At 64.2% G+C, this 113,169-nt stretch carries 102 protein-coding genes, 3 tRNA genes and 1 pseudogene (2 of these 106 only partly in view); 58 read left to right on the top strand and 48 right to left on the bottom strand.

Annotated features, from left to right (window positions below):
- The 10 genes from ACP59X_RS07405 to ACP59X_RS07360 all read left to right on the top strand — a co-directional run.
- Positions 1 to 2,727: the 3' portion of a PAS domain S-box protein gene (locus tag ACP59X_RS07405; RefSeq protein WP_428567143.1), read on the top strand. Its footprint begins 48 nt before the window's first position; only the last 2,727 of its 2,775 coding nucleotides appear in the window; its start codon lies beyond the left edge, outside the window; it ends in the stop codon at positions 2,725 to 2,727.
- Between the two features lie 328 nt (positions 2,728 to 3,055).
- Positions 3,056 to 4,423: a C4-dicarboxylate transporter DctA gene (gene dctA, locus ACP59X_RS07400; protein WP_428567139.1), complete on the top strand. Its 1,368-nt coding sequence runs from the start codon at positions 3,056 to 3,058 to the stop codon at positions 4,421 to 4,423.
- Between the two features lie 18 nt (positions 4,424 to 4,441).
- Entirely contained in the window at positions 4,442 to 5,101 is a 660-nt protein-coding gene (locus ACP59X_RS07395) for a succinate dehydrogenase/fumarate reductase transmembrane subunit (RefSeq protein WP_428567137.1), read from the top strand.
- 12 nt (positions 5,102 to 5,113) lie between these two features.
- Positions 5,114 to 6,946, top strand: coding sequence for a fumarate reductase flavoprotein subunit (locus ACP59X_RS07390; protein ID WP_428567134.1), 1,833 nt, complete (start codon positions 5,114 to 5,116; stop codon positions 6,944 to 6,946).
- A 136-nt stretch (positions 6,947 to 7,082) separates the two neighbouring features.
- Entirely contained in the window at positions 7,083 to 7,838 is a 756-nt protein-coding gene (locus tag ACP59X_RS07385) for a fumarate reductase iron-sulfur subunit (RefSeq protein WP_428567131.1), read from the top strand.
- A gap of 1 nt (position 7,839) precedes the next feature.
- Positions 7,840 to 8,679: a fumarate hydratase gene (locus ACP59X_RS07380; protein ID WP_428567126.1), complete on the top strand. Its 840-nt coding sequence runs from the start codon at positions 7,840 to 7,842 to the stop codon at positions 8,677 to 8,679.
- A complete protein-coding gene (locus ACP59X_RS07375; RefSeq protein WP_428567122.1) occupies positions 8,679 to 9,233 on the top strand; it encodes a Fe-S-containing hydro-lyase in 555 nt (184 codons plus the stop codon). Before ACP59X_RS07380 ends, ACP59X_RS07375 begins: the two co-directional genes overlap by 1 nt.
- A gap of 20 nt (positions 9,234 to 9,253) precedes the next feature.
- On the top strand, positions 9,254 to 10,108 hold the full coding sequence (locus ACP59X_RS07370; RefSeq protein WP_428567120.1) for a sulfide/dihydroorotate dehydrogenase-like FAD/NAD-binding protein: 855 nt from the start codon (positions 9,254 to 9,256) through the stop codon (positions 10,106 to 10,108).
- Positions 10,086 to 11,564, top strand: a complete 1,479-nt coding sequence (gene gltA, locus ACP59X_RS07365) for an NADPH-dependent glutamate synthase (RefSeq protein WP_428567117.1) — start codon at positions 10,086 to 10,088, stop codon at positions 11,562 to 11,564. Before ACP59X_RS07370 ends, gltA begins: the two co-directional genes overlap by 23 nt.
- A gap of 28 nt (positions 11,565 to 11,592) precedes the next feature.
- Positions 11,593 to 12,912: a malic enzyme-like NAD(P)-binding protein gene (locus ACP59X_RS07360; protein ID WP_428567115.1), complete on the top strand. Its 1,320-nt coding sequence runs from the start codon at positions 11,593 to 11,595 to the stop codon at positions 12,910 to 12,912.
- A gap of 74 nt (positions 12,913 to 12,986) precedes the next feature.
- Here the strand turns inward: ACP59X_RS07360 and ACP59X_RS07355 are convergent, their stop codons facing one another.
- On the bottom strand, positions 12,987 to 14,438 hold the full coding sequence (locus ACP59X_RS07355; RefSeq protein ID WP_428567108.1) for a hypothetical protein: 1,452 nt from the start codon (positions 14,436 to 14,438) through the stop codon (positions 12,987 to 12,989).
- Between the two features lie 539 nt (positions 14,439 to 14,977).
- On the bottom strand, positions 14,978 to 18,064 hold the full coding sequence (locus ACP59X_RS07350) for a glycosyltransferase family 39 protein (protein ID WP_428567105.1): 3,087 nt from the start codon (positions 18,062 to 18,064) through the stop codon (positions 14,978 to 14,980).
- A 353-nt stretch (positions 18,065 to 18,417) separates the two neighbouring features.
- Here ACP59X_RS07350 and ACP59X_RS07345 point away from each other — a divergent pair, with 353 nt between their 5' ends.
- Positions 18,418 to 20,103, top strand: coding sequence for a diguanylate cyclase domain-containing protein (locus ACP59X_RS07345; protein WP_428567101.1), 1,686 nt, complete (start codon positions 18,418 to 18,420; stop codon positions 20,101 to 20,103).
- A 16-nt stretch (positions 20,104 to 20,119) separates the two neighbouring features.
- Here ACP59X_RS07345 and ACP59X_RS07340 read toward each other — a convergent pair whose 3' ends face one another.
- On the bottom strand, positions 20,120 to 21,379 hold the full coding sequence (locus ACP59X_RS07340) for an HD domain-containing protein (RefSeq protein WP_428567098.1): 1,260 nt from the start codon (positions 21,377 to 21,379) through the stop codon (positions 20,120 to 20,122).
- 167 nt (positions 21,380 to 21,546) lie between these two features.
- On the opposite strand from ACP59X_RS07340, the gene rplM reads away from it, so the two are divergent.
- From rplM to ACP59X_RS07325, 3 genes are all read left to right on the top strand, one after another.
- The gene (gene rplM, locus ACP59X_RS07335; RefSeq protein WP_428567095.1) at positions 21,547 to 21,975 is read left to right on the top strand and encodes a 50S ribosomal protein L13; all 429 of its coding nucleotides are present in this window, start codon (positions 21,547 to 21,549) and stop codon (positions 21,973 to 21,975) included.
- 21 nt (positions 21,976 to 21,996) lie between these two features.
- Entirely contained in the window at positions 21,997 to 22,389 is a 393-nt protein-coding gene (gene rpsI, locus ACP59X_RS07330) for a 30S ribosomal protein S9 (RefSeq protein WP_323428929.1), read from the top strand.
- A 101-nt stretch (positions 22,390 to 22,490) separates the two neighbouring features.
- Entirely contained in the window at positions 22,491 to 23,789 is a 1,299-nt protein-coding gene (locus tag ACP59X_RS07325) for a radical SAM family protein (RefSeq protein WP_428567091.1), read from the top strand.
- 227 nt (positions 23,790 to 24,016) lie between these two features.
- Here the strand turns inward: ACP59X_RS07325 and purM are convergent, their stop codons facing one another.
- Positions 24,017 to 25,078, bottom strand: a complete 1,062-nt coding sequence (gene purM, locus ACP59X_RS07320) for a phosphoribosylformylglycinamidine cyclo-ligase (RefSeq protein ID WP_428567087.1) — start codon at positions 25,076 to 25,078, stop codon at positions 24,017 to 24,019.
- 26 nt (positions 25,079 to 25,104) lie between these two features.
- On the opposite strand from purM, the gene ACP59X_RS07315 reads away from it, so the two are divergent.
- From ACP59X_RS07315 to ACP59X_RS07295, 5 genes are all read left to right on the top strand, one after another.
- Positions 25,105 to 26,007, top strand: coding sequence for a hypothetical protein (locus tag ACP59X_RS07315; protein ID WP_428567084.1), 903 nt, complete (start codon positions 25,105 to 25,107; stop codon positions 26,005 to 26,007).
- Between the two features lie 22 nt (positions 26,008 to 26,029).
- Entirely contained in the window at positions 26,030 to 27,046 is a 1,017-nt protein-coding gene (gene amrS, locus ACP59X_RS07310; protein ID WP_428567081.1) for an AmmeMemoRadiSam system radical SAM enzyme, read from the top strand.
- A gap of 57 nt (positions 27,047 to 27,103) precedes the next feature.
- Positions 27,104 to 27,180: transfer RNA gene (locus tag ACP59X_RS07305), tRNA-Pro, on the top strand.
- 441 nt (positions 27,181 to 27,621) lie between these two features.
- Positions 27,622 to 28,743: a chymotrypsin family serine protease gene (locus ACP59X_RS07300; protein WP_428567078.1), complete on the top strand. Its 1,122-nt coding sequence runs from the start codon at positions 27,622 to 27,624 to the stop codon at positions 28,741 to 28,743.
- On the top strand, positions 28,727 to 28,936 hold the full coding sequence (locus ACP59X_RS07295) for a hypothetical protein (RefSeq protein WP_428567075.1): 210 nt from the start codon (positions 28,727 to 28,729) through the stop codon (positions 28,934 to 28,936). The genes ACP59X_RS07300 and ACP59X_RS07295 overlap by 17 nt, the downstream gene beginning before the upstream one ends.
- 322 nt (positions 28,937 to 29,258) lie before the next feature.
- Here ACP59X_RS07295 and ACP59X_RS07290 read toward each other — a convergent pair whose 3' ends face one another.
- From ACP59X_RS07290 to ACP59X_RS07265, 6 genes are all read right to left on the bottom strand, one after another.
- Positions 29,259 to 29,768, bottom strand: coding sequence for a JAB domain-containing protein (locus ACP59X_RS07290; RefSeq protein WP_428567072.1), 510 nt, complete (start codon positions 29,766 to 29,768; stop codon positions 29,259 to 29,261).
- On the bottom strand, positions 29,761 to 30,060 hold the full coding sequence (locus ACP59X_RS07285; protein ID WP_428567069.1) for a hypothetical protein: 300 nt from the start codon (positions 30,058 to 30,060) through the stop codon (positions 29,761 to 29,763). Before ACP59X_RS07285 ends, ACP59X_RS07290 begins: the two co-directional genes overlap by 8 nt.
- Entirely contained in the window at positions 30,053 to 30,631 is a 579-nt protein-coding gene (locus ACP59X_RS07280; RefSeq protein ID WP_428567066.1) for a hypothetical protein, read from the bottom strand. The genes ACP59X_RS07285 and ACP59X_RS07280 overlap by 8 nt, the downstream gene beginning before the upstream one ends.
- A 74-nt stretch (positions 30,632 to 30,705) precedes the next feature.
- Positions 30,706 to 30,915 carry a helix-turn-helix domain-containing protein gene (locus ACP59X_RS07275; protein ID WP_428567064.1) on the bottom strand — a complete coding sequence of 70 codons (210 nt, stop codon included), beginning with the start codon at positions 30,913 to 30,915 and terminating at the stop codon, positions 30,706 to 30,708.
- A 324-nt stretch (positions 30,916 to 31,239) separates the two neighbouring features.
- A complete protein-coding gene (locus ACP59X_RS07270) occupies positions 31,240 to 31,638 on the bottom strand; it encodes an ERCC4 domain-containing protein (RefSeq protein WP_428567062.1) in 399 nt (132 codons plus the stop codon).
- A 207-nt stretch (positions 31,639 to 31,845) separates the two neighbouring features.
- Entirely contained in the window at positions 31,846 to 33,576 is a 1,731-nt protein-coding gene (locus ACP59X_RS07265) for a toprim domain-containing protein (RefSeq protein WP_428567059.1), read from the bottom strand.
- Between ACP59X_RS07265 and ACP59X_RS07260 the strand changes: the two genes are divergently transcribed.
- Both ACP59X_RS07260 and ACP59X_RS07255 read left to right on the top strand, forming a co-directional pair.
- The gene (locus tag ACP59X_RS07260; protein WP_428567056.1) at positions 33,575 to 33,937 is read left to right on the top strand and encodes a hypothetical protein; all 363 of its coding nucleotides are present in this window, start codon (positions 33,575 to 33,577) and stop codon (positions 33,935 to 33,937) included. The two genes, ACP59X_RS07265 and ACP59X_RS07260, sit on opposite strands and share 2 nt — an antisense overlap.
- A 98-nt stretch (positions 33,938 to 34,035) precedes the next feature.
- Positions 34,036 to 35,139 carry a transposase gene (locus ACP59X_RS07255; RefSeq protein WP_428567052.1) on the top strand — a complete coding sequence of 368 codons (1,104 nt, stop codon included), beginning with the start codon at positions 34,036 to 34,038 and terminating at the stop codon, positions 35,137 to 35,139.
- 106 nt (positions 35,140 to 35,245) lie between these two features.
- Here the strand turns inward: ACP59X_RS07255 and ACP59X_RS07250 are convergent, their stop codons facing one another.
- The 11 genes and pseudogenes from ACP59X_RS07250 to ACP59X_RS07200 all read right to left on the bottom strand — a co-directional run bounded on the left by ACP59X_RS07250 (position 35,246) and on the right by ACP59X_RS07200 (position 41,361).
- Entirely contained in the window at positions 35,246 to 35,737 is a 492-nt protein-coding gene (locus ACP59X_RS07250) for a hypothetical protein (protein ID WP_428567048.1), read from the bottom strand.
- A gap of 151 nt (positions 35,738 to 35,888) precedes the next feature.
- Positions 35,889 to 36,134 carry a hypothetical protein gene (locus tag ACP59X_RS07245; protein ID WP_428567046.1) on the bottom strand — a complete coding sequence of 82 codons (246 nt, stop codon included), beginning with the start codon at positions 36,132 to 36,134 and terminating at the stop codon, positions 35,889 to 35,891.
- On the bottom strand, positions 36,124 to 36,324 hold the full coding sequence (locus ACP59X_RS07240; protein ID WP_428567043.1) for a helix-turn-helix transcriptional regulator: 201 nt from the start codon (positions 36,322 to 36,324) through the stop codon (positions 36,124 to 36,126). The genes ACP59X_RS07245 and ACP59X_RS07240 overlap by 11 nt, the downstream gene beginning before the upstream one ends.
- A gap of 192 nt (positions 36,325 to 36,516) precedes the next feature.
- Positions 36,517 to 37,710 (bottom strand): hypothetical protein, encoded by a 1,194-nt coding sequence (locus ACP59X_RS07235; protein WP_428567040.1) that lies wholly within the window; start codon positions 37,708 to 37,710, stop codon positions 36,517 to 36,519.
- Positions 37,711 to 37,819: 109 nt separating this feature from the next.
- Positions 37,820 to 38,236: an HD domain-containing protein gene (locus tag ACP59X_RS07230; RefSeq protein WP_428567037.1), complete on the bottom strand. Its 417-nt coding sequence runs from the start codon at positions 38,234 to 38,236 to the stop codon at positions 37,820 to 37,822.
- A 34-nt stretch (positions 38,237 to 38,270) separates the two neighbouring features.
- The gene (locus tag ACP59X_RS07225; protein WP_428567034.1) at positions 38,271 to 38,438 is read right to left on the bottom strand and encodes a hypothetical protein; all 168 of its coding nucleotides are present in this window, start codon (positions 38,436 to 38,438) and stop codon (positions 38,271 to 38,273) included.
- 100 nt (positions 38,439 to 38,538) lie between these two features.
- Positions 38,539 to 39,015 (bottom strand): type II toxin-antitoxin system HicB family antitoxin, encoded by a 477-nt coding sequence (locus tag ACP59X_RS07220; RefSeq protein WP_428567032.1) that lies wholly within the window; start codon positions 39,013 to 39,015, stop codon positions 38,539 to 38,541.
- A 1-nt stretch (position 39,016) separates the two neighbouring features.
- Entirely contained in the window at positions 39,017 to 39,214 is a 198-nt protein-coding gene (locus tag ACP59X_RS07215) for a type II toxin-antitoxin system HicA family toxin (RefSeq protein WP_428567028.1), read from the bottom strand.
- Between the two features lie 45 nt (positions 39,215 to 39,259).
- Positions 39,260 to 40,480, bottom strand: coding sequence for a tyrosine-type recombinase/integrase (locus tag ACP59X_RS07210; RefSeq protein WP_428567025.1), 1,221 nt, complete (start codon positions 40,478 to 40,480; stop codon positions 39,260 to 39,262).
- Between the two features lie 268 nt (positions 40,481 to 40,748).
- Complete coding sequence (locus ACP59X_RS07205) at positions 40,749 to 41,066, bottom strand: helix-turn-helix domain-containing protein (protein ID WP_428567023.1); 318 nt, start codon at positions 41,064 to 41,066, stop codon at positions 40,749 to 40,751.
- Positions 41,066 to 41,361, bottom strand: a pseudogene (locus ACP59X_RS07200) (type II toxin-antitoxin system RelE/ParE family toxin). The gene ACP59X_RS07205 and the pseudogene ACP59X_RS07200 overlap by 1 nt, the downstream one beginning before the upstream one ends.
- A 388-nt stretch (positions 41,362 to 41,749) precedes the next feature.
- Between ACP59X_RS07200 and ACP59X_RS07195 the strand changes: the two are divergent.
- From ACP59X_RS07195 to ACP59X_RS07185, 3 genes are all read left to right on the top strand, one after another.
- Positions 41,750 to 42,550, top strand: a complete 801-nt coding sequence (locus ACP59X_RS07195; RefSeq protein ID WP_428567018.1) for a L,D-transpeptidase family protein — start codon at positions 41,750 to 41,752, stop codon at positions 42,548 to 42,550.
- Positions 42,551 to 42,760: 210 nt separating this feature from the next.
- The gene (locus tag ACP59X_RS07190; RefSeq protein WP_428567015.1) at positions 42,761 to 43,714 is read left to right on the top strand and encodes a hypothetical protein; all 954 of its coding nucleotides are present in this window, start codon (positions 42,761 to 42,763) and stop codon (positions 43,712 to 43,714) included.
- Positions 43,715 to 43,775: 61 nt separating this feature from the next.
- On the top strand, positions 43,776 to 45,497 hold the full coding sequence (locus ACP59X_RS07185; RefSeq protein ID WP_428567013.1) for a TIGR03768 family metallophosphoesterase: 1,722 nt from the start codon (positions 43,776 to 43,778) through the stop codon (positions 45,495 to 45,497).
- A 572-nt stretch (positions 45,498 to 46,069) separates the two neighbouring features.
- On the opposite strand, the gene ACP59X_RS07180 is transcribed toward ACP59X_RS07185, so the two are convergent.
- A complete protein-coding gene (locus ACP59X_RS07180; RefSeq protein ID WP_428567010.1) occupies positions 46,070 to 46,570 on the bottom strand; it encodes a C-GCAxxG-C-C family protein in 501 nt (166 codons plus the stop codon).
- Between the two features lie 156 nt (positions 46,571 to 46,726).
- Here ACP59X_RS07180 and ACP59X_RS07175 point away from each other — a divergent pair, with 156 nt between their 5' ends.
- A complete protein-coding gene (locus tag ACP59X_RS07175) occupies positions 46,727 to 47,710 on the top strand; it encodes a LysR family transcriptional regulator (protein ID WP_428567007.1) in 984 nt (327 codons plus the stop codon).
- 202 nt (positions 47,711 to 47,912) lie between these two features.
- On the opposite strand, the gene ACP59X_RS07170 is transcribed toward ACP59X_RS07175, so the two are convergent.
- The 6 genes from ACP59X_RS07170 to ACP59X_RS07145 form a co-directional block, all read right to left on the bottom strand.
- The gene (locus ACP59X_RS07170; protein WP_428567005.1) at positions 47,913 to 48,479 is read right to left on the bottom strand and encodes a hypothetical protein; all 567 of its coding nucleotides are present in this window, start codon (positions 48,477 to 48,479) and stop codon (positions 47,913 to 47,915) included.
- Positions 48,476 to 50,596: an aldehyde ferredoxin oxidoreductase gene (locus ACP59X_RS07165; RefSeq protein ID WP_428567003.1), complete on the bottom strand. Its 2,121-nt coding sequence runs from the start codon at positions 50,594 to 50,596 to the stop codon at positions 48,476 to 48,478. Before ACP59X_RS07165 ends, ACP59X_RS07170 begins: the two co-directional genes overlap by 4 nt.
- Before the next feature lie 26 nt (positions 50,597 to 50,622).
- A complete protein-coding gene (locus ACP59X_RS07160; RefSeq protein WP_428567000.1) occupies positions 50,623 to 51,378 on the bottom strand; it encodes a 4Fe-4S dicluster domain-containing protein in 756 nt (251 codons plus the stop codon).
- 413 nt (positions 51,379 to 51,791) lie between these two features.
- Complete coding sequence (gene gap, locus ACP59X_RS07155) at positions 51,792 to 52,811, bottom strand: type I glyceraldehyde-3-phosphate dehydrogenase (protein ID WP_428566997.1); 1,020 nt, start codon at positions 52,809 to 52,811, stop codon at positions 51,792 to 51,794.
- 2 nt (positions 52,812 to 52,813) lie between these two features.
- Positions 52,814 to 53,374, bottom strand: coding sequence for a GAF domain-containing protein (locus ACP59X_RS07150; protein WP_428566992.1), 561 nt, complete (start codon positions 53,372 to 53,374; stop codon positions 52,814 to 52,816).
- 161 nt (positions 53,375 to 53,535) lie between these two features.
- The gene (locus ACP59X_RS07145) at positions 53,536 to 55,920 is read right to left on the bottom strand and encodes a DNA/RNA non-specific endonuclease (protein WP_428566989.1); all 2,385 of its coding nucleotides are present in this window, start codon (positions 55,918 to 55,920) and stop codon (positions 53,536 to 53,538) included.
- A gap of 512 nt (positions 55,921 to 56,432) precedes the next feature.
- Between ACP59X_RS07145 and ACP59X_RS07140 the strand changes: the two genes are divergently transcribed.
- Positions 56,433 to 58,685: a S8 family peptidase gene (locus ACP59X_RS07140; protein ID WP_428566986.1), complete on the top strand. Its 2,253-nt coding sequence runs from the start codon at positions 56,433 to 56,435 to the stop codon at positions 58,683 to 58,685.
- 25 nt (positions 58,686 to 58,710) lie between these two features.
- Positions 58,711 to 59,679, top strand: coding sequence for a C40 family peptidase (locus tag ACP59X_RS07135; protein WP_428566984.1), 969 nt, complete (start codon positions 58,711 to 58,713; stop codon positions 59,677 to 59,679).
- A gap of 8 nt (positions 59,680 to 59,687) precedes the next feature.
- Here the strand turns inward: ACP59X_RS07135 and ACP59X_RS07130 are convergent, their stop codons facing one another.
- Positions 59,688 to 60,092, bottom strand: a complete 405-nt coding sequence (locus tag ACP59X_RS07130) for a hypothetical protein (RefSeq protein ID WP_428566981.1) — start codon at positions 60,090 to 60,092, stop codon at positions 59,688 to 59,690.
- Between the two features lie 325 nt (positions 60,093 to 60,417).
- Between ACP59X_RS07130 and ACP59X_RS07125 the strand changes: the two genes are divergently transcribed.
- On the top strand, positions 60,418 to 62,574 hold the full coding sequence (locus ACP59X_RS07125) for a Tex family protein (protein WP_428566978.1): 2,157 nt from the start codon (positions 60,418 to 60,420) through the stop codon (positions 62,572 to 62,574).
- Here ACP59X_RS07125 and ACP59X_RS07120 read toward each other — a convergent pair.
- Both ACP59X_RS07120 and ACP59X_RS07115 read right to left on the bottom strand, forming a co-directional pair.
- The gene (locus ACP59X_RS07120) at positions 62,567 to 62,887 is read right to left on the bottom strand and encodes a hypothetical protein (protein WP_428566976.1); all 321 of its coding nucleotides are present in this window, start codon (positions 62,885 to 62,887) and stop codon (positions 62,567 to 62,569) included. The genes ACP59X_RS07125 and ACP59X_RS07120 overlap by 8 nt on opposite strands.
- A gap of 363 nt (positions 62,888 to 63,250) precedes the next feature.
- The gene (locus ACP59X_RS07115) at positions 63,251 to 64,000 is read right to left on the bottom strand and encodes a sulfite exporter TauE/SafE family protein (RefSeq protein ID WP_428566974.1); all 750 of its coding nucleotides are present in this window, start codon (positions 63,998 to 64,000) and stop codon (positions 63,251 to 63,253) included.
- Between the two features lie 367 nt (positions 64,001 to 64,367).
- On the opposite strand from ACP59X_RS07115, the gene ACP59X_RS07110 reads away from it, so the two are divergent.
- The 9 genes from ACP59X_RS07110 (at position 64,368) to ACP59X_RS07070 (ending at position 74,464) form a co-directional block, all read left to right on the top strand.
- Positions 64,368 to 65,429: a LacI family DNA-binding transcriptional regulator gene (locus tag ACP59X_RS07110; RefSeq protein WP_428566971.1), complete on the top strand. Its 1,062-nt coding sequence runs from the start codon at positions 64,368 to 64,370 to the stop codon at positions 65,427 to 65,429.
- A 56-nt stretch (positions 65,430 to 65,485) separates the two neighbouring features.
- The gene (locus ACP59X_RS07105; RefSeq protein WP_428566966.1) at positions 65,486 to 66,385 is read left to right on the top strand and encodes an NAD(P)-dependent oxidoreductase; all 900 of its coding nucleotides are present in this window, start codon (positions 65,486 to 65,488) and stop codon (positions 66,383 to 66,385) included.
- A complete protein-coding gene (locus tag ACP59X_RS07100) occupies positions 66,372 to 68,327 on the top strand; it encodes an alkaline phosphatase family protein (RefSeq protein WP_428566963.1) in 1,956 nt (651 codons plus the stop codon). Before ACP59X_RS07105 ends, ACP59X_RS07100 begins: the two co-directional genes overlap by 14 nt.
- Positions 68,328 to 68,431: 104 nt before the next feature.
- Entirely contained in the window at positions 68,432 to 69,574 is a 1,143-nt protein-coding gene (locus ACP59X_RS07095; protein WP_428566959.1) for an ABC transporter substrate-binding protein, read from the top strand.
- A 233-nt stretch (positions 69,575 to 69,807) separates the two neighbouring features.
- Positions 69,808 to 70,650 carry an ABC transporter permease gene (locus tag ACP59X_RS07090; RefSeq protein ID WP_428566955.1) on the top strand — a complete coding sequence of 281 codons (843 nt, stop codon included), beginning with the start codon at positions 69,808 to 69,810 and terminating at the stop codon, positions 70,648 to 70,650.
- Positions 70,647 to 71,456: an ABC transporter permease gene (locus ACP59X_RS07085; RefSeq protein ID WP_428566952.1), complete on the top strand. Its 810-nt coding sequence runs from the start codon at positions 70,647 to 70,649 to the stop codon at positions 71,454 to 71,456. The genes ACP59X_RS07090 and ACP59X_RS07085 overlap by 4 nt, the downstream gene beginning before the upstream one ends.
- A complete protein-coding gene (locus ACP59X_RS07080) occupies positions 71,432 to 72,193 on the top strand; it encodes an ABC transporter ATP-binding protein (RefSeq protein ID WP_428566947.1) in 762 nt (253 codons plus the stop codon). Before ACP59X_RS07085 ends, ACP59X_RS07080 begins: the two co-directional genes overlap by 25 nt.
- A gap of 19 nt (positions 72,194 to 72,212) precedes the next feature.
- Entirely contained in the window at positions 72,213 to 72,965 is a 753-nt protein-coding gene (locus tag ACP59X_RS07075) for an ABC transporter ATP-binding protein (RefSeq protein ID WP_428566942.1), read from the top strand.
- 71 nt (positions 72,966 to 73,036) lie between these two features.
- The gene (locus ACP59X_RS07070) at positions 73,037 to 74,464 is read left to right on the top strand and encodes a lactate racemase domain-containing protein (protein ID WP_428566938.1); all 1,428 of its coding nucleotides are present in this window, start codon (positions 73,037 to 73,039) and stop codon (positions 74,462 to 74,464) included.
- A 179-nt stretch (positions 74,465 to 74,643) separates the two neighbouring features.
- Here ACP59X_RS07070 and ACP59X_RS07065 read toward each other — a convergent pair whose 3' ends face one another.
- From ACP59X_RS07065 to gluQRS, 3 genes are all read right to left on the bottom strand, one after another.
- The gene (locus tag ACP59X_RS07065) at positions 74,644 to 77,769 is read right to left on the bottom strand and encodes an efflux RND transporter permease subunit (RefSeq protein ID WP_428566935.1); all 3,126 of its coding nucleotides are present in this window, start codon (positions 77,767 to 77,769) and stop codon (positions 74,644 to 74,646) included.
- The gene (locus ACP59X_RS07060; protein ID WP_428566931.1) at positions 77,769 to 78,995 is read right to left on the bottom strand and encodes an efflux RND transporter periplasmic adaptor subunit; all 1,227 of its coding nucleotides are present in this window, start codon (positions 78,993 to 78,995) and stop codon (positions 77,769 to 77,771) included. Before ACP59X_RS07060 ends, ACP59X_RS07065 begins: the two co-directional genes overlap by 1 nt.
- A 217-nt stretch (positions 78,996 to 79,212) precedes the next feature.
- Positions 79,213 to 80,049 carry a tRNA glutamyl-Q(34) synthetase GluQRS gene (gene gluQRS / locus ACP59X_RS07055; RefSeq protein ID WP_428566926.1) on the bottom strand — a complete coding sequence of 279 codons (837 nt, stop codon included), beginning with the start codon at positions 80,047 to 80,049 and terminating at the stop codon, positions 79,213 to 79,215.
- 202 nt (positions 80,050 to 80,251) lie between these two features.
- On the opposite strand from gluQRS, the gene ACP59X_RS07050 reads away from it, so the two are divergent.
- From ACP59X_RS07050 to ACP59X_RS07010, 9 genes are all read left to right on the top strand, one after another.
- Positions 80,252 to 81,085: an alpha/beta hydrolase gene (locus ACP59X_RS07050; RefSeq protein ID WP_428566922.1), complete on the top strand. Its 834-nt coding sequence runs from the start codon at positions 80,252 to 80,254 to the stop codon at positions 81,083 to 81,085.
- Between the two features lie 486 nt (positions 81,086 to 81,571).
- On the top strand, positions 81,572 to 82,780 hold the full coding sequence (locus ACP59X_RS07045; RefSeq protein WP_428558936.1) for an IS256 family transposase: 1,209 nt from the start codon (positions 81,572 to 81,574) through the stop codon (positions 82,778 to 82,780).
- Between the two features lie 203 nt (positions 82,781 to 82,983).
- Positions 82,984 to 84,279: a tyrosine-type recombinase/integrase gene (locus tag ACP59X_RS07040; protein ID WP_428566918.1), complete on the top strand. Its 1,296-nt coding sequence runs from the start codon at positions 82,984 to 82,986 to the stop codon at positions 84,277 to 84,279.
- 2 nt (positions 84,280 to 84,281) lie between these two features.
- The gene (locus ACP59X_RS07035; protein ID WP_428566915.1) at positions 84,282 to 84,632 is read left to right on the top strand and encodes a type II toxin-antitoxin system RelE/ParE family toxin; all 351 of its coding nucleotides are present in this window, start codon (positions 84,282 to 84,284) and stop codon (positions 84,630 to 84,632) included.
- Positions 84,616 to 84,861, top strand: a complete 246-nt coding sequence (locus ACP59X_RS07030) for a hypothetical protein (protein WP_428566912.1) — start codon at positions 84,616 to 84,618, stop codon at positions 84,859 to 84,861. Before ACP59X_RS07035 ends, ACP59X_RS07030 begins: the two co-directional genes overlap by 17 nt.
- A 38-nt stretch (positions 84,862 to 84,899) precedes the next feature.
- Positions 84,900 to 85,376 carry a type II toxin-antitoxin system HicB family antitoxin gene (locus ACP59X_RS07025; RefSeq protein WP_428566909.1) on the top strand — a complete coding sequence of 159 codons (477 nt, stop codon included), beginning with the start codon at positions 84,900 to 84,902 and terminating at the stop codon, positions 85,374 to 85,376.
- A gap of 627 nt (positions 85,377 to 86,003) precedes the next feature.
- Positions 86,004 to 86,216, top strand: a complete 213-nt coding sequence (locus tag ACP59X_RS07020; RefSeq protein ID WP_428566904.1) for a hypothetical protein — start codon at positions 86,004 to 86,006, stop codon at positions 86,214 to 86,216.
- Positions 86,217 to 86,715: 499 nt separating this feature from the next.
- The gene (locus tag ACP59X_RS07015; RefSeq protein ID WP_428566901.1) at positions 86,716 to 87,000 is read left to right on the top strand and encodes a hypothetical protein; all 285 of its coding nucleotides are present in this window, start codon (positions 86,716 to 86,718) and stop codon (positions 86,998 to 87,000) included.
- Positions 86,993 to 88,099: a hypothetical protein gene (locus ACP59X_RS07010; protein WP_428566898.1), complete on the top strand. Its 1,107-nt coding sequence runs from the start codon at positions 86,993 to 86,995 to the stop codon at positions 88,097 to 88,099. Before ACP59X_RS07015 ends, ACP59X_RS07010 begins: the two co-directional genes overlap by 8 nt.
- Here ACP59X_RS07010 and ACP59X_RS07005 read toward each other — a convergent pair.
- Positions 88,096 to 88,797, bottom strand: coding sequence for an SIR2 family protein (locus tag ACP59X_RS07005; protein ID WP_428566895.1), 702 nt, complete (start codon positions 88,795 to 88,797; stop codon positions 88,096 to 88,098). The genes ACP59X_RS07010 and ACP59X_RS07005 overlap by 4 nt on opposite strands.
- 634 nt (positions 88,798 to 89,431) lie before the next feature.
- A tRNA-Arg gene (locus tag ACP59X_RS07000) sits at positions 89,432 to 89,508 on the bottom strand.
- A gap of 408 nt (positions 89,509 to 89,916) precedes the next feature.
- Here ACP59X_RS07000 and ACP59X_RS06995 point away from each other — a divergent pair.
- The 11 genes from ACP59X_RS06995 (at position 89,917) to ACP59X_RS06945 (ending at position 99,848) form a co-directional block, all read left to right on the top strand.
- Positions 89,917 to 91,383: a DegQ family serine endoprotease gene (locus ACP59X_RS06995; protein WP_428566892.1), complete on the top strand. Its 1,467-nt coding sequence runs from the start codon at positions 89,917 to 89,919 to the stop codon at positions 91,381 to 91,383.
- 57 nt (positions 91,384 to 91,440) lie between these two features.
- Positions 91,441 to 92,331, top strand: a complete 891-nt coding sequence (gene ispE / locus ACP59X_RS06990; protein ID WP_428566889.1) for a 4-(cytidine 5'-diphospho)-2-C-methyl-D-erythritol kinase — start codon at positions 91,441 to 91,443, stop codon at positions 92,329 to 92,331.
- 56 nt (positions 92,332 to 92,387) lie between these two features.
- Positions 92,388 to 92,463: transfer RNA gene (locus ACP59X_RS06985), tRNA-Gln, on the top strand.
- Positions 92,464 to 92,540: 77 nt separating this feature from the next.
- The gene (locus ACP59X_RS06980) at positions 92,541 to 93,485 is read left to right on the top strand and encodes a ribose-phosphate diphosphokinase (RefSeq protein WP_428566886.1); all 945 of its coding nucleotides are present in this window, start codon (positions 92,541 to 92,543) and stop codon (positions 93,483 to 93,485) included.
- A 63-nt stretch (positions 93,486 to 93,548) separates the two neighbouring features.
- The gene (locus ACP59X_RS06975; RefSeq protein ID WP_428566883.1) at positions 93,549 to 94,139 is read left to right on the top strand and encodes a 50S ribosomal protein L25/general stress protein Ctc; all 591 of its coding nucleotides are present in this window, start codon (positions 93,549 to 93,551) and stop codon (positions 94,137 to 94,139) included.
- 98 nt (positions 94,140 to 94,237) lie between these two features.
- Positions 94,238 to 94,858 carry an aminoacyl-tRNA hydrolase gene (gene pth / locus ACP59X_RS06970; protein ID WP_428566880.1) on the top strand — a complete coding sequence of 207 codons (621 nt, stop codon included), beginning with the start codon at positions 94,238 to 94,240 and terminating at the stop codon, positions 94,856 to 94,858.
- Between the two features lie 142 nt (positions 94,859 to 95,000).
- Complete coding sequence (locus ACP59X_RS06965; RefSeq protein ID WP_428566875.1) at positions 95,001 to 95,513, top strand: CarD family transcriptional regulator; 513 nt, start codon at positions 95,001 to 95,003, stop codon at positions 95,511 to 95,513.
- A gap of 351 nt (positions 95,514 to 95,864) precedes the next feature.
- Positions 95,865 to 97,112 carry a transcription termination factor Rho gene (gene rho / locus ACP59X_RS06960; protein WP_029460871.1) on the top strand — a complete coding sequence of 416 codons (1,248 nt, stop codon included), beginning with the start codon at positions 95,865 to 95,867 and terminating at the stop codon, positions 97,110 to 97,112.
- Between the two features lie 273 nt (positions 97,113 to 97,385).
- On the top strand, positions 97,386 to 97,847 hold the full coding sequence (locus tag ACP59X_RS06955; RefSeq protein ID WP_428566872.1) for a YaiI/YqxD family protein: 462 nt from the start codon (positions 97,386 to 97,388) through the stop codon (positions 97,845 to 97,847).
- 118 nt (positions 97,848 to 97,965) lie between these two features.
- Positions 97,966 to 99,435: a M48 family metalloprotease gene (locus ACP59X_RS06950; protein WP_428569820.1), complete on the top strand. Its 1,470-nt coding sequence runs from the start codon at positions 97,966 to 97,968 to the stop codon at positions 99,433 to 99,435.
- Positions 99,432 to 99,848: a PPC domain-containing DNA-binding protein gene (locus tag ACP59X_RS06945; protein WP_428566869.1), complete on the top strand. Its 417-nt coding sequence runs from the start codon at positions 99,432 to 99,434 to the stop codon at positions 99,846 to 99,848. Before ACP59X_RS06950 ends, ACP59X_RS06945 begins: the two co-directional genes overlap by 4 nt.
- Before the next feature lie 175 nt (positions 99,849 to 100,023).
- Here ACP59X_RS06945 and ACP59X_RS06940 read toward each other — a convergent pair whose 3' ends face one another.
- The 12 genes from ACP59X_RS06940 to ACP59X_RS06885 all read right to left on the bottom strand — a co-directional run bounded on the left by ACP59X_RS06940 (position 100,024) and on the right by ACP59X_RS06885 (position 112,673).
- Complete coding sequence (locus ACP59X_RS06940; protein ID WP_428566866.1) at positions 100,024 to 100,965, bottom strand: aminotransferase class IV; 942 nt, start codon at positions 100,963 to 100,965, stop codon at positions 100,024 to 100,026.
- Positions 100,966 to 101,057: 92 nt separating this feature from the next.
- Positions 101,058 to 102,089: an aspartate-semialdehyde dehydrogenase gene (locus ACP59X_RS06935; RefSeq protein ID WP_428566863.1), complete on the bottom strand. Its 1,032-nt coding sequence runs from the start codon at positions 102,087 to 102,089 to the stop codon at positions 101,058 to 101,060.
- A gap of 148 nt (positions 102,090 to 102,237) precedes the next feature.
- Positions 102,238 to 103,110: a methylenetetrahydrofolate reductase [NAD(P)H] gene (metF, locus tag ACP59X_RS06930; RefSeq protein WP_428566858.1), complete on the bottom strand. Its 873-nt coding sequence runs from the start codon at positions 103,108 to 103,110 to the stop codon at positions 102,238 to 102,240.
- A gap of 159 nt (positions 103,111 to 103,269) precedes the next feature.
- The gene (locus ACP59X_RS06925) at positions 103,270 to 103,686 is read right to left on the bottom strand and encodes a (deoxy)nucleoside triphosphate pyrophosphohydrolase (protein WP_428566855.1); all 417 of its coding nucleotides are present in this window, start codon (positions 103,684 to 103,686) and stop codon (positions 103,270 to 103,272) included.
- The gene (locus tag ACP59X_RS06920; RefSeq protein WP_428566850.1) at positions 103,683 to 105,674 is read right to left on the bottom strand and encodes an ABC-F family ATP-binding cassette domain-containing protein; all 1,992 of its coding nucleotides are present in this window, start codon (positions 105,672 to 105,674) and stop codon (positions 103,683 to 103,685) included. The genes ACP59X_RS06925 and ACP59X_RS06920 overlap by 4 nt, the downstream gene beginning before the upstream one ends.
- Positions 105,675 to 105,838: 164 nt before the next feature.
- On the bottom strand, positions 105,839 to 106,915 hold the full coding sequence (gene leuB / locus ACP59X_RS06915) for a 3-isopropylmalate dehydrogenase (protein WP_428566847.1): 1,077 nt from the start codon (positions 106,913 to 106,915) through the stop codon (positions 105,839 to 105,841).
- Positions 106,916 to 107,112: 197 nt separating this feature from the next.
- Positions 107,113 to 107,610 carry a 3-isopropylmalate dehydratase small subunit gene (locus tag ACP59X_RS06910; RefSeq protein ID WP_428566844.1) on the bottom strand — a complete coding sequence of 166 codons (498 nt, stop codon included), beginning with the start codon at positions 107,608 to 107,610 and terminating at the stop codon, positions 107,113 to 107,115.
- Between the two features lie 84 nt (positions 107,611 to 107,694).
- Positions 107,695 to 108,954, bottom strand: coding sequence for a 3-isopropylmalate dehydratase large subunit (leuC, locus tag ACP59X_RS06905; protein ID WP_428566841.1), 1,260 nt, complete (start codon positions 108,952 to 108,954; stop codon positions 107,695 to 107,697).
- Complete coding sequence (locus tag ACP59X_RS06900) at positions 108,939 to 110,480, bottom strand: 2-isopropylmalate synthase (RefSeq protein ID WP_428566838.1); 1,542 nt, start codon at positions 110,478 to 110,480, stop codon at positions 108,939 to 108,941. The genes leuC and ACP59X_RS06900 overlap by 16 nt, the downstream gene beginning before the upstream one ends.
- Positions 110,481 to 110,604: 124 nt before the next feature.
- Positions 110,605 to 111,378: a CDP-diacylglycerol--serine O-phosphatidyltransferase gene (pssA, locus tag ACP59X_RS06895; protein WP_428566835.1), complete on the bottom strand. Its 774-nt coding sequence runs from the start codon at positions 111,376 to 111,378 to the stop codon at positions 110,605 to 110,607.
- 13 nt (positions 111,379 to 111,391) lie between these two features.
- Positions 111,392 to 112,036: a phosphatidylserine decarboxylase family protein gene (locus ACP59X_RS06890; RefSeq protein WP_428566832.1), complete on the bottom strand. Its 645-nt coding sequence runs from the start codon at positions 112,034 to 112,036 to the stop codon at positions 111,392 to 111,394.
- Positions 112,029 to 112,673 (bottom strand): HAD family hydrolase, encoded by a 645-nt coding sequence (locus tag ACP59X_RS06885; protein ID WP_428569817.1) that lies wholly within the window; start codon positions 112,671 to 112,673, stop codon positions 112,029 to 112,031. Before ACP59X_RS06885 ends, ACP59X_RS06890 begins: the two co-directional genes overlap by 8 nt.
- Positions 112,674 to 112,920: 247 nt before the next feature.
- Here ACP59X_RS06885 and ACP59X_RS06880 point away from each other — a divergent pair, with 247 nt between their 5' ends.
- Positions 112,921 to 113,169: the 5' end (the start) of a YbgA family protein gene (locus tag ACP59X_RS06880; RefSeq protein ID WP_428566829.1), read on the top strand. 711 nt of this gene lie beyond the right edge of the window; 249 of the gene's 960 nt are visible here — the first part of the coding sequence; the start codon lies at positions 112,921 to 112,923; its stop codon lies beyond the right edge, outside the window.

Below are 113,169 nucleotides of genomic sequence, written 5' to 3'. Positions count from 1 at the left end.
GACGGGCTCGTTGTCGAGGCCGACATCGAGGCCCGCCGGCTGCTCGACCTGGAGCTTGCCGGCCCCAAGCCCCCGCACTGGCGCGACCTGCGCCTGTCGGCCTCGGTCCACGAGCCCCCGGCCGGCCAGGGCCGGCTGTTGCGCCGGGAAAACGGCGACGGCCGACCGCGCTGGTTTCTCCTGTCCAAGCGGCCCCTGCGCCTGGCCGGGGAGCCCATCTACGTCTTCAGCCTGGCCGACCTGACCGGCCTCGTCGGCGAGCTCGACAAGTACGAGGGCTTTTTCACCAACGCCGTGGAAGGCATCTTCCAGTCCAGCCCCGAGGGCCGCTTCCTGGCCGTCAACCCGGCCCTGGCCCGCATCCTCGGCTACGACGGCCCCGAGGACATGATCACCCGGCTCACCGACCTGCGCTCGGAACTCTACGTGGACCCGGCCGACCGGGACAAGCTCCTGGAGGGGCTGGCCCGCAACGGCCAGGTCACGGGCCTGGAAACCCGCTTCTACCGCAAGGACGGGGCCGTCAAATGGATCTCCCAGGCCGCCCGGGTGGTGCGCGACGAGGCCGGGGCGGTGCGCTACATCGAAGGCCTCAACATCGACATCACGGCCCGCAAGCGGGCCGAGGAAGCCTACAACGACATCCTCGAGCGCTACCGCCTCATCGTCACCGGCAGCATCGACGGCGTCATCCTGTGCGGCCCGGACGGGGCCATCCTCACGGCCAACCCGGAAACGGAACGCATCTTCGGCCTGTCCGAGCCGGAACTGATCCTGTCCGGGCTTCGGGGCGTCATCGACGACGCGACCGGCGACCTGGCCCGGGCCCTGGAGGCGCTTGCAGCCACGCGGCGGTTTCGCGGCGAACTGACCGGCCGCCGGGCCGGTGGCGCGGCCGTGCCCCTGGAGGTCTCGGCCAGCGGCTTTTCCCACAAGGGCGGCGCCGACCACGGCGTGTGGATCGTGCGCGACGTGACCGACCGCAAACAGGCCGAATCGGTACTGCGCGAATCCGAGGAGAAATTCCGCCGCACCTTCGACCAGTCGCCCATCGGCGCGAGCATCCTGTCGCTTTCCTACCACTTCCTGCGCGTCAACGACGCGCTGTGCCGCATCACCGGCTACGCCGAAAACGAGCTGCTCGAAAAATCCATGGTCGCCATCACCCATCCCGACGACCGGCCGGCGACCATCGCCTGGGCCGAGCGGCTGCTGGCCGGCGAGTTCGACCGCTACGAGATCGACAAGCGCTACGTGCGCGGCGACGGCGGCATCGTCTGGGTGCACCTGTCGGTGCGCCTGATCCGCGACGTGGCCGGCCGGCCGCTCTACTTCATGCCCATGGTCCAGGACGTGACCGAACGGGTCACGGCCGAGGCCGGCATGCGGGCGCTGCTGGCCGAAAAGGAATCCCTGCGCTTAAACCTCGAGGCCGTCTTCCGGGCCATCCCCGACGCCATCGTGGTGGTGGACACGCGCATGCGGGTCATCCGCACCAACCGGGCCCTGACCGACGTCTGCTTCGTCGGCGACATCAAGACCGGGCCGGGCGGGCAGCAGGTGGTGGCCGGGGCCTGCCGCCGGGGCTGCTTCGCGGCGCTGCGCGAGACGCTGTCCACCCAGAAGCCGGTCATCGAATACCGGGTGGAATGCAAGGGCCAGAACCCGGGGCGGGTGGTGGTCATCAACTCCATGCCGCTGACCGGCGAAACCGGGGGGTTTAACGGCGCGGTGCTGCTCATCCGCGACATCACCCGCCTGGCCGACCTGGAAAAACGCCTGACCGACCTGCACGGCCACCGGGGCATGATCGGCAAGTCCAAGGCCATGCGCGGTATCTATTCGGTCCTGGACCAGTTGGCCGACGTGGACACCACCGTGCTCGTCACCGGCGAATCCGGCACGGGCAAGGAACTGGCCGCCGAAGCCATCCACTACGGCGGGGCGCGCGCGAAAAAACCCCTGGTCAAGGTCAACTGCTCGGCGCTTTCCGACGAACTGCTCGGCAGCGAACTGTTCGGCCACGTGCGCGGCGCCTTCACCGGGGCCATCCGGGACAAGGTCGGCCGGTTCGAGGCGGCCCAGGGCGGGGCGATCTTCCTCGACGAGATCGGCGACATCTCGCCGCGCCTGCAACTGGGGCTTTTGCGCGTGCTGGAAAGCAAGGAGTTCGAGCGGGTGGGCGAGGCCAAGACCCGCAAGGCCGACGTGCGGGTCATCGCCGCCACCAACGTGGACCTGCCCGAGCGCATCCGGGCCGGGCGCTTCCGGGCCGACCTCTACTACCGGCTCAAGGTGGTGGAGGTGCGCCTGCCGCCCTTGCGCGACCGGGCCGAGGACATCCCGCTTCTGGCCGAGCACTTCCTGCGCCACTTCGCGGCCGGCTTCGGCAAGGCCATCAGCCGGCTGTCCGAGGAAGCCATGGGCATCCTCATGGCCTACCCCTGGCCGGGCAACGTGCGCGAGCTCAAGTACGCCATGGAGCATGCCTGCGTGCTGTGCCGCGAGGGCGAACTGCTGCCCGGCCACCTGCCGCCGGAACTCCATGCCCCGCCAGCCTACCCGGCGGCCGAGGCGCTGCCCGCGCCGCGCCGGGGCGGCCTGACCCGGGAGGCTGTCCGGGCGGCCCTGGCCGCGGCCGGCGGCAACCGGTCTCTGGCCGCCCGTCGCCTCGGGGTGGATCGGCGGACGCTGTACCGCAACATGGAGCGGCTGGGTCTTTCGTGACCGTCACTGTGGCGTACGCCACATATTTACGCCACACCTGTGGCACTAACGCCCCACACAATGCCCCACACTCTTCTTGGCGCGTCTTTTGTGCCGAGATATCTCATTGTAATAATACGCTTTTATTTCATTACATATTCTCAATATATTGGCACGTTCATTGCCTTTAGCCCTGCTAACGGCGTGGTTCGCCTGACCACGCTGGACAGCGCCACACGGGCGCGCCGACGGCAGCGGCGCCCGGGCGGCAGCGGCAACGCCCCCAGGGCGACAAACCAATCCGGCGGACATGCCGACCGCCGGGTGCGCAACCAAGGAGCACTTTCCCATGAGCGGCCACAAAGCGATCTACAAGTCTTTGTATTTCTGGGTCATCTTCGGCATCGTCGCCGGCATCGTCCTGGGGCTCGTTCCGGCCACCAAGGGCTTTGCCGAATCCATGCAGCCGTTTGGCACCGCCTTTATCCGCATGGTCAAGATGATCATCGCCCCGATCATCTTCTGCACCGTGGTCACCGGCATCGCCAAGATGGGCGACATGGGGAAAGTCGGCCGCGTCGGCATCAAGTGCATGCTCTATTTCTGGACCATGACCCTGTTTGCCTTGGCCATTGGCCTCGTGGTCGTCAACCTCTACAAGCCGGGCTCCGGCATGGACGACTACGCCGCCAAGATGCAGTCCAACCAGAAGGAAATCGCCAAGGTCGAGGACTTCGCCGGCAAGGCCAAGAAGATGTCCACCGTGGACTTCCTCATGAACATCGTGCCCACCTCCGTGGTCGACGCCTTTGCCAAGGGCGAAATCCTGCAAGTGCTCTTTTTCTCCATCCTTTTCGGCGTCGGCCTGGCCAACCTGGGCGAGAAGGCCAAGAATTTCGTCAAGATCATCGACGAGTTCTCGCGAGGGCTGTTCAAAGTCGTGCACTACATCATGTACTTCGCACCCTTCGGCGCCTTCGGCGCCATGGCCTACGTCGTGGCTTCCCAGGGCACCGAAGCGCTGTTCAAACTCCTCTACCTCATGCTCGGCGTGTACACGACCTGCATCATTTTCATCTTCGTGGTCCTGGCCGTGGTCTGCCGCATGGCCAAATTCTCCCTGTGGCGCTACCTGTGCTACATCAAGGAAGAGATCCTGCTGGTGCTCGGCACCTCCTCTTCCGAAGCCGCCCTGCCCCGCATGATGGCCAAGCTGGAAAACGCCGGCGCCGACAAGTCCGTGGTCGGCCTGTGCCTGCCCATGGGCTACTCCTTCAACCTGGACGGCACCTGCATCTACCTGACCATGGCCGCCGTGTTCCTGGCCCAGGCCACCAATACGCCGCTGGACATCTCCCACCAGCTCTATCTGCTCTTCATCCTGCTCCTCACCTCCAAGGGCGCGGCCGCGGTCACCGGCGGCGGCTTCATCACCCTGGCCGCCACATTGCAGACGGTCGGCACCATTCCGGTGGCTTCGCTCACCCTGCTCCTTGGCGTCGACCGCTTCATGTCCGAGGCCCGGGCCATCACCAACCTGATCGGCAACGGCATCGCCACCATCGTCGTGGCCAAGTGGGAAAACGCCCTGGACGAACGCAAGCTGGCCGCCGTGCTCTCCGGCGCCGACGACGAATACGCCGACGACCCGGAAGACATGCTTATCCTTGAAGAATCCTCGGAAACTGCTACTGTGCCCGCATCCATCAAACCCTAACCGGACGGAGGGGAAACGATGTCCGTACCCAGCACGGCGACCCACGAGGGCCTGCCCGTCGGCAAGCTTTCGGCCTATTTCGACTGGCTGCAGATGCTCACCGGCGCGGCGCTCATCCTTTTCATGTGGTGCCACCTGATCCTGGTGTCGAGCATCCTGCTCGGCCCCGGCGTCATGAATGCCCTGGCCTGGTTCTTCGAGGCCACCTACATGGCGCAGGTCGGCGGCCCGCTCATTTTCCTGGCCTTCCTGCTCCATTTCGTCCTGGCCGCCCGCAAGATTCCCTTCGCCACCGGCCAGCAGCGCCTGATGCTTTCCAACGCCAAGCGCATGCGCCACCCCGACACCTGGCTGTGGATCGTCCAGGCCACCACGGCCATGGGCATCCTCATCATGGGCGGCATCCACATGTGGGTGGTGCTGACCAACCTGCCCATTACCGCCGAGAAATCGGCCGCCCGCATCCAGACCGGCTTCTGGTTCGTCTTTTACCTCTTCCTGCTCCCCATGGTGGAGCTGCACGTCGGCATCGGCTTCTACCGCATCCTGGTCAAGTGGGGCTTCGTGGACCGGTCCGGCCGCTGGGCCATCAAGAAGAAGGAAAACCTGCTGACCGGCATCTTCATCGCCATCGGCCTGCTGTCGCTGCTGCGCTACTACTTCCTCTCGATCAAATAAGGACGCAACCACATGAAAATCATTCAGACCGATCTTCTGTGCATTGGTGCGGGCCTTGCCGGCGAGCGCGTGGCCATCGAGGCGGCCGACAACGGCTTTTCCGTCATCTGCCTGTCCATCGTCCCGGCCAGGCGCTCCCACTCCTCGGCCGCCCAGGGCGGCATGCAGGCGGCGCTCGGCAACTCGGCCATGGGCGAGGGCGATTCCCCGGACGTCCATTTCGCCGACACGGTCAAGGGCTCGGACTGGGGTTGCGACCAGGAAGTGGCCCGGCTGTTCGTCGACGCCGCGCCCATCGCCATGCGCCAGATGGCTTTCTGGGGCGTGCCCTGGAACCGCGTCGTGCCGGGCGAACAGACCTACTACAAGGGCGGCAAGCCGTTTACCGCCTTCGAGAAGCCGGAAAACGAGGGCCTGATCCACTCGCGCAACTTCGGCGGCACGGCCAAGTGGCGCACCTGCTACACCTCCGACGGCACCGGCCACTGCGTCCTGTACACCCTGGACAACCGGGCCGCCCAGATGGGCGTCAACGTCGTGGACAAGGTCGAGGCCATCGCGCTCATTCATGACGGCGACACCTGCATGGGCGCCATCGCCCGCTGCCTCAAGACCGGCGAACTGACCGCCTACCTGGCCCGGGCGACGCTGATTGCCACCGGCGGGTTCGGCCGCATCTACCGCGAGTCCACCAACGCCGTCATTTGCGACGGCGGCGGGCTGATCACCGCCCTCGACACCGGCGTGGTGTCCCTTGGCAACATGGAGGCGGTGCAGTTCCACCCGACCGGCATCGTGCCCACGGACATCCTGGTCACCGAAGGCTGCCGCGGCGACGGCGGCACCCTGCTCGATAAAAACGAATACCGCTTCATGCCCGACTACGAGCCGGACAAGGCCGAGCTGGCCTCCCGCGACGTGGTCAGCCGCCGCATGACCGAGCACATGCGCAAGGGCCTGGGCGTACCCTCGCCCTACGGCGACCACCTTTGGCTCGACATCCGCCACCTCGGCGAACACCACATCCGCACCAAACTGCGCGAAGTGGATGAAATCTGCCAGTCGTTCCTGGGCGTGGACCCGGTCCACCAGCTCATCCCCGTGCGCCCCACCCAGCACTACTCCATGGGCGGCGTGCGCACCAACAAGGACGGCGCGGCCTACGGCCTCAACGGCCTGTTCTCGGCCGGCGAATCCGCCTGCTGGGACATGCACGGCTTCAACCGCCTGGGCGGCAACTCCCTGGCCGAGACCGTGGTCGCCGGCATGATCATCGGCGGCAAGATCGTGGAATACTTGAAAGGCACGGACACGACCTTCTCCACCGCCGCCGTGCGCGACGCCATGGCCAAGCAGACCGCCCGCATCGCTGACCTCGTCGCCTGCAAAAACGGCAGCGAGAACCCCTACACCGTGCGCAACGCCATGTTCGACTCCATCATGAAGGGCGCCGGCATCTTTAGAAACGGCAAGGACCTGGAGAAGTGCGTGGCCGAACTCCAGGAGATCCTCGGCCGCGCCCGCAAGGTCGGCCTGCGCAGCAACGGCAAGGGCGCCAACCCCGAACTGACCATGGCGCTCAAAATCGAAGGCATGGTCAAGCTCGCCCTGTGCGTGGCCTACGGCGCCTTGCAGCGCACCGAATCGCGCGGCGCCCACACCCGCGAGGACTTCCCCGAACGCAACGACCGCGACTGGCTCACCCGTACGCTCGCCACCTGGGCTCCCGGCGCCGACCTGCCCACCCTCAAGTACGAACCGGCAACCGCGGTCTTCGAGATGCCCCCCGGCGACCGCGGCTACGGCGGCGGCAAGATCATCCCCATGGATGCGCCCAAGGCGTAGGAGTGGGAGAGGGAAGAGAAGAGGAAGATGCCTCCGGCGGCCGGGAGGGGATGATCCCCTCCCGGACCCTCCCCGATGGGGGGGGTGGCCTTCGGCTGAGACAGCCTGCGGGTGTGAACACAAGGAGAATACGAAGATGGGTAGAACGCTGACCTTTAATATATTCCGGTACAATCCGGCCGATGCGGCCTCGTCGCCGCACATGGACCGCTTCACCCTGGACGAGACCGAGCGCATGACCCTTTTTATCGCGCTCAACCGCATCCGCGAGGAGCTCGACCCCACGCTGATGTTCGACTTCTGCTGCCGGGCCGGCATCTGCGGCGCCTGCGCCATGGTCATCAACGGCCGCCCGGGCCTGGCCTGCCACACCAAGACCAAGGACCTGCCCGACGAGATCACCTTGATGCCCTTGCCGGTCTTCAAGCTCGTCGGCGACCTCTCGGTCGATACCGGCACCTGGTTTCGCGGCATGTACCAGAAGGTCGAATCCTGGGTGCATACCAACAAGGTCTTCGACCCCAAGGCCCAGGAAGAGCGCATGGACAATGCCCTGGCCGAGCAGATCTACGAACTCGACCGCTGCATCGAATGCGGCTGCTGCGTGGCCGCCTGCGGCACGGCCATCATGCGCGAGGATTTCCTCGGCGCCGTGGCCCTCAACCGCCTGGCCCGGTTCATCCTCGACCCGCGCGACCAGCGCACCGAGAAGGACTACTTCGATATCGTCGGCACCGATGAGGGCATCTTCGGCTGCATGGGACTTTTAGCCTGCGAGGACGTCTGCCCCAAGGAGATCCCCCTCCAGGAACAGCTCGGCAAGCTGCGCCGCAAGATGGCCCTGGCCGCCGTGAAAAACATTCTGCCGAAATTCCTCAAAAAGGACTTCTAGCATGAAGACGATCCAGGCATCCGACATTGTGGAAGCCGTGGCCGCCATGTGCATCACGGCCAACCACGAGCTGCCCGCCGACGTCCAGGCCGCCTTCGAGGCCTGTCACGCCGCCGAGGAAGCCCCGGCGGCCAAGGAGATCTTCCGGCAACTCCTGGAAAACTCGGAGCTCTCCCGCACCACCAACCTGCCCCTGTGCCAGGACACGGGCCTTGGCGTGTTTTTCGTCGAGGTCGGCGAGGGCGTGAAGGTGGAAGGCGGCAGCCTGCGCGCGGCGATAAACGACGGCATGATCAAGGGCTACAAGGACGGCTACCTGCGCAAGTCCTCCTGCGATCCGTTTAGCCGCAAAAATACCGGCGACAACGCCCCGGCGATTATCCACTTCGACATCGTGCCCGGCGACAAACTGAAGATTTGCATGATGGCCAAGGGCGGCGGCTCGGAGAACATGTCGCGCGTCACCATGCTCGCCCCGGCCCAGGGCTGGAAGGGCATCAAGGAGTTTGTCGTCAGCCGCGTGGCCGAGGCCGGCCCCAACCCCTGCCCGCCGACCATCGTGGGCGTCGGCATCGGCGGCAACTTCGAGCTGGCGGCCATCAACTCCAAAAAGGCGCTGATGCGGGCGCTTGACGACACCCATCCCGATCCCGAGATCGCCAAACTCGAGGCGGAACTCCTCGAAGCCATCAACAACCTCGGCATCGGCCCCATGGGCCTTGGCGGCAAGACCACCAGCCTTGGCGTCAAGATCATGCTCGCGCCCTGCCACCTGGCCAGCCTGCCGCTTGCCGTCAACATCCAGTGCCACAGCGCCCGCCACAAGGAGGTCACCTTCTAATGGCCGAATACCACCTGACCACCCCGCTTTCCGACGCGGACGTGGAGCAGCTCCAATCCGGCGACGTGGTCTTTGTCTCCGGCCACATCTACACCGCCCGCGACGCCGCCCACAAACGGCTCGTGGAAACTCTCGACGCCGGAAACACCCTCCCCTTTGACCTGAAAGGCGCGCTCATCTACTATGTCGGCCCCTCCCCCGCGCCTCCGGGGCGACCCATCGGCGCGGCCGGACCCACCACCAGCTACCGCATGGATACCTATGCCCCCAGGCTCCATTCCCTGGGGCTCAAGGGTTCCATCGGCAAGGGCAAGCGCAACGACGCCGTCAAGGCGGCCCTGCGCGAGCACAAGGCGGTGTATCTGGGGGCCACGGGCGGCGCCGGGGCGCTTCTTTCCCAGCGCATCACCGACGCCAAGGTCATCGCCTACGAAGACCTCGGCCCTGAGGCTATCCGGGAGTTGACGGTTAAGGACTTCCCGCTGCTGGTCATCAACGATTGCCACGGCGGCGAGTTGTACGTGAAGCCCAACCTCGGAGAAGCCGCGCCCTGAGGGCGCGCAGCGGAGCACCAATGCCAAGCCGCATCCTGCGCAAACGAAGGCTCATTCCGGGCCAGACCACGGAACTGGTCATCGAAGCCCCGCACATCGCCGTCAAGGCGAAGCCCGGGAACTTCGTGATCCTGCGGGTCTGGGAGGAAGGGGAACGCATCCCCCTGACCATCGCCGACACCGACTCGCAAGCCGGCACCATCACCCTGGTGTACCTGATCATGGGCAAGACCACCGCCCATCTGGACACCCTGGAGGAAGGTGACGCCATCCTCGACCTGTGCGGACCGCTGGGGCGCCCCACGGAAATCCACAAGCTCGACGGACCGGTCATTTGCGTGGGCGGCGGCACCGGAATCGCCGCCATGCACCACATCGCCAAGGGCCATCATATGGCCGGCAACCATGTGGTGACCATCATCGGCGCGCGTTGCGAGGACTTGCTGCTTTTTCGCGACGAACTGTGCTCCTTTTGCCCCGAGGTCCTCATCAGCACCAACGACGGCAGCTGCGGCCGGCAGGGTTTCGTCACGGACCTGCTGGTCGAGCGCCTGACCGAAGACAAGACCGTGGCCGAAGTGGTGGCCATCGGCCCCGTGCCCATGATGCGGGCCGTGGCTGAGGCCACCAAACCCTTTGGCGTGAGGACCACGGTCAGCCTCAATTCGATCATGGTGGACGGCATCGGCATGTGCGGCGCCTGCCGGGTTGGCGTCGGCGGCGAGACCAAATTCGCCTGCGTCGACGGCCCGGAATTCGACGGCCACTTGGTGGACTTCGCCGGCCTCTCGGCTCGGCTGACGGCCTTCAAGGAACAAGAACGCGTCTCTTACGAGGAGTTTAAAAAAAGCCATGTCTGCCAATGCTCCAAGTAAGAAGGCCAAGGCCCCCCGCACCGCCATGCCCGAACAGGACCCGAAAGCCCGGGCCCGCAACTTCAGCGAAGTAGCCCTGGGCTACACCGAGGCCATGGCCGCCGCCGAGGCGGCCCGCTGCCTGCAATGCAAGAAGCCGGCCTGCCGCAAGGGCTGCCCGGTGGAAATCGACATCCCCGCCTTCATCAAAAAGATCGTGGAATGCGACCATGACGGCGCTTATGCCGTCCTTCGCGAAACCAATTCCCTGCCGGCCGTGTGCGGCCGGGTCTGCCCCCAGGAGACCCAGTGCGAGGGTTCGTGCATCCTCGGCAAAAAGGGCGAGCCCGTGGCCATCGGCCGCCTGGAACGGTTCGTGGCCGACACCTACCTGGCCAAATCGGCCTGCGACACGGTCACCGGCGGCCCGGCCTGCGCCATGCCCCGCGACGACCTGAAGGTCGCCTGCATCGGCTCGGGGCCGAGTAGCCTCACCTGCGCCGGCTACCTGGCCGCCCGGGGCATTGCGGTCACGGTCTTCGAGGCCCTGCACGAGGTCGGCGGCGTGCTCGTCTACGGCATCCCCGAGTTCCGCCTGCCCAAGGCCGTGGTGCGCCAGGAAGTCGAAGCCATGCGGGCCCTTGGCGTGGAATTTCGCACCAACTGGGTCGGCGGCAAGACCGTCACCGTGCCGGAACTTCTGGAATCGGGCTACAATGCCGTCTTCATCGGCGTGGGCGCCGGGCTGCCGCGTTTTCTCGGCATCCCGGGCGAAAACCTCATCGGCGTCTTCTCGGCCAACGAGTACTTGACCCGGGTCAACCTCGGCCGGGCCTACAAGTTCCCGGCCGCCGACACGCCAACCTTCCCGGCCAAGCATGTCGTGGTCTTCGGCGGCGGCAACGTGGCCATGGACTCGGCCCGCACGGCCATGCGCCTGGGGGCCGAAAAGGTCTCCCTGGCCTACCGCCGCACCGAGCACGAGATGCCCTGCCGGCTGGAGGAACTCCACCACGCCAAGGAGGAAGGCCTCGAAATCCTGTGCTTAAACGCCCCGCTGGAATTTATCGGGGACGAAAACGGCCGGCTCAAACAGATCGCCATGCAAAAGATGATGCTCGGCGAACCCGACGAATCCGGGCGCTGCGCGCCGGTGGCCTGCCAGGGCGACACCTGCGTGCTCGACGCCGACATGGCCATCGTGGCCGTGGGCACCGGAGCCAACCCGCTGATCAGCCAGACCACGCCGGGCCTTGAAACCTATCGCCGGGGCTACATCGTCGCCGATGCGGCCACGGGCGAAACCTCCATACCCAACGTCTTTGCCGGCGGCGACATCGTTACCGGCGCGGCCACGGTCATCTCGGCCATGGGCGCCGGCCGCCGGGCGGCCAAAGCCATTGCCGAACGCCTGCTCGGCCCGGCCGCGGCCGATCCGCCACAGGCCCAAGCGGCGGACGATCCCGCCGACGCGTAGAGCACCACAACCCCCCAAGGAGTCCCACATGGCCCTTTTCACCAAGGAAGAAGCGCTCAAATACCATTCCGTCTGGCGCACCGGCAAAATCGAGACCGTGCCGATCAAGCCCTGCCGCAACCAGAAGGACCTTTCGCTCGCCTATTCCCCGGGCGTGGCCCAGGCCTGCCTGGAAATCGCCGCCGACCCGGAAAACGTGTGGAAATACACCAACCGGGGCAACCTGGTGGCCGTGGTCTCCAACGGGACGGCCGTGCTCGGCCTTGGCAACATCGGCCCCAAGGCCGGCAAGCCGGTCATGGAAGGCAAGGGCGTGCTGTTTAAGATCTTTGCCGACATCGACGTCTACGACATCAACCTCGACACCAAGGACCCCGAGAAGGTGATCGAGACGGTCAAGCTGCTCGAACCGACCTTCGGGGCCATCAACCTGGAAGACATCAAGGCGCCGGAGTGCTTCGAGATCGAACAGCGCCTCATTGAAATGATGGACATCCCGGTCTTCCACGACGACCAGCACGGCACGGCCATCATCTCCGGCGCCGGCATCCTCAATGCCGTGGAGATCGCCGGCAAGAAGATCGAGGACCTCAAAATCGTGGTTTCGGGCGCGGGCGCGGCGGCCATCGCCTGCTCCAAGTTCTACGTGGCGCTGGGCGTCGACCCGGCCAACATCGCCATGTTCGACTCCAAGGGCCACATCCACGCCGGCCGCACCGGCCTGCATCCGACCAAGGCCCAGTTCGCCCAGAAAAAGGCCTATGCCAACCTGGCCGAAGCCTTCAAGGGCGCCGACGTGTTCCTGGGCCTTTCCACCAAGGGCCTGGTGTCCCAGGACATGGTCAAATCCATGGCCAATAGCCCGATCATCTTCGCCATGGCCAACCCCGATCCGGAAATCCCCTACAACGACGCCAAGCAGGCCCGCCCGGACGCCATCATGGGCACCGGCCGTTCGGATTTCCCCAACCAGGTCAACAACGTCTCCGGCTTCCCGTTCATCTTCCGCGGGGCGCTCGATGTCGGTTCGAAGAAGATCAACGAGGAGATGAAGATGGCCGCGGCCAAGTCCCTGGCCGCCCTGGCCAAGGAGCCGGTGCCGGTCGAGGTCATGGACATGTACGGCGAAAAAGACGTGAAGTTCGGCATCGACTACGTTATCCCCAAGGCGCTGGACTTCCGCATGCTGGAATGGGAAGCCCCGGCCGTGGCCAAGGCGGCCATGGACACGGGCGTGGCCAAGGTCAACATCGACCTGGTGCAGTACAAAAAGGACCTGCGCGCGCGCATCGACGCCTCGCACAAGCGCATCGAAGCCTACGTGGCCACCTACAACTACGACTTCTAGCCGCGAAACCGCACGCGGTCATGAGGGATGCCCCGGCCCGGGAAACCGGGCCGGGGCTTTTTACGACGGTCCATTCATTTCATATCCAGGAGAATTTCTTTTGCTCTAGACTGATCCCTCGTATGGGGTGTACATTGTCTGATCTTGCTTCTCAATATATTCTCTTTTACCATAGAATATACTTTCATAATTTTTTGAGTCGAGTGTCCGCGCTCGGTTACATATTCAATTATATCACTCTCAGATTGTAAGGATTTCGTGCAGACAAGCATTATATCATAACTATTAGGATCGAAGCAGTCAATTGAAGACACTTGTCTGCCAAGCACGAAGCTTCCTATTTTCTGGGGATAGCCATCACAAAGACTTATGGATTTTGCAGCCATTTCCGAAACCAGGGGGATGACTATCTTTGCCACATCGGATATACCATAGAGAACAACCCGTTTGCCGGCAAACGCTTGTTGCCCAATAACAGCCGCAACGTTCTCTTCCTTCAACAAATCAGGTAAAAAGAAATCGACAACCGACTGGTTGCCGAGCATTATATTGAACAACTTCACATAGAACAAATCTTCCCAACGAGACAAGATGGCATCAATCATTTCACCTTTATCTATGCCACGCCGATATGTCTTGAGGATTCCATAAGCCTGGAATATATCATCGCCCCATCCGTCTCGTATTAAACAGGCCGCCTTTGCCAGCATCAACGTATTTATATAATTATCGTTCTTGTTTATTCTGGCCACTGCCGCGTCATAAATACCCAACTTATCTTTCATCGAAAGAGTATCCAAAAAATTCATTTCCAACATTTCTTCAGGCACGGGCTTTGTATACAAGAAAGCGACGGTGCCCCCCTCTGGCGAATCAATATATTCAAAATAATCGCGGAAAACGCCCATCGTCAAGGGCACATCAATTTCACTGATAGATATGAAATCCTGCTGAACAACTATTGAGCGGCCGGGGATGAGGCAAGGGAAAAATGTTCTTGCAACTTTATATGCTAATTCTGTTGTCTTAACAACGTCTACAAAGAGAATCTCAACAGGTTCACCAGTCCAGTTTTGGCATATTAAATCCCCCTTATGAGGTTCAACGATACGCCGGCCATCTGCAATATTGTCAAGAAAATAAGGCAGAAGATCGGCCCCTCTACGCAGCTCCCGGCCTGGGAAATACTTCTGCCACGCAGTATAAAAAAACCACAAGTCATAGGAGTGGATAATACTACCTGTGTCAGAAATTGCTGGATTCGCCAAAACACCCATCGCCAGAGCTCGTGTCGAGCTTCCGGCCAGAGGGCCGAGGTCAACGATCTTTCCTGCACCAACGTAGTAATTTCTTGCCAACCAGTACAAAAAGCAGCGCTCATCGAACGAAATCATCGACGGAATATCACGAAGAACATCAGAATCAGCACCCAAATCTCGCCATGGTGCCAAAACGTCACCAAACAACAACTGATCTATTATCTTTCCTGCACTCATTCTGTCTCTACCGCCTAGATTAAACTGCACAAACCGTCCTCATCTTGCTATTATCAGGCAAGACTTTATACTTTCAATGCTAACAGAATAAATAAATCATCTGAATTATTGCAATAACACAACATCAATGCCTGAAAAAATGCGCCACGAATCGCGAAAATTCCCCGTTGGCAACAGCGGTTCATTCCCTATACTTGAGACAACCTTTCTACATTTTTCCATTTCATATCAAAATAAACATGCCCGTGGCAGGCAGCTCTGTCAAGCCAGAGGCAAAGACAGATTCACAAATCCTCTCGCCAGCGCCATCCACCTCTGTACTGAATGTTACACCTCTCTAATTGAATTATTATGGGCCGCAATCGCTTCAACTGGCCCTTTACAGTACAGCAACAAAAAATACATACCTGTAAACAAAAACCACCCATGGACACAACAAAGCATTCCTCTGTTACACAGAAGAAGCCCCACACTGTCCGAAGATTGGTCTTGGATTTTCTTAAATCCCAACTTTGATGAATGAAAATGCTGTCTTGAAGCTGGCTGATAGAGATCGATGACGGATCGTCTTATTCACCTGTCCGGAGGCTTAACGGCCACTCCCCGCCCCGCAGCGTCAGCGTGAAGTCGTTTTCCCCCGGATCGGCCAGGGACACGTCCACAGCGCCTCCCGGCAGCCGCAGCGGCGGCAGCGCCCTCGCATCCAGGTCGGCCTCCACGTACATGCCGTCCACGTTCCACGACGGCGACAGGAAGCCGGCCTGCTCGCCCCGGCCCAGGTGAAACGCCAGCAGCAGCGAGGTCGCGGGCGTATCCAGGCGCAGCCGCTTGACCACGTACTGCCCGGCCGGCGTCCAGGAACATGGCTCGCCGCCCGTTTCGTCCACGAGCGTGCGCCAACTGGCCCCGCCGTCCGTGGAGGCCAGCACCCGGGCCGCGTTTTCCGGGCATTTGCGGCAGGGGTTGGCATAGACCTGGGGAAAGGCCTTGAGCCGCACTTCGGTCATGGGCAGGGCCGAGACGAAGGTATACGTGAACGTACACCCACCCTCGCCCCGGCAGGTCAACTCGCCGCGAAGCCGTTTTGATCTGGCCAGGTCCTGGGCATAGCTCATGGCCTCCTCGGCCCGGGGCACATCGGTCCAGTCCGGCACGAAGGACAGCCGCCCCGTTGCGCCGGGCGTCACGGTCAGGACGCTGCCCGGCGGCGCCAGCACCGGCAGGGACAGCTCCCGGTCGCCCAGGCGCAGGACCGGGCCGCGGATGTCGCCGCGAAGCCGCAGCGACACCGGGCCGGCGTCGCCGGGCGGCAGGCCGCGCAGGCGCTTGCCCGGGGAGGCGGCATCGAGGCGCACCCCCTGCGTGGCCAGGGTGGTGTCGTAGAGCCGAAGCGCCGGGCGGCCGTCGCGGCCCTCGAGGACCGCCGCCGGCTCGATGCCGGGATGGCGGGCGAGAAAGCGCTTTCCGGCCTCGGGGGACCCCAGGGGCAGCCCGGCCGCCAGCAGGTCCAGAAAACCCGGCGCGGCAAAGGCGAAAAGCCCCTCCTCCCGGCCGTCGGCCGCCTCCAGCCAGGGCACGGCCCGGACGTTGGCCAACAGATGCCCGGCCTGGCGGGCCAGGGGCGTGTCGGCCGGCCCGGCCGGGCCGAGGCTGCGCACGGCGGCGGTCAGCTCCAGGCCGGCGATATTAAGAAACCCCTCCACGTGCCCCGGCCGGTAGCCCAGGCGCACATAGAGCCTGCCGCCGGCGGCCAGCCGCCCGGGCACGGCATACTCCAGGCGTGCCTCCCGGCAACGGCCGTGGTAGAAATCGATCTCCTCGAAAAAGGCCTTGGGCACGGTGACGGGCTGGCCGTCGGCCAGGGGAAAGGCCTCCTGGCCGATGACGCCAAGGGGTGTCCAGTCGTGGCCGTCAGCGCTTGCGGCCACGGTCAGGGTGGAATCGGCGGACAGGCTCGGATGGCGCTTGAAAAGCGCGGCCGCAACCGTCAGCCGGATGTCCGAGGCCTCCTGGCCCGGTGCGGCCTCGAAGGCCCAGACGGCCTCGGCCGGCCTGGAATAGCGTGCCGGCCGCAGCAGGCCCAGTTCGGTATCCAAGGTCATGTTGCGCGCCGCGAAGGCGTCGGTGTAGAAATTCCGGCCACGGAAATCGTCGTCGTAGCGGAAAGCGCCGTCCGGCCCCGGGTCCAGGACCAGGGGGGCGCGGCTGGCCGCCGGGGCCAGGCTGACCCGGGTGGTGGTGAAAAGCGCGTCGAACTCCTTGAGTGCCAGGCCGGGCAACCGGGGCCTGGCCGCGGCGGCGTCGGAGTACACGCTGTCGATGTCCAGGATGCGGCGGTAGCCCGGCCCGTCGAAGGTGCCGGCCTCGGCGAAGCGCCCCGGCAGGTACCAGCGTGCGGCGAAACGCTTGGTGTTGCGCTTGTAGCCGTGGAATTCCAGGGCGTCGGTGGGGCCGCCCGCCCGGTCCAGCCACTGGAAGAACTCGCGGTCGAGGCTCATGGTCCGGGAATAATAGGCCGGATAGGCGGCCAGGCTCGGCCACGACAGGACCAGGCCGCCGGCGGCGGCCACGGCCGGGCCCGCGATCCGGCCGCCGCGCAGCCCGCCGGCCAGCCGCCCGGCCCACCTGGCCACGGCGACCAGGCCATGGGCGGCCAACAGCACCAGGACCGGAAAAGCCGGCGCGAAATGCCTCGGCCCGAGCATGCTGCGCAAGTGGGATTTGGAGCCGATGAGCACCACGGCCATGACCACGAACCACAGGCCCAACAGGCCGACGGCGCCGTACTGCCGGCGGCCAAGGGCAACCGCCGTCCCGAGCCCGGCCGCGACGACCCAGGCCGCCAGCCAACCGGAAGCCGAACCGGCACCCCCCGCGACAAAGGCAGCGAGAATGTCCGCAAAAAACCTCGCGTCGATCCCGGACCAGACATCCATGGCCGGTTCGCGCAAAAACGCCTGGACAAAGACGACCGCCTCCAACCAGGGCGTCAAGGCCAGGCCCACGCAGCCCAAAGTCACCACGGCCCTACGCAGCCGCGTTCGGCGTTCGCCCGGGGCCGCCTGGCGCGTTGCGGCGGCAATGACCGCCACGGCGTAGATGGCCTGGACGGCCAGGGTGGGAAACCCCTGGTAGCCGGCGTAGCCCATGCCGATGGCGGCCAGGGCGTAGGCGGCCCAGGAGGTGCGGTCGTTTCGGGCCACGGCCCGCACCAGCAGCCACATGGAGGTCACGGCCAGGCAGAGGAACACGGCGTAGAACTTGATGGCCTGGGCGTAGCGGATGGGAAACAGGAGAAACGTCCCCAGCATCAGGCAGGCCAGGCCCGTTTCCCGGTCGAACAGCCGCCGGCCCAATAGCCCCAACGCCACGGGCAGGAACAGGCCGGCCACCACACTCGGCAATCGGGCGGCCAGGGAACCGCCGTCCACGGCCAAGGCCAGGTGCTGGAGGGCGTAGGTCAGCGGCGGCTGGAAATCGAAGATGGTGTCGGCCGGGCCCTGGAACTTCTGCACGGCGAACATGTCGGCCAGCGGCATGAGCGCCCGGTCGAGGTTGAGGTAGTCGTCCTCCCAAAGCGACGGCCCGTCGAGCCGCCACAGGCGCGTGGCCACAAGCGCCGCCAGGAAAACAAGCAGCCCGGCCCATACGGCCAAACGCCTCGTCCTGCCTTCCACGGTCCTCCCCGGCCGCGTTGCCCCCGGCGGCCCGGCCTGGTACCGGGCACAGCTCATCCTGCCGGCGATGCGCGGCACCCTCGCCAAACGTTGTCGCCGGCGCCTGCCGCCGGTTACGGGACGGCCGCCCCGATCCGGCGTCGGCCCGACGCGCCGTTGGTGTAGCCCTTGTCCGGGGCTTTCGCAACGCGGCCGGATCGGCCGGGGCAACCGGTCACGGGTTCAAAGCCCTTGCCTTGCATCGGCCGGCCTTGCTATTTGTTGTCTGAAGCTTACCCGATTGGTCACGACACGATTTCCCAGACCGCTGAACACGCGTTGCGGCTCCACGCGTGCAGCATCTCGAGAACGTCATGCCGCCCAGGTTGACCATCAAGCGCCGCTTTAGCGCAACACTCATATTCGCCATCGCGATCAACACATCCATTATTCTTTTTTTCGTCCAACAGGACGCCAGCCGTCAGGCCCGCGAACAAATCGGCCGCTATCTGGCCGAAACGGCCTTGCAGTTTTCCGACCGCCTGGACAAGGACATGTGGACGCGGGCCAAGGAACTGGAGCTGCTCAAAAGCACCATTAGGACCGTCGCGGCCCGGAATGCCGCCGAGGCCCGAACGGCCATCGGACTGCTCAGCAGGGAGATACCCTCCTTCGCCTGGATCGGGCTGACCGATGCCCGGGGCGTCGTGCGGGCGGCCACCGACGACATCCTGGTCGGCCAGGACATCTCCCAGCGGCCGGTCTTCGCCGACGCCCGGGAAAAACCCTTTGTCGGCGATGTCCACGACGCCGTGCTGCTGGCCAAGCTGCTCCCCAACCCCAGCGGCGAGGCCATGAAATTCGTCGACCTCAGTTCCCCGGTACACGGCCCGGACGGCGCCTTTGCCGGGGTGCTGGCCGCCCACCTGAGCTGGCGCTGGGTCAGCGACATCGAGGAAGCCTATTTCAAGCCCGTGTACGAAAAGGATGGCATCGAACTGTTCGTGGTCGCCGCCGACGACACGGTGCTGCTCGGGCCCAAGGCCCTGCTCGGGACGATGCTCCAGCTGCCCCTGCAGCGGCAGGTCCGCCAGCACAGCCCGGCGTTTGCGACCACGGCCTGGCCGGACGGCGCAACGTACGTCACCGGCGCGGCCTTCGGCGATGGCTACAAGGATTACCCTGGCCTGGGCTGGACGGTGCTGGCCCGCCAGCCCGTCGCCGTGGCCTACCGCGAGGTCGACGCCCTGGGCCGCAACATCCTGTCCATCGGCGTGGCCATCGCCGGGCTGGCGGCGATAGCGGGGGTCCTGATCGCCGGGCATCTGGTCAGGCCGCTTCTGACCATCGTAGCCGCCTCGCGCCGGCTGCTGGCCGGGGATATCGACAACATCCCGCCCTATCGGGGCATTCCGGATATCGAAACCCTCACCGAAGCCCTGCGCAACCTCATCGCCAACCTGCGGCGCACCACGGCGGAAAAACAGCGCATGGAGATCATGGCTTTCGTCGATCAGCTGACGGGGCTGCCCAACCGGGCGGCGCTGACCCGTCGCCTGGGCGAACTGACCGCCCATCCGCCGCGCCGGGACCAGGCCCTGGCCGTGCTGTACCTCGACCTCGACGGGTTCAAGGCCGTCAACGACAACCTGGGGCATCCGGCCGGGGACGTGGTCCTGCAAAGCGTGGCCTTGCGGCTTTCGGCCTGCCTGCGCGCGGAGGACTTCGCCGCCCGCCTGGGCGGGGACGAGTTCGTGGTCCTGGCGGCCACGACCCAGGGCCAGGCCCTGGCCGACATCCAGGCGGTGGCGGCCCGCATCATCAAGGCCCTCAACCACCCCATCCCCATCGGCGACGCCACGGCCCGGGTGGGCTGCAGCCTCGGCGGCGCGATCTGGCCGGCCGACGCCGCCGGCCTGGAGGAGGTGCTGCGCTGCGCCGACGCGGCCCTTTACGTTTCCAAAAGCAGCGGCAAAAACCGCCTCAGCCTGCACTGCCCCGTCCCGGAGGCCACGGGCGGGCCCGGGACCGGCGCGTAGCCCCAGACAGGCCGCATCAGTCGAAATCCGCCAGCAGGGCGCCGATATGCACCCGGCCGAAGAGCACGGTGGCGGCGTACTTGTTGCGCAGCCGCCAGACGGCCTGCTGGAGCTGGTCGGAGGTGATGCCGTTGCGCAGCGCCGTATAGGCCTCGATGAAGGCGGCCAGGCTGTCGCAGACCTTGAGCAGCTCGCCGTCCTTGGGGTCGAAGGCGTCCAGGTTGCAGCGCTCGTGCAGTTCCGCCGCCGCCACGCGCCTGGCCTGCCCGGCCGCGTCGCGCACGGATTCGTGGAACTCCGAGCCCACGTCCATGCCCAGCAGGTAGCCCAGCCGGTCGGCCAGGCCGGCGCAGCCGCCGCCGCGCAGCACCGAAAAGACCCGCCGCTCCAGTTCGGCGTTCTCGTATTCCTTGATCATGCCGCCAAGGGGGGCCACGGACTGCTTGACCGGCGAGATGATGTCGCGGGTGAGCAGTTCCGGCATGTCGTGGTAGAGGCCGGCGAAGAAGTTGTTGAGCCGCCGGGCCGGGCAGGCGTCCACGGCCAGGCTGAAGAAGTAGGCGTAGGCGGCCACCAGGAACATGTGGCCGAGCACCGAGGTTTCCGGGATGCGCGGCGTCTGGGACCAGCGGGTCTGGAAGCGCAGCTGGCCGAGCAGCCGGGCGAAATGCCCGAGCGTGGTCTTCTTGCCGGCGAAAAGCCCGCTCTCCAGGTCGCTGACGCCGTCGATGTCGGCAAAACGGGCCAGGCCGCCGGTAAACGACGACTCGATGTCCCGCAGTTCGTCGTCCCAGGGGTTGTCGCGCTGGATCAGCGAATATTCCCAGCCGCTGGCGTAGAGGTGGGCGGCGTCGAGGATGCGCCGGGCCGGGGTGTCGGCCTCGGGCACGGACAGGTAGGTCCGCAGCCGCTCCCAGAAATCCTCGCCGAGTTCCCGCACGCGCGGTTCGAGCTGGGAAAAGACCCAATCCGTCAGCTGCCCGTAATGGTCGGGATTGGCCTTGATCTTGTAAAAGACCGGCGGCTTGATGTCGGTGATCACCAGGCGGTAGAGGTACTCGAAAAGCCCGCCCTCGACGATTTGCAAGCCCAGGGCCAGCTTTTCGGCCTGAGGCAAGCCGGCGCTGTTGCGTTCGTAGAGCATCCAGGCCACCATCATCTTGTGGGCCTGCTTGTCGATTTCCACCAGCTCCATGGAGCGATGCTTGTCGTTCCAGCGTTTCATGAACGACCCGGCGAACAGCAGCTGCAAAAGGCTCTTGCGGACACTGACCATGGACACTCCCGGGAATCGGCTTGAGGCGCAGCCTAGCCCGGCCGGCCCCCGAGGGCAACCAGGCCGGCGCCCGGCCGCGCGGCGACCGCCTGCCCGTAAAAAAGTATTGACAATCCTCCCCCCGCCGCTTACACGATTCGTCTTTCGAGCAACTCAGAGGAGCCGCCATGAAAACGTTTAGCCCGACGCCCAAAGATATTTCCCGAAACTGGTTCGTGGTCGACGCCTCGGACAAGATCCTCGGCCGCCTGGCCTCCGCCGTGGCCGTGCGTCTGCGCGGCAAGCACAAGGTCGAATTCTGCCCCCATCTGGATACCGGCGACTTCATCGTCGTGGTCAATGCCGCCAAGGTGCGCACCACCGGCCGCAAGCTGGACCAGAAGAAATACTATCGGCATTCCGGGTGGATCGGCGGCCTCAAGGAAACCAACCTGCGGGACATGCTGGCCACCAAGCCCGAAGAAGTCATCCGCAAGGCTGTCCGGGGCATGCTGCCCAAAAACCGCCTCGGCCGGGCCATGCTGAAAAAACTCAAGGTCTATGCCGGGGAAGCCCATCCCCACGAGGCGCAGAAGCCCGAAACCCTCGACGTGTAACCGCCGCGCGGAGACAAGTGCATGAGCGACGAATTCTATTATGGCACCGGACGCCGCAAGTCCGCCGTGGCCCGCACCCGCCTGTACAAGGGCAATGGCCGCATCCTGGTCAATGACCGTCCTTTCGAGGAATATTTCCCTCGCCCCACCCTGCTTGCCATCGTGCGTCAGGCCCTGGTGCTGGCCAAGCTCGACGGCCGGGTGGACGTGAAGGTCAACGTGGCCGGCGGCGGCATGACCGGCCAGGCCGAGGCCGTGCGTCACGGCATCTCCCGGGCGCTGTGCACCCTGGATCCGGAACTGCGCGGCGTGCTCAAAAAAGCCGGCCTGCTGACCCGCGATTCCCGCGAGAAGGAACGCAAGAAGTACGGCCAGCGCGGCGCCCGCGCCCGGTTCCAGTACTCGAAGCGTTAATCGGCACGGGTACCGCGACACGACCAGTCCAGGCGGAGCCGCTGACGCGGCTTCGCCTTTTGTCGTTGCCCAAAGATCTTGCCCGCTCCACGGAGACCGCCATGGCCGAACACAAGCCCGCGCCCAAGCTCGTTTTCGCCGACGACGACGGCAACATCTACGACCACCCGGAACTGGAGATGCTCGTGCGCCGGGGCGACCGGCTGGAGCCTCCCCGGCCCGACGAGATCATCCCCCTGCCCCCGGAAAGCGAGCTGTTCCTGCTGCCCGGCCGCGACGCCCTGGGCTTCGACCCCGAATCCGGGGAGATCGAGCGCCTGGAGGACCGGGCCGTGGCCGCCTTCGTCTGCCCGGGGCACACGCTCTCGGCCACGGCCGCCTACGCCACCAATGCCGGCGCGCCGGTGCTGCCGCTTTTCGCCTATGGCGCGGTGGGTTTTTCCGGGGACCGGTTCGTGGTGGCGGCGGCGAAGGTCGACGAGGACAAGCGGCAGGTGTTCACCGGCATCCCGCGCGAGCGCATCACCAAGGGCGCCCGGGCGCTTCGGGCCAAATACCCCAAAAACCGGCTCATCGAGCACCTGATGGGCTGCGCGCTGACGTCGTGCTGCCCGGCGGCCCGCAACCTGGCCCTGGGGCGCTACGAGGCCCCCCTGCCCACATCCCGGGCCTGCAACGCCCGCTGCGTCGGCTGCCTGTCGCTCCAGGACCCGTCCTCGGGCTTCCCCGCCACCCAGAGCCGCATCACCTTCCGGCCGGCGGCCCAGGAAATCGTGGAGGTCATGGCCGAGCACGGCCGGCGCGAAAAACGGCCGGTCTACTCCTTCGGCCAGGGCTGCGAGGGCGAGCCGCTCACGGAGATCCGGGTCATTGCCGAGGCCGTGGCCCGCTTTCGCCAAAACGGCGGCACCGGCACGGTCAACGTCAACAGCAACGCCAGCCTGCCCGAGGCCGTGGAAGCCTTTGCCGCGGCCGGCGGCGATTCCATCCGGGTGAGCCTGTCGAGCGCCGAGACGGCCCTCTACGAAGCCTACTACCGCCCCCAGGGCTACTGTTTCGGCGACGTGGGCCAGAGCCTGGCCCGGGCCCGGGCGGCCGGGCTGTTCATCTCGCTCAATTTCCTCTTTTTCCCGGGCGTCTCCGACACCGAGGCGGAACTGGCGGCGCTGACCGACCTGATCACCGCCCACCGGGTGGATTTCGTGCAGCTGCGCAACTTGAACCTCGACCCCGAGCTCTACCTGTCCGTGGCGCGCGGCAGCGGCGCCCTGGCCGACCCGGCCCGCCACGCCTCCATGGGGCTGCGGAATTTCCGCAAGCGCCTGCGCAAGGCCTGCCCCTGGCTGCGCTTCGGCTATTTCAACCCGGACCTGGCCGACGCCCCGCCCACGGCCGACTGAACCGCCTTCCCGGCGCGTGTTGCGTCCCTGCGTAATACGAAGATCTTGCAATATGCTCAGGGGGAAAGCCTGCGGCGGCCAACGGGCTCCCGCCCTTTGCAATCCCGTGACGCTTCCGGCCGGTCGCCGCCCCTTGTCCGACGCATTACCGGTCCGACCGCCAACGCAAAAGGCCCGACGTCGCCAGGACGCCGGGCCTTTGTCTTCGTGCCATGCACGCGGCCGGGCTAGTCGCGCTGTTTGGGGAAACTGACCTCGACCTGCTCGCCGCCTTCCTTGCGGATCTCGATGCGGCCGATGACGCGGGCGTACTCGTGCAGGGCTTTGAGCCGCTGCACCACGTCGCCGGCGATCTCCGGGGCGACCACCAGCATGAAGCCGATGCCGCAGTTGAAAATCTGCAGCATCTCCGGCCAGGTGAGCTTGCCCTGCTCACGCAGCCAATCGAAGACCGGCGGCATTTCCCAGGAGCCGAAGCGGATGTGGGCGGCCACGCCCCGGGGCAGGATGCGGTTGACGTTGTCGTAGAACCCGCCGCCGGTGATGTGGACCATGCCCTTGATCTCGAAATCGCGCAGCAAATTGAGCACGGTCTTGACGTAGATGCGCGTGGGCGCGCACAGCGCCTCGGCCACGGTCTTGCCGGCCAGGGGAATGGGGTCGTCGGGGCCAAGGCCCGAGGCGTCCAGGAGCCTGCGGATCAGCGAATAGCCGTTGGAATGCGGCCCCGAGGACTCGATGCCGATGACCACGTCGTCCACGCCGATGCTCGAGCCGTCGACGATCCTGGCGTTGTCCACGATGCCGACGCAAAAGCCGGCCAGGTCGTAGACGCCGTCGGGGTAAAAGCCCGGCATCTCGGCCGTCTCGCCGCCTAAAAGCGCGCAGCCGGCCTCCTTGCAGCCCTCGGCGATGCCGGTCACGACCCGGGCGGCCAGGTCCACGGACAACTTGCCCGTGGCGAAATAATCCAGGAAGAAAAGCGGCTTGGCCCCCTGAACCAGAATATCGTTGACACACATGGCCACAAGGTCGATACCCACGGTATCGTGGCGGTCGAAGTCATGGGCGAGCTTGAGCTTGGTGCCGACGCCATCGGTGGAGGAAACCAGCACCGGCTCCTCGTAGGCGCCGGCCTCCAGTTTGAACAGGCCGCCGAAGCCGCCGATGTCCGAGACAACGCCCTTGCCGTACGTGCCGGCCACGATGGATTTGATGCGCGAAACCAGGGAATTGCCGGCGTCGATATCAACGCCCGCCGCCTTGTAGGCAGCCGATCTGTCGGCCATGGGACACTCCTTGCAAGGACTGCGACATGAAAGCATTTTTTCATACAGCCTTTGCCGCCCGAATTCAAGGAAAGCCTGCCCTCGCCCGCCGCCGGGCGCGCCTGGGCCTGCTGGCCTGCCTGGTCGCCGGGCTGGCCACGGCCGGGTTGCCCCAGCCCAGCCGGCCGGCCCGGGCCGACGGCGGGGACGGGCCGTCGCGCTACGGCCCGCCGCCCGAACTGCCGCCCGGCAGCCACGGCGACGAGGCCGCCGACCCACGCCGCGACATCCACATGGGCAACGTGGACCATATGCGCATGGGCCGCGACGCGGACGGCAACGAGGTCATGGAAATCCGCCCCCGGCCCAAGCCGGAGCAAAACCAGCAGGTCGGCCCGTTTTACATCTACCCGCAAGTGGGCATGCCCGGCGGCATGCCCATGGGTGGCCAGGGCCAACCGGGTATGGGCAGCCCCGGTGGCCAGGGCCAACCGGGTATGGGTGGCCCTGGTGGCCAAGGCCAACCGGGCATGGGCGGCCCTCGGGGCCAGGGGCAGCCAGGCATGGCCGGGCCAGGCGGCCAGGGCCCCGGCCGCGGCGGCCCGGGCATGGCCGGGCCAGGGGGACGACCGGGCCAGGGACAGGGCTTTGGCGGCCAGCCGAACATGCCCCCCGGCCAGGGCGGTCAAGCCGGCCGGGGCGGCGGCCAGGGACAGGGGCAGCCGGGGTGGTCAGGCCAGGGGCCTGCGGGCGCCAATACCGGGCCAGGGGGCGGTCAAGGCTTCCAGGGCGCGGGGCAAGGCCCGCCGCCGCAAGGCCAGGGGCAAAACGGCCCGGCCCCTAGCAGCGGCCAATGGGGCGGCCAGGGCGGCGGACAATGGTCAGGCCAAGGTTCCCAGGAGCCCGGCGCCTCGCCGCAGGGCTGGGGGACGACGGGCGGCGGCTCGTAGCCGTGCGCTGAAGGAGGCGGCCATGCATCCGGCTTCGCTGTGGAAAAAGCTGCCCGACGGCCGCGCGGCCTGCCGGCTGTGCGCGCACTTCTGCCGCGTCGAGGACGGGAAACGCGGCCTGTGCGGCGTTCGCACCAATGTCGGGGGCGAGCTGATGACCCTGGTCTACGACCGGGTGGCGGCGGCCCATCTGGACCCGGTGGAAAAAAAGCCGCTGTACCATTTCTATCCCGGCAGCCTGACGTTCTCCTTCGGCACCATGGGCTGCAACCTGTCGTGCGCCTTTTGCCAGAACTACTCGCTCTCCCAGCCTCCCAGGCAAGGCAAGGGAATCGCAGGCGAAAAAGTCACGCCGGCCGACCTTGTCGCGACGGCGCAACGTTCCGGGGCGGCCTCCATCTCCTACACCTATTCGGAACCGACGGTCTTTTTCGAGCTCATGCGCGACACGGCCGATCTGGCCCACGAAGCGGGCCTCCAAAACATCATGGTCTCCAACGGCTTTCAAAGCCGGCAGTGCCTGGACGCCCTGGCCGGGCGCATCGATGCGGCCAACATCGACCTCAAGGCCATGCATCCGTCATTCTACGAGCGCATCTGCGGAGCGAAGCTGGCGCCGGTGCTCAAAAACCTGGTGCATATGCGCAAGCTCGGCTGGTGGATCGAGGTGACGACCCTGCTCATTCCCGCAGCCAACGATGATGCGGCCCAGTTGCGCCGCCTGGCGGATTTTCTGTTCCAGGAACTCGGCCCGGACACCCCCTGGCACATTTCGCGGTTTCACCCGGATTTCGCCATGCGCGAGACGCCGTCGACGCCCATGGAGAGCTTGCTGCGCGCCCACGCCATCGGTCGGGAGGCCGGGCTTCGCTACGTGTATGTGGGCAATATCCGGGATGACACCTGGAACCGGACCCTGTGTCCTTCGTGCGGGGCGACGGTGCTGGAACGTGCGGGCATGGTGCTTGGGCAGGCCCGCACCCGGGAAGGACATTGCGTTTCCTGCGGCGCGCCCATCGCCGGCCGCAGCCTGCCCTAGGGGCGATCTGGCATCTTGCCATACCCGTCAAGTTGCAGTAACGAGAGCGCTCTTCGTCGGGGCGTGGCGCAGACTGGTAGCGCGCCTGCTTTGGGAGCAGGATGCCGGGTGTTCAAATCACCTCGCCCCGACCAAATATTTCAAGGGCTTGCGATGTCGCCGCCGGCCCTTTTTTTGTGTAAAATTTTTCAGGGTACAATCTGGGGTACAAAAAGTGAGGCCGTTGGGCGAGGGGCGGGGTTTGCCCCCCAGGCGGGCCTCCACCGCTAACGGCATGCCTTGGGTTGTCTTTGTCCTTTCCAACGGTTATTTTGACATCATGTGCAGGTACACAATTGCTTTAACCAGAAAGAGGATGATTTGCCCTCGGCCAAGACAAGGGTGTTCTTGCCGTACTGGGATGGACGAGGTGGATCATATTAAACGCATCTTAGGCCCACATAGTTTCTTCGGTCGACCTTGATTGTTTGTTTTTTGCTGATAAATGAGTAGTGGCACCATGGTGTAGACGCTAATATCGATATAACATGGCGGCTGCGACAGGTGACTGTTTTATAGTATAATTTGGAGCTTTTATGTATTACTTCTTTTTTTACAATCCAGAAGAGGAAAGACGGATGAACTCGCAGGAATTGGCAACAAGTTTGGCATGTTCTTTCTATGCAAATGGACAATATACAAATTATAACGTCAGGACTGGAATAGGCTCTTTATCACCAGCCAGCGCTTGCGAATATCAGTTTGTGCAACCGCAGGCCGAGGGTTTTGCTGGGCTATCTATTCAAGCGGTTGGGTTTGGCGACATTCACGACAATAAGATTGTTCATATATATACAACGCAAGGCTCAAAAAAAGTGCTCGAAAGTATTGAAACTTCAATTGGTGATATTGAAATAAAAATTCACAAAATGGGAAAAATGTTTGTCCGCCCAGAGTTGGCAGCATCTTCAACAAATAGAGGGAACTTGTTTCAAAAAGATGGAAGAATCGCATGTGGAAGTTCATGTGCACCCAGCTCTGAGTTGATTTCTGGCACACTTGGCGCAATTGTCCAAGATGATGCCGATGTAAAATATTTTCTTTCAAACAATCATGTCTTTGCTGGATGCAACCATACCCCTGTCGATATGCCGATCCTGTCTCCAAGCACTATGGATGCGTCGCCTAATCTTCCATCACCAAGAGAAGTCTGTCGCCACCATAGCATTTTTGAATTGAGAAGTGGTTTTCATCCGCTTGTACCGACAACAAAAGCTGACGCAGCCATAGCAAAAATTTACGATGATACCGTAGTTACATCCTGGCAGGGCGATGCTGTTATAGGGTATGACACGCCTTCTGCTGTCTTGCCTGGCTCACCTGGATTAAAGGTAAAAAAGATAGGACGAACAACTGGCATCACCTATGGAGAAATCGAGTCGCTTGTAAATACACCTAGCCCTATTTTATATAAATCAAAGAATTTTAATGCAACGGTATTTATTTCAGATGCTTGGATCGTCCGAGCCAATCCGGGTGAACCATTTGCTTTGCCTGGAGATTCTGGTAGCCTAGTAGTTAGCGAAGACGGCGCGCAGGCTGTTGGCTTACTTTTTGCAGCCTCTCCCAATGGGGAGCTTGGGTGGATTACACCAATTGAGGCTGTCCTTGAGCATTTTAATGTCTCTTTGGTGAATAGCCATGGAACGCAAAATTGATATTAAAAGAGCTGCTGAACAACTTCATCAAGCTGTAAGTCACAAACAATGGTTTACAGCTATTGGTGTTGGGAATAACCAAATCCTGGTGTATTTCCATGGGAAAAAACCTCGTGAAGGTATTCCCAACATATGGAAAGGATATCCTGTCGTTTTTAAAAAAATGAGCACTCCTAGGTTGTTATCTGCCTAATCTTTCCTGGCCCGCCCCGCGCGGGCCTTTTCTTTGCTTGTCCCCTTACAAACGAAAAGCGGCCCACCTCCACCAGGGAAGCAGGCCGCCCATGATCCGGTTGCCGGGGAGCGTCAGGGCAACTCGCCCGGCGTAGCCCGCCCATATCGCCACAGGTCCGCCGCCTCTCTCCAAAAATCGTACACATCATCCGACACGTGGCGGGCCATACGCCGAAAGTCCTTGTGCCCGGCCATGGTCTTTGCTTCCTCAAGCAGGGCCTCGGCCGTCCTGGCGAGCCTCTCCATTTCCCGCTCGATGGTCCGGGGTGTTCTTGTCCGCTTCATGACTTGTCCTCTGAAATGAAGCCCGCCGCCTGCATGGAAAAATAGGCGTCATGGGCAAAAATCACATGGTCCAGCAGCCGGATGTTGAACAACGTACAGGCAGACTCTATCATTTTGGTGGTGGTAATATCGGCTTCTGATGGCGAAGGATTCCCGCCTGGATGGTTGTGGGCGATGATGATGCCGCTTGCAGAGTTCAAAATGGCAGGCTTCAAAAGCTCTCGCGAAGACACATTGCACTGATCCACAAGGCCTATATGGATGATCTCGCGCAGTATGCCCCTGTTTTGGGCAGTCACACAAATAACGACCATCACTTCCCTGTTTTCGTCCTTCAGGTCCTCCAAGTGTTTGTAGACTCGACCCGGATCGCTGAGTTTGGGCCGTGGCGTCTCGTACACGGTCATGAGCTTGTCGCTCAACAAGTAGGCGGGGCGGGGCTTGCGTGGAGCCCGGCGGCCGGGTTCGCGCGTGCCTTTGAGATAGGGGGCGTCTTGCTCACGCATGGCGCACCTCCTCAGCCGTCACGTCGATGACTACGGCGTCAAGGGGAGTCCCGACAGGATGGGAAACCAGCCGCAGCGCAATCCCGAGAAGCACTTTGACGCACGAGCGAACAAGCAGCGAGTGGGCTTTCCCTCTGCCCGGGAAAATGCCCGCGAAGTCCGCCAGGGAATCGGACAACCAACCCCACTGCGCCATGCCATTCTCGATTTCCTGGATCTGCAGGACAAGGGCCTGGCGAGTGGAAAGGGAGTCGCCGCGGCCAGATGATCGGCACACGCGGGATCTAGCCATGGCGGGCCTCCTTCTGGTCAGGCGTGCGGGCGGATTCGGTTGCCGGGTAGGCAGGACGCTTGAGGAGCGCCAGGAACGAAGTTTTGGCGGCAAGATGACCACAAGTATGGTTCGGGGCGATTCCGTCGATTCTGGCGCTCGAAATGCCCTCGTGACCTTGGCCTAGACCGTGTTCCAAAGTCTGCCGCCGGCGCTTCTCCCTGGCGGCTTCCGAATAGAAGGGGTTTCGCCCCTGGCGGTATGGCCAGAGTGAGCAGGCCGAGTTCCCCGGACAATCCATGCCCGTGACACAGGCGGCCGCGTCCTCCATGGGAAGGCAGCTTTCCGCGCAGTACGATTTGATGACCCGCAACAGCCGGCGATCCGCCCCGGCAGCGATGGAACCGCAGCGGTATGCGTGGAACCGGCACATGGTCGAAGCGCAGGCCTCGACCATCGGTGCGTTGCCGCCCATGCAGGCACGGCAAAAAGCCTGGATAGCGACGAGAGGGGTAAGGCGTTTGCCCTGGTAGCCGGGCAGAGACGTGGGGTTGCCTCGAGCACGCGCCCGAGATAAGGCGTGTCCAGCCATGATCGTACCTCCCTAGAAGGTCGGTTGTGGTTAGGCCCTGGTGGGAAGTTGGCGCTTCCTGCCGGGGCTGTTTTTTATTCCGTGGTCTGCTTGGCTTTTGCCTCCTTCCATCTGGTGGACCGCCCGTCTTGCTGGTGCTCATGCCGGTAACGGTCCAATTCTTCCGGTTCGATGAACCAATCTCGGCCACGCTTCATAGCTTTTAGGCGTCCAGCGGCTATCTGGATTCGCAGGTTGGACATCGTTACGCCAAGGGCCTCGGCCGCTTCTCTCGTGGTCAACATGAGGGGAAATTATTTGCGATAAAGAAAATAGTCAAGATGACTTTCCTGTTTGGGCGCTCGCCTGCTAAGCGGGTATTGGGCTGCGAACGCCCATGCGGCCGTGGGGTTGCTGATGGCATTATAGAGCCGGCGGACAGCAAGGGCCTTGTCCTCTGGGAGGAAAATCCGACAAGTGCAAGTCGCGAGAAGATTGCCGCATTTCGGACATTGCTCGGACATGCATCCAATTTTATGGACCTCTCCGCTCAGGGCTCCGCATTGTGGACAGGAGTCTAACCCATCAAATGATCCATCAAATGGGATTCTGTTCATGTTTGGATTCCTCTATGCCGCCACTTCTTTTGCCGGGGCCTGGGATTTGGTCGCGGCCGCATACCGCCGCACAATTGTTCGTTGAAAATGACGTAGAAACGAGAACGTAAACCGCTCGGCTCCGCGCCGGTCCTGGGCGAAATAAAAGGTGATGCGGTAGCGGCACATGAAGGCCACCACGGATTCATAAGCGGCCTTGGGATTGAGGGCTGATCGGTACTGACCAAGCGCCAGGTCAGCCATGGGCGATTCAACCACCACGGCGGCGGACTCGAAGCCGCGCAGGCGCTCAAGCTCACGCTCGAAGCGCTCCCTTTCCCTGCCGAGGCAAGCCACCAAGTCGGGCAGGCTCTTCCGCTCCACGGCCACCAGGGATTCCAGCCCCGCAAGGCTGTAGTCGCCAGCAGTCAAACTCCCCCTGCATGACTTCGGCATCGTAGCCCTCGAACGGGAACGGGGCCTGCTCCCGGGAATCAACGATGAGGTGCATAGCTGCCTCGCTGCGTCTTGGCCTGACTCCGCTTCCGGTCCAACTTGCGGCCTAAGCGCTCGCACCATGCCAAACCTTCACGTTCTTGCTGGGCCTCGACCTCATTGTTACCATCGAGCACCAACAGCCTAGTAGCGCTCTTCATAGGTCTTTCCCTGTTCATGATACGTCCCCGTTTCACGGCAGTAAGCCAGTGTAGCTTTTCCTCGCTGTCCGACCTCACGAAAACGAATCTTACCGACGTAAATATCCGTTAAATCTGCTTCAATGTGGCGATAAACCGTGATGCCGTTGTCGGCTTTGTTGTACCAGTGAGCCGAACCAGAAATGTCATAGAGGGTTGGCACAGGGTATTCCCCTGTGTCCTTGTCCTTCTGTAGTTTTGTAGGATGCGCCACGATCCAGACATGGACGTCATTGATGCGAGCGAACCGACGCACCTTTGAAAGGGCTTGGGAGATGTATTCGGTCTCGGACAATCCGGCCGGGCGGCTGTGCTCGAGCTCGTTCCAGGGGTCAAGGATCACGCCCTTGACACCATGGCGGAAGATCGCGGCCCGGACCTTGGACAGAATCATGTCCAGGTTCATTTCCTCATCGCCGAGCATGATGAAATTGAAGTAGCCATCCATCTGGTCCAGGGCGAAGTTCATTTCATCGGCCCGCATGCGATTCACAATGCCTCGGGAAGGTGCGAACGGCTTGCTCACGATCTTTTCCAAGATCGCGGCGGCATGACGTTGAACAGGCCAGTTTTCCGGGCTACAGAAACAAAAGGACCAGGAGTGCAGATTGAACAGGTTTACGGCCAGGGCATCCAACCAGTTTGACTTGCCGCTCCCCGGAATGCCGGTGATGATGGTCATCTCGCCAGTGCGCACGGTGTAGAGCGCATCAACCGCCGGCCACCCCGTAGACAAACCGCGGCGGAACCCTTCGGCGTAAAGGAGCTCCACGTCGCCCTTGATGTCGGCGGCCGTGTAGAGACCGGCAATGGGCATGGCCCGGGCCTCTTCGATGACCTGCCGGGCCACGTCCGGGCCCTGCTTGACTAGGACCTCGTTGATGTCCTTGCAGTCGTCCGGGTAGGTGACGCGCCAGCATTTTTCAAAGCCGATGCGCCGGGCAAGCTCCCGCTCAAGGGTCTGCCCGGGGGCGTCACTGTCCACGGCCAGGATGACCTTGCCATATTTTGCGAGAAGCTCTTCGGCTGATTCCAGGAAGGAGAATTTCTTCTCGTAATTCTTGGTCCCTGGGCTCGGGGCTCCATCGGGCACGCTGGTCACGGCCTGATAGCCGACGGTCACCAGGGCCAGGGCATCCATTTCGCCCTCGGTGATGATCAATGTGCGGTCGGCTCCGGCGCGCTTTTCGATCTCGTCAAAGCGGTAGAGGCACTTCTCAGCGTCCTTGGCTTGGCGGAAGTTCTTGTGACCGTCGCGGTATTTGACGTTCACGACCTCCCCGCTCTTCAGATACGGGAACTGGATGCACGTCACTTCGGCATTGGGCCCGGGCATCCAGGCGGGGCCGTACCCGACTTGATTGGACGTCAGGACCTCCGGGGTAATACCGCGCGCCTGGAAGTATTCGACAACCTTGGGCGGCAGAGACAGGCGGGAAGGGGCCCAGGAGGGCTTCACGGGCTTTGTGGGCCGGGCATCGGCCCTTTCGGCACCGCTCTTAAGGCTTCCGCTCCACTCGCAATGCCAACAGTGCCACACGCCTTCCTCGACGTTGACGCTCAGGCATGGGGCTGTGCTCTTCTTCCGGGAGGGGGAGCACTGCGGGCAGGTGGTCTTCACGTCACCTGTGGCACCGGCCGGGACCTGAATGCCGAAGTCAGCAAAGGTCTTCATGGGGTCAGACCGCCGCGAGGTCGCCCCGATTGATCCGGGACTTGGTTGGGCTGCCCATTTTCATGACCAAGGCGTCGAACTGTTGGCGGAGTTTGGCTGTGAACAGGATGTTTTTCGACCAGAAAGGATCCCGGGCCGTCCACCGGATGACCTCTTCGATGCGCTCCGGGGCCCTGCCATCCACCCTGATCATCAAGTCCACATGTCGCGCCCAGGCCTGAAGGTCCGGGGCCTTATGCTCCGGATTGCGCTGGCGGATCAGGTCAAAAAGAAGCTCGGCAAGTCGGAGCGCGGGAGCGTCCGACGAGAAGGTATTCTTTTTTCTTATGAGGGTTTTGCAAAAATCGGTTTTGCTAAATAATCCTGCAAAACCGTATGGATAGGAGTAGAACGGAAGCTGGTTATGTGGTAGTTTGAGTTCACCACAAACCTAAACTAAAACCACACGAGCCAGCTTCCATGAGACTCCTATCACGCATCCTCGGTGCCATACAAGGTTCTTTGATTCCATGTTTAGAAGAAAAGTTTGGTTCTTTGACAGATAAGCAGAAAAAACTCGTTGAGATTATTGAGTTGGTTCGCATAGAAGATCATATTTCGGATTTGCCTCGATTCGGAAGAGGTAGGCCATCATATAGTCGCGCAGCTATTGCCAGAGCGTTTATTGCGAAAGCTGTTTTAAATTTTCCTAACACAAGGGCTCTCGTTGAAGCGTTGCAATTGATGCCAAGTCTTAGACGGATTTGCGGTTTTGAAGAACACAAAACTATTCCGCATGAATCTGTATTTAGTCGTGCATTTTCAGAATTCTCTTTAAAAGGTTTGCCTCAAAATGCCCATGAAAGCCTTGTCAGGCTACATTGTAGCGAACGATTGATTGGGCATATTAGTCGTGATTCGACAGAAATTAACGCCAGAGAAAAACCAACTAAAAAAATGAATCCGCCCAAACCCAAAAAACGCCGCCGCAGGGGGCGGCCGATTAATAGCAAGACAAAGCCAAAGCCAAAGACAAAGAAGCTACTTGAGCGACAGATAGAAATGACTAGCGACGAAGCCAGAATGACTCTTCCTATGGCATGTGATATCGGTGCTAAATCTAGCAGTAAGGGGCATTTTCGTCGATGGATTGGATATAAATTACATATTGATTCGGCGGATGGTCAAATTCCTATCAGTTGTATACTTACTTCTGCTTCACTACACGATAGTCAAGCAGCCATACCGTTGGCAAAAATGTCCGCTGAACGAGTAACAAGTCTCTATGACTTGATGGATTCAGCGTACGATTCCAAAACAATTCGCGACTTTAGTCGTTCATTGGGGCACGTTCCGATTATTGATTTTAACAAAAGACGCAATGGAATAAAAAAAGAAATGGAGCCAGCAACTAGCATTCGACACAGAGAAAGAACTAATTCTGAACGTGTTAACAGCCGTCTTAAAGATGATTTTGGCGGAAGAAGTCTTATGGTTCGCGGTGGACCTAAGGTTTTTGCTCATCTTATGTTTGGCATCCTTGCGTTGACAGCAGATCAATTGATTCCTTTGTTGACAGTATAGCAACAATATGATTTTGATACTCATAAATCAGGATATTCGTTTCTGAATTATGTGCAAAATAGAAACACGACAGCATTAAAACACATTAGTGTTTAAAAATGAGCACTCATGCCCGTTGGAATGTGTTAATTCTGTAGCTCGTATTATTTTTGCAAAACCCTCTTATTTCAATGCTTTCTGTATCGTATGGGAACCTCTGGGGTTTCGTGAGCATTTCGCCGTGGGGTTCACTGTGGACTTCGTAGGCTGAGAAGTCTTGGTATTTGTCATAATTCAAGACAGTTATGACCATCCCCCGTGTGGTCCTCGCCGTGGCAATCATTGTGGCCTTCGCAAGGGCTTCGTAACAGCTTCGTATTTGGTCCCGGGAAGGCTTTTGTTTCCGGTAGCCTATGAGGTATGAACCCGCCTCCCGCATTTCCTCGATGGTGGTCAGAAGTTGGCCGCGCTTGAGCTTGTCCCTATCCTTGAAGTTCGCCTTCAGGATCATCCAGAAGAACAGCTTGAAGGCCAGCGGGTTCATGGCCATGAGGGCAGATTCGAGGGTCCGCCGGGCGAGCAAAACGAACCCGCCCGGGGCATTCGGTTCGGCGCTCATGGCCTTGTCCTGCCGCCTTGCATCGTCTCGGCCATGGTCGTCAGCAGGTCCGTTGTCCGATGCGCCCACATCCACCGGGGCCAGCCGAAAAACGCAACAAGGCCAATGAGGAGGTCACGCGCCCAAAGGATTACGGCCAAGCGTAGGGCGCTCATGACGCAACCCTCTGCAGTCGCCGCATCTCCTCCAGGAGGATCGCGTTTTTCTCGCGAAGCCGGATGATCTTTTTGAGGTTCCGGTCAAATTGCCGCAGGGCGCGCCACAGTTTGGGCGAACTTGTATTGACGACCGGGGCCGGTACGGGCATGGAGAAGACGTCATCGTTTTCCACGCTCTTTTTGCAGGACCCGCCCTGGCCGGCGGGTCTTTGCATTTCAACGGGGGGATTACTGAGCATACCCCACCCCCTCGGCCTTCCGGGACTCAACCCACGCCAAGACCTCGGCCTCAATCCAGCCCACGGCGGATTTGGACAGTTTGATGCGCTTCGGAAACTGTCCGGCCATCTCAAGCCGGCGGTAGGTCGAGGGCGAAAGGCCGGTGACCTCAGTGACCCAGGGTTTTCTGCGGATTCGCACTTGCTGCATGATTTTGCTCCTCGACGCGCACTCGTGGCACGTCATGAACAAATCATGCGGGACACCAACTGGTGAGAATCAAAGGTTTTTTCTGGAGAAGACGAAAAAACAAAAGCCGAAATATCAGCATGTTACGCTGTTCGGCTTGGTGAGGAATTCTGGTGGGAAATTCTGGCGGGGTTAGAAATACCCACCAGGGGGCTATTCTCGGCCTGCTTTATCATTGGCGGGGCGGGCGTGGGGAAGGGTCAGTTTTCGACCACGTTTCAACGCGTTATTGATCCGGCTTTTTGCAGTTTCGAACACGGGATTGTCAGCAAAAGGCGAATTCAACCAGTCGTATTCCTTTGCAAGGGCCTCTATTGGCTTGCCTTCTTGATAGTGCTGGCGGTAAATTCTGAGGCATTCCATGTCATCAAGCGTTGGTTTGCGCCCACGGCCAGAAGATGGCTTTGCGTTCGTTACCGCTGCGTTCACCGACTCCTCCGCCTCGGCCTCGGCAACAGGTACATTCTGCCCCTCGGCAACAGGCGCGTTACCTGTCGGGCCGGTAACCACATGGTCCTGGGGCTCTTGAACTGTGCCCTCTGACTTGCCGCTTGGTTCCCCCACAACAGAAATAGTTGAGACATGGTGGTTGTTGACTGCGCTGGTAGTGTTATTGATATTGGTCTTGTTGATATGAAGACTGTTTACAAAGCAGGCGGTTACGTCTTGATGTGGCTGGCCATTCTTTCGGCATAGTTCCTCAAACTCAAGTCGTTCGCGTTGTTCTTTCCGCACCTTTATCAAATTGTTGGATGAAATAGATATAAGGTCCAGCGTGTGTCGCGTATTTCGTGGATCGTTTGGAAAAATGGCGAATGGGACAGGAAGGTTGTGCTCATCAAGGAACTTGTTAAGGTCAGCTACTTTAACTGCCCGCGTGTTGCCTGGATTATGACTACAGTCTTGTTCATTGTAGTAATCATACCGAGGTGGAGGGGTCCACGGGCAGGCTTCCAGGTATGGAAGGCCATTTAATAGCCATGTATCAACCAAATTCTCCGGTGTGGACACGGTTTCGAATGCTCTCTTGTCGAGGAACGATTCGTGGACATGATTCCTGTCTAAGTAATAGTCGTCATTTTTTATGATGCGCTCAAGTTCTTGCCGAGTTATGTATTCGTCCTTGGTGTATACCCTGTCGCCCTTAAGCCATGCATCTATTGCTATTGCCAAGGAAAATATTTGAATGGATTCAGATTTTTCTTTTATGCTTAGAATTTCAGCCATGATCTGTTCTCTGTTAACTTTTACGTCGCCACCAAACATTTCCTTCAATTCATTGAATCTTGACCTCCAATTCGCCTCCAATTGGATTTTTTTGTGCTCAATCTCAATAATGCCTTTCATGTTTTAAGCTCTCCCGTCCTAGTTCTCCCAAGAAAACCCCGGCAGGACGGTGGGAGGCCGTCTTTTCGGCTCGGTTCATGACGCCGTACCTAGCCTGGGAATAATTACATCAAAGCACCTTAAGCTTTCTCCATACTTGTATATATTTATCTAGTCGTTTACGATCTTTCTCTGTAATACTGAAAAGCCTGGCGATGTTCATATTGTCTTCTAAATCTGAAATCTTAACAGCAACAGCATCTTTATTTCCCTTTACTCTTTCAATGAATTCATCGTAAGATTCATCTTCTCGTCGCGAGACTCTCTCAACTATTTCAAGCACCTCTTTGGAAAACCCTTCAGCTTGCAAGGCCTCTATTGTCCAGTCCGTGTCCTCAACTACGTCATGAAGGACGGCGGAAATCCGCTGAATGTCTGTTTCGACTTTGAGCATACACCGCAATGGATGCAAAATATACGGCTGACCTGCCTTATCAAGCTGGCCGGAGTGGGCCTCGATAGCGATTTTAATAGCTTTCTCAAGCATCAGAGACTCCATGGCGTTCTAATAGACATCGCCGCTACGTTAACGGCAACTCGCCACATTTGCATGAACACTTTATTCCCGACGCCAACACCTCACCCAACCGCTTGGCCATGACCTTACCGATGAGATGCTTGCCGTTCTCCATCTCGCTGATATGGCGCGTGGGAATACCGGTCGCATCGGTAAGGGCTACCTGGGTCATGCCCGTCCTGGCACCGCGCAGGCACACGCTCGGCAACGCTTGGGGGCGCGATCTCATGGAAGGCTTCTCCAGGGGATGGAAGGGGCTTCCTGGGCTGCACTCATTCCCAGACCCGCTCTTTGCCTCGACTACCGAAGAACCCTGGATAAATCGGTGAAGGCTCCACTCGCACCTGGACACGGTAGCCGAGAGATTCAAGGGCCATTTCCAGGTGATCCCACTTGCTCCGGTGGTAGAGGTCCAGCAACCGGCGGACGGACTTCGGATCGGTATGCAACCGGGCGGCCATCTTCAATTGGCTGACGCCCTGATCCTTCATGGCCTGATAGATGGCCAACTTGACCACGGCCATGGGCGGCAGTTCGATCACGGGTTGCCCTGCCGTGGGCTCGCTCGGGCTGGGGATATCCTCGCCGTCGTCCATAATGGCGCACAGCATGGTCATGGCGGCGTCAAGCGCCATATCCAGGGCCTCGGCTTCGTCCTGGCCGAAAGTGACGGTCCCAGGGATGTCGGGCACCTCGGCAAGAATGGTCGCGTTGTCGTCCGGGGTCAGCACGACGGGATAGCGCAGCATTTTAAAGCTCCTTGGGGTCAATGCCCAACTGCTTGCACAGCATCTTGATGAAGACCGGGCCGAGGTCCGCGTCTCCGTGGACGGGGAGCGGGGCTTTCTTGCCGCCATAGCGGAGGAGGCAATGGCCGCCCTTTCCCCTGGCGGGCTCGACCACGACGCCAAAAGCGACGAGGCGGCGCAAAAGCTCGCGGCCTTTCATGGCAAGTAAGTAGGGCAGAAATGCCCGATGGTCAATGTCATGGAACTACTCTCCCTCGGCTTTTCTCCCGGGAAAGGAGACCACCTTGCCCGGCTCCCTGGCATCAATCCCAAGGATGCGGCAAAGCCGGCGTTCCCAGGCCAGCAGCGCGGCCCGCTTCTCCTGGTTGTAGTGGTGACGGTTGTAGATTTTGAGCACGCCTTGCAGCTGGTGGCCGAGAACCTTTTCGGCCGTCACGTCGTCAATGCCGATCTCGGCAAGCTTTGTTCGCACCGTGCGGCGCAGGTCGTGGGGGGTGAACGGAGTCTGAATGCCAAGCTCAGGCAGATGGCGTTGCAACCCGCTCGAAAGCGTCATCGGAACAATATGGCCCTTGGTGTTCTTGCCAGACGCCGAGGTGAACACGAAGCCCGATCCGTCGTCATACTGGCGGGCCTCCTCCAGGATTTCCAGGGCAAGGGGAGTCAGGGGAACACGGTGCGCCCGCCCCTCCTTCATGCGCTCGGGCGGCAGGCCCCACCAATCTTCTTCGATCTCATTCCACGGCAGGCCAGTGACTTCCCCGGACCGCTGGCCGGTCGCCAAGATAAACTTCAGGGCCAGCTTCGTAGTGGGGTAGGAGTCCAGTTTGTCTAGGCCGTGCCAGAAAAGCCGTATCTCCTCATCAGACAACACGCGTTCCCGGGGCTTTTCGCTTGGCCGCTTGATCCGCGTTGCCGGGCTGTCTTCGATAATGCCGCGCTCGGCAGCAAAGGCGAACATGCGGACCAGGACGCCAAGAAGGCGGTTGGCCGTGATGGGCGCACGTTCCCGCACGTCGTCGAGAAGCACCACGATGTCCCGACGCTTGAGGTCCACCACCTTGCGATGCCCCCAGGCGGGAATGGCGTCCTTCTCCACAAGCCGGCGGCGCTCCGCACAGGTCTTGCACTGCTTCAATTCCCGGTCCCAAAATTCATCCAAGAGGTCCTTGAAGGTCGGGGCCGCCTTTCGTGCCCGCTTGGACTCCAGCGCTTTTGCCCCCGGATCAATCCCTCGCTCCACATCGGCCAGGGCCTTACCATGCGTTTCCCGGGCCTCAGCCAGGGACATGGACGGGTACTTGCCCAAGGTCATGCGCCGGGGAATACCCTCAAAATTGTACCGAAACACCCAGGCTTTTACCCCCGAAGGGAACACCCTGACGTAGAGTCCTTTCCCGTCGCCCACCTCAAAACGCTTCTCCTGGGGTACAAGGCGCTTGATTTGAAGGTCGTTAAGTCCCATGGATAACTACCTCTACCCGCTCTAGCTGGGGTACAAAAAGTGTGCGAATATGGGTGAAAATCCCTGACCAGTCTTGAACAGACTTTCAGCCTTTTCTTTCAAGCTGTCAATTGGTTGCGAGGCTTGCTGAAGAGGTGTAAAAAGGCCTGAAAAGGCTACTTATATGCTTTTGGAGCAGGATGCCGGGTGTTCAAATCACCTCGCCCCGACCATAGACTTCACGGGCTTGCGAGCAGATCGCAGGCCCTTTTTTCGTGAGGCCTAGCCATCAGAGAGGAGTATTTCCAGGCTGGCGCTGTTTCGCCTTGCCCGGTTCAATGCTAATTTTGAGCCTGCCGCCGGTCGCCTTGGCGTAACGCCGCAACGTCTCCAGGGAGACATTCTTTCCGGATTCGATGCGAGCTACACGGGGCTGACTCACCCCCATGGCCTTGGCCACGTCCGCCTGGGTCATATTCGCCTGCGTGCGCGCCTCGATCATCGCCTCGACGAGGGCGAATTCCTCGCCCAGCACGTCGTATTCTTTCCGAAACTCAGGGTCGGCCATCATTCGTTCGCGAACCCTGCTGAAAGGGACGGTACCCATCACTCGACCTCGCTTAGCCGCTTCAGGGCTATTTCGATTTCCACGCGCGGTGTTTTTTGTGCTTTCTTGATGAATGACCACAGGATCAGGAGACGCCGGCCCGACGCAGCCACGTAACTCGAAGCTCCCAAATTTTCCTTTCTACATGCCGGGCCAAGGGCATAACCAACACCGCAATCCCCTTAGCCCGCAGCAAATCCAGGGCACGGGTCAATTTCGCCCGGATATCGATAGGAAGGGCCTCGAATTCGGCCTCTGCTAACTCATTGATGAAATGCGCGTCCCATTCGCTCATGACACTCGGCATATAATAATTATGTTATAAAATGGCAAGGGATCGCCGCCCACAACCCGCCGTAGCCGCTTTGCCGACTTTCGTGCCCCAACCTCCAAGACGCGACGACACGCTCTCCCAGCCTGACAAAGTTGCGGCTTTCTCAAAAAGAGTGCGGGAACACGTCCCATGTGCCCAAGTGCCGCCGGGTTTAGTCGAGAACTGGGCAACTGCTTTCGGTAGGCGCACACCATTCCCCCTCATTTTCCGCTTCCGCTAGGTGGCACCATTTCTGAACGATCTTGAGCGAATAGCAATACAACCCCCTTCCCGGCTTGAAAATTTCTGGCTATGATGGGCTCGTCCTTAGAAAGAGCAACCACGACGCCAGCCAGGGAGAGAGCAAGACATGAAACACCATACGGCGTTGCCGCTCCTGATCTTCCTTGTCATGGGCCTGGGACTGGGATGCCAAGCCACCCAAAAAGCTAAGGCGCAAACCGGTCCAGCCCTAGAGCAGACTTCGCCCCTGGCAGGGGCCAGTCAAATTGTGCTGGTGGTGGCCGAGAACTGGAATACGAACCAAGCCCGGTTGCGTCGGTTCGAGCGCTCCGAACCCAATGGGATTTGGCATCCTGTTGGCGAGGACGTGCCCGTGAACTTGGGACGAAACGGCTTGGCCTGGGGGCGAGGCCTGCATGGCGAGCGACTCTCTGCGGCACCGGTCAAGGCAGAAGGGGACGGGCGTGCGCCTGCCGGCGTTTTCAGTTTGCCGCGCGCCTTTATCGGCCCGTCCGAGTCCGTCGGGCCATCACCCAAGTTCCCCGTGTACCAGGTCACACCGCAAACCGTTTGCGTGGATACCGACACGTCCAAATACTACAATCAAACGTTCGAGGAAAACAAGGTAACCAAGGACTGGAACAGTGAGGAGCGGATGTTGCGGCCGGACGGCCTGTATCGTTTCGGACTGTTCGTGGATCACAATGCTCCCAACGCTCAGCCAGGGGCCGGTTCGTGCATCTTCATGCACTTGTGGCGGGGTCCCGGTTCGCCCACAGCGGGATGCACGGCCATGGCTGAACCGGGCCTGCTCGTCATTTTGGGCTGGCTCGACGCCACGAAAAGACCGGTGTTGGTGCAATTGCCCCGCGAGGAATTGGTCCGACTGGCTCCGGTCTGGGGTGCTCCTGAACTTGCAGCCAAGTAGGATCGTAATGGACGCCGAAAAACCGTCACGCGTGTCCCCAAGCGGCCTCGCGTCTCGACCGCCTCCGACAAGGCTACGCCGTTGCCCTTGCATTATTCCAGTTACCATTTCAATTATGAAACACAATTGCTTCGCGCAAAGCATTTACAAACGATGAGAATCAGATGAATATTACTGAAAAATTTGATGGATAAATGGGGAAATCGCAAGGTGAACCAATCTGTTCCTGGCTCGTCTTGCGATGGTTTCGAAGGCATCAGTCTACTCAAAACGAAAAAACGCGGACTGTTTTACGCCTTCCGTGCATTCACGGCCTTTAGCATATTGCTCATCTTCTTCTCACGCGTCTCTCCGGCTCCATGCGGCCAGCCCACCCCGGATCAAGAGCAGGCCTACCTGCAAAAGATCACCCAGGAATCGAGCAATCCTGTCGGCGAACTATGGCTGATCACCAACCAGTTCAATCTGAACCTGCAACAAGCCCCGAAAAACAGAAACTTCCAGGCTGACAAGCCGGAGTTCAATTACAATTTTCAGCCAGTACTCAAATTTGATCTGGGCAGCGACTGGCGGCTCGTCACTCGACCGCTGGTTCCCCTCTACGATTCGCCCGTGGCCAAGGGTGAATCGTCCGTGGACTACGCATTCGGGCTGGGAGACATCAATTTCAAGGCCTTGCTGAGCCCCAATACCAAAGGTCCGGGATTTCGGTGGGGCGTTGGCCCCTCCGCCATCTTGCCCACGGCCACGGACACCCGCCTGGGCAACGGCAAATGGCAGCTCGGCGGCGCCTTGGCCGCCCTGTACCTGGACGACAAATGGGTGGTGGGCATGTTCCCCGAGCACTGGTGGTCCGTGGCCGGTGATCCGACACGCCAGGCAGTGAGCCTCACCAGGATCGACTACTTCATCTGGTACTCGCCCGCCCCGACCTGGCAGGTCGGCATGTCCCCCACGGCGACCATCGACTGGCTGCAAAAAAACACCGATGACGCCGTGACCCTGCCCGTGGGCCTGGGCGTGTCCAAGACCGTGCTGTTCGGCAAGCTGCCGGTCAAGTTCGGCGTGGAGGCCGATTATGCCGTGATCCGACCGCGCCGGGTGGCAGGCGACGAATGGACGTTCAAATTTTCCATCATCCCCGTCATTCCGGAGTTGTTCTAGCCAGCCCCTGTCTGTTGCATGACAGTACCCGTCGCCCAGACAGAAGGAAGGAGTGCGCATCATGAAATTTTCCCGGCGAAATTTTCTCAACACCAGCCTCTCCGGCGTCGCCCTTGTGGCTTGTGGCGGGCTGGCGTCCGGCCTCGCATGGCTCCTTTCCCCGGCAAAAGCCGCCGCCCAGTCGCTGGCGACGCTGGCGCGCAGCGTCGTACCCGTTTCCGTGCCCGACGCCGCGCCGAAGCTGCGGCCCACGGATGTCTCCCAATACGCCCCGTCAGGCTATGGCCGTTGGCGCTTCGGCGACCCCCTCCCCACCCCCAAACGGCTTGACCTCATGGCCCCCGGCCATGACGCCGCCGCGACGAAACCGGTTGCCCGGCTGGTGCGGTTTTTTACCATCTCCGACATCCATGTCGCCGACAAGGAAAGTCCGGCCCAGCTCTTCGCCCTCGGCCTCAAACACGGCATTTCCGCGGCCTATTCCCCGGCCATGCTGTACACGACCCAGGTCCTGGACGCGGCGGTGCGGACGATAAACGCCATCCACAAGCAGGAGCCCCTGGATTTCGGCATCTCCCTGGGGGATACCTGCAACAATACCCAGTACAACGAACTGCGCTGGTATCTCGACGTCCTGGACGGAAAGGCCATCACCCCCAGTTCCGGGGCGCACACCGGCGCCGACAGCACCGACTACCAGAAACCGTTCCAGGCGGCCGGGCTGGACAAGTCCATCCCCTGGTATCAGGCGCGCGGCAACCACGATCATTTCTTCATCGGTTCCTTCCCGGTGACCGAATATTTTCGGCAGGTCTATACCGGCGACCAGGTCCTCGATCTCGGCGATTTCCTGACCGACCCCAAGGGGATCGACAGCCGGGGAACCTATCAGGGGGTTATCGACGGCCGGACGCCCTACGGGGATATCGTCGGCATGGGCCCGGTGGCGGACTTCCCCAGCCCGCCCAGGGTCGTGGCCGATGCCAACCGCCGCTCGCTCTCGCCCAAGGAATGGATGGCCGAATTTTTTCACACCACCACGACTCCGGTCGGTCACGGCTTCAGCCAGGCCACTGTCGCAAACAACTTCGCCTGCTACAGCTTCGAACCGAGGCCGGATATCCCGCTGACGGTGATTGTGCTCGACGACACCCAGCGGGAAGACGATGTCGACCACCCCCTGTCCCAGACGAGTTCCCCCGGCTACGGGCATGGTTCCCTGGACAAGGCGCGCCTGGACTGGCTCGTGGGCGAACTGGACCGGGGCCAGGCCGAGGGCAGGCTCATGTTCATCGCCGCCCATGTTCCCATCGGCGTCGAGCCGCCGACCTCCCCGGTCGGCTGGTACGCCGCCGCCGCCATCTCCGAGCCCGAACTGATCGCCAAACTCCACACCTATCCCAATCTCATCGCCTGGGTCGCGGGGCACCGGCACTGCAACGCCATTACCGCTTTTGCCTCTCCCGATGCCTCCCGCCCGGAACTGGGGTTCTGGCAGATCGAAACCTCCTCGCTGCGGGACTTCCCCCAGCAATTTCGCACCTTCGAGATCCTGCGCAACAGCGACGGCACCCTGTCCATCCTGACCGCCGACTTCAATCCGGACGTTCAGGAAGGGTCGCCGGCGTCGACCTCGCGTGCCTATGCCGTGGCCGTCCAGCAGATTTTCCACAATCCCAGGGGCTACCCCCCCACCGGTTCGTACAATGCGGAGCTTGTCATTCCCTTGAGTCCGTCCCTGCGGGCGAAGCTCAACAACGTTGGCATGCCTGTGCGTTTGTGACCCCTCCAATGGGGACAGGTTCATGGCAGGGTAGCAACCGGATATTCTCCTTGCCAGCGGAGGTTTTGCAACGCACGGATATGACGACGGCCTTTTGGATATTTTGCGGTGGTTGGAGCGGAGTGGCACCGACATTCGCCTCGTCCCGACCATGCATGGCAACGGCTTGCGGTGAAAATCGCAGGCCGTTTGTTTGTTGTGCATTTTCCGTGAGCCACATGGCTGGCCTAAAGTACGCCTTCAGGCTCGTGAATGCACGCAATTCACCAGGAGCTTCGATGCCTCTGTTCCGAGAGACCCTTGCTTCTTCCTTCAACCACGACTAGTATTCACCGTACACAGGTCGGCACATAGCGCATGGCCCCAATGGGTGTGTGGGTATCTTCTTGCCTGCTTGGCACATACGAAGCGCCGACCCCATGAAACCCACCAACATATTGAGACCAAGGCAGAATCGTAGGTGTAGAAGTGTTGAATAGGGAAATACAACAGCGCAATCCCTGCCCCATTCCGGGCCTGACGCGGCTGGATGCCGGGCAGCAGCCAGCCGCGCGCCGGCCATGCCGCTCAATTCAGCCGTTGCAACACCCGGTTGCCCGCGGCTTCTCCGATCGCGCCGTGCAGCCGCAACTGACGACAGGAGTGTTCACCGTTTCGGGAGCCTGGAGGGCCTCGTGAAAAAGGGCCGCGGTGTGGGCCGAGAACTGGATGCACTTGTCCATGCCTTCCTGCGGCCCGAACCGCTCCAGCAAGGCGGCGCAGGACGTGCACCCGTGGACGGCCTTGACGCGGTTGCGCACGTCGGCGGCAATGGCGGCCAAGCCGTCCCAGCGTTCGTCGCCACTGCGACGCCCCTGGAGATAGCCCAGCGCAATGAGCCCACCGGAGAGCGCCCCGCACAGTTCCTCCTTGCTGCGGCCGACTCCTCCCCCGAATGCCGTGCCCAAGCGGGCGACGGCCTCACTGGCCGCGACCCCTTGGCCGGCCAGCACCGCCGCCAACACCGCTTCCGCACAGTTGAAGCCACTTTCGAACAACGCCTGTGCCCGTTGCGCCACATCTCTTGTTTCCATACCGCTGCTTCTCCGTTTGCGTCGGACCGATACGCGGTCGGTGCGACGGTTGCTTTGATCTCGATTTCTGCTTAAGCATGGTTTTCGATCGAATCCAGCGAATATATCCAAAGGGGTCGATCGGAAATGCCGAAGATGGCCGACAAAGGAGCGCCTGTGGAACTGCGCGACGTCCGAACGTTCGTGGCCGTGGCTCGTCATCTGAGTTTTCATCGGGCGGCCCGGGACGTGCATGCGGCCCAGTCCACGGTATCCGCGCGCATCGCCTCCCTGGAGGGCGAATTGCAGGTGCTGCTCTTCGAGCGCCTGGGCCGGAAGGTGGTGCTCACCGAGGCCGGAAAACGCCTGCAGCAAATGGCGGTGAAGCTTCTGGACCTGGAAGACGAAGCGCGGGCCTGGGTGGCCGGCGCCTCGCAGGCCCGGGGGGTGCTCACCGTCCGCGTGCCCGAATCCCTGTGCGCCTGGCGGATGGGAGGCCTCATCCGCCAGTTCCGCCAGGAGTTCCCGTATCTGCAACTGCGCTTTATCTCCTGCACCGTCGAGGGGCTGGAAAACGATCTGCGCCAGGGCGTCACCGACCTGGCCTTTTTGCTGGCCGACAGCGTCAGGGCCGGCGACCTCGTCGTGGAAGCGCTGGGCACGGAGGAATTGCTTCTGGTGGCCGCACCGACGCATCGGCTGGCCCGGTCCGGGGCGCCCTTCGGGCTGGAGGCCTTGGCGGGGGAGACCTTGCTGCTGTGTACGGCGGATTGTGCCTATCGCAGGCTGTTCGAGGACATGTTGGCCGAAGCCGGGGTGCAGACGGCGGCCTGTCTGGAATTCTCCAGCGCGGCCTCGCTGCGGGGGTGCCTGCGGGACGGGACGGGGATCAGCATCCTGCCCACGTCGGCGGTCCGCGAAGACCTGGCGGCGGGCCACCTGGCGGTGCTTCCCCTAGAAAGCCCGGCCCTGGAAGTGGCCGTCCTGATGCTGCACCACAAAAACAAATGGCTTTCCCCGCCCCTGGCCGCATTCATGGCCTTGATGCGGGCCGCGCTCATCCCGGCCCCGTCCTTGCCGCGACCGTTGCCCCCGGGCAGCAAGGCCCCGGCCAGGAAGGGATCGGCCCCAAAGGCTGGCTGCTGCGGCTCGAAAGGCTGAGGCCGCCTTTGGCGCCCGACGCGGCAACCGTACCCCATGTCCCCACCGGCCCCTGGCCTGCGGCCGGGGCTGGCGAAAACACCGGCCAGCGGTTCTGCGGCCCACGCCAACCGGGGTTTTGCCTCCCCCGGCAAACCAGGCCGTCTCGCAGGGCCTGCTCCCTCGCCCGTGGCCGGGACGACCCGCGGCGCCAGGCCGGCGATCAGGGGTTTTGGGCGAAGGTTTCGTGTTGCTCGGCCAGAAAGGCCGCGTAGGGCCGCTCCAGGTGCCGGGTGGAGAACAGGTACACCGCCCCCGTGGACGTCGTGACCGAGGCGATATCGTCATACTCCGGGCTGGCGGCCATGGCGCTGCGGGCGGCATCGAGGGCCTGGGGCGTCAGGTCGAAGGGCGGCGCCGCGAAAAGCGTCACCGGGACGGGCCGGGGATAGTCCCGGGAATTGGCCCGGATTTCCTCGGCCACAAGGGCGACCGGGGAGCCTTTGCGGTCCAGGATGCGGGCGTAGGTGCGGCTGAGCAGGGCCGGGTCGTGGTACAGGACCTGGCCGGACAGGCCGGCGAAGGAGGCGATGCCCGGCTGCCCGGACAGGACGGCGGCCAGCCAGGGCTGCGAGTCCGCTTCCGGCGACGCCTCGGGGCATGGCGCGAAACCGCCCGCCCGAAGCCCTTCCAGCACCTCCCGCGCGCCGATCGGCCGCCCCGCCGCGCTGGCCTGGCGGATCAGCGCGACCACGGCCCGGGCCGGGTCGGCCCCGTCCTCGGGCGTCACGGCTTTCCCTCCGGCGGGGTGAGCCCGGCGGCGGCCAGGGCCTCGCCCACGTCCGCCAGGCCAAGGGCGGCGTAGCGTGCCGCACCGGGCGCGCCGGTGTCCTTGTCCCAGCCCATGGCCTCGTAGAAGAAATCCATGGCCCGGGCGATGTCGGCCGGGTCCATGCGGATGGTGCCCTTGGTAAAGGGCAAGGCGCCGTGCGCGTCCTCGAAGACCCACGGCGGAATGCGGTCATGGGCGGCCCGGACGTCCAGCCGGCCCATGCCCCGGATGGTCAGGGCCCGGTGCAGCGTGAAGATGCGTTCGCCCAGGCGGTCCAGCCCCTCCCGGTCGATGGGCCGGCCCGTGGCCAGGCTCACGAACTGCGCTTCCAGGCTGTCGTCGCCGGCGTAGCCGCGCTCCCACCGCGGAGAGGCCACCCACGGCCCCATCCAGTTGCACACCCCCAGGGCGTCGTGCAACTCCTTGCGCACCAGGGACCAGCGCGCCCGCCGGGCCTTGTACTCGTTGGCGGGCGTGTAGTCGCCCGGGGCGTCCAGGGCGTCCGGGGAGCCCCAGAGGGCGGCGGCCAGCTGTTTCTGGACCGACAACGGAAGGCCGTTGCGCACGAAGTTCGTGTGCGAATGGCACTGGGCATCGCGGTTGTACTGGGTGTTGATGATCACCCCGCACTGGCCGTCGTCCTCGTTGGCATGGTGCTTGGGGTGGCCCATCTTCCAGTAGGTCGTCGTGTGGTCCCCGGCCCACTCCTCCTCGGGGATGGACCAGACGTCGAAGATCCCGCCCGTGCCCCGGCCGAGCACCTCGCCGAGCTCGCCCTGGCGGGTGGCGATGCGGGGGATCAGGTCGAGGAGGAAGGAAGGATCGGCCTTGTCGTACTTGTCCCAGGGGATGGAGGCGTATTCCTTGGCGCCGAGCTTGGCCTTGAGGTAGCCGCCGGCGTAGAGCTTGCGCAGGTCGCGCTGCATCTGGCCGTAATTGGACCAGATGCCCAGGTCGTCGGCCAGGTGCATGCCCACCATGGAGGCCTCGATGCCCGCTTCGCCGGCGGTCTTGCCGTCGAGCTGCTTGAAAAACGACCGGCCGAAGGTGAGCCCGATGCAGGTGCTTTGCCCCACGTCCCGGATACCGTATTTGTCCGCCACCGCGGGCACCTTGATCATGGTGTGGCAGCGGATGGGGCAGGCCGTGCAGCCGTTGCCGCGCACCGTGTACTTCCAGGCCGCCTCGCCCAGGTAGAAGGCCGCGCTGTTGGAGCGGTAGGCGATCCGGTTGGGGTCGTGGATATCGCCGGTCAGCTCCACGGGCGGCGTCGCGGCGCCCCAGCGCTTGCCGGGCTGGCCCACCCAGCGGGAGGCCGGATTGTAGTATTCGGCCTGGGGCGTGGGGAAACTCGGCACCACATGCTGGTTGTTGGCGCCGAGGATGGACAGGTGGTATTTGATCAGCCGTTCCCATTCGCCCTTGTCCCCGGCGATGCGCACGGCGCCGCTGCCCTGCACGGCCACGGCCTTGAGCAGCTTGGAACCCATCACCCCGCCCACGCCGCCGGCCGAGTGGGACAGCGCATTGACCACCGTGCTCATGGGAATCCGGTGCTCGCCGGCCTGGCCGATGGCCGCCACCACGCAGTCCGGCCCCATCTCCTGGCTCAGTTCCAGGTTCGCGCGGCGAATGCCCGAGCCCCAGAGGTGGCCGGCATCGCGGATCTCCACCCGGGCGTCGCGGATCATGATCCAGACGGGCTTGTCGGCCTTGCCTTCGACGATCAGGGCGTCGTAGCCGGCGTATTTGAGCTTGGCCGCGAAATGCCCGCCCATATGCCCGGAACCCACCAGGGGCGTGGGCCAGCAACTGGGGAACATGGTGGTGATGGTCGAACGGCCGTTGCAGGGCACGCTGGTGCCGGCCAGCACGCCGGCGGCAAAAATCAGCTTGTTGGCCGCATCGAAGGGGCCGGTGCCGGGGGGCACCTCGTCCCAGAGCACGCGGTAGCCAAGCCCGGCGCCGCCGAGCAGCTCGCCGTAGCGCCCCAGCGTCTCCTCGGTCGTGATTTTCCCGGTGGACAGATCCACCCGCAGGACCTTGCCGGCGAAACCTCCGCTGGAAGCGGCCATGACTGGCTCCTTACCCTTGGCACATGCTATTGGGGCGTTTTCCCGGTGGCCGGGTGATGGCAGTCCACGCAGGCCTTGGCCTGCTGCGCCGGGACAACAGCCAGGGTCGCCCGCGTCGGCCTGGTGTCGCGGGTCAGGTCGCGCCAGGGCACGTAGCGCAGGGCCGCCGCCGGGCAGGCCTCCACGCATTTGGGGCTGCCGTGGCACAAAAAGCATTTAGTGGCGACATGGGCTTGTTCGTCAAAGGCGAGCATGTCCCACGGGCAGGCCCGCTGGCACAGGCGGCAACCCACGCACACCGTCGGATCGACCACCCGGGCCCCGGTTTTCGGGTCAGCGGTGATGGCGTTTTGGGGGCAGGCCGTGGCGCAGGGCACCGGGTGGGGGCACTGGCGGCAGGTGCCCTGGACGATGAGCCCGTCGCCCCAATCCCCGTGCGCCCCCGTGCCGCCGGTCGGGCCGTCGAGGCCGTAATCGATGGCCCGGCTGACCTTGATGCGGGCCAGGGAGGGCTGGGCCCGGCCGTCGTTGAATTCCGTGCAGGCCAGTTCGCAGCGCTGGCAGCCCACACAGCGGGTGGGATCGGCCAGGATGACCCCCTGGGCGTTGTCCAGGATCACCAGCGGGGCGTCCTGGCCCAAGGCATCGCCCAGGCCCAGAAAGGCCAGGCCGGACAGGGCGCAGACGGAGAGCTTGAGAAAACCCCGGCGGGACAGTTCGGCCGAAAGCCCGGCCGCACTGGCCGCCCGTTCGATCCATGGCGAAGCGTTGTCGCGGATCATGGTGCGCCTCCCGCTCCCGGCGTTTGCGGCCCCAGGCGCCGGCTGGCGAAAAAGCCCAACCTCCCGGAGCCTTAGGGAACGCCTTTTCTCCGTAAGGCGATTTGGCCCGGGCGTCCACGGCTGTCTCGCCCCGGCCCAGGATTTCAAGGGGATGAGCCTGCGGGCACAGGGGCGGCCCGGCGGCCGAACGGTCGGCCCCAGGGCATGCCATGCGGCCCCAGGCAACCTCTTGGCAACAAACCTTGCGGCCCCAACGCCAAGGGCCTCCCGGCACCAACCGAAAGGCCCTTTGACAGCGAAGTGGCCGCGAAACCCGGGGTGTTGCGCGCGGTTGCCCGCGCCCCGCCCCCCGGGCAAGCCCCCGCAGGGAAGCCGCGGCCGAAACCCTGCCCCGGCCGGGAACCGGCTGTCCGCTAGATGCCGCGCTGCCCCATGTAGGCGATCAGGTCGCCCACCCGGCAGGAATAGCCCCATTCGTTGTCGTACCAGGCATAGACCTTGGCCAGGTTGCCGCACTGGACCGTGGTGAATTCCGCATCCACGATGGAGGAATGGGCATCGCCCACGTAATCCGAGGACACCAGCGGTTCCGGGGAAACGGCCAGGATGCCCTTGAGCTCCCCCTCGGCCGCCGCGACCAGGGCGTCCTTGAGCCCTTCCGCCGTGGCGTCCCGTTCCAGCACGGCCACGAAATCCACCAGCGAGACCGTGGGCGTGGGCACGCGCACGGAATAGCCGGCAAACCGGCCGGCCAGCTCCGGGATCACCAGGGCCACGGCCTTGGCCGCCCCGGTGGAGGTGGGGATCATGTTGCAGGCGGCGGCCCGGGCCCGGCGCAGGTCCTTGTGGGGCAGGTCCAGGATGCGCTGGTCGTTGGTGTAGGCATGCACCGTGGTCATCACCCCCTTGGCCACGCCGTAGGCCTTGTGCAGCACGTGCACGATGGGGGCCAGGCAGTTGGTGGTGCACGAGGCGTTGGAGACGATGACATGCTTGGCCGGGTCGTAGCGCTCGTGGTTGACGCCCATGACGATGGTGATGTCCTCGTCCTTGGCCGGCGCGGAAATCACCACCCGCTTGGCCCCGGCTTCCACGTGCTGCATGGCCTTGGGGCCGGTGCGAAAGATGCCGGTGGATTCCACCACCACGTCGACGCCGAGTTCCCCCCAGGGGAGCAGGCGCGGGTCGCGCTCGGCGAGGCTGGCGATGGTGAAGTCGTCGCCGATGCGCATGGTGTCGCCTTCCACGGCCACCCGGGCGGCGAAACGGCCGTAACAGGTGTCGTGGGCCAGCAGGTGGGCGTTGGTGGCGATGTCGAAGAGGTCGTTTATGGCCACCACTTCCATCACGTCGCGATGCCGCTCCCAGATGGACCGCAGCACCTGGCGGCCTATGCGGCCGAAGCCGTTGATGCCGACACGGATCTTGCTCATGGCTACTCCTCGAAAACCTGGTAGGTGTATTCGTCCGCCAGCTGCTTGGCCCGCGAAAGCGCCGCGTACATGCGGGCATTTTCCAGGGCCAGGCCGGACAGGTCGGCGATGCAGCGCAAAAATTCCAGCTCCTCCTGGCCAAACGTCCGGCACTCGCCGGAATAGACCCGGATGGAGCCGATGATGCGCTCGCCGCCGACCGACAGCGGCACCACCACCAGGGAGCACAGCCCCTCGGCCGCGGCCTCCTTGGGATACTGGAAGCGGTCGTCCTGGCCGACGTCGGTGATGGTCACGATCTCGCCCTTGAGCACTTCCTGGTCGAGGCGGGATTTGGCCACTTCCACCGGCCCCTTGTGGGCGTAGCGCTCCGACAGGCCATAGTAGGCCCCCGGCTCCAGGACCTTGCCGTCGCGGCCGAGCAGCCGGATGAAGCAGCCCTTGGCCCCCATGGCCTTGGTCGTATGTTCGGCGATCAGGGCCAGGACCTCGGCCGGCTTGCGGCTCATGTTGAGCTGGCGGGCGATCTCGTAGATGGCCATGGTGTGCTCGTGCAGTGCCATGTTGCATCCTCCTTCACGGTTGTGTCCCCAGGCCGGGCCGTTGGGGGCGTTTTTCCATGCCTTCGGCCCCTTCCTACCGCGTCGCCGGCCGTTTGGCCACGCACAGCGCCCCTGCCCGGCCCGGCGGCCCCGTGGGGGCGGCCGCCGGGCAACGCGTCGAGCTATACGGCCGCCTTGCGCCGCAGGCCACCGCGCAGACCGATCTCCATCCCGCGCACCGTCGCGAACTGGTCGGCGGCCAGGAGCGAGGGATCGAACTCCAGGCCGGTCATGGCCGCGATGTCCTTGATCGGACACAGGAAGGGCACGAACTCCGGGGCCACGGTGAACTCGAAAAGCACCTTCGAGGTGTCCTGCTCCAAAACGAAGCCGTAGGCGGCAAGGCCCTGCGCCACAGCCGCGACAATGACCTTCCAAAACCGGGTGGGGATCTTGGCCTGCAGCACCGCCCCCCCGTCGCCCACACCCATGAACACCGGGTCGGCGGGATCGAGCACCGGCCCGGCGAAGACGCACAGCCGCTCATTGGCCGCCTGGCTCTGCACCAGGTTTTCCAGGTCGCCCCAGTTGTCCTTCCCCAAGGCCGCCTGGTTGAAGGTGGCCACCTGGGGCGAACAGTTGGTGACGTGGAAGGTGTCGCCATTGGCCCGCCGCACCAGGGCGTAGGTGCGTCCCCAGGTCACGTCCTCCCGGCGCACCAGGTGACCCTTGTCAAAGGAGTTGCGATCCTTGGAGAAAAAGACGTCCGGCAACTGTTGGCGCGCTTCCAGGCGCGGGTCGGGGAACCAGCGTTCCCTGTCGTTTTTGCCAAGCCCGCCCAGGCCGTCGCGGCTGTAGTCCCGCCCGGGTTCCGGCCTTTTGAGCTCCGGCTCGGTGGTGACATTGGCCGCGGTCAGCAGGGCCAGGCGCCGCTCGGCGTGCATCATGACGGAGAAATTCTGGTAGCGCAGGACGGTCTCGCCGGAGGTGCCAACGGCCAGCACGGCCGGGTTTTGGGCCACGGGCAAGGGAACCCGCGGCAGGTGCTCCCCGTCAGCGGGCGCAACCGCGTCCGGGCTCGCCTCGCCCGGTGTGCGGGTGAACAGGAAGGCGGGGTCGTAGCCTTTGCGGGAGGCGTAGTCGGTGTCGTGCTCGGGCATGCGGGCCGCTTCCAGGCTTTGCGCCGTCTCGGTGACGGCTTCGGCCGTCACCCGGCCGGATGCCGCCTGGCCGGGCCCGCCCAGGCTCACGGTGATCCGCAAGGGGATTTCGAAGGTGACCGAACCGCCCGAGGCGGGCGCGGTCACGGAACCGGTCCCCTTGGTCTGGCCACCGCCCGTCGCCTGGCCGTCCATCACAGCGCCGCCGGCCGCCGGGCTGTCGGCCGTCGCTGCGGCCCCGGCCGCCGCCTCCTGGGCATCGGCCCGGGTCCACCACGCCCCCCAGGTGTTGGGCCCGCCGGAAGGCGTTCCGGCAAAGGTGACGCCGGCCTGGACCACGCGGCCGTCCTGGGCCAGGGCACCGGAGGGCACGGCATAGTTGCGCTCGTGGTAGTTGCCGCCGAAGTGCAGGGCCAGGACGTGGCCGGTTTCCAGATCGATCACGGCCGAGCCGGAATTGCCGCCCAGGGTCGAGCAGTCGTGGGTGGCGGCGGGGACGCGCTTGGCAAAGCTCTCGACGTCGAAACCTTCGTGAAGCTCGCCGGGCTGCAACCGTTTCACCCCGTAGACGCCCTGGAAGAGCTTCCACATGTCCTGCTGGGCATTGCGCGGATCATAGGCCGGGTAGCCGATGACGACGATGGTGCGGCCGGCCAGGCCCCGGGCGTCCGTGACCGACAGGCTCAACGGCTCGTGGCCTTGGGGCAGCCCGTCCACGGCCAGGATGGCCATGTCCCAGTAGGGGTGGATCATCACGACCCGCTGCACTTTGAAGGTCGGGCCGGTTTTGCGCCCCTGTTCCTGCTTGAAGTCGATGCCGGCCATGGCGCCGGGGAGAAAGTCCAACCGCCGGTCGCCCAGGCCCTTGGCAAAGATGCCGGCCACATGGCGGTTGGTCATGAGCAGGCCCCGGCCGACCACGAATCCCGTGCCACCGTAGGGCAGGCTGGCATGGCCGGGCAGCTCGATGCGGCCGATGGAAGGGATGGCAGCTTCGATCTTCGTCCGCTTCCCTTGGTCGTTGAGTATATCGTTCCACAAGGGATGGTTCACGGTGTAGGTCCCGTCGACGATGGGAATGGCCGGGCGTATTTCCGCGTTGATGATCGCCTCGAGCCCGAGGTGCTGGTCCTCGGACAGGTCACGCCCCATATCCAGGCCTTCCAGGGCCGAGACGGCCAGGGAGGACACGACCTCGGTGCCCAACCCCATGGCGGGCCTGGCCGCGGTGCCCGGTCCCGCAGTGGGCATGGCCGCAGTGCCCACCCCCATGGTGGTCATGGCCGCGGTGCCGACCCCTGCGGCGGCCTGGCCTTGCAAATGCGTCCGCAGGGCCTCGATACCCCCGGTTTTACCCGTTATAAGCTGAAGATACCCTTCGAGTCGCTGTGCATCCGGTCGGGACATACGCTCCTCCTTGCCCTTTGCTGGGGGTGATCCGCCACGGGAACCGGATGTCGGGAGGATTCCGGTCGCGGACCGGGGGGCGCAACCACCGGGACACCGCACCGGTTGCTGCGTGCCAATGACACGGGAAAAACGTCTCTGACCTGCAACGATCCGGGGCGGCCCGGCGGGGACACGGCCCGAGGCTTCGCCCGACCCGCGCGCCTTCCGCCCTTGCCGGCCGGCGACGGCCAGTACGAGCCAGGCCTGCCGCCGCGGCTTGCCCCCGCAGCCCCCGGGGCCGCCAAGGTGATCGGATCGTACAACCTATGCGAAAAAAGGTATTTCCCGTCAAGCCGAAGGCATGATTTCACGAGATCGCAACAATACGCCCGCAACGATTTCACCTTGCCAGAAAAGCGTATTTTTTATATAAATAATTTTATCGCATAGTTCCTTTTTTTTGCTGCACAAACCCCAGGCGGCGTACCCTTTCGCATCCCAACGTCCACAACCGGCATTGGAGGCATGGTATGGGTAAGGCGTGTGCGAAAACCATTGTTTACGTCCACGGTATCGGCAACAAGCCATCGGCCAGCGCCTTGAAGCTCCAGTGGGACACGGCCCTGTTCGGCCTCGACCTGGGGGACAAAAGCCGCATGGCCTACTGGGTGAACCGCGAATACTACCCCACGCCCGAGGCGGCCTCCGTGCGCGGGGACATCGGGCAGCCCGAGGCCGGCTTCCGGGCCATGGACCTACCTTTGCAACTGGAGGCCGGGGGCGGCTTCAGCCTGGATGCGGACCGGCTGGCCGTGGAAGACCCCAATCAGCTCGCCGTCCTGCGGTCCATCGCCGAAAAGATGCAGGGCGCGGCCGATACCGCGGCCGCCGCCGGCATGGAGGCCAAGGTCCTGCCCCTGCCCGAGCCGGCCCGCCGCTTCCTCACCCGATTCGTCACCGGGCTTTTTTTGCGCGACGTTAACGACTACCTGTTCGGCAAGGCCCGCCACCAGGCCATGCTCGACGCCGTGACGGAGCGCCTGGCCAACGGCGGGCCCTTCATCGTGATCGGCCACAGCCTCGGCTCGGTCATCGCCTACGAGGCCCTGTGCCGCCAAACCTACGACGTGCCGCTGTTCGTCACCATCGGCTCCCCGCTGGCCCTGACGGAAGTCATGGACGGGCTGCGCCGCTGGCTCGGGCGCGACAGCCTGGCCCCGCCCGAAGGCGTGGCCCATTGGCTCAACGTGGCGGACAAGCTCGACATCGTGGCCAAGGACAGCGACATCAGCAACGACTTCCACCCCAACGTGGTCATCGAAAACCTCGCCGCCGCCGGACTCAATCCCGACAGCCCCCAGCAACCCCACTCCGGCACGGGCTATTTGCGCGTGCCCCGGGTGCAACAGGCCGTCAAGGACGTGGCCGGCGCCAACTACAGCAATGCCGTGGCCCCCTTCCACATCGCCAAGGACGTGGCCGCCGACATGGAGGACGCCCTGCCCGAGCAGCGCCTGCCCGTGCTCATCGAACTCGACAGCCGACTGGGCGCCGATCCGGCCGAGGAAGTCAAACGGCACCTGCCCCCGGAATCGGAACCCGACACCCTCAAACGCTACATCGCCGCCAAGCTCACCCGCCACGAACTGGAGGTGCTTCGGGACAAATTCTCGCCCAAGGACGCGGCCACGGGCGAGGCCGCCCCGGGCACGCCCCCTGGGGAACTTCGGATAAACGCCGTGTGGCGCAACGGCATCAAGTCCAACCAGCTCATCGAATCCTGCCGCACCATCCAGGCCGCCCCGGCCCGCGGCCCCTACGAGGCCGACGGCCACGGCATCACCTGGGCGGTGCTGGATACCGGCGTGGCCAAGGACCATATCCATTTCCAGGCCCACAACACCATCGTCGAGGTCCTCGATTGCACGGGCCAGGGCGGGCCTCAGCCTCTCACCACCCCCAAGCCCGCCGTGCACGGCAGCCATGTCTGCGGCATCATCGCCGGCCAGACCGACTGCTCCAACCTGCCCGGTGCGCCCGGGCCGCTCCTTTCCGGCGTGGCGCCCAAGGCCAAGCTGCTGGTCTACAAGGTCCTCGACGACAACGGCCGGGGCCAGGATTCCGCCATCATCAAAGCCCTGGACGACATCGCCGCGCGCAACGAGGCCTCCGTCGAACTGGCTGTCCACGGCGTCAACCTGAGCCTGGGCGGCCCCTTCGACTACCGGGTCTACGGCTGCGGCTTCTCCCCCATCTGCCGGGAGCTGCGCCGCCTGTGGCGGCAGGGCTGCCTGGCCTGCGTGGCCGCCGGCAACGAAGGGGTGCTCAACATCCTCGGCATGGCCGAATTCAACCAGGACATCTGCATCGGCGACCCGGCCAACCTCGACGAGGCCATCGCCGTGGGCTCCGTGCACAAGTCCCATCCCCACACCTACGGCATTTCCTACTTCTCCTCCCGGGGCCCCACGGCCGATGGCAGGTGCAAGCCGGACCTGGTGGCGCCCGGGGAAAACATCGTGTCCGTGCGGGCCGACCCCGGTACCGCCAAGGAAACCGACTCGGCCTTTGACCGGCTGTTCATGCCCCAAAGCGGTACCAGCATGGCCTGCCCCCACGTTTCCGGCCTGCTGGCGGCCTTTTTGTCCGTACGCCGGGAGTTCATCGGCTTTCCCGACAAGGTCAAGGCCATCCTTTTGGACAACTGCACGGACCTCGGCCGCGACGCCTACTCCCAAGGCGCCGGCATGCCCAACCTGGTCAGGATGCTCGCCACCACCTGACCCAACATCAACCCAAGGAGGCGGTATGGCTACGATCAAGGCCAAGGAACTCAAGGCCGGGGATGTGCTGCTGTATCACGGCGAAACCCTGCTTGGGCGGTTGATCCGCTTTTTCGACGGCAAACCCGTGAACCATGCCGGGCTGTACCTGGGCGACGGCAAGGTCGGCGAGGCCCTGGGCCAGGGCGTGGTCAAAACGGACCTGGCCCAAAGCATCAAGGGCGACACCGTCTGGGCCTACCGGCTCAAAACCACCCCGCCCGGCCTGGCCCCGGTGCTGGCCGTGGCCGACAAGGTGCTGGCCGAGGGACCTCGCTACGCCTACGAAGCCATCCTGCTGCTGGCCCTTCTGGCCACCACCCGGAAAATCAACCTGACGCCGGTCCTGTCCGTGCTGCTGCGGGGCATCCTGGACAAGGCGGCCAGCCTGCTGGCCAACCTCAGGCTCAAGGGCCAGCAGCCCATGATCTGTTCGGAATTCGTCTTCCGTTGCTACGACGAGGCCCTGCCGGCCCCAGTGGACGCCTATACCCTGGAAATCCCCGGCCGCGCCTACCCGGGCGGCCTGACCGGCCTTGGCCTGGCCGCGCCAGGAACGGCCAGGCCGGTCGTGCATCCCCAGAGCCTGCTGGCCATGTTCGCGGCCGCCACACCCGGCCGGTCGCGCCTGTCGGCCCTGGACGTGTCAGCCGAGGCGCCGGCACCGGAACCGGTCAGCGACGAGGCCCTCGACGGGCTCATCCAGGCCTTTTTCGTGGAAACCCAGGCCGGGGCCACGGAAGCGGCCGTGGCACCCGAGGAAGTGCAGGCCCTGGGCCGCTCCCTGGCCGGCTTCGGCACCGCCGCGACCCAGGCCCTGGCCACCGAGGGCACGGTGGGCGTGCTGGGTCACGGCGCGCCGCCGATCCTTGGCGTGTGCGCCGATTTCGTCACGCCCGGGGATTTGATGACCAGCCCCAGCCTGTGGGAAGTGGGGGAAATCGAGCAGCCTTAAGCCGTCACTCAGGCGCCCCGGGAGAGATGGGCTCCCTTCCGGGGCGCCCCGGATACGTGTCCCCATTTCGTATGTCGGTGAAACGACAGGGTTCCGGTATTGGAACACCCCGTGCGAGGACGCAAAAAAAACATGCCGTCTAGGCAATTTTCTCGAAAAGATGCATGGCCTGGACAAAGGAGGACGCTATGCAAGGCGACCACGAACACCACCATGACCATGCCCACGAACACCGTCACGAACACGAACATGCACACGAACATCCCGGTATGGGCCGGCACAGCCACAAGCATGACCATGTCCATGCCCACGACCACGCCCACGAACACAAACATCCCCACGAACACGGCGAGCACGGCCCCCACGACCATGTCCACGAAGGCCATGAGAACGAGCCCCACGACCATGGGCATTGAGGCCCCGCGCCACGGCGCCCGCGGCCCTCGCCGCTGAACCGGCAACCAGGGGTGGCGCCGCCCGGCCCAGGCCACAGGCCGGGCACGAACGCAATAGCCGCCCCTGGCCCGGGCCGGACCAGCCCCCCGGCCACCCGCACTCGGCCCCTTTGCCTGCCCAACCGCCGTTGCTGGCCGCCCGCTTTTACTGGCCATGCGGCCCCTGCCTGGCCGACCCGCGACATTGGCCGGCCAAAGGGCTTGACCCCGATGCCGGCAACCGGGCATGGCACCAGCCAATCGCCTCCCAGACGAACCGCTCGTCCCCAAAGGAAACGCCGCCGTGAACGAAACCCATTGCCGTCGCATCGCCCGGGAACTGTCCCTGTCCGAGCCCCAGGTGGAAGCCGTGGCCGGTCTGGTGGCCGAAGGCGCCACGGTCCCCTTCATCGCCCGCTACCGCAAGGAAGCCACCGGCAGCCTGGACGAGGTGGCCGTGGCCGCCATCCGCGACCGGCTGGACGAGCTGGCCGAACTGGACAAGCGCCGCCAGGCCATCCTGGCCTCGCTGACGGAACGCGGCCTGCTCACCGAGGCGCTGGCGGCCGCCCTGGCCGAGGCCCCGGACAAGGCCCGGCTGGAAGACCTCTACCTGCCCTACCGGCCCAAGCGGCGCACCCGGGCGGCCATGGCCCGGGAACGCGGCCTGGCGCCCCTGGCCGAGGCCCTTATGGCCCAGCGGGGCCGCGACCCCCAATCCCTGGCCCGGCCCTTCGTCAACCCGGCCAAGGAAGTCGCGGACGTGGAGGCCGCCCTGGCCGGCGCCCGGGACATCCTGGCCGAGGACATGGCCGAGGAGCCGGGGCTTCGGGCCAAGGCCCGCGACCTCTTCCTGCGGCGCGGCCGGTTCGTGTCCAAGGTCGCCAAGGGCAAGGAGGCGGACGGGGGCACCTTTCGCGACTGGTTCGACTGGGACGAACCCCTGCGCGCCATCCCCGGCCACCGGGCCCTGGCCATGTTCCGGGGCGAGGCCGAGGGCATCCTCAGCCTGCGCCTGCGCCCGGCCGAGGAGGAGCTGCTCGACCTGGCCAAGCGGCAATTCGTGCGGGGCAGCGCCCCCGATGCCCTGGAAGTGGCGGCCGCCGTGGCCGACGGCTGCAAGCGGCTGCTGGGGCCGTCGCTTGAAACCGAAACCCGGGCCCTGGTCAAGGCCAAGGCCGATGCCGAGGCCATCCGGGTCTTCGCCGCCAACCTGCGCGGGCTGCTGCTGGCCCCGCCCCTTGGCCCCAAACGGGTGCTGGCCCTGGACCCGGGCTTTCGCACCGGGGCCAAGCTGACGGTGCTCGACGCCCAGGGCGGCCTGCTCCACCACACGACCATCCACCCCACCGGCTCGGCCGGCCAGTGCGAGGCCGCCGGCCGGACCCTGGCGGAACTGTGCGCCCGCTTCGATGTCCAGGCCATCGCCATCGGCAACGGCACGGCCGGCCGCGAGACCGAGGCCTTCGTGCGCGGCCTGGGCCTCGGGGTACCGGCTGTCCTGGTCAACGAGGCCGGCGCCTCCATTTATTCGGCCTCCGACGCCGCCCGGCGGGAATTCCCGGACCTGGACCTGACCGTGCGCGGCTCGGTGAGTATCGGCCGCCGGCTCATGGACCCCCTGGCCGAACTGGTCAAGCTCGACCCCAAATCCATCGGCGTGGGCCAGTACCAGCACGACGTGGACCAGGCCGGCCTGCGCCGGGCGCTTAACGACGTGGTGACCAGCTGCGTCAACGCCGTGGGCGTGGACGTCAACACCGCGAGCCAGGAGTTGCTGACGTTCGTGTCGGGGCTGGGGCCGGCCCTGGCCAAGGCCGTGGTCGCCCACCGCGAGGCGGGCGGCCCCTTCCCCAGCCGGGCCGCCCTGCGCCAGGTGCGGGGGCTTGGCCCCAAGGCCTTCGAGCAGGCGGCCGGTTTTTTGCGCGTACGCGGCGACGAGCCCCTCGACGCCAGCGCCGTGCATCCCGAGCGCTACGCCCTGGTGCGGCGCATGGCCCGCGACGCAGGGCACTCCGTGGCGGAGCTTTTGTCCGACGCCACGGCCAGGGCCGGGATTCGGCTCCAGGACTACGTGTCCGAGGCCATCGGCCTGCCGAGCCTCACCGACATCCTGGCCGAGCTGGAAAAGCCCGGCCGGGACCCCCGGCAAGCCTTCAGCGCCTTTGCCTTCGCCGAAGGCGTCAGCCGCATCGAGGACCTGGAAGTCGACATGGAACTGCCGGGCATCGTCACCAACGTGACCCGGTTCGGGGCTTTCGTGGATGTGGGCGTGCACCGCGACGGCATGGTCCACGTGAGCCAACTGGCCGACCGCTACGTGGCCGACCCGGCCGAGGTCGTTTCCGTGGGCCGGGAGGTGCTGGTGCGAGTCATCGAGGTGGACCTGGCCCGCGGCCGCATCAGCCTGAGCCTGCGCGGCCAGGGGGCCAAGGGCGAGGGAGGCGGGCGTTTTATTTGATGAGCGCCAGCAGCTTTTCGGCCACTGGGCTGAAGAAGGCGATGGCGAGGGCGGCCAAGCCGATGAGGATGCGTATCTGCATCTCCATGCGGTCGATTTTCCCTTCGAGCCGGGCAAAACGGGTATCGATGTCACCGAACCGTTTTTCCAACTTGGTTTCGAATTGGAAGAAATCCGCTTTGGTGGCTACCTCGGTTCGGAGTTCGGCCAGGACGCGGGCGTCCAGATCGTTGATGACCTCGATGACCGGGCCGGCGGCTTCGGGACCCAGGGCCTTTTCGAGTTTCTTCGTGTCGTCGAACAAGAGCGTCATATTCCGGTCCATGCCCGAGGCGGGCGGGGAGGTCAAGGGGCAGTGATGAGCAACAAGTCGCAAGCCTTTGTGGACACCGGAATGACCTGTTTGGAGAAAGAACACTATAAAGACGCGGTGGAGAATTTCAGGCCAGCATTGACTCTTCATGGAGCAGCCTGGACAGTGTCATTGTTTAACTCTTGGGTAGAAAGCGGCCATCATTGCGACTTGTTCTCAAACAGGGGAATAACAGCGACCTTGGTCTGAGCCGGCGGCGTTTGAGCAACCAGCCGTATTGGCATCGTAATCGGCCTGGCAAACAAATGTTGGTTTCGCAACACCTTCCCCCCTCCTTGCGGGCGCGGCCCGCGCCGGGCCGCCTCACAGGCCAAGCAGGGCGCGCAGGCAGCCGTAGGCCCCGACCAGCAGGCAGACCGAGGCCACCAGCCGGCGCAGGCGCACCGGGGAAACCCGGTGGGACAGGCGGATGCCGACGACCAACCCGGCGATCTCCAGCACCGTGATCCAGGCCACCACCCGGAAATCCACCACCCCGTAACAGAGGTTGCCCAACGTGCCGCAGGCGGCCACGGCCACCTGCAACACCTGGCCGGCGGCAATGGACAGCAGGGGCGGAAAGCCCAGCGCCACCATGACCGGGATGGACAGGACCGGCCCGCCCGCGCCGGTCAGCCCCGAAAAAAAGCCCACCACCGCGCCGATGCCGACCATAAGGGCCTTGTGCGCCCGCCGCGACGGGTCGTAGCCGAGCCCGGCCCCGGGCTTGGGGGGAAACAGCGCCGAGGCCCCGGCAAAGACGATCAACAGCGACAGCACCAGCTTGAGCATCGCCACCGGCGCGTAGGCGTTGGCCACGGCGCCGAGCAGGCTGGTGGCGGCGGCGCTTATGGCCAGGGGCCGGGCCGGTGCCCAGTCGATGACCTGGCGGCGCTGCTGGAGCCAGACGGCCACCAGGCCCACAAAAAAAAAGCTGCACAGGGCGGTGGCCATGGCGGACTGGACGGACAGGCCGGCCGAGGCGGACAGGGCCGGGATGAGGAGGATGCCGCCGACGCCGGTCAGTCCGGTCAGGAGGCCGACGAGGCAGACGGTTGCGGCCAAGAGCGTCATGGGGCCTCCGGGCAGGCCGCGCGGCGCCTGGAGGCGCGGCAGCGGTCACTGCAAGCGTTTGCATTCCACGGATAGCAAACGCCTGTCAAGCGGCCCGAAGAAAGCCGGACTTCCCGCTCTCCCCCAAAAAACATATGGCCTTTTCGCACGCCAACTGTACTAAATGTGGCACAAATCAAATACTTTTTAGAAGTATTTATGAAATCAACACGTTTTACGCGTTTTCCTTGACACGGGCCGGCAAAGTTATGAAAGCGTTTTCATCAGACGCCCCGTTTCCCCGAAACCGGCAGGCCCAAACCCCGCCGCAGCAACCACAGACGGCCCGCGCCGCCAGGCGCCAGGCCGACCAGGCACCGGGAGTCCCATGGCGCAGATCACCATCCAGGATGTCGCCCAGATGGCCGGCGTTTCCCCGGCCACCGTGTCCCGGGCCCTGCATTCCCCGCACCTGGTCAGCAAAGCCACCCGGGAAAATATCGAACGCATCATCCGCGAAAACAACTATATTTACAACGCCGCCGCCGCCGACCTGTCCCGAAGGAAATCCTCGGTCCTCGGCGTCTTCATCCCCACCACCGGCGGCACCGTCTTCGCCAGCACCGTCGGGGCCATCGAGGAATACGCCTACCAGCGCGGCTTTCCGCTGATGGTCAGCAACACCCGCTACGACCCGGAAATCGAGGCCGTGCTGCTGCACAAGTGCCTGGAACGCCGCATGGCCGGCGTCATCCTCACCGGCTACTGCCAGGCCAACGAGGCGCTCATCCTGTCCATGGCCGAAAAGGGCCTGCCCTGCCTGGTGGCCTGGGAGGTCCTGCCCGAGTCGGTTCCCTTAAGCTACGTCGGCATAGACAACTTCCAGGCCGCCTACGAGGCCACGGACTACCTGCTGGGCCTGGGGCATCGCCGGGTCGGGCTCATCGTGGGGCCGCGCTCGGGCATCCTGCGGGCGGCCAAGCGCTACGAGGGCTACGTCGCCGCCCTGCGCGCCCGCGGCCTGGACGAGGACCCGGCCTACGTCGTCGAACGCCACCCGACCATGCTCAATGGCAAGGAGGCCATGGCCCGCCTGCTGCGCCTGCCCAAGCCCCCCACGGCCGTTTTCGCCGCCAGCGACTTCATGGCCATCGGCGCCATGGCCGCCGCCCGCGAGTGCGGCCTGCGCATCCCGGAAGACATTTCCATCATGGGCTACGACGACATCGAGTTCACCAACTACACCTCCCCGGCCCTGAGCACCGTGCGCGTGCCCAGCTGGGACATCGGCCACCTGGCCGTGAGCCTGCTCATGGACATGGTCGAATCCGGGGACGGCCAGCCGCGGCGGCTGTGCCTGGACACGCAGCTGGTGCTGCGCAAGTCCTGCCAGCATCCGCCGCCCGGCCCCCACCGTCCCCGCGAAGGCAAGGGCGGCGTCGCGCGATAACCCGACGCGGTACGGACCGGGCAACGGTCGGCAACGACGGAGAACGGAGGATTGAGATGGGTAACGTTGGCATTGTCGGAACCGGAGTCATGGGGCGGGCCGTGGCCGCCGTTTTCCTGGAAAAGGGCCTGGCCGTCCACGGCTACGACGCCTTCGGCCCCTGCGTCAAAGTCGCCCGGGAAAACGGCATCATCATGCACGGCAGCCTGGCCGCACTGGCCCGGGCCACCGACCGCATCATCCTGTTTTTGCCCGGCCCGGCGGAGATCGCCGCCTGCGTGGCCGGCCCCGGGGGCCTGCTGGCCGCGGCCGCGCCGGGCACGGTCATCATCGACATGTGCACCAGCGCCCCGGAGACCACCCGGGCCATGGCCGACGCGGCCAAGGCGGCCGGCGTGCGCTACCTCGACGCCCCGGTGCTCGGCCGGCCGGCCACCATCGGCAAATGGGCCCTGCCCGTGGGCGGCGAGGCCGAGGACTGCGCCCTGGTCGAACCGTTGCTGCGCCTTTTCGCCGCCCATGTCGTCCACATGGGCCCAAGCGGCAGCGGCCACAAGGTCAAGCTCCTCAACCAGATGATGTTCGGCGCCATCAACGCCATGACCGCCGAAATGATGGCCGTGGCCGACAAGGTCGGCATCGCCCCGGGCCGGCTCTACGACATCATCACCGCCAGCCAGGCCGGCACGGTCAGCAATCTGTTCAAGGAACTCGGCCGCCGGGTCAGCGAGCAGCGCTACGACGACCCGACCTTCACCGTGGCCCTTTTGGCCAAGGACGTGCGCCTGGGCCTGGAGATGGCCGACCAGGCCGGCGCGCCGCCGCTGGTCGGGCGCACCGTGGACTTCCTCAACCGCGCCTCCTGCGCCCAGGGCTTCGGCGGTGAGGACACTTCCGTCATGTGGAAGAGCCTGGGGCACATCTGGCAGGGAGGGGACGCTCATGGCCAAGGCTAAAAAACTGCTCGTGCTCGGCATCGACGCCGCCCTGCCCGACTACGTCAAGCGCTTCGCCGCCGAGGACAGCCTGCCCAACCTGGCCAGGCTCATGGCCGGCGGCTTCACCACGCGGGTCATCCCCACCTTTCCGCCCTTAACCGCCGCCGCCTGGTGCGCCATTGTCACCGGGGCCGGCCCGGGCACCTGCGGCATCCCGAGCCTGATGGTGCGCCAGCCCGGCGAGGAGCTCGACTCCTGGCAGACCTCCTTCGACAAGCGCCTGCTGCTGGCCGAGACCCTCTGGGAAAGCGAAAACGCCGTCGGCCGCCGGGTGGCCCTGATCAACTGGCCGGTCACCTGGCCCATGGAACTGCCCGAGGAACACGGCATCCAGATCGCCGCCTCCCTCAACCCGCCGTTTCGCTATTTCTACATGCCCCTTTGGGACGTCGGCCCAAGCGCCGTATTCTCGCCGCGAAAACTCCCCTGCGACCAGGTCCCGGGCCGGGCCGTCCAGGTGACGCCCGCCCCAGCCGAGCCCTGGGCCAATGCCCCGGCAAGCGTCCGGCCGCCCCTGGAATTTGCCATCGACGTGCCGCCGGTCCTGGCCAAGGGGCCGCGCTACCGGGTGCTCCTGACGGCCTCTGGCGCCGCCGGCTACGACACCGCAACCGTGGCCCCGTCCCGCGACGCGGCCCAGGCCGTGGCCGTGCTCGCCCCGGGCGACCTGAGCGGCTGGATCGAGGAGGCCTTCACGGACAAGGACGGCCGGCCGCGCCGGGGACGCTTCCGGCTCCACCTGGCCCAGCTCGACCCGGACGGCGCGGACTTCCGGCTTTTCAGCAGCGCCGTCAACACGGCCGAGGCCTACACCCTGCCACCGAGCATCACCCCGGAGGTGGAGGCCGCCGCCGGCCCCTACATCGAGGTGGACGACCCCTGGGCCTTCATGGACGGCTGGATCGGCCTGCCTGCCTACATGAACCAGCTGCACCGTCTGGCCGACTGGTGGGGCGAGGCCACCCGCTACGCCCTTAAACGCCCGGACATCGATTCCGTCTACAGTTGGGTGGGCACCGTCGACCACCTCCAGCACGTCATGTACGGCGCCCTGGACCCGACCTCGCCCCACTACGACCCCGAGCGGCTCGACTACTGGACCGACATCCTGCGCCAGGGCTACCGCCAGCTCGACGACGCCCTGGGCCGCATCCTCGGGGCCGTGGACCTGGACGAGACGCTTGTGGCCGTGGTCTCGGACCACGGCTTCTCGGCCCTGGCCTCGAGCCCCTACATGAAGAAGTTCCTCAAGGAGGCAGGGCTTTTGTCCTACGAGATCGACCCGGCAACCGGGGAGATGCGCGTGGACTGGGCCAGGACCAAGTGCTTCCCCCTGGAGCCCTGCCATGCCCACCTGTTCGTCAACCTGCGCGGCCGCGACCCCCAGGGCTGCGTCGAGCCGGCCGACTACGAAAAGGTCCAAAACGAGATCATCGACGCCTTGCTCGCCTGGCGCGACCCGGAAACCGGCCAGCGGGTGGTGGAGCTGGCCCTGCCCAGGCAGCTGGCCTCCCAGCTCGGCGTCTACGAGCGCAAGGGCTTCGAGCGCGTGGGCGACGTGCTGTTCGCCATCCGCCGCCGCTACATGAACTGCCCCTTCGTCTACCGGGCGGCCGTCCAGTACCGCGACGGCACCGAGCGCATCATCGAAAGCCCGGAGCTCTTCGAGCCGGCCGTGCTCGGCCGCCATTTCACCGGCGTGCACACCGCCCTGCCCCACGAACCGGACATGCACTGCCTGCTGGTGCTGCACGGGCCGGGCGTGGCCCAGGCCGCGCGCGACATCCCGGCCGACATCACCGACATCGCCCCGACCCTGGCCACGCTCCTGGGCGTGCCCGCGCCCAGGGACTGCGAGGGCAGCGCCCTGCGGGAGGCCATAACCGCCGAGAAACCCTGAAGGCTTTATTGCCCCTGCCGGGGCTTGAAAAAAGGCGCTCCGGGCCGGCCGTTGGGGTCGGACCGCCCGCGGGCGCGACGTCCGAACCAGTAAAGGAGGCAACGATGAAAGTGACGCGACGGTTCCTGTTCCTGGCCCTGTGCGCAACGCTGTCCCTGACGTTCGCCGGACGCATCCCGCAGGCCATGGCCGCCGGGGAAGGCGGGAAAACCACCTTCGGCCTCAAGCCCTTTGCCCAGAAACAGGTCCTGCGCCTGGGCTTTTTCGCCGGCTCGCCCCTGTCCATCCCCTTTTTCATCGCCGACAAGGAAGGCTTCTTCAAGGAACTCAACATCGAGATCAAATACGAGACCTTCACCAACGGCCCGGCCATGATGGAGGCCAACGCCAACTGGGACATGGCCGGTTGCGGCCTGGGCGGCATGCTGGCCGGCATGGTCGGCTACGACCTGCGGGTCATCGGCATCTCGGACTATGAAAAGAACCTGGCCCTGTTCGTGCGCAAGGACAGCCCCCTGGCCAAGGACATGAAAAACCCGGACAACTGGAAGGGCACCACCTGGCTGTATCCCCTGGGCACCACGGCCCAGGCCACCCTGGTCGCGGCCCTTAAAAACGTCGGCCTGGGCCTGTCCGACGTCAAGTCCATCAACATGGACGTGGCCAGCGCCTTGACGGGCTTCATGGGCAATCAGGGCGACGGCCTGGCCGTGTGGAACGCCATCGCCTTCACCGCCGACGACAAGGGCTTCGTGCGCATCGCCGACGGCCGCACCCTCAATGTCGCCCCGCCCTGCGGCACCCTGGCCACCCAGAAGTCCCTGGCCGAGAAAAAGGAACTGCTCACCACCGCCTACCTCGTCTTCCACCTGACCTGCCAGTGGATCAAGGCCAACGACGCCAACCTCAAGAAGGCCGGCCAGTACTTCCTGGAAAGCTGCCAGGACGAAGGCATCGCCTGCACGCCGAGCATCGCCCAGCGCGTCATGGAGTGGTACGCCGGCCCCAGCCTCAAGCAGTCCATCGACGTCATGACCGTGGCCAAGACCGACGACAGCGGCCCCTACAAGGGCAAAGCCCTCACCGAGGCCCAGCGCGAGATCTTCGCCGGCATGGACTTCTTCATCTCCCAAAACAAGTACACGCCCGCGGACAAGGAAAAGATGATCAAAAACGGCCTCATCGACCCGGCCATCGCCGAGGCGGCCAAGAAGGTCATGGAGCAGCAAGGCATCGCCGCAAAGTAAGGGCGGCCGGACCAGGCGGCGGGGATGGCGGCGGCGCCTCCCCCCGCCGCAAGCCATGGCCGTCCGACGGGATGCCGGCCGGCCTGACGCCGCCCCGTCGCGACGCGCGCCGTGCCCTGTCCAGACGCCCATCCCCGGGGCTGCCGCCGGCCTTCGTGCCGGGCGCGGCCGGGGGGGCGGGCACAGGGCGCACGGCCGCGCACGCCGCGGGGACGGACGCGGGGGGAAAGGGTATGTCAGAGCAAGTCTGCGCGGCGCGCTTAAGCGAAGCCGAGCGCGTCGCCCTGGTGCAGTGCCAGAAAAAACGGGACAAATACACGGCCACCACCCTGTCCGTGGCCGGCATCCTGGGCTTTTTGATCATCTGGCAGGTGATCGCCTCCTCGGGCCTGATGTCGGAGCGTTTTCTGGCCTCGCCCATCGAGATCGTCCAGCTTTTCTTCGTCAAGCTCGTCAACCCCAGCCCGGACGGGGCGACCCTTGGCGTCAACATCCTCTCCAGCCTGACCGTGGCGCTGACGGGCTTTGTCCTGGCCATCGCCATCGGCGTGCCCATGGGCCTGCTCATGGGCTGGTACCGGGGCTTCGACCGCTTCATGCGCCCCATCTTCGAGATCGTGCGCCCCATTCCGCCCGTGTCCTGGATTCCCCTGACCATCGTGTGGCTGGGCATCGACCTGCGGGCCAAGGCCTTCATCGTCTTCTTCGCCGCCTTCGTGCCTTGCCTCATCAACGCCTACACCGGCATCCGCCAGACAAGCCCGGTGCTGATCAACGTGGCCAAGACCTGCGGCGCCTCGGACTTCACGGTCTTCCTCAAGGTCGGCTGCCCCTCGGCCCTGACCATGGTCTTCGCCGGCATCCGGGTGGCGCTGGGCAACTCCTGGGCGACCCTCGTTGCGGCCGAGATGCTCGCCGCCGATAGCGGCCTTGGCTACATGATCATCATGGGCCGCCAGTTCGCCCGGGCGGACATCGTCATCCTCGGCATCGCCGTCATCGGCGTCATCGGCACCCTGTTCGTGGCCGTGCTCGACCTGGTGGAAGACAAGGTCCTGGGATGGAAAAAGCAATGAAGACGCACGAATTGAGCCCGATGGAACGGCGCGAGCAGACCCTTGGCCGCATCTACGTGGTGCTGCCCTTCCTCTCCCTGGGCCTGCTGTTCGCCTTGTGGCTGTATGTTTCCAGCGGCGAAGGCGCGCGCTTCCCGTCCCCCATGGCCACCCTGGAGCGCTTCCACCAGATCATGGAGCGGCCCATCAAGGGCCTGACCATCTTCGGCCACGTGCTGGCCAGCTTGCAGCGCGTGATCATCGCCCTGGCCTTCGCCTGGGGCCTGGGCATCGCCTTCGGCATCGCCACGGGCTGGAACCGCCGCCTGGACGCCCTGCTGACGCCGCTTTTCACGGCCTTTCGCTCCGTGCCGCCCCTGGCCTGGATCCCGCTGATCACCATCTGGTTCGGCCTGGGCGAATTCCCCAAGGTCCTGCTGGTTTTCATCGGCGCCATCCCGGCCATCGTGGTCAACACCCACGCCGGCATGCGCTACGTCCAGAAGACCTACCTCGACGTGGGCACCATGTTCAACGCCACGCCCCGCCAGCGGCTGTTCAAGATCGCCATCCCCTCGGCCCTGGACGCCATCTTCGCCGGCGTGCGCACCTCCACCAGCGCCGCCTGGATGGTGGTGCTGGCCGCGGAGATGCTCGGCGGCAAGTCCGGCGTGGGCTTCCTCATCATCCGGGGCATGGACTCCCTGGACATGCCGCTGGTGCTGCTGTCCATGATCTTCATCGGCCTGGTCGGGGCGCTGCTCGCCGTGCTCACGCAACTTACGGAAAGGATTTTGTGCCCATGGACGAAAAAACGGTCAAACTGAGCCTGCGTGGCGTCTCCCAGAGCTACGTCGTCGGGGACGCCGTGCGCGACGCCATCGTGGATATTTCGCTCGACGTCTACGACAACGAGTTCCTGGTCATCCTCGGCCCGGGCCAGTGCGGCAAGACCGTGCTGCTCAACATCATCGGCGGCCTGGAGCGGCCCATCGAGGGCGACATCCGCCTCGACGGCCGGCCCGTGGTCGGCAGCCACCCGCGCATCACCATGGTCTTCCAGAAACTGGCGCTGATGCCCTGGAAGACGGTCATGCAAAACGTCGGCTTCGGCCCGGAGATCGCCGGCGAGGCCCGCCGGGACTGGTTCCTCGAGGCCCAGAAGTGCATCGACCTCGTTGGGTTAAATGGCTTCGAGAAAAGCTACCCCCACGAACTGTCCGGCGGCATGAAGCAGCGGGTGGGCATCGCCCGGGCCTACGCCAGCGACCCGGAAATCCTGCTCATGGACGAGCCCTTCGGCCAGCTCGACGCCCAGACCCGCTACGCCATGGAGATCGAGATCCAGCGCATCTGGCAGCAGGAGCGCCGCACCGTCGTCTTCGTGACCAACAACATCGAGGAAGCCGTCTACCTCGGCGACCGCATCGTCCTTCTCAGCAAATGGCCGGCCCGGATCAAGGCCGTCTACGAACCGGACCTGCCGCGTCCGCGCAACATGACGGACCCGCGGTTCCTGGCCATCCGCAAGACCATCGCCGACAACATGGACCTGGCCCTGTAGCCGTCCCCGGGAGCCCGACATGACCACGGACACGCGACCCATCAAGGTCGAGGTGAAAAACCTGACCAAATACTTCGGGGAACTGCACGTCCTCGACGACATCTCGTTTGACATCCACCAGGGTGAGTTCGTCTGCGTCGTCGGCCCCACGGGCTGCGGCAAGACGACCTTCCTCAACCTGCTCACCCGCATCTACAGCCCCACGCGCGGCGACCTCTACATCGACGGGGAGTCCGCCGACCCGAAAAAGCACAACCTGGCCTTCGTCTTCCAGGAGCCCTCGGCCTTTCCCTGGCTGACCGTGGAAAAAAACCTGCGCTTCGGCCTGGACATCAAGAAACTGCCCAAGGCCGTCATCGACGAGCGCATGGGGATGATCATCGACATGCTGGGGCTGGCCGACATGCGCCAGCGCTATCCGCACCAGCTCTCCGTCAGCTCCGAGCAGCGCATCATCATCGGCCGGGCCTTCGCCATGAAGCCGGACCTGCTGCTCATGGACGAACCCTACGGCCAGATGGACGTCAAGCTGCGCTTTTTCCTGGAGGACGAGGTCATTCGCCTGTGGAAGGAGCTCGGCACCACGGTGGTTTTCATCACCCACAACATCGAGGAGGCCGTGTACATGGCCGAGCGCATCCTCATCCTGTCCAACAAGCCGACGACGATCAAGGAGGAGGTGGTGGTGGACCTGCCCCGGCCGCGCCGGTTCGACGACCCGGACTTCGTCGCCATCCGCAACTACGTGACGGAAAAAATCAAGTGGTGGTAACCGGGGCCCGTTCGCCCCGTGTCAACAGCGGCGCCGCCGGCGCCGGACATTGCAACAGAAGGTGACTGGCCATGCAAGACGTCTTGTTGGACTACGGCGATTCGAAAATGCGCGTGGAGCTGCCCGACAGCGCGACGGTGCTGCGGCTGGCCGGGGTGGAGACCGACCCCCCGGCCGTGGACGCGGCCGCGGCCGTGCGGCGGGCCCTGGCCAAGCCGCTGGGGACGCCGCCCCTGCGCGAGCTGGCCAAGCCCGGCCAGAAGGTCGTCATCGGCTTCCCGGACCGGGTCAAGGGCGGGGCTGGCCCCAACTGCCACCGCCGGGTGGCCATCCCCATCATCGTCGAGGAACTGCTGGCCGCCGGCGTGCGCCTGGAGGACATCACCCTGCTGTGCGCCCCGGGCCTGCACCGCCACAACACCCTGGAGGAATGGTACTGGTACCTGGGCAAGGGCATCGTGGACATGTTCTACCCCGGCCGGCTCCTCAACCACGACGCCGAGGCCGCCGACATCGTGGACCTCGGCACCGACGCCATGGGCAACGTCGTGCAGGTCAGCCGGCTGTTGGCCGAGGCCGACCTGCCCATCGTGGTCGGCCACTGCGCCGGCAACCCCTACGGCGGCTTTTCCGGCGGCTACAAGATGCTGGTGACCGGGCACACCACCTGGCGCTGCATCAGCTCCCACCACTGCCCGAGCACCATGCACCGCGACGACTGGCTCGGCGCCTCGCCCCACTCCCACCAGCGCCACCAGTTCCGCTCCATCGGCGAACACATCGAGGCCGGCATCGGCAAGAAGATCTTCGGCGTGGACGCGGTCATCGGCAAGCGGGCGCAAGTCCTCGACGTCCAGGCCGGGCTTCTGGGCGAAATCGAGAAAGCCACCTGGCCCCTGGCCGAAAAACGCACCAACTACGCCATGGACATGGCCGAGCCGGCCGACGTGCTCATCATGGGCCTGCCGCGCAACTTCCACTACGGCCCGGGCATGGGCACCAACCCCATCCTCATGAGCCTGGCCATCGGCGGCCAGCTCTCGCGCTGCTGGAAAGCCTTCCGCGAAGGCGGCGTGGTCATCGCCGTGTCGGTGTGCGACGGCTGGTTCAACGCCAACTGGTTCCCGTCCTACGAGGAAACCTACGAAGCGCTCCAGAAGTACTGCACCCCGCGGGAATACCTGGAATCGGCCGAGGCCGCGGCCATGGCCGCCCACCCGGAATACTGCTACAAGTATTCCAATTTCAACACCTACCACCCCTACCACGCCATGTCCATGGTAAGCGGCGGCAGCGTGCCGGCCAAGCGCACCAGCGCCGTGTACGTGGCCGGGGCCAAGGCGCCCCGCTTCGCCCGGGGCATGGGCTTCATCCCCACGGCCACCTTCGAGGAGGCCATGGCCCAAGCGAGGCGCCACGTCGGGGCCAACCCGCGCATCCTGTGCACCCCCGACTGCTTCACCGGCGGCATGGGCGTCCACCTGCACCTGAAGAAGTAACGGCCGGGCCTTGCGCCCGGTGTCCCCGGCAGGGAGCGCGGCATCGGTCCGCGCTCCCTTTTTTCGTGCCCGCCCCGGCCGGGCGCGACGGCCCGGCAACACCCGGGCGGCAGGGCGAAAGAGAAGGGAGCGCGAAACCGGCCCGCGCTCCCTTTTGTTGGGTCCGCCCCGGGCCGGGCTCAGCGGCCCTTGAACACCCGGGAGGTCAGGACGAAGAAAAGCGGAATGAAGATGAGGTCGATGAAGGTGGCCGAGAGCATGCCGCCGCACACGGCCGTGCCGATGGCGTTCATGGCCCCGGCCCCGGCGCCCTTGGCGATGGCCAGGGGCAGCACGCCGAAGAAAAAGGCCAGGGAGGTCATCATGACCGGCCGGAACCGCGTCTTGACCGCGCCAAGCGTCGCCTCCACCAGCCCCTCGCCCTGGCCCATGCGCTCCTTGATGAACTGGATGATGAGGATGGCGTTTTTGGTGGAAAGGCCCAAGGTCGTGAGAAACCCGATCTGGAAGTAGACGTCGTTGGGCAGCCCGCGCGCGGACGTGGCCACGATGGCGCCGAGCACGCCCAAGGGCAGCATGAGCATGTTGACGATGGGGATGGTCCAGCTCTCGTACAGGGCGGCCACGCACAAAAAGATCACGAATATGGAAAAGGCGTAGAGGATGGGGCCCTGGGCCGTGGCGATGCGTTCCTGGTAGGACAGCCCCGTCCAGTCGAAGCCGATGCCCTGGGGCATCTTGGCGGCGAATTCCTCCATGGCGGCCATGGCCTCGCCGGTGCTGTGGCCGGGCGAGGGCTCGCCCCAGATGTTGATGGCCGCAAAGGCGTTGTAGCGTTCGAGCTTGGGCGAGCCCATGGTCCAGCGGCCGGTGGCGAACGACGACAGGGGCACCATCTTGCCCACGGTGTTGCGCACGTAGAGACGGTTGAGGTCTTGCGGCTGCATGCGAAACGGCGCGTCGGCCTGAATGTTGACCTGCTTGACCCGGCCGGCCTGGACGAAGTCGTTGACGTAGGCGCTGCCGAAGGCCGCGGCGATGGTGGTGTGGATGGAGGTGATGGGCACGCCCAGGGCGCCGGCCTTGTCCCAGTCCACGTCCACGTGGTATTCGGGCACGTCCTCCATGCCGTTTGGCCGCACGCCGACCAGGCGCGGGTCCTGGCGGGCCATGCCGAGCATCTGGTTGCGCGCCCCCATGAGCTTTTCGTGGCCCACCCCGCCGCGGTCCTGCAATTCGAAATCGAAGCCCGAGGCCATGCCCAGCTCCACCACCGGCGGCGGCGGAAAGGCGAAGACCATGGCCTCCTTGATGCCGGCAAAATGGCCCATGGCCCGGGCGGCCACCGGCTTGACCCGCAGGTCCTCGCGGTTGCGCAGGTGCCAGTCCTTGAGCTTGACGAAACCCAGGGCCATGTTCTGGCCCTGGCCGCTGAAGCTCACCCCGGCGATGCCCATGAAGGATTCCACGGCTTCCTTCTCGTGTTGCTCGAAGTAGGCCTTGACCTTGTCGAGCACCTTCGTGGTCTGCTCCAGGGTGGAGGTGCCGGGCGGCAACGTGGCCTGGACGATGAGGATGCCCTGGTCCTCGTCCGGGATGTAGCCCGTGGGCATGCGCCGGAACAGGTAGGCCACGGTGGCCAGGATCAGGAGGTAGAGCAGCAGGTAGCGGGTCGCCCGGGAAAAGGACCGGCCGACCAGGCCCACGTAGTAGCCTCGGACCGCGTAGAAGACCTTGTCGAACCAGGCGAAAAACGGCCGCAGGAAAAAGATCACGTTCTCCGAGGGCTGGTGCCCCTTGGCCACCGGTTTGAGGAACGTGGCGCACAACACCGGGGTCAGCACCAACGCCACCACCACCGACAGCATCATGGAGGCGATGATGGTGATGGAGAACTGGCGGTAGAGCACGCCCGTGGAGCCCTCGAAAAAGGCCATGGGCCCGAAGACCGCCGACAGCACGAGGCCAATGCCGATCAGCGCGCTGGTGATCTCGCCCATGGACTTGGCCGTGGCCTCGCGGGGGGACAGCCCCTCCTCGGACATGATGCGCTCGACGTTTTCCACCACCACGATGGCGTCGTCCACGAGCAGGCCGATGGCCAGCACCATGGCGAACATGGTCAACATGTTGATGGAATAGCCGCAGAAATGCAGGGTGGCGAAGGTGCCGAGCAGGACCACCGGCACGGCGATGGTCGGAATCAGCGTGGCCCGGATGTTGCCCATAAACAGGTACATGATAAGGAAAACCAGCAGCACGGCCTCGAACAGCGTCACCACCACCTCGTTGATGGCCACCTTGGTGAAGGGCGTGGTGTCGTAGGGGTAGATCACCTTCATGCCGGGGGGAAAGTACCGGCTCATGTCCTCCAGGGTTTTCTTGATGGCGTCGGCGGTTTCCAGGGCGTTGGCGCCCGAGGCCTGGCGGATGGCCATGGCCGCCGAGGGCAGGCCGTTGTAGGTGCCGAGGATGTCGTAGCGCTGGGTGCCCAGTTCCGTGCGGCCGATGTCCTTGATGCGCACCACCGAGCCGTCGGGATTGATGCGGATGGGGATGTTGGCGAACTGCTCCGGGGTTTCGAGCAGGTGCTGGACCACGATGGCGGCGTTGAGGTTCTGGCCGGGCACGGCCGGCGCGCCGCCGAGCTGGCCGGCCGAGACCTCGACGTTGTAGGCGGCCAGGGCCGCGGTCACGTCGGCCATGGTCAGGCTGAAGCTGTTGAGCTTGTCCGGGTCGACCCAGACGCGCATGGAATACTGGGTGCCGAAGTTCTCCACCTCGCCCACGCCCGGCACCCGGGAGAGGATCTTCTCCAGGGTGGACTGGGAATAGTCGCGCAGGTCGTCGGCGTTCATGCTGCCGTCTTCGGAGATCAGCCCGACCACGATCAGGTAGTTGCGGGTGGACTTGCTGACCTTGACCCCCGAGCGCTGCACGGTGTCGGGCAGGCTGGCCATGGCCAGTTGCAGCTTGTTTTGCACCTTGGCCCAGGCCAGGTCCGGGTCCGTGCCCGGGGCGAAGGTCAGTTCCAGCCGGGAGGCGCCGGAGGACGAGCTCGTGCCGGTTAAGTAGAGCATGCCGTCGAGGCCGGTCATCTTCTGTTCGATGATCTGGGTGACGGTGTTTTCCACGGTTTCGGCCGAGGCGCCGGGGAAGTAGGCGTCGATGGCGATGGAGGGGGGGGCTATGGGCGGATACTGGGCGATGGGCATCTTGTAGATGGCCAGGGCGCCCAGCGACATCATGACAATGGCGATGACCCAGGCGAAGACCGGCCTGTCCAGGAAGAATTTCGACAGCATTACTTGCCCCCTTGGTCCTTGGGGCCGGGCGCGACGGTTGGGGCCGCCTGGCCCGCGCCGGCCGGGGCCTGGCCGGCGGGCGTGGCCGAAACCACGGCTCCGGGGCGCAGCATCTGCAAGCCTTCGACGATCACCCGGTCGCCGGCGGCCAGGCCCGAGGTCACCAGCCACTGGTTGCCGATGGCCCTATCCAGGGTCAGGGCGCGGCGTTCGACCTTGTTTTCGGCGCCGACGACCAGGGCGAAGGGGTTGCCCTTGGTGTCGCGGGACACGCCCTGCTGGGGCACGAGAATGGCATCCTCGTCGGCGCCCTCCTTGATGGTGGCCTTGACGAACATGCCCGGCAGGATGTCCCCGTCCGGGTTGGGAAAAACCAGGCGCACGATGACCGAGCCGGTTGAGGGGTCGACGCTGACGTCGCTGAACTGGAGGGTGCCCTCCAGGGGATAGGGCGCGCCGTTTTCCAGGGTCAACGCGACCTTGTCCGAGTCCTTGACCCGGGGGTTGAGCTGGCCGGCCTTGAGGCGCTCCTTCATGCGCAGCAACTCGGCCGTGGACTGGGGCACGTCCACGTAGATGGGGTCGAGCTGCTGGATGGTGGCCAGGGCCGCAGCCTGGTAGGCCGTGACGATGGCGCCGTCGGTGACGCTCGACTTGCCGATGCGCCCGGAAATGGGGGCCGTGACCTTGGTGTAGCCCAGGTTGATGCGGGTGGTCTCCACCCTGGCCTGCAGCGAGATGATGGTGGCGCGCAGCTGGTTCAGCGCCGAGGCGGCATCGTCGTAGTCCTGCTGGCTCAGCGCACTGTGGCCCAGCAGCTTGGCATAGCGTTCGGCCTTGGCCTGGATGCTCGGCAGCCGGGCCTCGGCCTCGGCCAGGGCGGCCTGAGCATTGGCCAGTTCGGCCTCGAAGGGAGCCGGGTCGATCTGGTAGAGCACTTGCCCTTCCTTGACGTCGGCGCCCTCGGTGAAAAGCCGCCGCTGGATCAGGCCGTTGACCCGGGGCCTGATCTCGGCCACCCGAAAGGCCGAGGTCCGGCCGGAGAGTTCCGTGGACAGGAGCACCTTCTGGGGGGCGATGGTGACGAAGGCGACTTCGGGTGTGCGCATGGCCGGGCCGCCCTGGGGCTTGCGGTCGCAACCGGCCGCAAGCAGCAGGCCCCCGAGCACGAGGAGGCAGAGGGAACAACCGCGGGGAAGATACCGGAAGAGGTGTTTGGTCTGCATCGTCACGAACTCCTGGACATGGCCTTGGTATTCGCGGGCAGTCGCGTGTGGCGGGCCATGTGCCGCAGGCAGGGGGTTGGCCGGGGCGCAAGTGCATTGAGCCGGGAACCGCGTGTCGCGGATGGAGATCAGGTGAACTAATGTTAACGTATTGTCAATTCCCAGCGGGAAAGGCGGCCTGCGGCCGCCAGCCCAGGACAGCCATAACAACCTTCGATTAAAGGGAAAAATCGCCGAAGCCGACCATCTCGCGCACGTCTTGCGGCGACCTGCCGGCCTGTCGCAGGGCGCGCAGGGTCAAGGCCTTGTCGCGCTTGGCAAAGCGGCGGCCCGAGGCGTCGCGCAGGAGCGGATGATGGCGGTAGCGGGGCGTGGGCAGGCCGAGCAGGGCCTGCAACAGGCGGTGGATATCCGTGGCGGCCAGCAGGTCCTCGCCGCGCGTGACGAGGCTCACGCCCTGGAGGGCGTCGTCGACGGTGACGCTCACGTGGTAGCTCGTCGGGACATCCTTGCGGGCCAGGACGATGTCGCCGAACCGCCCGGGGTCGGCCACGACCTCGCCCCGCCCTGCGTCATGCCAGGTCAGCCCGCCCACCCGGGCGCAGGCCTGGGCCATGTCGAGGCGCCAGACGCACGCACGGGTTTGGGCCAGTTCGGCGCGCGCGGCTTCGGGCAGGCCGCGGCAGGTACCGGGGTAGACCGGCCCGGCCTCGTCGTTTTCCTGGGGCGCGGCCAGCTCGCCGATCTGACGGCGGGTGCAGGCGCAGGGGTAGAGCAGGCCCATTTCCCGCAGCCTGTCCAAGGCGGCGGCGTAGTCCGCGCCATGGTCGGACTGGCAGCGCACTGGCTCCTCCCAGGCCAGCCCCAGCCAGGCCAGGTCGGTGAAAATCGCCTGGGTGTATTCCGGCTTGCAGCGCACCGGGTCGATGTCTTCGATGCGCAGCAAAAACCGTCCCCCGGCCTCGCGCGCGGCCTGGTAGGCCACGAGGGCCGAAAAGGCGTGGCCCAGGTGCAACAGCCCGGTGGGGCTGGGGGCAAAACGGGTGACGATCATGGTTTTTGTCCGCGTGACGCCAGCTCCGCCGGCCCGTAACGGGATGTGCGGTATGGCACTGTGTTCCCCGCAGACGCGGGGATGATCCGCGCCGCGAAATTTTTAAGAAACATCAAGTCGCGTGGTCCCCGCGCTTGACGCCCCAGACAGGGCTGGTTTTTAACATCGGCAAGGACGAGCGACAATGCCCGGGAGGCGACACATGCGGCTTCGAATTGGCTCGGTTTTCAGCGGGTTACTGGGACTTGCCGCTGTTGGTTATGTTGCCGTCTGCGCGCAACTCTACCTGACGCAGGATGCCCAGGTCTTCCCGGCCCCTTCGCCCGACCCAATCCGGGCGGAGGAGGTGGCCAAAGCCCACCCAGCGTTGGCAGGCCTTCACCTCACCACCCCGGACGGCACAGTCCTTTCCGGGCTTCTCATGTCTCGGGAACGTGACGGCGCAGCGGCCCCTCTCCTTCTCTATTTCGGCGGCAATCAGGACCTCTGCCAAGATTTTTTCGTGAATGCGCCAGAGGAATTGCCCGACATGTCACTGGCCTGCCTCGATTACCGGGGCTACGGGTCGAGCCATGGCAAGCCATCAGAGGCCTTGGTGAAAGCCGATGCGTTATTCGCCTTTGACTTCCTGAGTAAACAGACAAACGCACCGTCAGTGACCGTCATGGGCAGAAGCCTGGGCACGGCCTTGGCCACGCACGTGGCTGCATTACGGCCGTCCAGGGGACTTATCCTCGTTACGCCGGCGGAGAGCATCGCCGCGGTAGGCCAAGAACGATACCCCTACATACCTGTGGGCCTGCTTTTGCGAAGCCACTTTGACATGACGCCGGATGCGGCCAGGGTCCTATGCCCGACCCTGGTTTTCATCGCTGCTTCGGATACGACCATACCACCGCATCACGGCCAACGATTGGCTTCGTTTCTGTCCGGGCAAAAACGAATCATCGTGCTCGAAGGTGACCACACCACCATCTTGCAAAATTCAGGGTATTGGCCCGCGATTCGGGAGTTTCAAGCGGGTTTGGAACAATAGGGGACCCCAGTTGGCAACGTCGGCATCATTGAAACCATTGCGAGACGCCAACTGCGACCGGGCATAATCGTTCGCTTGCCCCCTGGCGCCCCAGGTTGGTGATGGCGCCATCATAGTACATTCGAAGCACCACCCCTTCCCTTTTACCACCGACATCTCGCTTTTTTACCTCAGGAGGTTCCTGTTTGGTGATAGGAAGGCAGCCTTGTTATGGGGTTGCTGCCGACAAATGGGGCGACCGTGGGGAGAAAAACTCTTCCCACCGCAAAAGGGGCCGGACCGCATCAGCCCAACCCCCAAATTCTGGTGCTCCCGGCGCGATTCGAACGCATGGCCTAGGTAGCGTCCACGGAGGTGGTGTAAATTCTGAAGTCGTCCAGGCCGGGGGAGAGCCTCCGGCCCGGACGGAATGGGCGAGGTGGCCATCGGGTCAATTGGCTGTAAGGTGAAGTTACGACGCCGCACCTGCAACCAAAGGAGACCACGATGGCCGAGGACAGCATGGCATTAATCGAGCTGATGCAAAAGGCCGACGGCGGCGATTTTCTCCGCTCCCTGGCGGAAGCCGTCCTGCAGCTTCTCATGGAAGCCGATGTGGACGGCCTCATCGGGGCCAGCCGCCACGAGCGAAGCCCCGAGCGAGTCAGCTACCGCAACGGCTACCGTGACCGCAGCCTTGATACCCGCATCGGCTCCTTGCAACTGCGCATCCCCAAGCTGCGCCAGGGCAGCTACTTTCCGCCCTTCCTGGAGCCACGCAAGACCAGCGAACGCGCCTTGGTGGCCGTCATCCAGGAAGCCTGGATCGGCGGCATCTCCACGCGGCGCGTGGATGATCTGGTCCAGGCCATGGGCCTTTCCGGCATCTCCAAGTCCCAGGTGTCCAAGCTGTGCAAGGACATTGATGAACGGGTCCATGCCTTTCTTTCTCGGCCGCTGACCGGCGAATGGCCCTATTTGTGGCTGGACGCAACCTACCTCAAGCAGCGCGAAGGCGGCCGGGTGGTCAGCGTCGCCGCCATAATCGCCGTGGCGGCGAACACCGAAGGCCGCAGAGAAATCGTGGGACTGCACATCGGCCCCAGCGAGGCCGAGCCGTTCTGGTCTTTTTTCCTCAAAAGCCTTCTTCGTCGGGGACTTGGCGGCGTGAGGCTTGTCGTCTCCGACGCCCATGAAGGCCTCAAGGCCGCCATGGCCAAGACGTTCGGGGCCACGTGGCAACGCTGCCGGGTCCACTGGATGCGAAACGCCTTGGCCCGGGTTCCCAAGTCCCAGCACGCCATGGTCTCGGCCGCCCTGCGCCAGGCCTTTTTACAGCCGGATGCGGCCAACGCCAGCCAGACCTGGCGGCATGTCGCCGATCAGCTTCGTGGAAAATGGCCACGGCTCGCCAGCTTCATGGACGAAACCGAGCACGACGTGCTGGCCTACATGACCTTCCCGGCGCAGCATCGGGTCAAGCTGCACAGCACCAATCCGCTGGAAAGGCTCAATAAAGAAGTGAAGCGGCGGGCGGACGTAGTCGGCATCTTCCCCAACGAACAGTCCATCATCCGGCTCATCGGGGCCATCTTACTGGAGCAAAACGACGAGTGGCAGCTGCAAAGCCGCTACATGCAGGTCGAGGCCATGGCCGAACTCAACACCCAACCAAACGAGGCGCAGCCAGCCCAAATTCCACCAAGAGCAGCCTGACCGAGGGCCACCTCAAGCACACCAGAATTTACACCACGTTGACGGACGTGACCATGGCCTATCGCTTAGGAGGCGATTAACAGAGGCTTCACTGAACTTCACATAATTCCTAAAAGCGTTGACTATCCAGGGATTAAGATCTATTCACCGCTCATAGACTTTCACTCTCATTCACCCCGTTTCAGCCAAAAAGTGGGGAGAGAATGGGGAGAGGATTTGGCCTACCGATTTTACTTTGTACCTCACACCCCACATTGCCCGGGAGGTCAGACATGGCGGTCGCATGGATCAAGACAAATTTCCCCGGCGTCCGGTATTATGAACACGCCACTCGCAAGCACGGCATCCAAAAGGACCGCTATTTTGCCATCCGATTCCAAGCCGAAGGGAAGCGCCGCGAAGAGGGCCTTGGCTGGGCAACGGAGGGGTGGACGGCGTCCAAGGCTGCCCAAACGCTGGCCGAACTGAAGAAGGCTGCGGCTACGGGCGAGGGAGCAACTTCCCTTGCCGAGAAACGCAAACAAGCCGAGGCCAAGCGCCAAGCCGAAAACGAGGCCCGGGCCATCGAAGAGCGCGAGAACACAACCCTCGCCCAGGCATGGGAAAAGTATCTGCCTGTTGCCCAAGCCAACAAGGCCGCCCATACCGCCTACGCCGAGGAAGCCGCCTATCGCCTGTGGCTCTCCCCTACCCTGGCCAACAAGCCCTTGTGCGACATCAAGCCAATCCATTTGGAGCGCATTAAGAAGACCATGACCGAGGCCGGACGATCCGCCCAAACGATTCGGCACGTCCTGGCCGCCCTGCGACAAGTCTTCAACTTCGCCAAGCGCCATGGCCTCTATGCCGGCGACAATCCGGTATCCCTGGTCAAAAAGCCCTCTGCCGACGCCCGTCGGCTGCGCTTCCTGACGCATGACGAAGCCGACCGGTTGCTTGCCGCCCTGGCCGAACGGGAATCCAACGTCCACGACATGGCCCTGCTTGCCCTGCATTGCGGCCTGCGGGCCGGCGAAATCTTTTCCCTGACCTGGGGCGACGTGGACATGGAGCGCGGCGTCCTCATCCTGCGCGACACCAAAAGCGGCAAAACCCGGGCGGCCTACATGACCGAGGCCGTGGCGGCGATGATCGGGGCCATGGAACGCCGAGGCCACAACGATCTGGTCTTCCTGTCTGCCAATGGCGGGCGCATCGTCCAGATTACCGAGACGTTCAACCGCGTGGTCGCCGCTCTCGGCTTCAACAACGGCGTCACCGATCCGCGCCAGAAAGTCGTTTTCCACACCTTGAGGCACACTTTCGCTTCCTGGTTGGTCGAGCAAAGCGTGGACCTGTATTCGGTCAAAGAACTCATGGGCCACGGCACGTTGGCGATGACCGAACGATATTCCCACCTCTCCCCGGACAAACTGCGCCGGGCGGTCAAGACCCTGGAGGCGGGTATGGACAAGGCCAGGGCAAAGGGCAAGGTTCTGGCTATCGACGGCACGAGGTAGATATGCAGGAAGCGAAAACCCGGCGTACCATCGAATACCAAGCCCCGGGCGGGAGCTGGCCTTTCCGGGAGTGGCTTGCGGCTCTTAAGGACAAAAGGGCCGTTGCCAAAGTCTTAACCCGCCTTGCCACGGTCCGGGCTGGGAGCCTGGGCGATGCCAAATCCCTTGATGGCGGCCTATATGAACTGCGTATTGACTTCGGGCCGGGATATCGCGTCTACCTCGGGTTGGATGGCCAGACGATGATTGTCCTGCTCTGTGGCGGCAACAAATCGAGCCAGGGCAAGGACATCAAAAGGGCGCGCAACCTTTGGCAGGCTTACAGGAGGGAAAAACATGAGTCCCGTCCGTGACTTCAATGACACGCTTAAAGAGCTTTTGAGTGACCCGGAACAGGCGGTTCAATATCTCCGCGCCGCCATGGAAGAAAGCGACCCCCGTGCGTTGGCCGTGGCCATTCATGATGTGCTGAAAGCTGTTCGCTCCGCGCCCGAGGAGAACGACGCCGAAACGGAGGCCCTTTGCCGTGCCCTTGCCGGGCTGAAACAAGCGGGCGTGACCCTAGATTTCCTGGCGCGGTAGGCACCCCCATGGGGTCTTTGACCCCAAGGAGCTTTGATATGCTGCACTTTCCCGTGATGGTGACCCCGGATAAGAACGGAACCGTCATTGCCGAAGTGCCCGACATCCCGGGGACCGTCACTTTCGGCCAGGACGAAGCCGAGGCGCTGGACATGGCGCTTGACGCTGCCGTGACCATGCTTTCCGCCATGATGGACGACGGCGAGGACATCCCCAGCCCGAGCGACCCAGCGCCGGGGCAACCTATGATTGAACTGCCGCCCATGGCCGTGGTCAAGCTGGCCGTCTACCAGGGCATGAAGGATCAAGGCGTCTCGCAACTCAAGATGGCCGCACGGCTGCACACTGACGCAAAATCCGTGCGCCGCCTGCTGGACCTCTACCACCACTCCAAGTGGGACCATCTGGAGATGGCCCTTGAAGCCCTCGGCTACCGTGTCCAGGTGCGCGTCGAGCCGTCCCCGATCTATCCCGGCTTCTTCGGCGACCGAGGCAAGGAGCGCGTTTGGGGATGAATGTGGCCCCAAAGCCTTCAACGAGGGCCTTATGGACTCCAAGCTAAAGCACGACCTCATGCGGGAAGCCTGTGAAATAGATGGCCACGACACCCGCAAGGTTCGCCGTGGTCGTCACGAAACAGCTTGCAAGGACAAACGGCGAGACAGGGGTTACTGTGGCATCTGCGGATCGGAGAATGTCATCCGCCAGAGCGTGGCCGTGTGCCACCAATGCGGCGCGGAAAAGTCGTACTTGATGCTCGAAGCTGAATGGTTCCAAGTTTGGCTTGATGCGGCACAACAAAAGGAAAGCTGGCCTCATCCCCCCTGCGGACATGAACCGGATAAGCGACAACGGTTAACCATGCCGCAAGATGCCCACGTGCTGAAGTGTCCAGATTGTGGGGCCGTGCATGGACCGCGTTGCCCAGCCTGCGGTCAACCCTCTTGGAAAGCAGGGGACAAGGTTTTTTGCAGTCAGTGCGGGTTTCGACGAGAAGAAAGATAACGCCATTTTCCCGGCCTAGGCCGCGAGTGACCATCGTGCCGCCGGCTCTCAGGAAGACGATATGCCCGCGCCCCCTGTCCAGGGTCTTCAAGGTCGACCCCTCACGCTTATTTGCAGTGTAGCCCCGCAGGATCACCATGGACCAATCCGACCTTCTGCGCGTCGTCTATCTGGTGCTGATTCTGGCGGTCATCGTCGCCATGCGCTGGTGGCCTTTGCACAGATGGTCGGCAACAACTCAAACCCAGGAGCCACCCTCAAGCATTGTTTGGTCCGAAGAAGACCGGCAGGTCAGCTCCACCTCATCCACCAAAACCTTCAGCCAGGACAGACAATATATATTTTTATGATTCATAGGACGCATCGCTTCGAAAAATACCTACAGACAATCTATATGGGTCATCAAAGACCAAAGCAAATTCCACCATCTCACAAAACAAATTTTCATTTTCGTACATTCTACAAAATGATTCCCGGCCCAGTACAAGTGTTTTAAATATCATCCTAACTTTTCCGCGGCAGTACCCATTGTGGCGGTGAGCAACGATTTCATCCTGCTTCAATTTTTTTCTTGCAATCCCTCGCTGCACCTATAAGACTATCTTCCGTGAGGCCGGCGGCCCCGCTACCGAGGGACCGCGCCCGCGAGATGGACCAAAAGTCGACCTAGCCAGCCTGGTGGCATAGCCTAGGCACCCGATGGAGGCATTGGGCCCTAGGTGAAAACGCATCCACAGCCGCTAGCCACCGACAATTCCCAGGCTCCGGTCACTGCGCTTTCTGCGTGGTGGCGGAGCTTTGTCTATTTGTTCCCCGCCGCGCATGAAGCCCAACCGGAAGGATTTTCAAATGGAAAACCCTACGTTGGACTGGGATGCCATTCTCCCCAAAGACTTGGGCTTGGTTTTCAGAAGTCGGTGGACGGAACTGTCGCTGCGGTACGGCTTGCCCTTCAGTCGGAAAACCATGCAGAACCTTGACTCGGAAGGACGTGGCCCCGCAGCTGTCATGGTCGCCGGCAAGGTCGCATACCCCAGAGCCGCCTTAGTCGCCTTTTTGAACAGCCTGCCCATCAAAAAGCTTCGCAAGCGCGGGAGCAAGAGGGACATGCGCGGGGGTATGAAAAATGAATAGTACATTTTTCATGTCCATCATTCGCGCGACAACGCCAAGCAGGTTATCAAAGCGATTCTATAGAGATGAAGATGGTGCGCTATTAAAAAGCCCTGGAGGCCAGTTGGTCGAGGGCATGTATATCCCGCACCAAATCAGCTGCCCGTCTTCCATGGTGGACCTTATTGGCACAATCAAATGCTCTGAAGCTCTTGCGTTCGGCAACGCTGGCAACGAGAAACAAGCCATTTACAGCCGCAACGCATCGCCAAGCTCCATGGCGCTGACCCGGACGGCAGACCGCTTCGATTGGCCTGATGGCCCCGGCATCTGGTTACTGGATAACGACCCTGATCCTCGCCCTGGCGCGAACCAGACAAACATGGACGGTTTTCGATTTGCCCTGTCGAGAGCCTGCCCGATATTCGCCGAAACCCCAGCGGTCTTCGCGCACAGCAGTTCATCGTTTATCTTCGACTCGAAGACAGACAGGTGCTTGAAAGGCGAAGGCGGGCACCATGGATATGTCTTTGTCCAAGATGCCCGAGATATCCCCAGGGCCGGGAAGGCACTCGTTGATCGGCTATGGTTGGCTGGACATGGTTATTGTCTTGTCAGCAAGAGCGGACAGATACTTGAGCGGTGCCTCATAGATTCGTCTGTCTGGCAACCGCACCGGCTTTGCTTCTCCGCTGGGGCCGCTTGCGCAGAAGGATTGATACAGCGCCGCCCTACCCCCCTGGTCGTTAATGACGATACTCCGGCCCTGGACACCCGAGTCGCTTTGCCAGACTTGACCAACGAGGAAAGAACCCGGCTTGCAGAGCTTAAAGTCCGAGCCAGGGCTGCCGTTGCCAATGAGGCTGCCGAAGTCCGTCGGCAGTGGACCGAGAGCAATATCCATCGCATTTTAACCGCTCAAGGGAAGTCCGCCAATTCCCACCCTGAGGAAGCGGAAAAAATACGCGAATCCTACCTCGCAGCATCTACCCATGGCGACCTCTATGGCCCGTTCGAGTTGCAGGCTGAGGATGGCAAACTGGCAACCGTGGATATGATCCTTTCGGACCTGGATGCGTGGCACGGGCGTCGCTTTCACGATCCACTGGAAAAAGATTAGCTGCTTGTCTCCTCCTCGGAAGGCACCATGCCCACCAGCCACGGGCGCTTTCCCTCTTCCGAGATAGGGCTGAACTCATGAAGCCAGTCCAAGGTGAAATCTCTGGTCGGGAACCCGAGCAGGAGCACGCGCGTCTCGGCGAACAACGCTTCGAAGTACGGTGCCTGATCGTCTTTCCGGTCACGAAACGCAGTAAAGGGAAGTATCAGGCTTTCTTCCGCCTTCACGCTCCCCAGGGGGTAGACGATGCGCGGCGCGTTCTCACGTAACGCCTCCAGTGCCTGCTCACGCTCGGCGGAGAGCGGGAGTAAAGAGGTCTTATGCTCGCAACTGGCCGCAAGCACGCCGTCGAAGTTCATGTTCACGAGCGAGGCAAAGGGCAGGAGTTGCGCAAGTGTGTAGAGGGGGCCAGAGACTATCGGCCGACCGTACTCGCTCTGCATTTTTTGAAAAAAAGACCCGCCTTTCTTGGCGAGTACGTTGATGCAGCCTTGGGCCAGGCGGTCGAAGGCGCCTTGCTCGCACCATCCTTCGAGCTGCTTGCCTAAAGATTTACTGCGATCCCCTTGGCTAAGAATATCCCAGAGAAACTCGACGAGGGGTTGAAAGCCATTGCCCGAGGAAAACATGGGGCCGAGCACGACGGAAACGCGCTCGTGCTTGAAGGCATGGATGATCCGCTCGATAGCGTCGTCCATGCTCATGCGCTGAGGCGAGGGATCAGGAAGGCTCATTTATTCCCCTAGTTAATGAGAGATACCCATTTTCGTACCGGCCTGATAAATATAAGTAATTCACTAGCCATGGACTCGTCAATCACTGAGCCGCGAGAAATGGATTAGCAACAATGTCAGGGTGATGAAGCGCCGGACCTACAGCTTTTGCGACCATGAGTTCTTCGAACTCCAAAAACTGGGTATTCATGAGACGAAGTCCACCCTCGCTGGATAAGCCCGGAAGAATACTGAATAGCCGCGAAAGGGCACAACCCTGCCCCCTCGGGTCCGAAATTATCACTGGCATACTCGATGTACGCGCGGAGATATTCTCCACGTCGGCCGCCTTTCCGATGTGTGAGGTTGAAAAATCTTGTTTGCCTTGGTTGTGACAAAGTCAGGAGATGAAGACCGGGGTCACCAAAAAAAGCTGCCGTGCTTCGACGACCTCACCCTACCTTCACCGAGGTGGCCGATGCATCCTGGCTGCCGCTTTGACGCTAGATATTTAAGCCTCGCCTGACTCCTGCCTTTTAGAAAGTGGGGAGAGAATGGGGAGAGGATTTTACAAAAAGCAAAAGGGGCTGGACCCCATCAGTCCAACCCCTTGAAATCTTGGTGCTCCCGGCGCGATTCGAACGCACGGCCTATCGCTTAGGAGGCGATCGCTCTATCCTACTGAGCTACGGGAGCACGGGTTCGTATGAAACGATGTTCATACTTCTTTTATAGTTACGGGCGTTTCTCATTTCCCTGAGAAAACAACCACCTCATTTTTAAGAGGATTTTTCGAAACCCAATCCTGTCGGTCGGCGCGCCACCACGAAAAGCCTCGATTGACGCGCCACAAACAATCTTTACTATTTGCCCATCCGAACCTTGTCAAGAAAATGGCAGGACGGAGGCGGCAACCACAAGCCGCGCCTCGCGGGCAAGGTGCCACCAAGACGTCGTGGTCAGGCACCGCGTTTACACCCGAGGCCAATCGCGTATACAGGCACTATCGTCGAAACCTCCAAACCGCCGGCCCACCCGGCAACACCGACGACGCCCGACCGGCTCCCCACAAACGAGCCGCCGGCCCCAACGCAGGAGATCATCATGCAAAAACGCTTCCTCGCCCCACTGACCGCCACCCTCATGGTCCTGGCCTGGACTTCCCTGGCCGCTGCCCGCATTCCCCTGCCGGACATCACCGAACTCGTCGACAAGGACGGCCCCGCCGTCGTCAACATCTCCACCACCAAGACCGCCAAGGCCCAGGAAGGCATGCGCGACCTCTTCGAGCAGTTCCACAACCGCCGCGGCGGCCCCATGGACGACTTCTTCGACCAGTTCGAAAAATTCTTCGGCCCCCAAGGCAAAGGCGGCGGCAAGCCCCATAAGCAGCGCTCCATGGGCTCGGGCTTCGTCATCTCCGCCGATGGCTACATCGTCACCAACAACCACGTCATCGACAACGCCGACGAGGTCAAGGTCCAGTTCAAGAACAACGAAAAGCCGCTGGCCGCCAAGATCGTCGGCCGCGACCCGGAAACCGACCTGGCCCTGCTGAAGATCGACGGCAAGTCCAACCTGCCCTTCCTGGAACTCGGCGACTCCGGCAAGATCAAGGTCGGCGAATGGGTGCTGGCCATCGGCAACCCCTTCGGCCTGGAAAACACCGTCACCCTGGGCATCGTCAGCGCCAAGGGCCGCATCATCGGCGCCGGCCCCTTCGACAACTTCATCCAGACCGATGCCTCCATCAACCCCGGCAACTCCGGCGGCCCGCTGATTGACCTCGAAGGCAAGGTCGTGGGCATCAATACCGCCATCGTGGCCTCGGGCCAGGGCATCGGCTTCGCCATCCCCTCCAACATGGCCAGGGACGTCATCGCCCAACTGCGCGAAGGCAAGTCTGTCAAGCGCGGCTGGATCGGCGTCACCATCCAGGACATCGACGAGAACACCGCCAAGGCGCTCGGCATGGACAACACCAAGGGCGCGCTGGTCACCTCCGTCCTCGACGGCCAGCCCGCGGCCAAGGCCGGCATCAAGACCGGCGACGTCATCACCAGCGTGGCCGGCGACAAGGTCGAGAACACCAACGAACTGCTGCGCCGCATCGCTGGGCTCAAACCCGGCCAGTCCACGGAAATGACCCTGGTGCGCAAGGGCGCGCCGGTCACCGTCTCCGTGACCCTCGGCGAACGTGACGCCAAAAAGCTCGCCCAGCAGGGCGGCATGAACGAGGAAGGCGACGAGAACGCCGCCCCGGCCGAATCCCAGGGCAAGAGCATCGGGCTGACCCTGCGCGCCGTCACCGCCAAGGAGGCCAAGGCCCTCGGCATGGACAAGGCCCGCGGTGTCCTGGTAACGGAAGTGGAAGACGGCTCCGAGGCCGAACAGGCCGACGTGCGGCCCGGCGACGTCGTGCTCGAGGTCAACCAGCGGGCGGTCAACAGCCCCGAGGACTTCAAGAAGGTGGTGGCCGAGGACGGCAAGGACAAGGGCGTGGTGATGCTGCAGATCAAGCGCCAGCGCCAGACCGTCTTCCGCACCGTGCCGCTTGGCGATTCGAAATAATCCGATCCCCGGCCGGCGATGCCCCGCGCGTCGCCGGCCGGGCCGTAAAGGCGCGCCATGGGCCTGTTGCCGCTTTGCGTCGAGGAAACCGTCCTGCCCGTTCCCTGCAAGGTCAACTTGCACCTTGCCGTGGGGCCGCGCCGCGCCGATGGCTACCACGACATCGAAACGCTGTTTTTCCCCCTGCCCGAGCCGGCCGACGTCTTTTCCGTGCGTCGCTTCGACGGCCCGGGCGCCCTCGATTTCATGTGCTCCGACCCGGACCTGGAAACCGACGACAACCTGGTGGCCCGGGCCTACCGCGCCTTTGCCGCGGCCACGGGCTTCGCCCCGCGCCTGGAGGTGATGCTCAAAAAGCGCATCCCCTACGGCGCGGGCCTTGGCGGCGGCTCGGCCGACGCGGCCGCCATGCTCGGCTACCTCAACGAACGGGCCGGCGACGTGACCCTCGATGACGACGACCTGGCCCGCCTGGCCCTTCGGCTGGGCGCCGACGTACCCTTTTTCCTGCTCGGCCGGCCGGCCCTGGCCACGGGCGTGGGCGAGTGCCTCGCGCCCTGCGACCCGGGGCTTTCCGGCTGGCATGTCGTCGTGGTCTGCCCCGCCTGCCGGGTCAACACGGCCTGGGCCTACGCCGCCCTGGACACGGCCCGAACTTTCCCCGTCAAACCCGGGGCTCGGTGCTTGACAAGCGCATTTGACGCCAATAAAAGGTCCTTTTGCGTGACCGGAGCGCCCTTGCGAAACGACTTCGAACCGGTCGTTTTCGCCGCCCATCCCGAAATCGGGCGGGCCAAGGAGCGCCTGCTGGCTTTCGGGGCGGCGGGCGCGTTGCTTTCCGGAACGGGTTCTGCGGTATTCGGGCTGTTCCGCACGCGCCACGCGGCCGTTGTGGCCGTGGCGCAGTTGTCGGGCAACGGGCCGCGCGTATTTCTCGCCTCGCTGTAGGCCGGGCAGGCCCGGCCGGGCGGGCGCGAGGTGCCGCCTTCGGGCGGATCGGCTGCTGGGGTGTCGCCAAGTTGGTAAGGCACGGGGTTTTGGTCCCCGCATTCGTGGGTTCGAGTCCTACCGCCCCAGCCATTTTTCCGAAATTCCCGTCCGCTACGGCGGACTCGCCGTCCGGCGCGACCGGCGGCCAACGACTTCCGAGGGCCGTCATGGCGCAAGGCGATTTGAAAATCCTCACCGGTACGTCCAACCCCGTCCTGGCCGCGGCCATCTGCGACCACCTGGGCTGCACGCTGCTTCCGGCCAAGGTCGGCACCTTCAGCGACGGCGAGATCCGCGTCGAGATCGGGGCCAACGTCCGCGGCTCCGACATCTTCGTGGTCCAGTCCACCTCCTATCCGGTCAATTTCAACCTGATGGAGCTGAGCCTGATGCTGGACGCCTTAAAGCGCGCCAGCGCCCAGCGCGTCACGGCCGTGGTCCCCTACTACGGCTACGCCCGCCAGGACCGCAAGGTCGCCCCCCGGGCCCCCATTTCCGCCAAGCTCGTGGCCGATTTCCTGACCGTTGCCGGCATGAACCGCCTGCTGACCATCGACCTCCACGCCGGCCAGATCCAGGGCTTTTTCAACCTGCCCGTGGACAACCTCTTTTCCGCCCCGATCATGGCCGAGTATTTCAAGGAATTCCAGGGCCAGAACCTGTGCGTGGTCTCGCCCGACGCCGGCGGCGTGGAGCGGGCCCGGGCCTTTGCCAAACGCCTGGGCGCCACGCTCGCCATCATCGACAAGCGCCGCGACGCCCCCAACCAGGCCCAGGCCATGCACGTCATCGGCGACGTCAAGGACAAGCTGTGCGTGGTCCTCGACGACATGATCGACACCGCCGGCACCATCTGCCAGGCCGGCACCGTGCTGCTGGAAAACGGCGCCCGCGAGGTCATGGCCGCCGCCACCCACCCGGTCCTGTCCGGCCCGGCCATCGAGCGCCTGGAAGCCTCGCCCTTTTCCCAGATCGTGACCACCAACACGATCCCCTTAAACGACAAAGCCAAGGCCTGCTCGAAGATCAAGATCCTGTCCATCGCCGGGCTTTTGGCCAAGGCCATCCACAACATCCACACCGAGTCCTCGGTGAGCGTGCTTTTCACGTAAGCCGTCACGCCTCGCCTGACCGGAAATCATGGTTCGCCCCCGGGCGCAAAGGAGATACACGCTATGAAAGAGATGCAATCCCTGGCCGTTACGACCCGCACCGGGCTCGGCAAGGGGGCCAACAGAAAGCTGCGCGCCAAGGACATGGTCCCGGGCATCTACTACGACGCCGCCGGCACCAACATTCCGGTCATGGTCGAGCACCTGCCCCTGCAGAAGCTCTTCGCCAAGACCTCCTCCGCCCACGTCTTCCACCTCAACATCGATGGCGAGGCCAGCCAAGGAAACAAGCCGGCCCTGGTCTGGAAGCTCGAATACCACCCGACCAAGTCGCGCATCACCCACGTGGACTTCTACGGCGTGGACCTGGAAAAGCCCATCCGCGTCCACATCCCGGTGGAAGTGGTCGGCAAGGCCAAGGGGCAAGTCAAGGGCGGCGCCCTGGACCTGCACCGCGAGTCCATCGAGGTGTCCTCCCTGCCCCTGTCCATCCCGGACAAGGTGGTCATCGACATCACCAACCTCGACATCAACGAGAGCGTGCAGGTGGCCGACCTGGTCCTGCCCGAGGGCGTGACCGCCGTCTACGACGACAACTTCGCCATCCTGGCCATCATCCTGCCCGAGGCCGAGACCGCCGAGACGCCCGCCTAGGGCGCGGACCGGCCCTTTTCGCGACCATGTGCGGCGGGGCGCGGACGACGCGCCCCGCCGCTTTTTCCGTGGCGTCAACCCGAAAGGCGACAATCCCCATGGCCGTACGCGCCCTCATCGCCGGGCTGGGCAACCCTGGCCCGCGCTACGCGACAACCCGCCACAACTTCGGCTTCCTGGCCGTGGACGCGCTCATCGAGCGGGCCCGGGAACTGGGCGGCGCGCCCAAGGCCGCGCTGACCGGACGAAAGGACCTGGAGGCGGCCACCATCTCCCTGCCGGTGCTGCCCGGCGGGGCCTTTGCCCAGTTCGTGTGCGTCAAGCCGCTGACCTTCATGAACGTAAGCGGCCGGGCCGTCCGGGCGGTCATGGATTTCTACGACCTGACGCCGGCCGACGTCCTGGTCATCCACGACGAACTCGATTTGCCCCTGGGCCGCATGCGGGCCAAGCGCGGCGGCGGCAACGCCGGCCACAACGGCCTCAAGTCCCTGACCCAGGACCTGGGCAGCCCGGATTTCGCCCGGCTGCGCCTGGGCATCGGCCGGCCCGAACCCGGCCGCGACGTGGCCGGCTACGTGCTCGAACCCTTCCGGGGCGAGGAGATGGCCGTGGTGCGCAAGGTCGTGCCGGCGGCCGTGGACCTGGTCCTGACCTACTTCGAGGACGGCCTGGACGTGGCCATGCGCAAGGCCGGCGGCTTCGACGCCACGGCCTGACCCCGCCGTTTCCGCCCTTCCCGGCCCTCCCGCGCCGGCCAACCGCCGGAAGGCGTGGACACAGGGCGCCAAGTGCGCTAGTTTGGCTCGTAGATGACAGTCGCGCTCTTGCGGCAGGTGTGTTTCCGGCAAGGAGTCGACCGTGTTTTCCGAGGACCAACTCGTCGTATATCCGGCCCAGGGTGTGGGCAGGGTCGAACGCATAGAGACCCAGGTCATCGGCGGTGCCTCGGCCGACTTTTTCATCGTGCGCATTTTAAGCAACAATGTCACGCTGATGGTGCCGGTCAAAAACGCCGCCAATGTGGGCCTGCGCCCCCTGTGCACGGCCGAGCGCGGCCGGGAAATCATCGAGTCCCTGAAAGACCGCTCCGACTTCACCGGCTACACCGGCCAGAACTGGAACCGCCGCTACCGCGAATATTCCGAGAAGCTCAAAAGCGGCGACCTGGCCGACGTGGCCTACGTGCTCAAGGAACTGCTGCTTATTGGCCAGAACAAGGAACTGTCCTTCGGCGAGCGCCGGCTCCTGGAACAGGCCACCAGCCTGCTCACCCTGGAGCTGGCCCTGGCCCTTGGCCAGGAGCAGCAGGACATCAAGGACGTCATAGGCGAGATCTTCGCCGACGTCCTGGCCCCCAAGGTCGAGGAATGACCGGCCGCCGGCCGCCCCCTCCGGGCCGACGCGGGCTTGACAGTCCCCGGAAAAAGTATATGGATCGTTCCAGGCCGTAACCGGTCTGTCCCCCACTACCTTAGGTCCCCGTAACAAAGCGAGTATACGCCGTTCCCTCCGAGAGCGGCCATACTGAATCCACGCTGCATCGGGTTTTATCTTGCACACCAATACTGCGCTATTCGGCGCCGGGCTATTCCTGTGAGCAACGCACCCAAACGCCGCGGACGTCCACCCCAGTCCCCACCCCCGCCAGTGCTTTCCGATCCCATCGAAAGCGACGACATCCTGCAACCTTCCACCATCAAACCGGGCATCATGGAGACCTCCATGAACCTCTCCGAGCTCAAGCTCAAGAGCATGCCCGAACTGATGGACCTGGCCGTCCAGTATAACGTCGAAAACCCCAACGGCATGCGCAAGCAGGAGCTCATCTTCGCCCTGCTGCAAAGCTGCGCCTCGCAAAACGGCGCCATCTTCGGCGAGGGCGTGCTGGAGATCCTGCCCGACGGTTTCGGCTTTCTGCGCTCGCCCATGTACAGCTACATGCCGGGCCCGGACGACATCTACGTTTCGCCCTCCCAGATCCGCCGCTTCGGCCTGCGCAAGGGCGACGTGGTCTCGGGCCAGATTCGGCCGCCCAAGGAAGGCGAGCGCTATTTCGCCCTGCTGCGCGTGGGCGAGATCGGCTTCGCCCCGCCCGAGGCCTCGCGCAACCTGGTGCTTTTCGACAACCTGACGCCGCTGTACCCGGACAAGCGCTACGTCATGGAAAACGGCGCCGAAAACTACTCCTCCCGGGTCATCGACCTCCTCACCCCCATCGGTCACGGCCAGCGCGGCATCATCGTCGCCCCGCCCCGCACCGGCAAGACCATGCTGCTGCAGACCATCGCCAACTCGATTAACGCCAACCGGCCCGACGTCTTCCTCATCGTCCTGCTCATCGACGAGCGGCCCGAGGAAGTCACGGACATGGAGCGCACGGTCAAGGCCGAGGTGGTTTCCTCCACCTTCGACGAGCCGCCCCAGCGCCACGTGCAGGTGGCCGAGATGGTCATCGAGAAGGCCAAGCGGCTGGTCGAGCGCAAGATCGACGTGGTCATCCTGCTCGACAGCATCACCCGCCTGGGCCGGGCCTACAACGCCGTGACCCCGTCTTCCGGGCGCGTGCTCTCCGGCGGCCTGGACGCCAACGCCCTGCAGCGGCCCAAGCGCTTTTTCGGCGCCGCCCGCAACATCGAGGGCGGCGGCTCGCTGACCATCATCGCCACGGCCCTCATCGACACCGGTTCCCGCATGGACGAAGTCATTTTCGAGGAGTTCAAGGGCACCGGCAACATGGAAATCTACCTGGACCGCCACCTGGCCGAAAAGCGCGTCTTCCCGGCCATCGACATCAACCGGTCCGGCACCCGCAAGGAAGAGCTGCTGCTCGAAACCGACGTGCTCAACCGCGTCTGGATCCTGCGCAAGCTTCTTGCCCCCATGAGCCCCATCGATTCCATGGAATTCCTCCTGGACAAGATGCGCGGCACCAAGACCAACCGCGAGTTCCTCGACCTCATGAACCGCTAGCCCGGTCGGCCCCCGCGCCCACGGCCCGGCCCGGCCGCCCTTGTCACGGCCCCCGGCGGCGACCGCCCCGCGCGCTCGCCGCCGGGGGGCCGTGGCCGCGATCGGGGCCGTGGCCGCGTACCGGGCCTTGCCCGCACACCGGGCCGTGGCTACACATCGGGCTGTGCCCGCACACGGAGCCGTGCCCGCACCCGGAGCCGTGCCCGCACCCGGAGCCGTGCCCGCACTCGTGGACCGGGCGCCGCCTGCCCGGCCGGCCGCCGAGGATCGCCCATGCACATCTACGCCGACGCCGACGCCCTGCCCAACCCCATCAAGGAAATCCTGTTCCGCGCCGCCGTGCGCCTTGGCCTGCGGCTGACCCTGGTGGCCAACAAGGCCCTGGCCGTGCCGCCCTCGCCCCTGATCGACGCCGTGCGGGTGGCCCGCGGCTTCGACGTGGCGGACGCGGCCATCGTGGAGCGCGTCGCGCCCGGCGACCTGGTGATCACGGCCGACATCCCCCTGGCCGCCCAGGTCATCGCCAAGGGCGCCCAGGCCCTCAACCCCCGGGGCGAACACTACACCGAGGACAACATCCAGGGCCGGCTGGCCATGCGCAACCTCCTCGACGAACTGCGCGGCGCGGGCGTGGTCACCGGCGGCCCGCCGCCCCTTTCCAACCGCGACCGCGAGGCTTTCGCCAACGCCCTCGACATCCTCCTGACCCGGCTGCGGCGCGAAGCCGCCAGTTGACCGACGGGCCGGGCGCCCCGCATACCGCTTCTGTCCGCCACATGGACGCTCCATTACAAGCGGCGAAAGGACCTCCCCCTCCCTTTTCTTCCCAAACGGTTCGGCGTATACTTTGAAAATGTTTGCCAACCGCTTCCGCTCCCCCCGAGGCTTCGTCCGACGGACGGCGGCGGCGCTCGCCGCCTGCGTCTTTTTCCTCACCGCCGTGCTGGCCACGCCCGTGGCCCAGGCCGGCTTTTTCTCCTTCGACCTCAAGGACGAACGCGAACTCGGCGAGAAGTTCAACGCGCTCATCCGGGCGCGCATGCCGCTGATCGAGGACACGGAAATAAACGACTACGTCACGGGCGTGGTGGACAAGCTGGTACGGGCCATGCCGCCCCAGCCGTTCCCCTTCAACGTGGCCATCGTCAACAACAACGCCGTCAACGCCTTCGCCGGCCCGGCCGGCTACGTCTTCGTCTTCACGGGGCTCATGCTCCACATGGAGCACGAATCCGAGATGGCCGGCGTTTTGGCCCACGAACTGGCCCACGTCAGCCAACGCCACATCGCCAAGCGCATGGGCGAGATCCAGGCCCTGTCCATCGGACAGCTCGTCGGCGTGTTGGCCGGTGTGGTGCTGGGCCAGACCACCGGCAACCGCGACCTCGGCGCCGCCCTGGCCATCGGCTCCCAGGCGGCCACGGCGCAGGCCTACCTCAAGTACTCCCGCGACGACGAACGCGAGGCCGACCAGGTGGGCATGAACTACCTGGTCAAAGCCGGCTACCCGCCCCGGGGCCTGGTCGAGGCCTTCGAGACCATGCGCAAACTCAAGTGGATGCAGGGCGCCGGGGACATCCCCACCTACCTGTCCACCCACCCCGGCCTGGAGGAGCGCATGAGCTACCTCAAGGACCGGGTGGGCAAGCTGCCTGCCGACATCCAGAACAGAAAGGACAACGACGCCGCCTTCAAGCGGGCGCAGATGCTGGTGCGGGCCCGCTACACCGACCCGAAAAACGCCGTGTCCTATTTCCAGAAGATCGGCGACAAGGCCACCTGCCTGGACAAGCTGGGCCTGGCCATCGCCCTGTCGCGCTCCCTGGAGGACGTGGGCAAGGCCAAACCGGCCTTCGAGGCGGCGCTGGCCTGCGGCGGCAACGATCCGCTGGTGCTGCGCGAATCCGGGCGCTTCTACCTCAAAATCCGCGACTTCGCCCGGGCCAAGTCCCTGCTCGAGGCGGCGCTTCGGGCCAATCCCAACGACATCGACTCCAATTACGAATACGGCCGGATGCTGGCCCAGGAAGGCAACTACAAGGCGGCCGTGGCCTACCTGGAGCAGGTCAAGCTGCGCGTGCCGGAAAACTCCGAAATTCGCGCCACCTACGGCCAGGTCCTCGGCCAGGCCGGCGACGTCTTTCACGCCTACCTGAACCTGACCTATGCCGCCATCTACGACAACAACCCCCGCCAGGTGAAATTCCAACTGGAAAAGGCCAAGGCCGCCGCCAAGTCCGACGCCGACCGGCGCGAACTGGCCAGGCTCGAGGAGACCCTCAAAAAGCGCGCCGAATTCTGGAAGAAAGGGAGCTTCGAATGAACGACTCGCTGCTCGTGCGCCTGCCCCAGGGCGAGGACCTGCTTGCCGCCCTGGTCGGCGTCTGCCTGGAGCACAACGTCACCAAGGGCCAGGTCAGCCTGATCGGGGCCCTGTCCCGGGCCGTCCTCGGCTACTACCCCCAGGACACCCGGGAGTACGTCACCAGGACCCTGGCGGAGGGCACGGAAATCCTCTCGGGCCTGGGCAACGTCTCCTTAAAGGACGGCCAGCCCTGCGTCCACCTGCACCTGACGCTGCTGACCCGCGATTTCACCGTCACCGGCGGCCACGCCCTGCCCGGCTGCGTCCTTTTTGCCGGCGAGGCCTGCATCACCCCCATCGAGGGTCCCCGCCTGCACCGCAGCCACGACCCGGCCACCGGCCTGCCCCTGTGGGACTTGACCGGCATGTAGCCGCCCCCCCCGACGCCAAAGGGCCGGCGCTCCCCCGGGAACGCCGGCCCTTTTATAACACGGACTGTCGTAACATCAGCCTCCCCGGCCCCTATCCCCCCCTTTCGGGAGGTCCAGGAGGGGCAGTGCCCCTCCTGGCCGCCGGAGGCATCTTCCTCTTGCTTATCCTCTTCTTTTATATCGCCACCCCCGTGGCCGCGATGTCGGCCACGAGGCGTTCCTTGATCCGGCGCGAGACCGGGCCGGGTTTGCCGTCGCCGACCGGGGCGCCGTTGTAGCGCACGATGCTCAGGCAATCGTTGGTGGTGCCGAGGATCATCATCTCCCTGCCCTCGGCGATGGCCTCCTCGCGCACCGGGGCGAAGACCACCTCGATGTCGTCCCCGAGCAGCTCCACGGCCCGCATGAGCGTGGTGCCGCGCAGGGCATTGTTGAGCTCCGGCACGATGAAGCGGCCCCGCCCGTCCACCAGGCAGATGTTCTCCGTGGCCCCCTCGGCCAGGAAGCCCTTGTCGTCGTAGCAGACCGGATAGTCCTCGCCGCGCTCGGTGGCCTCGCGGCGCATGAGGACGTTGGGCAGGTAGTCGATGGACTTGATGCGGGCCAGGTAGTTCTGCTTGGCCGGGATGGACGTGCGAAAGGCGGTCACGCCCCGCTCGAAAGCCGCCGCCGGCCGGGGATGGAACCGGTAGGCCACGATGGTCAGGCTCGGGGTCGGGCATTCGGCCGGGTCGATGCCGAAGCCGCCCGGGCCGCGCCCGACGATGACCCGCACCATGCCCGTGTCCGTGCCGCCGGCCCGGCAGACGGCCAGGGTCAGCCGCGCCACCTCGTCCCAGGGACAGGGCGGGGAAAGGTAGATGGCCTCGGCCGAGCGGGCCATGCGCTCGAAATGGGCCGCCACCTGGTAAAGCCGGCCGGCCACGAACTTGAGGCTCTCGAAGACGCCGTCGCCCCGGTGGACCAGGTGGTCGTCCAGGGGGATGAGCAGAAGCCGCGGGTCCGTGCCGATCAGGCCCAGGCGGTGCTCGTAGTAGGCCAATACGTTTTCGCCGCCGGGGCGCGGGGCGGCCAGGAGCCGGGCGATGTAGGCCGCGGCGTCGACGATCTCGGGCATGGGGGAACTCCTTCCAAAAACAGTGGGGGAAACGTCCTTGCCTAGGACGCCTCCCCCATTCACGATTTTTCCGGTCGGGTCAAACGGGCGGTCTAGGCCGGCACGCCCACCTTGTCGCGGGCGATCAAGAGCTCGGCGATCTGCACGGCGTTTAGGGCCGCGCCCTTGCGGATGTTGTCGGACACGATCCACAGGTTGAGCCCGTTGTCGATGGTATTGTCCTCGCGGATGCGACCCACGAACACGTCGTCCTCGCCGGCGGCGTGGATGGGCATGGGATAGATCTTCTCGGACGGGTTGTCGTAGACGGTCACGCCCGGCGCCTGGGACAGGATCACCCGGGCGTCCTTGGCCGTGAGCTTTTTCTCCGTCTCGATGTTGACCGATTCGCTGTGGCCGTAAAAAACCGGCACCCGCACGGTGGTGGCCGTCACCTTGATCGAATCGTCGCCCATGATCTTGTTCGTTTCCTTGATCATCTTGATCTCTTCGAAGGTGTAGTCACCGTCGGTGAACACGTCGATCTGGGGCAGGCAGTTGAACGCGATCTGGTAGGGGTAGACCGCCGCCTCGGGGTCCTGCATGTTGAACAGCTGGCGCACCTGCTTTTCCAGCTCGGCGATGGCCTTCTGGCCGGTGCCGGAGACGGCCTGGTAGGTGGACACGATCACGCGCTTGATCGTGGCCGCGTCATGCAGGGGCTTGAGCGCCACCACCATCTGGATGGTCGAGCAGTTGGGATTGGCGATGATGCCCTTGTGCCAGTCCACGTCGTCGGGATTGACCTCGGGCACCACCAGCGGCACCTCGGGGTCCATGCGCCAGGCGCTGGAGTTGTCGATGACCACGCAACCGGATTGGACGGCAAAGGGCGCGAATTTTTTCGAGGTGGCGCCGCCGGCGGAGAAGAGCGCGATGTCCACGCCCTCGAAGGATTTCTCGGTCATCTCCTCGACGGTGAGCTCGCCCCCGGCGAAGGGCACGGTGGTGCCCGCCGAGCGCGACGAGGCCAAGGCCTTGACGGTCACGGCCGGAAAGGCGCGCTGTTCCAGAGTCTTGAGCATCTCCCGTCCCACGGCTCCCGTGGCCCCGGCCACGGCCACAACCCATTCGCCCCTGCCCATACGATCCTCCAATGTGGTTAAGACGCCTCCGGCGGCCAGGAGGGGGACTCACCCCCTCCTGGACCTCCCGTAAGGGAAAGTCACGGAAACCCTCGTGTATGCGAATCCCTTCGGAAAAGCCAGCTATTTATCGAATGAAATTATCATATTACAGATCGAGCGCGGCGATGATGGACATGACCGCCTCGGCCTTGTTGAGCGTGTAGAGGTGCACGCCGGGCGCGCCCCGGGCGAGGAGGTCCTTGGCCTGGCGCGTGGCCTGGGCGATGCCGACCTTGGCCACGGCCGCCGGGCCGCCGGCCGCGTCCGCCGCTTCCAACTCGGCCAGAAAGGCCGGGGGCAGGCTCGCCCCGCAAAGCCCCACCAGGCGCTTGATGCTGGCCAGGCTCATGACCGGCAGCACGCCCGGCACGATGGGCGCGGTGATGCCGGCCGCCCGGGCCTTGTCCACAAAGGCGAAATAACAGTCGTTGTCGAAAAAAAGCTGCGTGACCACCACCTCGCCGCCGAGCGCCACCTTGCGGCACAGGTAGTCCAGGTCGGCCCCGGGCGAAACCGCTTCGGGGTGGCATTCCGGATAGCCGGCCACGGCCACGCCGAGCGCCGGGAATTCCTGGCGGATGAAGGCCACCAGGTCGGTGGCGTGCTGGAAATCGTCGGAGTCGGGAACGAAATGTTCCTGCCCCCGGGGCGGGTCGCCGCGCAGGGCCAGGACGTTGTCCACGCCGGCCTCGCGCAGGCCCTGCAGGAAGCCGCGAATCTTCTCCCTGCTCGCCCCGACGCAGGTCAGATGGGCCATGGGCTCCAGGCCGTAGGCGGTTTTCAGGCGCGAGACGATCTCCAGGGTGTGGGCATGGGTGCTGCCGCCGGCCCCGTAGGTCACGGACACGAAAAGCGGCCGCACGGCCTTAAGCCGCTCCACGACCGCGAAAAACCCCTCCCAGGCCGTCCGCTCCTTGGGCGGGAAAAACTCCAGCGAAACGAACGGCCGCCGGGCCTCGATCAGCTCCCTGATACGCACGCGGTCTCCTTGGCAGAGGTGGCGGGGAGGGATGAAGACCGGGGGGAAAACCCCTTTTTGGAAAAAGGGGTTTTCCCCCCGGCCCCCCCTTTCCCCAAAAACTTTCAAAGGGGGAATACGGTCCCTCGACAGGAAGCGGCATACGCCGCCGACAGGGCGCTACTGCACGACGCCGTCGCCGGAAACGGCGAGCTGGGCCACGATCTCCCGGTCCGCTTCCAGAAACGGCTTGGCGACCCCTTCCGCCGGGGTCAGCCACTCCATCTCCTGGCCTTCGCGAGGCAACGGCTCGCCCTCGAAGGCCCGGATGTGAAAGAAATGCAGATGCACGGAAATATGGTCGTAGGCATGCTCTTTTTCCCGGAAAAAGGCAATTGCCGTGGGCAGTATGTCCAATTCTTCACGCAGTTCCCGCACCAGGGCGGCCCGGACGGACTCGTTGGGCTCCACCTTGCCGCCCGGGAACTCATACTGCCCGGCCATGGGCTTGCCTTCGGGGCGTTTGACGCCCAGGTACTTTCCGTCCCGCCAGATGATGGCGGCGACCACATGCACGATCTTCGGCGAACACTTCATGATGCTTCCAGTAAGGCGGCCCGGCGGGCCTCCAGGTCGGCGATTTCCTCTTCCAGCACCGCCATGTGGGCAAGCAACTCCTCGGCCTCGTGGCCAAGGGCGCCGTATTCCTTGCCGAGCGTGGAAAACAGCTCCTTTTGAGCGTAGGTGTCCGGCTCGGCCATGACGGCCTCCACTTCGGACTGGCGGGCCAGCAGCGCTTCGAGCTTGGCCTCCAGCTTTTCAAAGGCTTCGCGTTTGGGTTTGATGTCGCGGTAGAGTGCGTTGCGCTGTTCGGCCAGCCGGCGCTTGCGATCCTTGTCTTCCTGGCGCGAGAGCTTGGGTGCGCCCGAGGCCCCCTCTTCCGGGCGGCCGGCCTCGGCCTCCCGGGCGGCCTGGACGGCCTGGGCCGCCTCGTAGGCGGCGAAACCCTCGTCGTGGACGGTGATGCCGTCCTCGCCCACGGCCCAGACCTCGCCGGCGGCTTCGCGCAGCAGGTACCGGTCGTGGGCGACCATCAGGATGGTGCCGCTGTAGTCCGACAGCGCCCGCACCAGGGCCTCGCGGCTTTCCAGGTCCAGGTGGTTGGTGGGCTCGTCCAGGACCAGGAAATTGGCCCGGGCCGAAAACAGCCCGGCCAGCACCAGGCGCGACTTCTCGCCGCCGGAGAGCTCCGACACCCGGCGCTCCCAGTATTCCTCGCCCAGAAGAAACAGGCCCAGGATGGAGCAGACTTCCAGGTGCGTGGCCTTGGGCCCGGCCATGCGCTTCATCTCGGACATGACCAGGGCCTCGGACTGGAGGATTTCCGTCTGGTGCTGGCTGAAATAGCCGAGCTTGACCCCGGTGCCGAGCAGCAGCCGGCCCGAGGCGGGCCTCAGCGAGCCGACCACGAGCTTTAAAAGCGTGGTCTTGCCCGCGCCGTTGTGCCCGACCAGGGCGACCTTCTGGCCGCGAAAGAGCTGGAAGGTCAGGGGCGGCCACAGGGGCTTGCGGTCTGGATAGACGTAGGTCAGGTCGGCGGCGGCGGCCACGGTCTTGTCCGAGCGCTCGGGCTCGGGTAGCGAAAAATGGAGCGTTTTGGGCCGCACGTCGGGCCGCTCGCTTTTGAGCGCCGCCATCTCCTTTTCGAGCTTGTCCACGTTTTTGAGCTTGCTCTGGGCCTGGCGGGCCTTGGTGGCCTTGTAGCGGAAGCGGTCGGCAAAGGCGTTGTGCTGCTTGATCTTGTTGTCGATGGCCGCGGCTTGGCGCTCCCACTGCTTTTCCATCTCCTCGCGCCAGGCGAGGAATTGCGTGAACGAGCCGGGCCGCCAGATGGGTTTGACGTCGCCCATGAACAGGGTGTGGGTGGCCACGCGGTCGAGAAAGACGCGGTCGTGGGCGACGAACACCAGCACCCCGGCGAAATTGCACAGAAACGATTCGAGCCAGGCCACGGCGTCGAGGTCCAGGTGGTTGGTGGGCTCGTCGAGAAGCAGCACGTCGGCCCCGGCCGTGAGCACCCGGGCCAGTTTGGCCCGCTCCCGCCAGCCGCCGGACAGGGCAGCGATGGGCGCCCCCTGGTGCTTGTCCTCGAACCCGAGCCCCGAAAGGATGGTCTTGGCCCGGTGCTCGGGGTTGTAGCCGAGCGCATGCTCCAGGCTGGCCTGCTCGTGGGCCAGGGCCTCCATGGCCGCCTTGTCGCCCGCGGCCACGGCCGCGTCGTAGCGGGCCCAGAACTCCTTCCACGACGGCAGCGCGGCCATGACCCAGGCGAGCAGCGTCATGCCCAGGTCGGCCTCGTCCATGTCCTGGGCGACATAGCCCAGGCGGGCGCCGGTGGAGAGCGTCACCTTGCCGCCGTCGGGTTCGGACACGCCGGCAACGAGTTTGAGCAGTGTCGATTTGCCCGCGCCGTTCTGGCCGACCACGGCCAGGCGCGTGCCGCCGGGAATCTCCAGGGAGAAATCCTTGAAGAGATCGCGGCCGCCATAGGACTTGGAGAGATTTTGCAGACTGACTTTGGCCATAACTTCCATGGGCGCGGCGCGGCGGCCGCCGAAGGGCATACCTGCCGGGCATCACCCGGCGGGGCCTCCATACGCAAAAAAGGCCCGGAAAACCAGTCCCCACGGCCGGCAAATACCGGCCGTCGGTACCGGCCCCTTCCGGGCCCCATGATATCAAAGGGTTGTTACCCCAACCGGGCCACGACCAGCTCGCCCATGGCCTTGCAGCCGACCAGGGTCTTACCCGGCTCCATGATGTCGCCGGTGCGGTAGCCCTCGGCCAGGACCGTGGCGCAGGCCGCCTCGATGGCCTCGGCCGCCTTGGTTTCATTAAACGAATGCTTGAGCATCATGGCCAGGGACAGGATGGTGGCCAGAGGATTGGCCTTGTCCTGGCCGGCGATGTCCGGGGCCGAGCCGTGGATGGGCTCGTACAGGCCCGGGTTGGCCGCGCCGAGCGACGCCGAGGGCAGCATGCCGATGGAGCCGGTGATCACGGCCGCCTCGTCGGAGAGGATGTCGCCGAAGAGGTTTTCGGTCACGATGACGTCGAACTGGGACGGGTCGCGCACGAGTTGCATGGCGGCGTTGTCCACGTACATGTGGGACAGCTCCACGTCGGGGTAGTCCTTGGCCACTTCCAGGACGACTGCCCGCCACAGGCGCGAGACGTCCAGCACGTTGGCCTTGTCCACGGAACACAGCTTGCCCCGGCGCTTGCGGGCCGTCTCGAAGCCGACCTTGGCGATGCGGGCCACTTCGTGCTCGGCATAGACCATGGTGTTGAAGCCCACCTTCTCGCCGCCGCGCTCCTCGATGCCGCGCGGCTCGCCGAAGTAGGCGCCGCCGGTGAGTTCCCGCACGACCATGACGTCGAGGCCCTTGCCGACGATGTCCGGGCGCAGGCAGCAGGCGGCGGCAAGCTCGGGAAAGAGCCTGGCCGGGCGCAGGTTGGCGAAAAGCCCCAAGGCCTTGCGGATGCCGAGCAGGCCCTTTTCCGGGCGGATGGCCGGATCGATGGTGTCCCATTTGGGGCCGCCGACCGCGCCCAAAAGCACGGCATCGGCCGCCCGGCAGGCGGCGACGGTCGCCTCGGGCAGGGGGCCACCCGTGGCGTCGATGGCCGCGCCGCCAATGAGCGCCTCGGTAAAGGCGAACTCCAGGCCGTACTTGCCGCCGACCGTCTCCAGCACCTTCATGGCCTCGGCCACGATCTCCGGCCCAATGCCGTCACCCGGCATCACACAGATAGTATAACGCATATGCGCCTCCGGCGGCCAGGGGCGTTGCCCCTGGACCCCACCGGGGGGGATCATCCCCCCCGGACCCCCTGGAAAGGGGGGGTAAGGGTAAAGTTGGTTGTGCAATGCCCATCAGCATCCAATCCCCCTTGAGGGGTGGTCCAGGAGGGGCCACTGGCCCCTCCTGGCCGCCGGAGGCATTCTCTTCCTCATTTTAACTAAACGCGCGCGGCCAGGCGGTCCTTGACGTAGGGGATGAGGCCGCCGGCGTCGAGGATGCCTTTCATGAAGGGCGGCACGGGCTTGCACTGGATTTTCTGGCCGGTGGTCCGGTTTTCGATCAGGCCGGTGTCGGCGTCGACGGTCAGTTCGTCACCGTCGCTGATCTTGCTCACGTCGTCGCCGATCTCCAGCAGCACCAGGCCCATGTTGAAGCCGTTGCGGTAGAAGATGCGGGCGAAGCTGTGGGCGATGACCACGGGGATGCCGGCGCCAAGGAGGGCCACCGGGGCGTGCTCGCGCGAGGAGCCGCAGCCGAAGTTCTCGCCGGCGACCATGATGTCGCCCTTTTTCACCCGCTTGATCCAGCCGGGCTCCAGGCCCTCCATGCAGTTGGCCCCGAGTTCGGCCACGTCGGTGGTGACCAGGAACCGGGCCGGAATGATGGCGTCCGTATCGATATGCGCTCCGACCTTGTGCGCTTTTCCTTGAAACATATCCGTTCTCCTCTCGCTCTATTTAAACCCCATCGGGGGGGTCCGGGGGGCATCATGCCCCCCGGCCGCCGGAGGCATCTTCATTCAGACCTTCGCCGGGTCGATGATCTCGCCGGCGATGGCCGCGGCGGCGGCGGCCGCGGGGCCGGAGAGGTAGACTTCGCTCTCCAGGCTGCCCATGCGGCCCTTGAAATTGCGGTTGGTGGTGGCGATGGCCCGCTCGCCGCCGGCCAGGATGCCCATGTGGCCGCCCAGGCACGGCCCGCAGGTGGCCGGGCCGACGATGCAGCCGCTGTCCATGAAGGTCTCGATCAGGCCTTCGGACAGGGCCTGGCGCCAGATGGAAGGTGTCGCCGGCAGGACGATGCAGCGCACGTCCTTGTGGACCTTTTTGCCCTTGAGCACGGCGGCGGCCTGGCGCAGGTCCTCGATGCGGCCGTTGGTGCACGAGCCGATGACGGCCTGGTCCACGCGCAGGCCGGCCACGGCGGACACGGGCCTCACGTTGTCCGGCAGATGCGGGCAGGCGATCTGCGGTTCCATGCCCGTGGCGTCGATGGTCACGACGCGCTCGTAGGAGGCGCCGGGATCGGCGCTAAGCGCCACGTCGCCGGTACGGCCGTGGGCGGCGGCGTATTCCAGGGCCTTGGCGTCGGCCGGGAAGAGCCCCACCTTGCCGCCGGCCTCGATGGCCATGTTGGACATGGTCATGCGGCCCTCGATGGAGAGTTCCGAGGCGAGCGGGCCGGTGAATTCCAGGGCCTTATAGAGCGCTCCGGAAACGCCGATGCTGCCAATGAGCGCAAGCATGAGGTCCTTGCCGCCGACGTATTGCCCGAGCGTGCCGGTCAGCACGACCTGGATGGTGGGCGGCACCTTGAACCAGGTCTCGCCCAGGGCCATGCCGCCGGCGATGTCCGTGGAGCCCATGCCCGTGGCGAAGGCGCCAAGGCCCCCGTAGGTGCAGGTGTGGGAGTCGGCGCCGATGACCACGTCGCCGGGGCCGACCAGGCCCAATTCCGGCAGCAGGGCATGCTCGACGCCGACGTTGCCGCCCTCGTAGTAATGGGTGATGCCCATCTCCTTGGCGAACTCGCGGCAGACCTTGACCTGCTCGGCCGAGGCAATGTCCTTGTTGGGCGTGAAATGGTCGGCCACGATGGCCACCTTGTCCTTGTCGAAGACGGCGGTGGCGCCCATCTTCTTGAAGGACTTGATGGCCAGCGGCGCGGTGATGTCGTTGGCCAAAACCAGGGACAACCGGCAGCGCACGATCTGGCCCGGTCCGGTGACCTGTTCGTCGCTGTGGGCCTGCAGCAGTTTCTCGGCTAAAGTTGCGGGCATATCCGGTCTCCCTCCTTTTTGGCCAACCGGTTGAGTGCGTTGATGAAAGCGAGCGTGCTCGCCATGATGACATCGTCGTGGACGCCGCGGCCGACGGCCGTCGCCTCGCCGTCGCGCACCCGCACGGTCACCTCGCCCTGGGCGTCGGTGCCGCCGGTGATGGCGTTGATGTGGAACTCCTCCAGTTCGGGCTTGCGGCCGACGGCGGCGCACACGGCATTGAAGGAGGCGTCGACGGGGCCGGAACCGGACGAATACTGGCGGACTTCCTGGTCCTCGACCTGCATCTGGACCACGGCCGAGGGGGCAAGCTCCACGTTGCCGCAGTGCACGGAGAGGAATTTGAGGGCGTAATGGTCGGGCCGGCGCAACACCTTTTCCAGGATCAGGGCCTCGATGTCCTCGTCGAGGATGCGCTGCTTGCGGTCGGCCAGGTCCTTGACGGCGTCGAAGACGACCTTGAGCTCGTCGTCGGTGAGCTTGTAGTTGAGTTCCCTCACCTTGGCATCCAGGGCATGGCGGCCGGAGTGTTTGCCAAGCACCACCACCGCGCCCTTGCGGCCGATGTGCTCGGCGGTCATGATCTCGTAGGTGCGGCGGTCTTTCAGCACGCCGTGCTGGTGGATGCCGGACTCGTGGGCAAAGGCGTTGCGGCCGATGATGGGGGCATAGGGCGGGATGGGCTGGCCGATGATGCCGGACAGGCGCCGGCAGGACGGGAAGAGCTCCTCGGTGACGATGCCCGTGGTCAGATTATAGTAGTTGGGCCGGGTATTGAGGCCCATGACCACCTGCTCCAGGGAGGCGTTGCCGGCCCGCTCGCCGATGCCGGACAGCGTCACCTCGGCCTGGCGGGCGCCGGCATGGAGCGCGGCCAGGGTGTTGGCCACGGCCAGGCCCAGGTCGTTGTGGCAGTGGACGGCGAAAGTGACCTTGTCCGCGCCGTTGACGTTTTCGAGCAGATGGCGGATGAGGTCGGCGAATTCGGCCGGCTGGGCGTAGCCCACGGTGTCGGGAATGTTGACGATGGTGGCGCCCGCGGCGATCACGCGGTTGCAGACTTCGACCAGGAAGTCGCGGTCGGAGCGCGAGGCGTCCTCGGCCGAGAACTGGACCTCGACGCCCTTGGACACGGCGTGGCGCACGGCCGCCTCGGCCATCTCCAGCACCTGCGCCGGGGTCTTGCCGAGCTTGTGCTCCATGTGCAGGGCCGAGGTGGCCAAAAAGGTGTGGATGCGCTTGCGCTTGGCGCCCTTGATGGCATCAAAGCCCCGGTCGATGTCCGAGGGCAGGGCCCGGCACAGGGCGGCGATCACCGGCTTTTCCACGGCAGCGGCAATGGCGGCCACGGCCTCGAAATCACCGACGCTGGCCGCCGGAAAGCCGGCCTCGATCACGTCCACGCCGAGCGTTTCGAGCTGGCGGGCCATGCGGACTTTTTCCTCGCGGGTCATGGTCGCCCCGGGCGACTGTTCGCCGTCGCGGAGCGTGGTGTCAAAAATGTAGACCCTGTTGGCAGCAGACATGGGAATCTCCTTGCGATGTCCCGCGCCGGGCGCGGGATGCGGCGGGACGCGGCGCGCACCAGCGCTTGCTGGTTAGCCGAGGCCCCGAACGATGACAAGCGATGTCAGAAAGGAGATGACGATTTTATGAGAGCTCCTGGAGGGGCTCCCGTAGCTTGGAGGCGCGGCGCGGCAGAACGAAGAAGGTGTAGACGGGACCGGACAGGAGGTAGGCCGAAAAGAGCAGGAAGCCCATGAACCAGGGCTCCGAGGCCACCACCACGAACAGGAGCATGGCCGTGACCATGGCGCTGAAGGGATGGGCCTTGACCAGCCCGAATTCCTTGAAGGAGGCGTAGCGCACCCGGCTGACCATGAGAAAGGACAAGGCGTAGACCAGGCCCAGGCAGGCCTTGGGCACGACCAGGGCGGCGATCTCGCCGGGCAGGTAGCGCTCGAACATGTAGGACAGGGCGATCATGCAGCCGGCGGCCGGAATGGGCAGGCCGACGAAGAACTTTTTCGAGGTCGAGACCTTGCCGGCCATGACGTTGAACCGGGCCAGGCGCAGGGCGCCGCAGGCCACCAGCATGAAGGCGGCCAGGATGCCCAGGCGCCCGAACTGGGACAGCTGCCACTGGTAGACCATGATGGCCGGGGTGACGCCGAAGGCCACGAGATCGGACAGGGAATCGAACTGGACGCCGAAATCGCTGCTGGTGCCGGTAAGCCTGGCCACCTTGCCGTCGAGGCCGTCGAAGAGGCAGGACAGGAGGATGGCCAGGGAGGTCATGTCGAAACGGCCCTCGATGGCCCAGATGACGCCCAGAAAGCCGGCGAACAGGCTCGCCATGGTAAACAGGTTCGGCAGGATGTAGACGCTCCTGCGAGCCCGGCTCTGGGTGATCTTTTCTTCCATCGAAAACGCGCTTCTATTCGGCCTTTTTTGCCAGGACGGTGACACCGGCCATGGTCTTCTGCCCCATTGCGACGACCGGATGATACCCATGCGGCAAATAGACGTCAAGGCGCGAGCCGAACTTGATCATGCCGTAGCGCTCGCCCCGGGCCAGCCTGTCGCCGGGGGCGGCCTTGCACACGATGCGCCGGGCAATGAGCCCCGCGATCTGGACCACGGACCACTGGCCGCCCTCGGCGTCGCGCAGCACGATGACGTTGCGCTCGTTGTCCGTGGAGGCCTTGTCCAGGGAGGCATTGAAGAACTTGCCCGGGAAATAGCGCACCTCGGTCACCGTGCCGTCGACCACGGCCCGGTTCACGTGAACGTTGAAGACGTTCATGAAAATGCACACGACCTGGCGCGGCTCGCCGGTCAGCGGATCGGGCGCCTGGCCCGTCTTGCAGACCACGCCGTCGGCCGGGGCCACGGCCAGGCCGGGCTCGCGCGGCGAGGCCCGGTCGGGGTCGCGGAAAAAATTGAGGCAAAAGGCCGTGGCGGCAAGGAGAATGACGGCCGGCACGGGCCAGCGCAGCAGCGCCATGACGACGGTGGCCAGGGCGAACAGGCCGATTACGGGCCAGCCGTCGCGGGCGAAACCGAGGATGGGATTATACACGCGGCGCTCCAAGGGTCGGGCACACGGCGGCCAGGTCGCGGAAAAAGCCGGCCTCGTCCCGGTAGAGGATGGTGTGAAAGCCAAGCGAGGCGGCCAGTTCCACGTTGCGCGGCGCGTCGTCGATGAAAAGCGAGGCCTCGGCCCGGCTGCCCATGGCGTCCAGGGCCAGCTCGAAAAAGGCGGCGTCGCGCTTGGATACGCCGTAGTGGTAGCTGTTAAACACCTTGTCGAAATGGGAAAACACGTCGTGGCGGGCGTCGAGGCGGCCAAGCCACTCGGTCTGGTCGCTCAAGATGGCCGTGCGCATGCCGGCGGACCGGGCGGCGTCGGCCAGGGCGAACATGAGCGGGCGCGGCGTAAACCGCGACAGCACCATATCCGACAGCCAGGCGTCGGAGGCCGCGGCGGCGTCGATGTCGGTGGCTTCCCGAAAGGCCCGCCAGAAGCCGGCCTCGTCGCAGCCCCCCAGCACATAGCCCGTGCCCCAGGCCAGCTCGTAGGCCACGGGCACGAATTCCACGGGGTCGCGGCCCAGGCTGCGGGCGATGGCCGTCAGCCCCTCGCGAAAGCCCTCCTCGGCCAGGACGCCGCCAAAATCGAAAAAGATGGTCTCCGGGCGGCACAGCCCGTCAAGCACGTGATCCAAATCGCCTCCCGCGCTTCCCTTGCCGGCCCGAAGGCCGTAGTATCAGGGACGCCCGTTGGCCTTTAGCCGGTTCCCCGGCGTCGATCAAGCCGGGAATGGGAGACGGGAAACGAGAAGACCGGGGCGCCGCCCCGGACCCCGCCGGGGGCATGATGCCCCCCGAACCCCCTCGGCGGGGGGACGGCGGGGACATGGCGGTATCGCCCCGGGACGCGGGGCCGCCAGGGGAGAACGCCGCATGGCCGAGACGATCCGCGTGGGGGTGAGTGCCTGCCTGCTCGGGCAAAACGTGCGCTACGACGGCGGGCACAAGCGCGACGCCTATGTGGTCGAGACGCTGGGCAAATACTTCGAGTTCGTGCCCGTGTGCCCCGAGGTCGAATGCGGCCTGCCCGTGCCCCGCGAGGCCATGCGCCTCGTGGGCGACCCGGACGCCCCGCGCCTGGTGACCATCAAGACCGGGGTCGACCTGACCGAACGCATGCGG

The sequence above is a fragment of the Solidesulfovibrio sp. DCME genome, assembly GCF_049995385.1.
Classification (GTDB): domain Bacteria; phylum Desulfobacterota; class Desulfovibrionia; order Desulfovibrionales; family Desulfovibrionaceae; genus Solidesulfovibrio.
This window is presented reverse-complemented; position numbering and strand designations above follow the sequence as displayed.

What these genes read in the sequence shown, in the direction of transcription:
- dctA (WP_428567139.1), top strand. Translation starts at nt 3,056, where the DNA reads ATGAGCGGCCACAAAGCGATCTACAAGTCTTTGTATTTCTGGGTCATC.
- ACP59X_RS07395 (WP_428567137.1), top strand. Translation starts at nt 4,442, where the DNA reads ATGTCCGTACCCAGCACGGCGACCCACGAGGGCCTGCCCGTCGGCAAG.
- ACP59X_RS07390 (WP_428567134.1), top strand. Translation starts at nt 5,114, where the DNA reads ATGAAAATCATTCAGACCGATCTTCTGTGCATTGGTGCGGGCCTTGCC.
- ACP59X_RS07385 (WP_428567131.1), top strand. Translation starts at nt 7,083, where the DNA reads ATGGGTAGAACGCTGACCTTTAATATATTCCGGTACAATCCGGCCGAT.
- ACP59X_RS07380 (WP_428567126.1), top strand. Translation starts at nt 7,840, where the DNA reads ATGAAGACGATCCAGGCATCCGACATTGTGGAAGCCGTGGCCGCCATG.
- ACP59X_RS07375 (WP_428567122.1), top strand. Translation starts at nt 8,679, where the DNA reads ATGGCCGAATACCACCTGACCACCCCGCTTTCCGACGCGGACGTGGAG.
- ACP59X_RS07370 (WP_428567120.1), top strand. Translation starts at nt 9,254, where the DNA reads ATGCCAAGCCGCATCCTGCGCAAACGAAGGCTCATTCCGGGCCAGACC.
- gltA (WP_428567117.1), top strand. Translation starts at nt 10,086, where the DNA reads ATGTCTGCCAATGCTCCAAGTAAGAAGGCCAAGGCCCCCCGCACCGCC.
- ACP59X_RS07360 (WP_428567115.1), top strand. Translation starts at nt 11,593, where the DNA reads ATGGCCCTTTTCACCAAGGAAGAAGCGCTCAAATACCATTCCGTCTGG.
- ACP59X_RS07340 (WP_428567098.1), bottom strand. Translation starts at nt 21,379, where the DNA reads ATGGTCAGTGTCCGCAAGAGCCTTTTGCAGCTGCTGTTCGCCGGGTCG.
- rplM (WP_428567095.1), top strand. Translation starts at nt 21,547, where the DNA reads ATGAAAACGTTTAGCCCGACGCCCAAAGATATTTCCCGAAACTGGTTC.
- rpsI (WP_323428929.1), top strand. Translation starts at nt 21,997, where the DNA reads ATGAGCGACGAATTCTATTATGGCACCGGACGCCGCAAGTCCGCCGTG.
- ACP59X_RS07325 (WP_428567091.1), top strand. Translation starts at nt 22,491, where the DNA reads ATGGCCGAACACAAGCCCGCGCCCAAGCTCGTTTTCGCCGACGACGAC.
- purM (WP_428567087.1), bottom strand. Translation starts at nt 25,078, where the DNA reads ATGGCCGACAGATCGGCTGCCTACAAGGCGGCGGGCGTTGATATCGAC.
- ACP59X_RS07315 (WP_428567084.1), top strand. Translation starts at nt 25,105, where the DNA reads ATGAAAGCATTTTTTCATACAGCCTTTGCCGCCCGAATTCAAGGAAAG.
- amrS (WP_428567081.1), top strand. Translation starts at nt 26,030, where the DNA reads ATGCATCCGGCTTCGCTGTGGAAAAAGCTGCCCGACGGCCGCGCGGCC.
- ACP59X_RS07300 (WP_428567078.1), top strand. Translation starts at nt 27,622, where the DNA reads ATGTATTACTTCTTTTTTTACAATCCAGAAGAGGAAAGACGGATGAAC.
- ACP59X_RS07295 (WP_428567075.1), top strand. Translation starts at nt 28,727, where the DNA reads ATGGAACGCAAAATTGATATTAAAAGAGCTGCTGAACAACTTCATCAA.
- ACP59X_RS07290 (WP_428567072.1), bottom strand. Translation starts at nt 29,768, where the DNA reads ATGCGTGAGCAAGACGCCCCCTATCTCAAAGGCACGCGCGAACCCGGC.
- ACP59X_RS07285 (WP_428567069.1), bottom strand. Translation starts at nt 30,060, where the DNA reads ATGGCTAGATCCCGCGTGTGCCGATCATCTGGCCGCGGCGACTCCCTT.
- ACP59X_RS07280 (WP_428567066.1), bottom strand. Translation starts at nt 30,631, where the DNA reads ATGGCTGGACACGCCTTATCTCGGGCGCGTGCTCGAGGCAACCCCACG.
- ACP59X_RS07275 (WP_428567064.1), bottom strand. Translation starts at nt 30,915, where the DNA reads ATGTTGACCACGAGAGAAGCGGCCGAGGCCCTTGGCGTAACGATGTCC.
- ACP59X_RS07260 (WP_428567056.1), top strand. Translation starts at nt 33,575, where the DNA reads ATGGGGTCAGACCGCCGCGAGGTCGCCCCGATTGATCCGGGACTTGGT.
- ACP59X_RS07265 (WP_428567059.1), bottom strand. Translation starts at nt 33,576, where the DNA reads ATGAAGACCTTTGCTGACTTCGGCATTCAGGTCCCGGCCGGTGCCACA.
- ACP59X_RS07255 (WP_428567052.1), top strand. Translation starts at nt 34,036, where the DNA reads ATGAGACTCCTATCACGCATCCTCGGTGCCATACAAGGTTCTTTGATT.
- ACP59X_RS07250 (WP_428567048.1), bottom strand. Translation starts at nt 35,737, where the DNA reads ATGAGCGCCGAACCGAATGCCCCGGGCGGGTTCGTTTTGCTCGCCCGG.
- ACP59X_RS07245 (WP_428567046.1), bottom strand. Translation starts at nt 36,134, where the DNA reads ATGCTCAGTAATCCCCCCGTTGAAATGCAAAGACCCGCCGGCCAGGGC.
- ACP59X_RS07240 (WP_428567043.1), bottom strand. Translation starts at nt 36,324, where the DNA reads ATGCAGCAAGTGCGAATCCGCAGAAAACCCTGGGTCACTGAGGTCACC.
- ACP59X_RS07235 (WP_428567040.1), bottom strand. Translation starts at nt 37,710, where the DNA reads ATGAAAGGCATTATTGAGATTGAGCACAAAAAAATCCAATTGGAGGCG.
- ACP59X_RS07230 (WP_428567037.1), bottom strand. Translation starts at nt 38,236, where the DNA reads ATGCTTGAGAAAGCTATTAAAATCGCTATCGAGGCCCACTCCGGCCAG.
- ACP59X_RS07225 (WP_428567034.1), bottom strand. Translation starts at nt 38,438, where the DNA reads ATGACCCAGGTAGCCCTTACCGATGCGACCGGTATTCCCACGCGCCAT.
- ACP59X_RS07220 (WP_428567032.1), bottom strand. Translation starts at nt 39,015, where the DNA reads ATGCTGCGCTATCCCGTCGTGCTGACCCCGGACGACAACGCGACCATT.
- ACP59X_RS07215 (WP_428567028.1), bottom strand. Translation starts at nt 39,214, where the DNA reads ATGAAAGGCCGCGAGCTTTTGCGCCGCCTCGTCGCTTTTGGCGTCGTG.
- ACP59X_RS07210 (WP_428567025.1), bottom strand. Translation starts at nt 40,480, where the DNA reads ATGGGACTTAACGACCTTCAAATCAAGCGCCTTGTACCCCAGGAGAAG.
- ACP59X_RS07205 (WP_428567023.1), bottom strand. Translation starts at nt 41,066, where the DNA reads ATGGGTACCGTCCCTTTCAGCAGGGTTCGCGAACGAATGATGGCCGAC.
- ACP59X_RS07195 (WP_428567018.1), top strand. Translation starts at nt 41,750, where the DNA reads ATGAAACACCATACGGCGTTGCCGCTCCTGATCTTCCTTGTCATGGGC.
- ACP59X_RS07185 (WP_428567013.1), top strand. Translation starts at nt 43,776, where the DNA reads ATGAAATTTTCCCGGCGAAATTTTCTCAACACCAGCCTCTCCGGCGTC.
- ACP59X_RS07180 (WP_428567010.1), bottom strand. Translation starts at nt 46,570, where the DNA reads ATGGAAACAAGAGATGTGGCGCAACGGGCACAGGCGTTGTTCGAAAGT.
- ACP59X_RS07165 (WP_428567003.1), bottom strand. Translation starts at nt 50,596, where the DNA reads ATGGCCGCTTCCAGCGGAGGTTTCGCCGGCAAGGTCCTGCGGGTGGAT.
- ACP59X_RS07160 (WP_428567000.1), bottom strand. Translation starts at nt 51,378, where the DNA reads ATGATCCGCGACAACGCTTCGCCATGGATCGAACGGGCGGCCAGTGCG.
- gap (WP_428566997.1), bottom strand. Translation starts at nt 52,811, where the DNA reads ATGAGCAAGATCCGTGTCGGCATCAACGGCTTCGGCCGCATAGGCCGC.
- ACP59X_RS07150 (WP_428566992.1), bottom strand. Translation starts at nt 53,374, where the DNA reads ATGGCACTGCACGAGCACACCATGGCCATCTACGAGATCGCCCGCCAG.
- ACP59X_RS07145 (WP_428566989.1), bottom strand. Translation starts at nt 55,920, where the DNA reads ATGTCCCGACCGGATGCACAGCGACTCGAAGGGTATCTTCAGCTTATA.
- ACP59X_RS07140 (WP_428566986.1), top strand. Translation starts at nt 56,433, where the DNA reads ATGGGTAAGGCGTGTGCGAAAACCATTGTTTACGTCCACGGTATCGGC.
- ACP59X_RS07135 (WP_428566984.1), top strand. Translation starts at nt 58,711, where the DNA reads ATGGCTACGATCAAGGCCAAGGAACTCAAGGCCGGGGATGTGCTGCTG.
- ACP59X_RS07130 (WP_428566981.1), bottom strand. Translation starts at nt 60,092, where the DNA reads ATGCCCATGGTCGTGGGGCTCGTTCTCATGGCCTTCGTGGACATGGTC.
- ACP59X_RS07120 (WP_428566976.1), bottom strand. Translation starts at nt 62,887, where the DNA reads ATGACGCTCTTGTTCGACGACACGAAGAAACTCGAAAAGGCCCTGGGT.
- ACP59X_RS07115 (WP_428566974.1), bottom strand. Translation starts at nt 64,000, where the DNA reads ATGACGCTCTTGGCCGCAACCGTCTGCCTCGTCGGCCTCCTGACCGGA.
- ACP59X_RS07110 (WP_428566971.1), top strand. Translation starts at nt 64,368, where the DNA reads ATGGCGCAGATCACCATCCAGGATGTCGCCCAGATGGCCGGCGTTTCC.
- ACP59X_RS07105 (WP_428566966.1), top strand. Translation starts at nt 65,486, where the DNA reads ATGGGTAACGTTGGCATTGTCGGAACCGGAGTCATGGGGCGGGCCGTG.
- ACP59X_RS07100 (WP_428566963.1), top strand. Translation starts at nt 66,372, where the DNA reads ATGGCCAAGGCTAAAAAACTGCTCGTGCTCGGCATCGACGCCGCCCTG.
- ACP59X_RS07095 (WP_428566959.1), top strand. Translation starts at nt 68,432, where the DNA reads ATGAAAGTGACGCGACGGTTCCTGTTCCTGGCCCTGTGCGCAACGCTG.
- ACP59X_RS07090 (WP_428566955.1), top strand. Translation starts at nt 69,808, where the DNA reads ATGTCAGAGCAAGTCTGCGCGGCGCGCTTAAGCGAAGCCGAGCGCGTC.
- ACP59X_RS07085 (WP_428566952.1), top strand. Translation starts at nt 70,647, where the DNA reads ATGAAGACGCACGAATTGAGCCCGATGGAACGGCGCGAGCAGACCCTT.
- ACP59X_RS07080 (WP_428566947.1), top strand. Translation starts at nt 71,432, where the DNA reads ATGGACGAAAAAACGGTCAAACTGAGCCTGCGTGGCGTCTCCCAGAGC.
- ACP59X_RS07075 (WP_428566942.1), top strand. Translation starts at nt 72,213, where the DNA reads ATGACCACGGACACGCGACCCATCAAGGTCGAGGTGAAAAACCTGACC.
- ACP59X_RS07070 (WP_428566938.1), top strand. Translation starts at nt 73,037, where the DNA reads ATGCAAGACGTCTTGTTGGACTACGGCGATTCGAAAATGCGCGTGGAG.
- ACP59X_RS07065 (WP_428566935.1), bottom strand. Translation starts at nt 77,769, where the DNA reads ATGCTGTCGAAATTCTTCCTGGACAGGCCGGTCTTCGCCTGGGTCATC.
- ACP59X_RS07060 (WP_428566931.1), bottom strand. Translation starts at nt 78,995, where the DNA reads ATGCAGACCAAACACCTCTTCCGGTATCTTCCCCGCGGTTGTTCCCTC.
- gluQRS (WP_428566926.1), bottom strand. Translation starts at nt 80,049, where the DNA reads ATGATCGTCACCCGTTTTGCCCCCAGCCCCACCGGGCTGTTGCACCTG.
- ACP59X_RS07050 (WP_428566922.1), top strand. Translation starts at nt 80,252, where the DNA reads ATGCGGCTTCGAATTGGCTCGGTTTTCAGCGGGTTACTGGGACTTGCC.
- ACP59X_RS07045 (WP_428558936.1), top strand. Translation starts at nt 81,572, where the DNA reads ATGGCCGAGGACAGCATGGCATTAATCGAGCTGATGCAAAAGGCCGAC.
- ACP59X_RS07040 (WP_428566918.1), top strand. Translation starts at nt 82,984, where the DNA reads ATGGGGAGAGGATTTGGCCTACCGATTTTACTTTGTACCTCACACCCC.
- ACP59X_RS07035 (WP_428566915.1), top strand. Translation starts at nt 84,282, where the DNA reads ATGCAGGAAGCGAAAACCCGGCGTACCATCGAATACCAAGCCCCGGGC.
- ACP59X_RS07030 (WP_428566912.1), top strand. Translation starts at nt 84,616, where the DNA reads ATGAGTCCCGTCCGTGACTTCAATGACACGCTTAAAGAGCTTTTGAGT.
- ACP59X_RS07025 (WP_428566909.1), top strand. Translation starts at nt 84,900, where the DNA reads ATGCTGCACTTTCCCGTGATGGTGACCCCGGATAAGAACGGAACCGTC.
- ACP59X_RS07020 (WP_428566904.1), top strand. Translation starts at nt 86,004, where the DNA reads ATGGACCAATCCGACCTTCTGCGCGTCGTCTATCTGGTGCTGATTCTG.
- ACP59X_RS07015 (WP_428566901.1), top strand. Translation starts at nt 86,716, where the DNA reads ATGGAAAACCCTACGTTGGACTGGGATGCCATTCTCCCCAAAGACTTG.
- ACP59X_RS07010 (WP_428566898.1), top strand. Translation starts at nt 86,993, where the DNA reads ATGAATAGTACATTTTTCATGTCCATCATTCGCGCGACAACGCCAAGC.
- ACP59X_RS07005 (WP_428566895.1), bottom strand. Translation starts at nt 88,797, where the DNA reads ATGGACGACGCTATCGAGCGGATCATCCATGCCTTCAAGCACGAGCGC.
- ACP59X_RS06995 (WP_428566892.1), top strand. Translation starts at nt 89,917, where the DNA reads ATGCAAAAACGCTTCCTCGCCCCACTGACCGCCACCCTCATGGTCCTG.
- ispE (WP_428566889.1), top strand. Translation starts at nt 91,441, where the DNA reads ATGGGCCTGTTGCCGCTTTGCGTCGAGGAAACCGTCCTGCCCGTTCCC.
- ACP59X_RS06980 (WP_428566886.1), top strand. Translation starts at nt 92,541, where the DNA reads ATGGCGCAAGGCGATTTGAAAATCCTCACCGGTACGTCCAACCCCGTC.
- ACP59X_RS06975 (WP_428566883.1), top strand. Translation starts at nt 93,549, where the DNA reads ATGAAAGAGATGCAATCCCTGGCCGTTACGACCCGCACCGGGCTCGGC.
- pth (WP_428566880.1), top strand. Translation starts at nt 94,238, where the DNA reads ATGGCCGTACGCGCCCTCATCGCCGGGCTGGGCAACCCTGGCCCGCGC.
- rho (WP_029460871.1), top strand. Translation starts at nt 95,865, where the DNA reads ATGAACCTCTCCGAGCTCAAGCTCAAGAGCATGCCCGAACTGATGGAC.
- ACP59X_RS06955 (WP_428566872.1), top strand. Translation starts at nt 97,386, where the DNA reads ATGCACATCTACGCCGACGCCGACGCCCTGCCCAACCCCATCAAGGAA.
- ACP59X_RS06950 (WP_428569820.1), top strand. Translation starts at nt 97,966, where the DNA reads ATGTTTGCCAACCGCTTCCGCTCCCCCCGAGGCTTCGTCCGACGGACG.
- ACP59X_RS06945 (WP_428566869.1), top strand. Translation starts at nt 99,432, where the DNA reads ATGAACGACTCGCTGCTCGTGCGCCTGCCCCAGGGCGAGGACCTGCTT.
- ACP59X_RS06940 (WP_428566866.1), bottom strand. Translation starts at nt 100,965, where the DNA reads ATGCCCGAGATCGTCGACGCCGCGGCCTACATCGCCCGGCTCCTGGCC.
- ACP59X_RS06935 (WP_428566863.1), bottom strand. Translation starts at nt 102,089, where the DNA reads ATGGGCAGGGGCGAATGGGTTGTGGCCGTGGCCGGGGCCACGGGAGCC.
- ACP59X_RS06925 (WP_428566855.1), bottom strand. Translation starts at nt 103,686, where the DNA reads ATGAAGTGTTCGCCGAAGATCGTGCATGTGGTCGCCGCCATCATCTGG.
- ACP59X_RS06920 (WP_428566850.1), bottom strand. Translation starts at nt 105,674, where the DNA reads ATGGCCAAAGTCAGTCTGCAAAATCTCTCCAAGTCCTATGGCGGCCGC.
- leuB (WP_428566847.1), bottom strand. Translation starts at nt 106,915, where the DNA reads ATGCGTTATACTATCTGTGTGATGCCGGGTGACGGCATTGGGCCGGAG.
- ACP59X_RS06910 (WP_428566844.1), bottom strand. Translation starts at nt 107,610, where the DNA reads ATGTTTCAAGGAAAAGCGCACAAGGTCGGAGCGCATATCGATACGGAC.
- leuC (WP_428566841.1), bottom strand. Translation starts at nt 108,954, where the DNA reads ATGCCCGCAACTTTAGCCGAGAAACTGCTGCAGGCCCACAGCGACGAA.
- ACP59X_RS06900 (WP_428566838.1), bottom strand. Translation starts at nt 110,480, where the DNA reads ATGTCTGCTGCCAACAGGGTCTACATTTTTGACACCACGCTCCGCGAC.
- pssA (WP_428566835.1), bottom strand. Translation starts at nt 111,378, where the DNA reads ATGGAAGAAAAGATCACCCAGAGCCGGGCTCGCAGGAGCGTCTACATC.